We start from the raw sequence: 92,658 nt of genomic DNA on the forward strand, positions 1-92,658 counted from the left end.
CTGTCAAAGTCGGGAAATATAGGTCAAAAACCTTGGCCCCCTTTACAGCTTTTTTCTTCATTTGCTCTAGAAAAAGATCAACGGTCTTGACTGTAAGTCTTAGCAGCGGCATAACTTCCGCAAAGCTCCTCAGATAATTCTTTGTTTCTTCTGAGGTTACTCCCCTTCGGGTTAGCACTGCTGTCAACTCTATTAAATTCTGTTGAGTAAGCACAGCAGATTGCTCCTCCACCAACATGGCTAAATTGTCCCTTGCCTCTTCATGAAATGGATTGTCCTTGTTTAAAAAATAAAATAGAACATTGGTATCAATACCGACCTTCATAAATCTCCTCTCGAGTGATGGAATTCTTGCCTAGTGAGAGTCTCGGCAGTTTTCGTATTTTTTCAGCCGCGCTTTTTTTGATTTTCTCTCCCAGGTATCTCTCTAAGGCTTCATCTAGCAGTTGTGTTAACGGCTTGTTTTCTTCTTTGCTGAGTCTGCGAAGGGTTTCCCATATTTCCTCTTTTACCCTTATTGATTTTACTATTGTGCTCATAAGATCCTCCAGAAAATTTACATGTAAGCTTACACAATTTTAAGCTCTTCCCCCAAAAAATCAAGGCCTGAGACCGCTATCTGTGTATGTTATCTGTGTCTGTGGTTTGTGTATGTTAAAAGAGAAAATTCTTTTACAAAGAAAGATATGGAGACCTGCCCCTATCGAGCATTATTCGCCTGCCCCTTTTTTGTCCGTGATTAGTGATTAGTGAGAAGGGGTAGAAGGGAGAAGGATGAAGGCTATCTTGAACGTTGAACTTTGAACCCTTCTATCTTCTACCTTACCCAATCAATAATTGGAGCTAAAGAAATAGGCAGATAATGGAATAAGCAGATTTCTTAAAATGGTGCCTCATCTATCCCGCTGGCTTCAGATGGAAATGCAGGTCCCAAATCTTCCTCTTCTGAAAATGGGTCATTGGCTGTTGTTTCTTTAGATTGTTCAGTCTCCTGGACTACAGATTGTGACTCCAGGAAAACCACCCTCTGTGCCCTAATTTCAGTAGTATACCTATCCTGTCCCTGGTTGTCTGTCCACTTTCTGGTTTGCAGGGAACCTTCTACCAACACAAGTCTTCCTTTACTTAAGTAATTTGCAACACTTTCTGCCTGCTTTGCCCATACAACGATTCTATGCCACTCTGTTTTTTCCTGCCTATTTCCATCCTTGTCCACATAGGTCTCACTCGTAGCCAGGGGAAAATTGGCCACTGGGGTGCCAGATGTTGTGTATCTTAATTCTGGATCCTTTCCAAGTCTGCCAATAAGAATAACTTTATTGTAACTTCCTGCCATTAATCTTTCTCCTTTTTTAAATTTTTTATGAGTTCTTTCTGTATAGTTACACAGAGCTTATCCAGGGTATATTCTTGTTTTCTTGTTAGGTTCAAAAACTCACAACACACAATGTGCTCCTTATGTATTCTTTTGATCTGAGCACGTATGTCTTTTAATACAAAGTTTCTCCTGAATACTATAGACATGTAGATTATGTCATTTATACGGAAACTATCGGTGTATTCCTGTGCAAAAAAGGCAACTCCATAGGTACTAATATCTTTTACATGGAACAATTTTTTCCCTCTATCTTCCAATGTTACTATTATATTTAAATCTTTGTGATAGACCCTATAACATCTCCTTTTACCAATTTCCCCTTTAAAAATTAAGGTTAGATTTTCTAGTTCCATTATTGTACTTCTCTCTCCAATACGATTTCAACCCTTCTGTTCTTTTGTCTATTTTCAGGAGATATATTGGGAACAATGGGTCTTGTATCAGCAAGGCCAGTTGCAGTCATACGATCAGGATCTATACCCAGGGCCAGAAAGTATCTAAGTACATTTAATGCCCTGAGGGCTGAAATTTCCCAGTTATCCTTAAAACGGGAATTTTTTGGCACGGGGGTATCATCTGTATGTCCAATAATATTTATTCTTTCATTGGGATGCATTATTAAGAAATCTCTGATTTTTTTTAGAATTTCCTTTCCCCTGGGTGAAAGTGTTACCTTTCCAGGTGGAAAAAGTACGTCTCCGCCTATGGCTATTATTATTTTTCCTTTATCAAATTTAGCGCCAACTACTCCTTCTATTCCCTTCCTGGTATAATAGTAGTTAAAATCAGAGAATATCTGCCTTTGTTGCTTTATGATCTCATGTTTTAGTTTGGCCTCCTGCAAAAGCACCCCTTCTTCTTCACTGAGATTTACCTTTACGCTTGCTATCTTTGCGTTACCTCCTCCAATAAGAGCCTTTTTTACTGACATCAAATAGGTATTAAATATTTTTTTATCAACAGAGGAAAATGAATACATGAGAATAAAAAAAGTTAATAATAACATAGACATATCAGCAAATGTCTGGAGCCATGTCCCCTGGGATTCTTCATTTGATAATTGGTCAATCTCTGTGTGGAGTTTGTTTTTATCTTTCATATTTGCGTTCCTTTGGTGGTACAAAGGAAGACAATTTTTCGTATACAAACCTTGGGTTGTTATTTTGCAAAATACACTTTGCACCTTCAAATATTATTTGTAGGTGAAGGACCTCTTGTGTTGTCCTGCTCTTCAATTTGCCAGCAACGGGTAAAAAGACCAGGTTTGATAAAACTGAACCGTAGAATGTAGTTAAAATAGCCACTGCCATTGCAGGACCTATGGCATCAGGGTTTTTTAAAGAAGCCAGCATCTGGACAAGTCCAATTAAGGTCCCCACCATTCCAAAGGCCGGTGCATAGTTTGCCATTGTTCTAAAGACCTCTTGTATAAGAAAATGTCTTTGTTTTAAAGAGGTTATTTCAATGTATAAGGTCTCTTCAATTAGTTCTGTATCTGCATTGTCTGCAATAAGTTGACACGTCTTTTTTAAGATGTTGTTATCTGTTTCTATATTTTCTAAGGCAAGCAGCCCTTCCCTTCTGGAAATATCTGCTATTCTAACCATCAAGTTTACTACCTCATTGGCACTCAATTTTTTTGTTACAAATATCTTTAGTGCAGCTTTGATGGAGTTATATATCTCTGGCACAGGGAAAGTTATACAGGTGGCTGAAAAGGTGCCTCCCAAAACTATCATCAGGCCAGGTATGTTGAGAAATACATCGTATTGGCCACCTAAAATAATGGCACCGATGAGCAAGGAAAATCCGATTATGAGTCCAAAAAAGGTTGCAATGTCCATGGGTTTATAGCTATTAGGAAGAACGAATATATTTTTTTATTTGTATAATGAGGAGAGTGGACATGTCAAAGGAAATATTAAAAAAAATAAAACAGGCCAGGGATTCAATAGAAGATATACTCAAAAAAAACGAAAATTATGACGTACACAAGGCACCATTTTCTATAGGGATAGTGCTAGGTACTGGCTTAGGGGACATTGCAGATGAATTGGATGGAAAGATAGAAATTCTATACAAAGATATTCCCAATTTTCCTGTGTCCACTGTGGACACCCACAGGGGAAAGATGATTTTTGGAAATATTTCAAATAAAAATATAGTTGTGTTGCAGGGAAGGGTCCATTTATATGAGGGATACAGTGCACAGGATGTATGTTTTGGAGTGAGACTCCTTGGGCTCCTTGGAGTCAAGACCATTATTTTGACCAATGCTGCAGGTGCCATAAATCCTCATTTTAAGGAAGGGAATATAATGGTTATTTGTGACCATATAAATTTTCAGGGTACAAATCCCCTGGTGGGGCCTAATATTGATGAGTTAGGCGAAAGATTCCCTGATATGTCCTGTGTATATGACAGGGAATTAGTGGAATTGTCCCTGGACGTGGGTACTGAGCTTGGAATGAGGCTGGAGAGGGGTGTATATGTATCAGTCTTAGGTCCAAGTTTAGAGACTCCTGCTGAGACCAGGGCCCTTAAGAGACTAGGTGGTGATGCTGTTGGAATGTCCACTGTAATGGAGGCTATAGCTGCTAGACATATGGGGCTAAAGGTGTTAGGTCTTTCTTGTTTGACCAATAAAAATTTACCAGATTGTATGAAAGAGACTTCCTTTGAATATGTTGTAAAACAGGCAAGTAAGGCTTCAGAAAATTTGAAGAGTCTTTTGATTGAGATGGTTAAAAGAATATAAGAATCCAATAGAGATAGGAGATGTAATATGAAGGACTATAAGGATACCTTAAATCTGCCCAGGACAAAGTTTCCAATGAAGGCTAATTTGCCCAAAAATGAACCTAAGATGTTAGAATTTTGGAATGAAATCAATGCATATGAAAAAATGGTTCAAAGTAGTGATAAAGATAAAACTTTTATTCTCCATGATGGTCCCCCCTATGCCAATGGGAATATCCATCTAGGAACTGCAATGAATAAGATTTTAAAGGATATTATTGTTAAGTACCACAATTTAAAGGGTGAAAAGGCTGAGTTTGTCCCTGGATGGGACTGTCATGGATTGCCAATAGAGCTAAAGGTTGAGCAAGAATTAAAAATTTCCAAAAAAGAAGTACCTGTTATTGAGATAAGGGATAGATGCCGTCAATACGCAAATAAGTATCTAAACATCCAGAGGGAAGAGTTTAAGCGTTTAGGTGTTTTTGGCCGGTGGGAGAACCCATACATAACAATGGACCCTAGGTACGAAGCCCAAACTGCAATGGAACTTTGCAATTTTATGAAAAATGGTGGTGTTGTAAGGAGTAAAAAGCCAATTTACTGGTGCCCATCTTGTGAAACAGCACTTGCTGAGGCAGAAGTTGAATACTATGACATCAAGTCTCCTTCGATTTATGTGAGGTTCCCCTTAAAGGATCCAAAGTTACAGAAAATTATTCCAGAAATAGATGGTCCTGCTTATATTGTAATCTGGACCACAACACCCTGGACCTTGCCATCCAATATGGCAGTAGCAGTCCATCCTGATTATGAATATGCTGTGGCAGAAGTAGGTGGGGAGTTTTACATAATTGCAGATAGGCTCCTTGGTGTGTGTGTGGAGATTTTTAATTGGGAAAATATAAGAAAAGTAAAAAAGGTAAAGGGCTCAGAGCTTGAAGGACTTAGGGCCACTCATCCTTTTTATAATAGGGAATCCATAGTGGTTTTAGCAGAGTATGTGACCCTTGATACTGGTACTGGTTGCGTCCATACGGCACCAGGTCATGGGCGAGAAGACTATGAAACTGGCTTAAAATATAATCTGGAGATCCTCTCCCCAATAGATGATTCAGGGAGATTTTTAGATGAAGTAGAGTTTTTTAAAGGGCTTACAGTCTTTGAGGCCAATCCAAAGGTTATTGAGAAATTAGAAGAGGTTAAAAATTTGCTTCATCATGGTTCAATAGAACATTCTTATCCCCATTGCTGGAGGTGTAGAAAGCCCGTTATTTTCAGGGCAACTTTGCAGTGGTTTATTTCAATGGAGAAAAATGACCTGCGAAAAAAATCTTTGGATATAATTGAGAGAGATGTTAAGTGGATTCCTTCATGGGGAATGCAAAGGATATATAACATGGTAGCTACCAGACCTGATTGGTGCATCTCCAGACAGAGGTCATGGGGTGTTCCAATTATTGCTCTTATCTGTAAAAAATGTGGTGAGGCCTATTTTGATCCAAAATGGGTAGAGGATATTGTTAAGAAATTTGAAACCCATGAAAGGGGGGCTGATTACTGGTTTGAGGCGTCTTTATCGGAAATAGTGCCGCAGGGTCTCAGATGTGAGAGATGTGGAAGTGGGGAGTTCAGGAAAGAGACCGATATCTTGGATGTGTGGTTTGATTCAGGTACAAGCTTTGCCGCTGTGTTAGAGAAAAGAAAAGAGCTTGGTTTTCCAGCAGATCTCTATTTAGAGGGTTCAGATCAACATAGGGGTTGGTTTCACAGTTCTCTTTTAGCTTCTGTGGGTACAAGGGGTGTTGCTCCATATAGGGCAGTTCTTACCCACGGTTATGTGGTGGACGGAGAAGGTCGTAAGATGTCAAAGTCCCTTGGGAATGTAATAAGACCCCAGGAGATAATAGAAAAATATGGGGCAGAGATTTTAAGGATGTGGACATCTTATGAAGACTATAGGGATGATATCCGCATATCAGATAAGATAATAGCACAACTTGTGGATTCATATAGAAAAATAAGGAATACATGCAGATTTATCCTGGGCAATCTTTCGGATTTTGATCCAAAAAAAGACCTGGTGGAATTTGACAGGATGCTTCCCTTTGACAGGTATGGGTTATCCCTTATTTTAGATAGACACAAAAATATTCTAAGGGCATACGATAACTATGAGTTTCATAAGGTATATTATGCTCTCCATAACATGTGTGTTGTGGATTTGAGTTCCTTTTATTTAGATGTGATAAAAGAAAGGCTATATGTATCTCATCCAAAATCCATTGAAAGGCTATCAGCCCAAACTGTTCTATATTATCTTTTAAAGATATTAATTTTAGACATGGCTCCAATACTTAGTTTTACAGCAGAGGAAATATATCAAAAGTTGCCTGATAGCTTTGATGTAGATGCAAAAACAGTTTTTGAGCTAAAATTTGATGACCTGGATTTTAAAATAGATGCAACAGAGAGAGAACTTTGGGATATTGTAAAGAAGATAAAGGGAGAAGTAACAAAGGCAATAGAGCCCAAGCGTAAGCAAGGGGTAGTTGGCCATTCTCTTGATTGTGACATTACCCTACACCTTTCTGATGACCTGTTTAATCTTATTTCTCCAATAAAGAAATATTTAAGAGAGGTTTTTATTGTATCCAGTGTGGAGATAAAAAGGGCATCAGCTAATACAGATGAACTATTTAAGAGTGAAGATGTGGACGGGTTATATATTGGGGTAGAGAAATCAAATGGGATCAAATGTCCACGTTGTTGGGTATACTTCACTCCTGGGTCAGAGGAAGAAGAAAATAAAGGTGTGTGTCCAAGGTGTATTGAGGTTCTAAAAAGACTATGATGTTTTCTGGAAAAAAAGGAATTTCTTATTCATTTGTTGTTGCATTTTTAGTTGTAGTAGTGGACCAGGTGACCAAATTTTTAGTCAAGACAAACATGCCCTTGTATTCACAAAAGGTTATTATTCCGAAGTTGTTAAACCTGGTCCACATAAAAAATAAGGGAATTGCCTTTGGAATTTTTAATGGGGCTGGGGGGATTGATCCTTATATTTTAACTTCAGTAACCGTTATAGCCATTTTTTTTATTGTTTATCTCATCTTTACCGAAGGTAAAAAAAGTCTGATTACTTCTATTTCCCTTGGACTTATTTTAGGGGGTGCAATTGGCAATTTAATAGATAGAATACTTTTTAAACAGGTTACTGATTTTATTGACTTGTATATGGGGAAATATCATTGGCCTGCCTTTAATATTTCAGATTCTGCTATCTCAATAGGTGGACTTTTGATTTTATTTTCTATTTTTAAAGGAAAAAAAGATGCATCCAGTTCTGATTAAAATCGGTCCAATTACAATTTATACATATGGGTTTTTTATTGCCTCTGCCTTTTTGCTCGCTTTGGGTTATGTATCCAGGGAAGCAAGAAAACAGTATTTAGATACAAAAATGGTATCTGATGTGGGATTTTACATTATTATATCTGGAATATTAGGTGCAAGGGTCCTTTATGTTTTAATGAATTTAAAATATTTTTTAAACCACCCTCTGGAAGCATTAATGGTGTGGAAAGGGGGGCTGGTTTTTTCTGGAGGGGCAATTTTAGGTGTGTTCACAGCAGTATTATATCTAAAAAGCAAAAAACAGGATATATGGCAGTGGGCTGATTTGTTTGCACCAGGAATAGCCCTTGGACAATTTGTTGGTAGGTTTGGATGCCTCATGGCTGGGTGTTGTTATGGTCGTTACTGTACCTTGCCCTGGGCAATCACATTTAAAAACCCAGACTCTTTGGCACCAATTAATATCCCCCTTCATCCCACCCAGTTGTATCACTCAATGGCTGGACTTGTGACATTTTTTATTTTATGTTTTGTAAAAAACAGAGTAAGGGGCAGAGGCTTGTTGTTTGGATTTTTTTTGATTCTGTATGGGGTATTTAGATTCTCTATAGAGTTTTTTAGGGGAGATTTTAGACCTATGCTTTCAATATTTTCCTATACCCAATGGGGGGCATTGCTCTTGGCAATAATGGGGGCTTTAATTGTCTCTTTTAGGTGGAAAAAGGAGAACTGATAGATGATAGTTAGCCAAAAGGTCCTTTTAAATATTCTCATATGGTTTGTAATTTTAATTATACCAATCTTGCCCAATTTGTGGTCAATATGGCATATATTTAAAAATGATTTTAAGACATCCCAGGATAAGATGACCTGGGTCTTAATTGCTACCTTTATCCCTGTGATAGGCGGAATCCTTTATATTTTTTGGGGACGAAAAAAGGTGATTTCGTCTTCTATATCGCAGAATTGAGGGGAAATATGAAACGGATTGCGGCTGTTTTATTATTATCTTTCTTTGCCTCTTGTGCCTCTCAAAAGGATGTTGATCTTTTGAAATGGCAGATAGGCCAGCTAAAACAACAACAAGAAGTTCAAAAAAAATATTATAACCTTCAAATCGAGAAATTAAAAAAAGATTTTCAAGAAAAACTTTCTACCAGTAACTTTTCAGTCAGGTCTTCACAAGCAGATATAGTCTCAAGGATAGAATCTTTGAAGATAAAAGTAGCTGAGCTTCAGGGGGATCTTGATCTATGTCAAAAAGAAGTTGGAGAAAACAAGGAGAGCTATTCACACTTGAAAGAAGACATAAGCTCTATGGATAAGGAAATCCAGGATATAAAAGGGGATGTGGCAAAACTCAAGTCCTTTTTTGGATTGTCAAAAAAAATACCCAGGAAAAAAGAAACAAAGGGGACAAAGACAAAGCCAGTTGAGAGGAAAAATAAACAAGTAGAGGGATCAAAACAAAAAAAATATGAGCTTTCACCAAAACTGCTCTATAACCAGGGTCTGAAAAATTACAGAGAGAAAAATTACTATGCTGCTGCCCATTTGTTTTCACTTTTTATAGAAAAATTTCCTAAAAATAGCCTGATTCCCAATGCATATTTTTGGAAAGGAGAATCTTATTTTAAACTGGGACAGTATCCAAAGGCAATTTTGAGTTATCAAGTAGTATTAGATAAATACAAAACATCCAATAAGTACCCCTCTGCTATGTTAAAAGAGGGAATTGCCTTTTTCAGACTTGGAAAGAAAAAGGCTGGAGAGATTTTACTAAGAGATGTGATTAAAAATTTTCCAACTACTCGCCAGGCCAAAGTGGCGAAAAAGTTTCTCAAAAATTCCAAGTAATCTTGGTATGTTCTATGGATGATAGAAGAAAATATTTGAGGGTCAAGACCAGGGTAAGTGTCTTGCTAAAAAAAATTGACCACGAAGATTTATATCCCACCTTTAGAGTAAATACAGACCTATCATTGGAATCCAACTTTAATTATAAGGAACTAGGGCTCCCAGAGGGGTTAAACCTGTTTTTCAAATACATCGACGGAAAACTTGATCTTATCTTAAGCTTACTTGGCATAGACATGTTGGATAAAGAGTTTGACTTTAAGACAACTGGTGTTGAATTAAGTGAAGGAGCTGTTAAGTGCGTACGTGATTTTGAAGGGTTAAATGATGGAGACCTAGTTGAGGTGGTAATTTACCTTTCTCATATACCTTTAGTTTTGGTGTCTGCCATGGGGAGGGTGGCTCGGCTTGATAGGGAAAATGACAGGGAGTATTTTATTATTTTTTTTGAAAAGATTAGGGATAAAGACAGAGAGCTTATAGTGAGATTTGTTTTTCAAGAGCAAAGGGAAAAAATAAGGGCGGGAAAAGAAGACAATTAATGAAAAATAGGAGGGGATTATATGGCAACTAAAAGGAAAAAAAAGATTGTAAAGACATCCAGCGATGTTTTGAAAATACTTTGCGATTCTATAAAAGATACCCTTTCAAAGGCAACTCTTTCTGATGTCAATTATTCCAGAACCTTTATAAAGACCAACAGGACTTGTATTAGACCGGATATAGGATGCTTTGTATTATTTGACGGAGGTTTTACAGGATTGGTTGCCATGAATTTTACCGCAGAAGCAGCTCTAGAGCTCTATAAAAAATACAATACCTGCATGGGTATGCCTGAAGATGAACTCTCAACCCACCATACTTCGTCATATGTTGCAGATACCATTGGAGAGCTCATGAACCAGTGTATGGGACAATTTCAGATCTCATTGAAAAAGAAATTAGGCATAGGGGTAAACCAGAATCAACCTAAAATGGTGGCTTTAAATCAGGCAATGAGAATTTCTTTAGAAACTGAGATAGATCACCCCCAGTTTATGCGTGTTGAATTCAGGACAATGGAAAATAAATTGTTTTACCTTGAGACAACAATAGAAAAAGTGGATTTTATAATGGAAGAGTCACCGGGTGTTGTTAAAAATAAAGACATTAATGTGGATGAACTTATAGAAAATCAAAAAAAAGAAGACAATGGGCCCAGTGAGCAGAAGTCAAAACAAGTCGATGAAGAGTTCATGAAGAAACTTGGACTCTAAAATATAATTAAGGAGGAAATTGTGGAAACTCAGATATGTTATTGCTTTGGGTATACAGATAAAGATATTGAAAAGGATGTAATTGAAAACAAAGGACAATCCAAAATATTGGAAAAGATTCAAATGGAGAAATCAAAGGGAAATTGTAATTGTAAAGAGTTAAATCCAAAGGGCAGGTGATGTATAAAAGATATTCGCCAGGTGGTGAATGAGACTTTAAAAAAATACCAATTTAAACCTAAAAGTGTAATTCCTTCTATTAATAATTAGAGAGGAGATTTAAGTCATGGACATGTTTCATATATTCCTTGGGTTGTCTGTTCTAGCAGGTTTTTTAATGGCCTTTAATTTGGGTGCAAATGACGTGGCTAACGCAATGGCATCTGCAGTAGGGGCCAGGGCAATTTCCGTGAAACAGGCAATTTTTATTGCAGGGATCTTAAATTTTGTTGGTGCAGTATTTTTTGGCTCCCATGTTACAGCCACAATAAGTAAGGGAATAATAAATCCAGGGTTTATAAGTGATCCAAAAATATTTATGCTGGGGATGTTTGCATCTCTAATATCAGCAGCCCTATGGGTATTTATTGCTACTTTAACTGCCCTTCCTGTTTCGTCCACACATTCTATAATAGGGAGTATCCTTGGGTTTGGGATTGTTGCAGGTGGACCAAATGTAGTAAATTGGAAGGTTTTGGGAGGAGTGGTACTCTCCTGGATCATTTCCCCTTTTTTTGCTGCTACAATATCATTCATTGTTTTTACCCTTATTAGAAGAAATATTTTAATGAGAAAGCAGTTTATAAAACACACTATCTTTTGGGTGCCAATATGGATTGTACTCACCTGCGCCCTTGTTATTCTCTCATTTTTTTATAAAACCCCCTTTGGAAAAAAATTGGGACTTCCATTTAGTGTTAGTATTTCTCTCGTCTTATTGCTTGGACTGGTTATATATCTACTTAGTAGAAGATGGGTTTCTAATTTTGTTAAAAATGTGGAACAAGGGGCACACTCTGTAGAAGAAGTCTTCAGGAAGATACAGATAGGAACTTCCTGTTATGTTGCAATGTCTCAAGGGGCCAATGATGTTGCAAATGCAATCGGGCCAGTTGTTGCTGTATATTCTATAGCTAAATACCACGCAATATTGGCAAAGGTAGAAATTCCTACCTTTTTCCTGGCATTAGGAGGACTTGGGATTGCAACAGGTATCATGTTATTTGGGAAAAAGGTAATTTCAACAGTGGGGGAAAAAATAACCACCCTCACTAATACACGGGGGTTTGCTGTTGACTTTGGAACTGCCACAACAGTATTACTGGCATCAAATATGGGACTTCCAGTCTCCACCACTCATTCAGCTGTGGGGGGTGTTGTTGGCGTGGGGGTGGCCCGGGGATTTAGTGCTGTTGATTTTGGAGTTTTGATAAAAATAATAATATACTGGGTGCTTACAGTACCAATTGCAGCCTTTACCAGTATATTCATATTTCAATTTTTAAGGTGGACTTTACTTGGATAAGGATCACATAAATTTTTAGTTGAAAAATATTTAAAAATTAATAACATAAAAGTTTCCCATGTGTATGTGAAAAAATAAATAAGGAGATATAGCGCGATGTTAAAAAAACTTCCATTTTTTGGTTTGGTTACTCCAAGATCTCCAATGAATGGTCTTGTGGAGCATTATGAAAAAATAATTGAGGGAGTCTCCATTATAAGGGAGGCTTTGGAATGCTATATTTCAGGGTCAGGAGTATGCCGTGAATTTAAGGAGCTTACAGCTGAAGTGGATGCAATAGAAGAACATGCAGATAAGATTAAGAGGAATATAAGGAACCATTTGCCCAGGCGCCTTTTTATGCCTGTAGATAAGACCCTTTTTTTGAATTACACCAGGGGGCAGGACAATATATTGGACTATGCGCAGGAAGCATTGCACTGGCTGGGTATGCGTAAAATGACCATTCCAGATAAAAAACAAAAGCCCCTGGTAGATCTTGTGGAGGAGGTTACCTATGTTGTTGAATTGGTTGGTCCTGCCCTGAAGAAAACCATAGGATTGGTTCACGGGGAACATATAGATAGACTTGGCTGCAAAGAGCTCTATCGAAAAATCAGACGTGAAAGGCAGAAGATTATGAAAATGCAACGTGCCCTGGTCGCAGAGGTCTACAATTCAGATATGGATTTCAAGGACATTTATCAGTTGATCCATTTTGTGGGATGTCTAAATGATACTGTAAAAAACTGTGAGACCTGTGCAGATACCCTTAGGGCAATGATTGCAAGATAAAATGCAAGAAAAGATTACAGAGAAACAAGCAATTGATCTTTTAAGAAGATATGCTTCAGATGAACATGCGTATAAAAAGGTCATGGAGCATTCAGTGCGAGTAAAAAATATAGTCCTAAAACTCGTTGATGGAATTACAAAGGGAGTTGATTTAGATTTTTTAAAAACCGCTGCTCTCCTCCATGATATTGGCAGATTCAAGTACCCTCCTGGATCTAAAGATTCAATAAAACATGGTATATATGGTGGAGAAATTTTAAAAAAACATGGTCTTTACAAACATGCCAGGGTCTGTGAAACACACATTGGTGTTGGCATAACCAAGGACGATATCCTCGCCCAAAATCTACCCCTTCCTTTAAGAGATTTTGTCCCTGAGAGTGTTGAAGAAATTTTAATTGCCTATAGCGACAATTTGGACTCTCCTGGTATCTCAAGCGAAAGGGATGTTGAAGAGCGATTTGCCAGAGAGGTTGGTGAAGGGTATAGAAATAGGGTGCAGCTCTTCCACAAAAAGGTCCATGAGATACTGGAGAAATTAAAGACATATTAGCCTAAGTTTATCTTTTTTATAAACATGGGCTAATATGGAAAATTTAAAAAATAAATTAAAATTATAACAATATGTTACCCCAAGTTTTCACACACTTGGGTTATAAGATGAAAATAGGGAAACAAATTTAAAGAAGTTGACTACCAGACAGGTGTCAGGACGTCTTTGTTATTTTTCTGATCCTCAATAAAGTTTTCAAAAAACAGTTTGTAGAATTTTCCAGGCTTACCATCTCCAACATCCTTACCCTCAAAATTTGTAATAGGCAAAACATCCATTGTGGTTCCAAAGACTAAAATTTCTTTTGCCCCTTCTAAGTCTTTTGGATAAAGATCGCAGGTTTTAGCACCCTTTAGAATTCCTTCTGCTACCATCTCCTTGGCAAAATCAATGGCCCTTAGGATAGTTGTGCCCCTTAAGATATTATTAAAGGAAGGGGTTAAAAATTTTTCATCCTCTGTGATTATGGCAAAATTTTCAGTTGCCCCTTCCCCTATTTGCCCTTGCTCAGTTAAATTAATTACATAATCCACACCATAGTGGTAACACTCCATTTTCATTAGTACATTTTGTAGGTAATTGCACGATTTTATGGTGGCAAAAAAGGAATCCTTTGAAACCACTTTACTTATTTTAAGGGAACATCCAGTTTCCCTTTTTCTTGCTTCTGTTGGCTCCATTTTGGTTACCACCACATAGAGTTGCGGGTTTATGGATTTTTCAGGTTTTGGAGAAAAGTCCCCTGGTCCCCTTGATATGTACAACCTTATGATACAATTTTTTTCACCACTGGCCCTAATGGTCTTAATTGCTATGTTTTTTATTTCTTCAAAAGAAAAAGGAGGCCTTAGGTTGATTTTTTTGAGAGAATTTTTGAGTCTATCAATATGGGCATCCAGTTGGTATATATTACCATCCACACATTTAAATGCTTCAAACACTCCATCTCCCCTGTGCACCATGTGATCGTCTATGGGAATTAACATTAACTTGGGATCTAGAATTATACCTCCAAACCAGGAAGAATACATTGCCAGGTAAGCTTCTTGATGGGGAAATAGACTATCTTTTAATTTTCTAATGGTATCATTAAAACTCAAGATAGGGACTTCCATTAATTTGTCCTCCTTCTTAGTCAGAATACCTCTTTTTTGCCATATTAATTACTTCGATATTTTCAAAAAAAATATCCACCAACTGTGGGTCGAATTGTTTTGCCCTTTGGTTTGCAATCTCTTCTATGACCTTTTCTTCTGGCCACTCATCTTTATAACACCTTTTTGAGGAGAGTGCGTCATATACATCTGCCAGAGATACTATTCTTCCCCATATGGAAATTTCGTCCCCTTTTTTTGGTCCTAATTTTACTATTTTTCCATTCTTTTCCTGGATTTTCCCTGGATAACCTCTTCCATCCCAACGTTCATGGTGTTCCAAGGCAATTAATCTGGCTATTTTTTCAATTTCAGAAGTGGGATTTTCAAATAATCTAGCACCAATATATGTATGAGATTTTATTTGCTCGTATTCGTCATCTGTAAGTCTGGATTCTTTTTTTAATATGGTATCTGATATTGCCACCTTGCCAACATCGTGCAGCATGGCTGCAATTCGAAGCATGTCTTTATTTCTATCAATCTTTCTCTCAGGGATATTGTTTTTGTATGCCCAGGCTTCATATATTATTGCAGAGTATTCTCCAACACGGTTTACGTGGGTACCTGTCTCTTTGGGATCTCTTAATTCAGCCATTTTAATCATTCTAAGGACTATGGTTCTGAATAAATTTGCCCTCTCAAGGGCAATGGATGCACACTCACCCAAAAAGTTGGTTATTGGCACAAATTCAGGATTAAAGGGAATAGGGTTTCCAGTTGAAGGATCTTTAGCATTGATTAGCTGTAACACCCCTAAAACTTCTTTTTTTGGGCTGAGGAGTGGGACTGTTAGCATTGACTTGGTCCTGTAGTTGGATCTTTTGTCCACATCCTTATTAAATTTATAGGGCAGGTCAGTTGGTATTGCATAAACATCATCTATATTCAGGGATTTTTTTGTCTTTGCCACATATCCAGCAATGGAGGTTTTATCTATGGGAAATGAAAAAGTTTCATAGATTAGCTTTTTGTGTGCAGAGAGATTTTTTTCAATTGTGTCGTTTTGTGCATATTTTAAATGGAGGAGGTTGGATTCTTTTTTATATATGGAACCTGCATCTGCATTGGTTAGACGTCTTGCCTCGGACAGGATTTTTTCCAGAAGAAAGTCCACGTCCTGTATCTGGGCCAGTAAATTTATAGTGGACAACATCTCCTGGCAGTATTTATTTAATAAATGATCCATTCATAACCCTCCGGGATATCTTGACAGTTTTTTTAGCCCATTCTTTTTGTTTTTCAAACTCTCCAAATATAAGTCCCCTTGGGATAGCGTACTTTATGAATTGATAATAGGGATTGATGTCTCCAGTCATACACTTACCAAAAGGCGTACCAGGAAGAGGCATAAATGTGTGAGCGTGTATTTTAGCGCCAATTTTTGTGAGTTCATTCATTACTTTAATGCTATCCTCTATATCCTTTTGTTTCTCTCCTGGCAATCCAAAAATAAAATCTATTTTAGGGATTAAGTTGTTTTTTATACACAATTTTGTTGCTTTAAACACGTCCAATACAGTATGTCCCCTATGGCATAAATCAAGGATTCGTTCACTTCCAGACTGACATCCAATAACCAGATTATTGTTATTTGCATATTTTTTTACAAGATAAATTGTATCTTCATTAACATGCTCTGGCCTCACCTCTGATGGAAAACTTCCAAAAAAAATTCTACCATTTTCTTTAATTATGGATCTCACACCTTTTAGGAGTTCTTCTAATATGTTAAAATTAATATCCCTGCCACTTAAGGAACCATATGAAAATGCATTTGGTGTTATAAATCTAATGTCTCTCATCCCCCTCTTATACAGTGTTTCGACTATGGTTAACACTGAGTCTATAGACCTATGCCTTGGTGTTTTGCCAAACATATAGGATGTCTCACAGAAAAAGCATCCAAATGGACATCCTCTTGTTATCTCTATTGGTCCATATTTTTTAAAAGTTACACTAAACGGAAAGAATTCATCAAGGTCTATAGCCGGCCTTTTACCAGTAAATTTTATCCCTTCATTGGACCTATAGTAAATGGATTTTATCTTATTTAGAGGCTTTTTATTTTCCAGCCACTCTATAATGTCTGTGATTACTTCTTCTCCCTCTCCCCTTGCAACTATATCAAACCCCAGGTTGATACAGGATAGTGGATCCCCACTGGCATGGGGGCCACCTGCAATAAAAAATATTTGTGGCCAGGAATACTTGATTTGTTTGATTAATTTGTCTATTTCCCCAAACTGAGACGTAAAAAAAGAAATTGCAATGGCTATTTTTTCGTATTTCTCCACTACCTTGCAAAGAATAGGTGGGAGATCTTTAGGATTTGATAGTAAGATATCTGTTTGGTGCAAGAATCCCTTTGTTTCTATTGCACCAAGTAGTGCATTGATAGAATATTTGTTGTTCTTTTCAAATACAAAGATTAGTGCTGGTCTTTTCATTTTTAGAATTCTTTGTGTGTGTATTAGATGAGATGAATAATATAAATATAAGGTTTAATATACAAGTTTTTTAAGGGGTATTTTTTATGTTTACCATTGGGGAATTTTTACAGAGCGAGGTAAAACCTGCCCTGGGGTGTACAGAGCCAGTATGTATAGCCTTAACATGTGCCTACGCTGCTTCTTTAATCCCAGAAAGAATTGTTGATGAGATTGAACTTACCCTATCTCCTGGTCTTTACAAAAATGGACATGGGGTCTTTTTACCAGGAGCCCCTGGGGAAAGGGGGGTTTTAATGGCAGCAGCCATTGGAGCTGTGGCTGGTGATCCAAAAAGGGATATGGAGGTTCTCTCATCTATATCTAAAAAAGATATTTTAGGGGCAAAGAAATTGATATTGGATAACAAGGTAAAGATCTCCATAGATTACAGTCGAATGGGTATATACTGCAAGGCAAAGATTACAGGTGGTGATAATGTATCAGAAGGGGTTATTGCTGGGCTTCACAATAAGTTGATCTCTCTTAAATTAAATGGACAGGAGATGGTAGATGGAAAAGACGAAATTGAGGGAAATAAAAACCATCCAAAATCCAGTATGACTTTGGATGGTTCAAATATTGTTGAACAGATAAAAAGACTCCCTTGTGATGATCTATTTTTGCTTTTAGATGATTTAACTTACGAGGATCTGGAATTTTTAAAAAAAGGTGTTGAGATGAATGTAACACTTGCCATGGAAGGATTAAGAGGGAAATGGGGCTATGGTGTTGCAAGCACATTGGGTGATGGGAATAGTTCCAAAAAGAATATGCAAATAGGTACTGAGATCAAAAAATTTGTTGTTGCAGCCGTGGATGCAAGGATGGGAGGGTGTGATTATCCAGCTATGAGTTCAGCTGGGAGTGGTAATAATGGGATAGTGGCAACTATACCCATCTGGGTCGTTAAGTCTAATATGCAGATTCCAGAAGAAGATTACCTGAAGGCCGTGTGCCTGTCCCATCTATTCACTTCAAAACTAAAATCCCACATGGGAAGAATTACCCCTGTTTGTAGTTGTGGGCTCTCGGCTGGTGGAGGTGTTGCGGGATCTATTGCTTATATTATGACCAAAGATAGGGAAATTTCTAAAAAGGCTGTTAACAATCATTTGGCATCCTTCTTTGGTGTATTATGCGATGGAGCTAAGCCTGGTTGTTCAATTAAGGTACTTATTGCAATATCAAGTGTGCTTGACTCAATTGACCTGGCAAGAAGGGGTGTATCCATATCCAACCAAGATGGCATTTGTGGGGAAAATTTAGATGAGACCTTAAAAAATATAGAAATGCTCTCTAAGAATGCATATGTTGATATGGATAGACAGATATTAAATATAATTTCCAGATAAATAAGACTTCTTAGCCCGAGTTTATCAAACTGATAAACTTGGGCTAAATAAGGAAGCCTGTAACTTAGTTACTTATTATCTTCAATCTCCATGCTGGCGATGATCTCATTTAATTGCTGAACCAGCATGTTTAATTGTTCTGTGGAACTGGCAGTTCTATTCATAATTTCAGTGGTATCCCTGGAGATATTATTTACTTCCTCTGTGGACCTGGTAATCTGCTCAGAGGCTGCAGACTGCTCTTCTGCTGCAGTGGCTATCGAGCGTATCTGATCCATGGATTCTGTTGATAGGTCCACCATTTCCTGGAGGAGTTTTTTGGCATCATAGCTTAGTTGCATATTCTCTTCAATGGCCTTTGCAACATCCCTTGTACTCATCATGTTGGTCTTGGCACTATTTTGAATTGTGTGGATATACTGTTCAACATCTTTTGTGGCTACCATGGTCTTTTCAGCAAGCTTTCTCACCTCGTCTGCCACTACAGCAAATCCTCTTCCAGCATCTCCAGCCCTTGCAGCCTCAATGGCTGCATTTAGTGCAAGGAGATTGGTTTGATCTGCAATATCTGAGATGGTATTTATTATCTCGCCAATGCCCTCTGCTTGCTTTTCCATCTCTTCCATATCTGATTGTAAGGCTCTGGCCTTTTCCTGAATTTGTGAGAGAAGAGATATGGCCTTATCAAGGGCACTTGATCCTTCCTGGGCCTTTTTTGCTGAATGTTCAGCGGCTTCAGCTGCCTGAGCTGCATTTTTGGAGACCTCAAGTACAGTTGAGTTCATCTCTTCCATTGCTGCGGCAACTTCGTCTGTCCTTGCACGGAGCTGTTCCATGGAAGCGTTTACTTCATTTACCTGGCTGAATAGGTCACTACTTGTATTTGATAGTTGTTCGGATAATCCTTTTGTCTCTATAACCGCCTTTTTAAGGATTTCTGCCTGATGGGCTGTTTTTTCTTGCTCTTGTTTTAACTCACTTAAATCTGAAAAAACTGCAAATGAACCCATTAAATTCCCCTGGGGATCATAAAATGGGGCTGCATTTACTTCAGTGAAAACCTTTTTTCCCTTTCTTCCAGTAACTTCAGTCCTTACTCCAATAATTTTTTTCTTTTCTTTATATGCCCTTCCTGTTATAGTGGGATGGTTGGGGTCTCCATAGAAGAATTCCGCTGTACTCATTCCTATAAAGTCCTCAGGTTTTCCGTCCTGTTCAACAAAGTCTATAATTTCTTGGTTAACATAGAGTATTCTGTTGTCCTTGTCGCAAATGATTGTACAAATGGGCATTTCATCAATTGTTCCTTGTTTCCATATGTATCTGTCGTATATGTTTTTCAAAAAGAGATTTACCTCTTCCCCAACTCGTCTTAATGTGGGATCCTTTATACCATTTACATTTAATTCAAAAGAATTTGTTGTAAGCAGTTCCCTTACTGCGTCAGTTAATTCTTCTACTGAGCTAGAAGACCTGGAAGCAAGTACATAACAGATCACAATTGCAATTAAAAATATCCCCCCTTCTACAATTAAGTTGCCCAGAAAAATCCTGGAACCTATAAAGATCAAGAAACAGAGCCCCAGGACAATCAGAATTTGATTGTTCAATTTTTTCATGCGTCCCCCCTTGTAAATTAATTTTTTTCTGTAATTTTGTATCTGAAGCTTAAACATGGTGAAGGTTGTTTTGTCAACCCTCACAATAGCTACTTGAAATATATAAAGACAATCGTCAATTTTTTTAATTAGTTATTTCCTTAATTTTTGTGAAACAAAAAACGCCTGCCCCAGAGATATGTTTTCGTCATTGGGGGAAAGTTCTCTGTTAAATCTGGGAATCAGCCCATTTTTTTTGAGTAGTTGCTCAAGATAGATAGATATGGTCTTATTTTGAAATACCCCTCCACTTAATGCAATAATTTTAATTCCAGTCTCCTTTGATATTTTTTTTGAAATTTTCGCCAATGCATTACAAAGCCATAAATGAAATTTTTTACTTATGATGGATTTGTGAATACCCTTATCTATGTCCTTTGATATTTTATTTATTAGAGAAACAGTATCTAAAATGTATTTATTTGATTTTTTTATTACTTCGGTTGGATACCATAGGTCAATGTGGTTAGCCTGAATATTTTCAAGTGCAATAGCCCCTTCTCCTTCATATGTTATTTTTGTCTTTATCCCCAAAATTGCTGAAATTCCATCAAATAATCTCCCACAACTGGTTGTATCTATACAATTTATGTTTTTTTCTAGCATGGTTAATACGGTTTCCTTTTTTTTCACAGGGATTTTGGGAAGATATTTATCAATATCCATGATTCCTGCAGAGTAAAGAAGAGACACAGCTATTTTCCAGATGTCTTTTATGGCAGATTCCATACCTGGAAGCTTTATGGGATATAAATGACCAATCCTGTTATATGTAAGGTCCTTATACACAATTAAAATTTCTCCGCCCCAAATGGTATTATCATCTCCAAGTCCAGTTCCATCCAATGATATTCCAATTACATCTTCGCTAATTTTATTTTCTGCCATAACCGAGAGGATATGAGCATGGTGGTGCTGGATTTGAAACAGTGTCTTACCTGTCTGCTCCTTGGCATATCTTGTTGACATATAATCTGGATGAAGGTCACATCCAATTGCCTCTGGCTCTATTCTTAGTATTTCCTTAAAGTGTGTAATTGTATCAATAAAAAAATTGTAGGTCTCTAAATTTTTTAGGTCGCCAATGTATTGAGACACAAAGGCCTTATCTTCTTTTATAATACATATTGTGTTTTTTAATTCTGCACCAACCCCAAGGCATTGGGGATACTTTTGTCTTAGAAAAATTGGGGAAGGCACATATCCTCTGCCACGTCTGTAAAAAAGCAACCTTTTTTTATTTAGAATAGTTACCACTGAGTCGTCGCATCTGATTAAGATATCCCTGTTATGGATTAAAAAATAATCCACATAATCTTTTAAACTGGAGATAGCCTCTCTATTGCCAATGGCAATTGGGTGGGATGAGAGGTTCCCTGAGGTCATTATAAGTATTGGCAATCTGTTTTTTGGGAGAGATTTTTTCAGGAAATAAAACAACACTTGATGCATGGGAGTGTATGGGAGCATTATACCAATATCCCTGGTATCTGGTGCAATTTCCCTTGGCAGTATACCTGATTTTTCTCTAATTACTACTATTGGTTTTATGTTTCCAGTAAGCATGGCAATGTGCTCATCTTCCACATGTACAATTTTCTTTACGTCTTCTAATGATGATGCCATCAAGGCAAATGGTTTATTTGGCCTGTTTTTTAGTTTTCTAAGTTTTAAGATAGTATCTCTATCATCTGCCATGCAGCATATGTGAAATCCGCCAAGTCCTTTTAATGCTACAATATTTCCTTCTATTATCTCCTTTGCTGCGTATTCAATTGAGTTTACTCCCTGGGCAATAGCCTCCCCTTTTTTGTTTAAAAGGTATACTCTAGGCCCACATTTTGAACAGCAATTTGGCTGGGCGTGAAAACGTCTGTTCAAGGGATCATTGTATTCTGTCATACAACTATCACACATTTCAAAACAGGCCATTGAGGTATTTTTCCTGTCATAGGGGATTTTTTTTGTAATAGTAAACCTGGGACCACAATTGGTGCAATTAATAAAAGGATATAGATGCCGCCTGTCATCTGGATCAAACAGCTCTTTTGTGCATAAATCACAAATAGCAATATCTGGACTTATTAATACGTCATGGGATGATGAGTCTTTACTTTTTTTTATTTCAAAGGATGTGATATGGGGAGAATACGGTACTATCTGTTTTTTTATTTCTGTTATCTGGGATATTTCAGGTGGGTTTTCATAGAGCTCCTTTTCAAAACTTTGAATATCTTTATGACTTCCTTGAATTAATATTTGAACACCTTGAGAGTCATTTAATACATATCCACATAAATTATTTTTTTTTGCAATTTTATAGACAAATGGCCTGAAACCTACACCCTGGACTTTGCCCTTTACTCTTATTAATTTTGCCATTATATCTTTGTTCATAGTATTATTTTTTGTGCTATAATTTTTGTAAAAATTTTAACAAAATAGCAAAATTAAGTCTATTTTTTCTTTTCTGGGGGTTTTTCATGGGGAGTTTAGACTTTTTCTTTTATCCACAAAACATAGCAATAATTGGTGCAACTAAGGAAAAGTCAAGGGGTGGGAATATAATCTTAAATAATGTGAAAAAGGGATTCAAGGGCAAGATATATCCAGTAAATCCTAAATATAGGGAGATAGATGGACTTAAATGCTACAATATATCTGACCTGCCAGATGGTTTAGATATGGCAATTATATTTGTTCCAGCCAGGGTAGTAGTGGATGTGGTCTCTGAGCTTATAAAAAAAGGGGTTAAGGGAGTCATAATTGAGTCCGGGGGATTTGCTGAATCTGGTGAGATGGGCAATAAGCTCCAGAAAGAACTCATTAAGATTAAGAATGAATTTGGGATCAGGATATGGGGACCAAACTGTATGGGCATTGTGGATATGCATTCAAGACATGTGTTTTCTTTTGTGTCTCCAATTATCTGGGATTTCATGTACCCAGGAGACATCTCTTTGGTTGTACAAAGTGGAATGCTCAGTGCAGGTTTTTTAATAGATAGTTGTTCCTCTGGACCATTTGGAATAGCCAAGGCCTGCTCCATTGGAAATAAACTTGATGTTGATGAGTGTGATTTATTGGAGTTTTTGTTAAATGACAACCAAACCAAAGTTATTGGAATGTATTTAGAGTCCATAAAAAATGGGAAGAGATTTTTAGAATTAGTCAAAGGCGCCCAAAAACCCATAGTAATCCTAAAGGGGGGAAAGACCAGGGAAGGGGCAAGGGCCGCCCTGACCCATACTGCCAGTTATGCAGGATCATACAGAATAATTTCAGGTATTTTCAAACAGACCAATGTGGTTGAGGCATCTGATTTTAGAGAAATGATGGACCTATGTCTTGGGTTTTCATCTATTAATGGATATAGATTAAGGGGTAATAAAACTGCGGTTATAACCTACAGTGGTGGTGCAGGTATAGTTAGTGCAGACCTTTTAAAAAATACATTCCTTGAACTAACAGAACTTGATAATGAGACAATAAGCAAGATTAAATCTTTTTCCCCTGAATGGTTGCCTATTTCCAATCCCGTTGATGTATGGCCTGCTGTTGAGAAAAATGGATCTTCAGCTTATTTACAGACATTTAAGGAAGTGTGTAAAGACCATGGGGTAGACCTGGTGTTTATGCATGTATTTTCCATGGGTCGAATGAAGGATTTGAATCTTAAGGAAATTAAAGATGTCTCAAGGGCTTTAAACAAACCAGTTTTTTTGTGGGGAACTGGGGATGGTGAATCAAAATACAATCTATTTAATACCTGTAGGGAGTTAAAATTACCAATTTTTCAGGAAACCTCCAGGGCAGTGGAGGTTATGGATAAGATAGTTCGATTTTATAATAGAAGAAAATTATTTGACAGTATAATGGTTGAGATGGATGAAAAGTGGCCTGGAGCTGCACCTTTGTACTTAAGTAAAGGTATTTATGATGAGTTTGAGTCAAAAAAAATTCTAGCAGATATGGGAATTATGACTGTTCAGGAATATCTTGTTTCTTCAGAGGATGAAGTTGTTAATTACGCAGAAAAAATAGGATATCCAGTTGTCTTAAAAGGGATTATTCCCCAGCTAATACATAAGACAGAACAAGGGCTTGTTAAGACCAATTTGTATACCAAAGAACAGGTTAAATATGCTTATCTGGAACTGGCAGATAAGGTTTTTGGTAAAGGAAAGGTCTTAATACAAAAACAGATAGAAATTGGATATGAATTAATAGCAGGACTCACCAGAGATGAAAATTTTGGACCAGTGGTTATATTGGGTTTTGGTGGCATACTTGCAGATATATTAGAAGATAAAATATTTAGAGCAGCCCCATTTTCATTACAAGAAGCATATCTCTATACTTATGATCTTAAAAATCAAAATATTTTAGATGGTTACAGAAAATATTCAAAGATAGATAGAATGGAATTGGCAAAGATCTTAAAGATTTTAGGTGACATTGGGTCTAATTCTCCTGAAATTCAGTCAATGGATCTAAATCCCCTGGTGGTCAATTCAAATGGCATATTTTGTGTAGATGCCACAATAGTGGTTGGTTAGGAACCCAAATATTGGTTCTTGATTAACCATGAATAAGCTGGTAGTTGAATAACTTCCCGAGTCGGACAAACACTTCATATTACCTGTCTTTAATCCACAAGGGTTTAAAATCTTTTTATAGGAGAAAATTTAATGTACAGGAAAAGCCCTCACATATCCATTGCCAATGTAAAATTGATTGAGCGTGTACTTGGAGTTTCAGAAGCGGAAATTTCCAAGTGGCCTGAATACACAAAAGAGACTGTTGAGAGCCTTTGCTCTGAAATATTTTTAATACGCTATAATCCATACATTCCCTCTGAAGTGGTATACAGGAGTGTGTTTAAACAGCTTGAAGATGAGAGGGGAGTTCTGGATGAACAGGTTTACGAACTTCTCGTAAATAGACTTAAAAAATTTTGGGAAGAATATTTAGAGGACAGAGAATTTAGCAAGAAGGTGATATCCAGCCTAAAAAAATATATTGATCCTGAACATATATATACGTCACCCAATCATTTAGTAGAGTGTTCCACAGATGCAACTGATCTTAGAGTGGAGCTTCCAATGTTTGTGGTGGCACCTGGCAGTAGTGAAGAGGTGAAAAGGGTTGTTGAGCTGGCAAATGAGATGAAATTTTATATTGTCCCAAGGGGTGGTGGATCTGGATTAACTGGAGGTGCGATACCATCTAGACCACGCACTGTGGTACTCAGTTTAAGTCGTATGAAAAAGATTTTAGAGATAAATAAAAATTCCATGTACATGTGTGCCCAGACAGGGGTGATTACACTTAATGCGGCGAAAGAAGCCGCAAAACAAGGCCTTCTTTTCACAGTGGATCCTGCATCTAAGGCATCTTCTTCCCTTGGGGGGAACATTGCAGAAAATGCAGGTGGTCCTTTTGCATTTGAATATGGAACTACCCTGGACAATATTTTGAGTTATAAGATGGTGCTGGCAAATGGAAGGACCATAGAAGTGAAGAGAAAGGCCCATCCAAGACATAAGATACTACCAGACGATGTTGCAGTGTTTGAAATCTATTCTGAAGACAATACATTAATGGATGTTGTTAAACTTAAAGGAGACGAGATCAGGGGAACAGGCCTTGGAAAGGACGTTACTAATAAATATCTTGGAGGGCTCCCTGGGGTCCAAAAAGAAGGAGTCGATGGAATAATTACTGAGGCATGTTTTGTCCTCTACAAACAGCTGCCCTTTTCATCCACTCTGTGTCTTGAATTCTTTGGTAAAACAATGGAAAACTCAATGTTGGTAATCAAAGACCTGGTTAGATTAAGGGATGAGATAAGAAGGAAAGGGGATAAAGTAAAGATGTCTGCCCTGGAGGAATTTGGTGCAAAATATGTCCAGGCAATAGAATACAAAAAGAAATCAAAGGTCTTTGAGGGTGACCCAATATCTGTATTGCTTATTCAGCTAGATTCAGAAGACATAGAACCCTTGGAAGAGGCAACTGAAAAAATAGTAAAGATTGCAAAACAATATGAAAATGTGGATGTATTTGTTGCAAAGGATGCAAAAGAGGCTGAGTGTTTTTGGGAGGACAGACACAAGTTAAGCGCAATTGCAAGGAGGACCAGTGGTTTTAAGATCAATGAAGATATTGTTATCCCAATAGATGTAATTCCAGAATTTGCCAATTTTCTGGAAAAGTTAAATTTGTACTATGCTGCTTTGGCCTACAGAGATGCTCTACAAAAGGTATTAAAATTAGATGGAGTGGATCCAGGCGATGAGTTTATAGACATGGAAATTAATTTTGCATCAAAGATATTAAAGGGAAAAATTGATGTTGCCAAACTTCCAGAACAGGAATTTATGTTGCAGATCCATTTTTTCTTCAGGGATTTAAAGAGTAGATATCCTGCCCAGGGATCAGAGATATCAGCTATAGAAGAGCATATGTTAAATACCAGAATAACAATTGCAAATCACATGCATGCAGGAGATGGCAATTGCCATGTGAACATCCCTGTTAATTCAAATGACCCCCAGATGTTGAAACTGGCTGAAGAGGCTGCATCAAGGGTATTTGAAAAGGTGCTATCTTTAGGTGGAGCAATTTCTGGTGAACATGGTATAGGTATAACAAAGATAAATTATCTGGACGCAAGACGAATTGATGAGCTCAAAAAATATAAAGAAATAGTTGATCCCAACAATATCTTGAATCCAGACAAGCTCACTAGAAGATATCTTAATTTTGTACCATATACTTTTTCTTTTAATAAATTAATTGAAGACCTAAATAAGACATCTATTCCTTATAAGGATAAGCTCATTTACATCCTGAGAAATGTTCAGACCTGCTCAAGGTGCGGAAAATGTAAACAGGTCTGCCCAATGTATTATCCAGAAGAGGGATATCTGTACCATCCCAGGAATAAAATAATTTCCCTGGGTGCCCTACTTGAGGCCTATTATTATACCAAGATTGTGGAGAACAAGCCCAACAGGAAGCTGCTTAAGATGCTTAAGGTAATATCTGAAACCTGTACTTCTTGCGGCAAATGTATGGAGATGTGTCCAGTTAAGATTAATACAGGTGAACAAATACTTAATTTAAGGGCATTTTTAGAGGACAGGGCTGTGTCTGGTCACCATCCAATAAAGTCTTCTATATTGCGGTATTTAAATGAAAAAAATGATCATATTCCAAGGGTTGCAAAGGCCCTGGCTGTGGGGCAAATTATCCAAAATGGAGTGGTTAAAATACTTCCTGATAAACTAAAAACAAAGTTTAAGCATCCTGTTATTTCAGGCCCTGGTCCAACTTTAGGTATATTTGATTTATATTCCAGGGTAAAATCAAAGAAAAATAATTATTTTAATTCTTATAAAACTGGAGTGAGAGAAGAGGTGTTCTACTTTCCAGGATGCGGGGCTGCACTGTTTTTTCCTGATATTGGTCTTGCATCCATATACCTTCTGCTAAAATTTGGTTTTAATGTGGTGATCCCTGAAGATCATATGTGCTGTGGATACCCTTTGCTTGCAAGTGGATTAGGTGAAGAATATGATAAGAATAAACTCAGGAACATAAAGAGGATAACGGCTGCAATTAAGAAAAACAATCTTTTGAAAAATCCCAATATCCAGGTCTTGACATCTTGTGGTACGTGCAGGGAATCCCTATCATCATATGGATTAGAACATTTTTTAGATAAGGAGACAAAGATTAAGGACTCCACCCAATTTCTAGTGGAAATGGTTATTTACAAGGGTGTTCCCATTCCCTTTATTGAGAAATTAAATACAGATTTTCTTGTGTATCATCAGGCGTGTCATGTGGAGTGGTCTGGTGTTCCAAAACTAAAGGCTGCTGATGTGTACAGGGAAAAATTGGAAAAATTATTTGGAGTTAAATTGAAGTTAAGCCCGGGATGTTGTGGTGAGAGTGGGCTTGGTGCCCTTACATCTCCGTCAATTTATTACACAATTAAAAAGAGAAAGAAAAAACAACTTGAGCAAGATTTATATGAATACAAAAATGACCTTCCAGTACTGGTTGGGTGTCCTTCGTGTAAGGTAGGGCTACAAAGAATTTTTGCACAAAAAGATGACCATAGGGAAGTTTTACATATTCTGGAGTTTTTGGCATACTTAGTTGGTGGCAAAAATTGGAAAAAGGAACTGAAGTCCTTAATTAAAGGAAAAAAGGGAGTGAATATATTTAACGGGATATTTTAGATATGAAATATCTGGGAATTGACTTTGGACAAAAAAGGGTTGGCCTTGCTATCTCCACTAAGGATGAGAGGATTGTGTTGCCATACAAGACCCTAACATATACTTCCAGGGAAAAATTAATACTGGAGATCACCAAGATAATAGAGACTGAACATATTCAAGGGGTGGTGGTGGGGCTACCTGTTGGTTTAGATGGAAAAGAAACATTATCTACTAGACAGGCAAGAAATTTTATAAAACATCTAAAGAAACAAGTGGACCTGCCTGTAAATTTTGTAGATGAATCATATAGTTCATATGAAGCAGAAGATAGATTGAAATCAAGGGGAATGTCATCCAAAAAGATAAAGAAAGTAGTGGATCAAATGGCTGCAGTGGAGATTTTAAATACATATCTTTTGTCTAGAAATCCATGAGTGAGAAATTTAAAAATAATATAATAATTATATTCTTCCTGTGTTTGTTGGCAATTTTCGTATTTTTAGTTTGTGGTTACTACTATGTAAGCCATCTATGGAGCTCACCCATTAATGAAAATGGGACTCACCTTATTTTTGAGATAAAAAAAGGAGAGTCTTTTTTAGACGTTGTACAAAAACTAAAAAAAAGGGGTATTTTAAAGGATACAAGACTCTTTTATTTAATGGGCAGGTTAACAAAGGCAGAAAATAAGATTAAGTCTGGAGAATTTTTGATAAATACAAGGTGGAGCCAGAAAAGACTTCTCAAATATTTAATCTCTGGCTCACCTTATTTACACAAAGTGACTATTCCTGAGGGCGAGCCCTGGTGGAGGGTGGGGACATTGCTGGAAAAAGAGGGGATTTTGAGATTTGTGGACTTTAAAAAAGTGATTTTTGATAGGGATTTTTTAGACAAAAACAATATACCAGGACCTTCAGCAGAAGGATATTTATATCCCAATACATATTTTTTTGAAAAGGGAAATACCTTACAACATGGTAGAGAAGTTGTGGAGACAATGATCGATGAGTTCTGGAAAGAGGTGAAAAGATATGTATGGAAAAGATCCCTGCCAGACAAAAATGAGGTCTATAGGGTAGTAATATTGGCATCGATGGTGGAAAAGGAGGCTTTATATGATTTTGAAAAACCTATAATTGCTGGTGTATTTATAAATAGACTGAAAAAAAATATGCCCCTGCAAAGCGACCCTACAATTATTTATGGATTGGGACCAGGATTTAAGGGCAATCTAAGAAAAAAAGATTTAAGAAACAAAAAAAATCCCTATAACACCTATAGATTTAAAGGACTCCCTCCAACACCCATATGTTCCCCTACCGTTTCTTCTATTTTAGCTGTGGTAAATCCAGCTAAACACAACTACCTATATTTTGTTGCCAGAGGAGATGGCACCCATCAATTTAGTACTAATTTAAAGGACCACAATAGGGCAGTATATAAATACCAGATTGCCCCTTACAGAAAAAATGCACGCAAAAAATAAGAAATGGTTGTTTGTTCAGCTCCCTGTAATTTCTCATGACCTAAGGGAAAATTTGGCACATTGTCCCTACGCTGCTTGTGTGCTATATTTCTATTTACAAAAACAAATAAGACACATAGAAGTTATTAGGCTTGACAGAACAGTGGAGACATTTGGTTCTGATGATTTAATAATCAGAACTATCTTAGACATTGCACCAGATGTGCTCTGCCTTAGTCTGTATCTGTGGAATGTTGAAAGATCTTTATATGTTGCAGAGAAAATTAAGGAAAAACGGCCAGACACTATAGTTGTTATTGGGGGACCTGAAGTTAACTTAGATAATGGATTTATCTTAAAAAGGGGTGGTTTTGATATTGGCATAATTGGAGAAGGCGAAAGGATACTTTTGGAACTTGTAAGAGGTTTGGAATCTAAATCATGGAGATTGGATTTAGTAAATTCTTTTTTTGAGGGTTCCTCTCTGATTAAAGGGAAAATCTTTTTGTCTGGCAAACCCACTGATTTGTCCAAAATCCCCCCAGTTTATCCTACTTCATCCTGTGTTTCTTATGATGGTTCAATATTGCTTGAGTCCTTAAGGGGATGTGTTCATTCCTGTAAGTATTGCTACTATCACAAGAAATTTAAACATGTAAGGTATTTTTCCCTACAAAAAGTAATACAAGAGCTTAAGTGGGCCTGGGATGTTGGTATTAATGAAATAAGTTTTATTGACCCATCTTTCTTAAGGAGGAAAAGACCGGGTGAGTTCTTAAATAAACTGTATGAGTTTTCCCACGGGGATGGTCCATCTATATTTTGTGAACTTAATGCTGAGGATGTGACAGGGGAACTTGCAGAGCTACTCAGAAAAATAAATGTGAACAAAGTGGAAGTTGGGCTACAAACCATAAATGAGGTTGCCCTGTCTTTAATAAACAGGAAATTTAATAGAAAAAAATTTATCTCAGGGATAGAGGAATTAAAGACAAAAGAGATAAGTATCCTTTTGGATCTAATTGTAGGTCTCCCAGGGGATAGGAGCGAGGATGTCTTAAAAGGGGTTGAATTTGTCTTAGACAATGACCTTATGGACGATTTAGGGATTTACCCTTTATGTGTTTTACCTGGAACTGAGCTTAGGTTTGATGCAAATAGATTTGGATTAGATTATTTGGACTTCCCGCCATATCTGGTAAAAAAAACTAAGACTATGGACATGATGGATATTAAAGAGGTGTTTCTACAAACAGAAAACAAGACCCAAATTGATTTATTCCCCAGGGAATTTCCTATAATTGCTGGAAAGGGTGCTAATATATTTAAGGACAATGTATCTCTAATATATCTTTTAGATTTGACCAATAAGGGAATTTGCCTGGATGATTTTGTCGTGGAGTGTTTAGATCGTTTAATGTGTAGTATATTAATTTACGTATCCCATATTAATTGGCTTCTTAATAATGAAAAATTTTTTAAATTATATGATGTTATATTAAAAATAAATCCCCATATACTCATTGATATAGTGATTGATGATAACTGCTTAAAAGATATTAGCTTTGATAAAATCATGGATATTTTTAAACACATACTTGTCTCAAGAAATTTTTACATGGATAGAATATATGTGGACACCATTGACCCCATTAGGTCAACCCAGTTGTTTTTAAGATTGAACAGGCCTGGAGGTAAATTTGTACTGGTCTCAATTCCGTCAACCATATACTCTAGGAGAGAAGAAAGTGTCTTTTGGTTTAAGATATATGGAGAGGAAGATATGTCTTTAGAAGAGTACTTTTTAGATAAATTTTCATATGTGACTAACATTGAAGATTTTTCATACAGGATATCCTATGCACAGGACTATTTAGAACCTTACAGGTCTATTTTTCCACTTGGCAAAAGAGAAATATCTTTTTAAACTTAAAAGAAAAGAAAGGGGAGTAAAGATTATGTATTCAGAGGAATATTTGCAATCTAGACTGGAAAAGAGCTCAAAATATGTATTGGACCAGGAACTGGCAAAGATAGTGAGGATTTCAATGGCCCTGGAGATGCCACTTCTCCTAAAGGGAGAGCCTGGGACAGGAAAGACCATGCTTGCCCATGCTATAGCCGAGGCCCTGGATATGCCCCTTATTGTACTAAACGTTAAGTCATCAATGAAACTCATAGATGCCCTGTATCAGTATGACACACTAACCAGGTTAAATGACAGTAGATTTGGTGACTCAAAAAGGGATGTTAGCAATATTGAGGAATATATCAAAATGGGAAAAATTGGTCAGGCATTTGTAAGTGACAGGCGGGTGGTCTTATTAATCGATGAAATAGACAAGGCTGATTCAGATTTTCAGGACGACATGTTAGATGTATTGGATCAGATGGAATTCGACATAATTGAGATAGACAAAAAGATAAGGGCAAAACACAGACCTGTTATAATAATAACATCCAATGCCAAAAAGGATTTGTCTGAACCCTTTTTGGGAAGGTGCAATTTTCATCACATTGCCTTCCCTTCAAAGGATATGATGAGAAAAATAATAAGGGTACATTTTCCAGATATATCAGATAAGCTCCTTGAAAATTGTATAAGCTGTTTTTATAAGATGAGGGAACTCCCATCCATTGAGAAAAAACCTGCAACTAGAGAGTTGATTAACTGGATAAGGGCACTGGAAACAGACCCTGATTTCAAACCATCTACATTGAAAAAGGACGTGCCATATTTAGGGGTTTTATTTAAAAAATCCAGAGACCTTGAGATTGCAAAAAACAGCATCCAGAAGATAAGAGCGTAAGACATGTTTGTGGATTTTTTCTATCTGCTTAAGGAAAATGGGATCCCTGTTAGCCCAACCGCCTTTTTGAGACTCCAAAAGGCCCTTTATCTTGGACTGTTAAATTCTCTTTTTGACTTCTATACAGCCGCAAGATCTATACTCATAAAATCAGAGAAGTATTTTGATCTATATGATAGACTTTTTGCCCACTATTTTGAAGGAAAGGAATTTTTTAAGACAGAAGGCATAGAATTGTCTGATACAATTAAGATGATGCTTAGGGAGTGGTTAAAGGAGCCAAAACTCCTTGCAGATGCCCTGGGAATTTCAGAAGAACAACTCTCAAAAATGACTCCTTCAGAGGTTGAGAAATATTTTTTAGACAGGCTAAAGGAACAGACAGAGGAACACCATGGGGGAAATCGTTGGATTGGAACAGGGGGTACATCACCTGTTGGGCATTCAGGGTTTCATCCAGGTGGAATGAGAGTTGGAGGTGCATCAAGGAATAACTCAGCAATAAAGGTGGCACTTGAGAGGCGATATAAGGACTATAACAGAGAAGGTCCCCTTACCACATCTCAGATTGGAGATGCCCTGCGTCAACTTAGAAACCTCCAGCCAGTGGGACCTAAGGACAATCTAAATATTGATAAGACCATTAGAGAGACTGTAAAAAATGCAGGGGAGATAGAGATAGTTTTTGACAGGTCCCTAAAGGACAAACTAAAGGTGGTACTTGCCATAGACAATGGCGGTTGGTCCATGGACCCCTATGTGGATATGGTGCAGATACTTTTTAATTATGCCAGGAATCAGTTTAAGGATTTAAAGGTATTCTACTTCCATAACACTATATATGACTATCTGTGGGAAGATCCACCAAGGATTCATAAGCCCTTTAAGGTAATGGATCTAACTAAGCTGGATCCTGATACAAGATTCATTATAATTGGTGATGCATCTATGGCCCCCTATGAGTTACTGGTTCCAGATGGTTCCATTTACTTTGGAGAGAGATCAGGTATCCCCAGTATTGATATCTTAAAATTTATAAAAAAGACCTTTAAGTACAGCGTGTGGGTAAATCCCAAGATGGAGTACCAGTGGAAATACACCCAGACAATTTTGTATATCAGAGAAATATTCCCCATGTTTGAGCTAAGTTTACGGGGTTTGGAGAAGATGGTGAAGTATCTGTCAACAAAAAGGTGAGGGGTGAGATTCAATAATTTTCAGGACTACAAATAAGGTGTAAATAGCCAGCAAATTGAATCCCTTAGTTTTTCCCAAAAAGGTCTAGAATCCACCTCGTGGAGGGTAACCTCCCTGGATTTTTCCATTGTCTTGTTAATGTGATCTGTGAGCCTTGTGGCCAGCTTTTTACAAAAGGTCTCAACTACCAATTCAAAATTAAGCCTCAAGCTCCTGTAGTCTAAATTGGCAGATCCTATTAATGAATAAAAGCCATCTAGGACAAATATTTTTGAATGACAAAATGGGGGGGGTTGAAAATATACTTTTACTCCATACATAAGTAGTTCCCAGAGCATATTTCTAGTTGCCCAATGGACATATGGGATATTGTTTTTTTCTGGAAGTATGATTCGTACATCTACTCCCCTTAGTGCAGCTGATTGAAGAGCACCTATTATTTCTCTATTTGGGAGAAAATATGGAGTCATTATGTATATGTATTCTTTTGCCAGAGAAATTGCCCCAACCAAAAGAATTGTCAGTGAATTCAGATCGTCATCTGGACCAACAGTTATACACCGACATATGGCTTCTCCTTTGGGTTCAGGGGGTAGTCTCTTTTTTTTTATTTTTTCACCTGTACAAAAGAACCAATCATGAATAAATATTTCTTCAAGTTGTGTAACTATTGGACCAGTTAATTTAAAATGAACGTCCTGAATTTTGTTTTTCTTTTTGTATTGCGATAGGACGTGTTTATCTCTTATATTGATACCTCCAGTAAATGCCACCTTTCCGTCAATTACAAGTATTTTCCGGTGGTTTCTTAAATTTATCAAAGGAGAGAAGGGATATATCCTTGGAGGTAAAAATCTGGTAAAAGGTATATCATGTTTTCTTAAGTAAGGGCCAATAATTGGAACAGAATACCACTCTCCAATTCCGTCAACAATGACTCTTACATCTACGCCCTTGTCTTTAGCTTCCTTTAGAGCTTCTACAAATTGTTTCCCAATCATTTTTCTTTCGAATATATATGTCTGAAAAAAAATAGACTCCTTTGCCTGTTTTATTTGATATATCATTGAGGGATATGCATCGTCACCATTGTATAGGATTTCAATATTATTGTCAGATAAAAGAGGATATTTGGATATTGAATCAGAAATTTTGGCAATTTGATGAAAATCCGGTGGAATAACAAAAAATCTACACGAGGAATTAGATGTATTTTGTTTGTGGTGTGGAAATTCTAAATTGGTATTAATTACATCAGGCCAAAACCATCTGATTTTTTTTGCCTTTAATTTTACCCTGTTTATGCCAAATAAAAAATATAGGATTGGCCCAATGGGTGGCAGCATAAGGCATACAATTATCCATACCCAAGCTGACCTGGGATCTTTTTTATACAGTAGTGCATGGAGAGCACTTACAATTTGAGATAGGAGAATGATTGAGGCAATAAGGTAGGCAAAAACTCCCATACAAGTATTAGAGACTAAATAGTCCTTTTTTATTCTTTATTGTTTAGTAAATTTTAACACCATCTTTACAAATACACTACTTTCAATAATAACAATGACATTATATCCATTGCTATTTTACCCAATAATCATCTGAGATTAGTATTTTGTTTACAAGTTTACTTTAATAGCTATGCTAGGTTATCCACGTTAGGTAGAGTTGCTAATTCTGTCAAGTTTTTTGATAAAAACCATACCCTATTGCTAAAATTTTATTATGTTTTATAATGTTATTTAATTTCTGTGGGTTGGAGTGTTTTATGTATTATATACTTCTAATGGGTCCTGATATTGGGGATAAGGACTTTGATGAGAGGGATAGACTCAGGGAATTGGTGGTGGAGTCTCTTAAGCTAGAAGGTGTTTTGTTTTCTGAATATCACTGGGTCTTAGATAAAACAAATAAGATACAATTACTGGTTGGAAAATATGAGAGCCTCATGGATGCCAAGGAATGGATTGGGTTTTTTATAAAAAAAGGTTTTTATATAAGGATTGTTGAAAACATACCTTAAGTTTGGAAAATATGGAGGATAGCTCATATGGAGAGTTTGGATTCAAAGGTGGAAATATCTTATGGCTATCTAAACAAAATTTTTAAAAGATTAGATAATTCTTTGGAAAAATTATATGTGAGTTGGACAGGTGGAAAAGACTCAACAGTAGTATTACACCTGCTTCTTAAGTTTTTAAAGGAGAAAAAAATAGGATTTATTCCCAAGGTGCTGTTTATTGATACAGGGTTTACCTTTCCAGAGATAATGGAATTTATGGATAAGTTTGGCACATTATATAAGTTTGATCTTAGTATCGTACGACCAGATGTGGATATTCAAAAATATCCCAAGGCAGATGTGGTTTCATGCTGCAGGGATTTAAAAATAACCCCTTTAAAAAAGGCTGTTAGAGATTTTGATATTAGAGCTATTTTAACTGGTATTAGGAGGGATGAGGCCAAGTCTCGGGAGAATGTCAATTGGCTTGAGTATAAAAAAGATCCAGACTACATTCAAATAAATCCCATATTACATTGGAAGGAACAAGATATATGGGCCTACCACATAAAAAATTCTCTTCCATACTGTTCACTTTATGATAAAGGTTATAGGTCCATTGATTGTATCCCCTGTACCAGGAAAGCAACAAAGGGAGAAAGGTCAGGTCGAAACCCAAAAAAAGAAGAGGAACTATCTACCCTGCATTCCTTGGGATATTTTTAAGGCAGAGCCTCTGCCCTGCCTTAACATTTCTCTATGGTAACTGGAGAATTATTTTATTTCTTCGTGGCGGGATAAATTGTATAGGCCGTGAAAAACAAAGTCCAAAGGGTAATTTGGTATTTTTTCAAATTCAATTATCCCAATATCCCCTTGGGGTTTTATTTCACTGAGACCAACAAGGCCAAGGGGTATTGGCAATCCCAATATTGAAACCCTGATTTCTTTGAGACGATCTTTATATCTTTCCTTTAAGTAATTAACTATTTTGTCTTTTTCTTCCTGGTTGAAGGTCTCAAGTAATACTTTTCTACTGGATATTGGATCTATTTCCTTTGCTCCTGGTAATGGGTTGCCAATTATCTCTGGCCAATCATATTGGGCATACTCCTCTGCATCCCAAGAGGGTCTAAATAGGTGGACCTCAACATTTCGTCTCTGTTTAAAATTGGTTATCACAATGGAAATAACATATCCCCTATCCAATAAGGGTTGCTCTTCTGTGCTAATTATTTCTACACCCATTTTTGATCCCTCCTAAATTTAAATATCTACCATATGTGTTCCTTAGAACGTATATAGCCAACTCCATAGTAGTTTGTAAAGAAAATTAAGGAAAAATAAAATTTGTAATGTTTTCCCATAACCCAAGTTTGTTAAAATTTGGGTTAATATGGAGTGTGATTAACCTCATTGACACCAGCAGTGCTTTTTATTATTTAATAGAAAATTTTAATAAGAGGGATATTTATGAGACCAGTTATAGCTATTATAACTATTTTTTCTGTTTTTTTTAATTTTGGACCAGGTTGGGCAAGTAAGACTCCTGATTATGTTGTGGCAAGGTGTATTCAATTTACTTTTTTGAATCAATTGGGACAATTAAAATATGTATTGGAAAATAGTAATCATCAGCTATACAATAAGAATTTGCACCTTCTTACACAAATTTCAAAAGAAATGGAACTTGAGGATTTTTCAATAAAAAAAACAAGTAAAACCAATGGTGGTGTCAACGTTGATGTTGATTTGATCTTGGTTTCAAAAACATCACAAAAGACAGTAAAATCTTACAGATTTTTTGTGGGGAATAATAATAAGATAAAAGAAATAATAGATCTATCTAAAAAACGGGATAATAAAAATTTAATTCTCAAAAAAAAGCAAGCCATGGCTGATAATAGGGTTTATGCACCAAAAAAGATAAAACAACCTGGTGAAAAAACTACAGAAGAAAAAAGTTATATTTCTATTTATCCTGTATATACCTATGCATTAAATTATACTGACCAGATACATCCTTTAAGACAAAATGACTTTGTAGCGGCAGGACTTGTAAAAAACAAAGGAGAAAATTTAATTATAATGAAATTTGACATTCCAGGTGATGTGGTAAAAAAGGCAAGTCTGCAGCTTTATGTGGACTATGTAGATGGAGATATAGGTTGTAATATGGGGGTATTTAAAATAAATAATTTAATTTTAAGTGAGAAGAACTCCACTTCTTTAAATGAAATTGAAATCTCTGAAGAGCCATATGTAGAATTTAGTATTAAGAAATATCCCTATAGATTGTCATTGGATATTACAGACCTTGTACTTTCGTGGATTACTGGAGAAAAAAATTTTGGTTTGGCTATAAGGCCAATGTGTTACCATAAGTATAGATCTGTTTATTATTTGGGATCAGTTTATAATAAAAACAAACAATATAGGCCAAGATTAGATTTAATATTGTATAATGCAAAAACAAAGAAAACAACTGTAAAAAAACAAAATGGATTATTTGTTATGGACATAATTGGACTAAATAAGGGATCAATATCTCATCTTAATGAAAAAATTCAAATGAGAATAAAATATAGAGGAACTGAAAATAGAACAGTTAAGGTTATAATAAAAAATATTGGGATGGATAAAAGTATTTATGAAATCCCACTATATTTTGAACCTAATGTAGAAAAGGACTTTATTGTCCGTGCTCCTATTTATGGATTTACACAAGGAAGATATGAGGCATCTATTTATGACATGGGTATGCATAAATTAAGTTCCATGAAATTTAATATAAATTAAAGGAGGCCTTATGAAAAGGTATATATTTGTCCTAATAATTAGTGTTATAATGGCTGCATGTGCTGGAAACATGGATAGTATTAAAAAAGAAAATGAGGAACTAAAAATTAAACTTAATAAATATATACAGGAAAATAAAAGATTAAAGAGCTCTCTTGAAAGTTGTCAGAAAACAAAGGAGATTTTAACTAAGGAAAAGAAATACAGCTACGGTGAGTTATCTGCCCTTAGATATGATGTTAGAAAATTTTTGAGAGATCAGGTGGTTTCAATAGAACAGTTGTCAAATAAAAAAGTTTTGATGGATTATGTTGGTGGAGAAATTATTGAGAGAAATAAATATCAAGATAAGGATGTTACTTATGTGATCTATGGAAAAAAATTTAAATTAGGTGATGAAATAAGAATTGTTAAAGGATTTTTTGCATCTTCAAGTGAATTTAAAATAAAGATTTTTAGGAAAGTAAAAGATGAATATATATGTATTGGGGAGACAAGGTTATATAAAGTTGGGAAAGGTGGTTCACAAGAGATTGTACTGGATAAAAAGATAATTTTAAGTCCTGGGGATATTATAGGGTTCTATTTTCCAGAAGCTACTAATGTGTTTTATGATGAAAATGAAGGATATTTTTCTAGAATTAATGGTGATGTCAAGATAGGTGATTCAATTTCATATAAAGATAGGGGTAATCTTTCTGTGTCCCTGGGAATTATGGGATATTTCAATTAATAGGGGTATTTTATGTCAAAAAGAGTAGTCTTATTAATTTTATTATTGTGGTTTGCAGGTTATAATATTTGTTATAGTGAAAACACATTAACAAAGCCATTGCCACCACAATTTGAGACCTTTTATGATGATTTTATTAAGTATGTGGGATCTAAAATTGATCTGGAAATTAATAAAAACAAGTCAATTTTAAATAATGAAAAACTTCCAGAATATAGAAGGGAATTGGCTAAAAGTGATATTAATAACTTAAAGCTTTTAAAAAAAAGGATTAATGATCTAGAGACAGTTAGAAAATTGTATAATGACACCAAATCTGCATATGATAGTGTAAAAGAATTGGCGAAAAAGTGGGAGCAGATGCATTTTTCCAGGCCTACTATGTCTTTTCTCCCAGATGAGCTTGTAATAAAAGATATTACAGATATGTCTTCTTATATGGATACATTGACCAAAGGATATGATTATTATAAAAAAATAACAGATCTAGGTCAAAAATTAAAGGGTGTGGATTTAATAGATTATGATAAGGACACAAACAAACTAGCCAAGGCCTTGATATCTCTTGGGTCTGTTATGTCTGAATTTGGAGATAAGGTTCCTTTAATAGGCAGTTTTTTAAAGGGATATGGAGATATAACTACACAATTTGTTGACAATTTAAATAACCTAAAAAAGAAAATGGATGAAAATATCAATCAGGGGTGTATTGGAACTGGAAGCAGACTCATTGGAGACATTAGAAACAAGGCCATGATTGATCAAGGCTATCACTTACTTGTATGCAGGGAACCTGGATTCAGGGATCTCTACACATCAGTTCAAGATCCTTCTGATGTGTTTTTGTGGGATGCATCTGCAATTAGAGAAGTGGGTGGAGAAAAGAAAAAAGGCAGGTGGTTTCATCTAAAAGAGGTAGCTCCTTGGCTAAATAAAGAGCAAGTTGAAAAGGCCTATAAGATTTATTTTAAAAATGGTATCAAAAATCCCAGCGTTAAGGATGTAATATCAGAGATAAAAAAAGTAGTGGATATTATCCCTGTACTTGAAAGCAAAGGTGTGCCAGCATCAGGTCAACTTAAAATAAAAGTAAAAATCGTTCGTGCCATTGATGGAAGACAGATCCAAAATGCATTTATTAATATATTTGACGAAAATAACAATTTATTAATAAATGATCGCAGTGGAAAATATTTAACAATACCTGCATCTGATGTCACAGGTAAGCATTTTCTGTATGTGGATCTAGATGATTCTGTTAAAGATATTTGGAAAAGTTTTAAAAAAGTAAAGGTGGAATATTTTGTTGGAAAGCCTACGTATACACATTTATCAATATCTAAAAGATATATATTCTCAAATTATCCTCACGAAATACAATTACTTGTAAGTGTAAAGGATGGTGAGGACAATTTTATAAATAAGGGTATGGTTACCATTAGCACTATTCCTTCAAAAATAGGGTATTTTCGTCCCAGTGCTACATTTTTTGATTCATCTATATCAAAAGGCAATATATCTGTTGAGTGGATACCATATGGTCCAGATATTCCACAGGGTAAAATAAGATTTATAGCAAGGTATCACGGAAATCGAATAAATGGAAACTATATTAGCCCAAGCGAGGATTCAAAGGAAATTATAAGCTTTAAGAAGTTATTAACAAAGACTAATATTGTCAGGATCAAAGAAAGTAAGGTTTTTTGGAGATTAAAAAATCTGGTTTTAGATGAGCTAGGGAATGAAGTAAATGAAGGAAACATTGAATTTTGGTGCAAAGATGGAAAGTTTTTTAAATCGCTAGATAGTGATAAAGGATTAAAGAAAATAGTAGTTCCCACTGGCACAGAAATATTCTGGCAGTATCCAGAGGGTCTAAATTCCACATCTATCATTAAGGCCAGATATGAGGGCTACAAGGATTTAGATAAATATATATTATATGCACCAAGTGATAAGTTTATTTTGCTTCCAGAAATAGAAAAAGTATCTCCGAATTTTAATATCCTAAACGTTGCAAAGACAGGTAAAAAACAGTGGCATATTTTGGCAGAGCTTGTGGACAATGAAGGTGAGAAATTTAATACTGGATTTATATCTGTAGAATCTACCCTTGGAAGTATAAAATTAGAGGGCTACCCTGGCTTAACAGCTCCCAATCAAAAACGAAATATCTCAATAACCTGGACTGAACCAGATAACCTAAATGGAGAAAAGGCAGATATCTTATTAAAATATTCAGGTGGTGTTGATAAATTTATTGAATACTTGAAAACAGAAAAGAGATTGGTGTTGCCCAAAGATATCCTGTTGGATACAGAGATTTATGCTGAAGTAAAAAACAAAGGCAAGGGCCTCTTTAAATACGAATTAGAAGCAGGAGTGAAAGACGCAAACGGAGGCTTTGTTAAAAAAGGAAATCTGGAAGTAAGTGTAGATCAAGGCTCAATATTTCCAGGGAAAAAACATATGGTTTTAGACCTTTCACTGAAAAATCCTGTACGTCTTTTATGGCAGGGAAAGCTAGAAAATAAAGATTTGACCTTTCATTTTAAGTACACAGGAGATAGGTCTGGAAAACAGGGTGAGAATGTATTGTATAAAGAGAGTTCTAAGGACTTTATAATTAAATCAGATATTGTTAAAACATCTCCCTTTTTGCTGACCACCCAAGAGTTAAATGCTGTTACAGGTAAAAATTTTAAGATGATAAATCCTCCTCAGATTCATATACATCTAGACAACGTCCAAAAATCAGAAAATATAGTAGAGGTTGAGAGTAATAGGTTTTGGTCCAGTGCGTGGAAGGATGGCAGGAAAAAAGGGTCCATTGCCTTTAGACACGTAATATACCTTTCAGTAATTTATTCATCTGACATTCAAAGGTCTTGGAGTCTATTGGTACCTCAATTATATAGCAGATATTCAGCAAGGGGGATTAAACTAAAAAAAGCCAATATTGGAGATAATTCTCTCTATTATAGACAGGGTGAAAATGAATATTATTTTGTCAAATATAAAGATTTTATGATTTTTCTTAGTAGATTTAATGGGTTTGATGGTAAAAAGGTAATCAGAAGGGTAATTGAAAAGATTGATAATAGTACCAAACAATAAAAAGTTAATACAGCATGTAACATTAATATTTTAGTGACAGAAATGAGCTAAAAATTTTTTGCTCCAAGTAACCAGAGATGCAAGTAGTAGCCTTGGTATAGTAATCCAGAATAAGGATGCACCAATTGCAACAAACAGTAGTGTGTCTTCTAGAAGTGAGTGAGAGATTGCAATATGGTAATTTAGGATATCAGCATTTTCTTTTTTTATTTTTTTATTATCTACGTTATGTATCAATATTCCTGCACCATAGGCAAGTCCCAGGGTATTTGCAACTATCCAAAGAAAAGCAGCATCTTTAGGTACACCTAGAATCATTAGAGGATATTTTAAAATTTTAGTTAGATAATATGATATTTTAAATTCTTCCAATAATGATTGGAGTATCATGAGCAAAATTATTAACACAATGATCTTTACAGTTAAATATGAAGCCCCTATTGCCCAATTTTTTAGTTCATGAAAAAAATTAGATTGTAATATTATTTCAGAGTTTGAGACCATGACCTGCTTTGAATTGTTTAAGGGAATTAAAAGATTTAAGATATATGCACCAATAAAACTGGTTATTATCCTTACAATAGTGATTTTTATAAAAGAAGACCCTGTTTTTTTCTGCACAGCACCCTCAACTGGTAAATTATGGGATATAAGACACATAAGGGCAAGTATTGTAATTTCCCTCTGTGAAAAGGAAAGGGTATTAATAGTTGCAATTGCTGCGTATATATTTATAAGTCCTGCTGTGATGTAAACTAACGCCCCATCACCACTTACCCCCACTGATTTAAATAGTGGTTCAAATAGCCCAGCTATTTGGGGAAGCACATTAAATGCTTTTATTAAAAATACTAAAAAAGATATGGGTATTGTGATTTTAATAATCCAGATACTGGTGGGGATTGCTGGTTTAAACCCCTTTGAAACTGCAGAAAAAAGTTTCTCTTTAAAGTGTTTTACCATTTTAATTGTCTATTAATTGAAGGTAGTTTTTTGCACTTGTTAGGTAGTGATACTCCCTAGCACCTTTAATTAGATCCTTTTCTTGTGGCGGGTTTTTTAAGACTTCAATGATCCTCTTTGATAATTCAATATGGTCGCCAACACTCACCAATGGACCCAGCTCTCCACCCCTTAAAATTTCTCTGGGTCCACTCATGCAATCTGTTGATATAACAGGTGTTCCAAGGGCCATGGCCTCAACCAGTGCATTGGGAGACCCTTCCCATCTGGATGATAAAACAAAGAGGTCTGCATTTTTCAAATAGGGATAGGGATTTTTTTTAAAACCCAGAAAGTCTACTTTTTCTCTAATATTTAGTTCCATACATAGATTTTCCAGCTGTTTTTTTAGTTCACCTTCTCCCAGTATTAGTAGTCTGGCCTCTACTTTCCTGTTCACCAAGGATACGGCCTTTATCAATGTCTTAAAATCCTTTTGATATGTTAGCCTCCCCATTCCCACAATTACTGGTACCTTTTTAGGTGGATTTAGCCACTTATGTTCTATTTTTTCTTGTGCGAGTTCATAGATTTCATTGGTTATTGTAGGGTTTTTTATTACATAAGCCTTATCTTGCACATCTGGACAAAATGAGATTATATCCTCTATGACCCCCTTTGATACACCTATTATGCCGTTGGCATGGGGAAGAAATTTCTTTAATAAAAGCAGTCTAAAATCAATATAGGGTTTAGGCTTGTTTTTCTCAAAGAGAGAGCGCCTTATATGTGTTCCAAACCTGATAAAGATCTTTGTATCTACCCTGGATATCCTTTTTGCAATAATCGCCATTATTCCAGCACGCTCCTTCATTACCAACAGGGATTTAATCTTTTGTTTTCTTAAGATTTTTACCATATAAGGTATGCTCAGGAATGTGTGTTTATATGGAAGCTGTATGATTTTTACCTGTGAGGGGATCTTTTTTACAAATTTTCCCCTTGATTTAATCCTGTACAAATTAACTCCCACATCTAGCTCCAAGAAACCCTGCATGAGATTAACCGCCATTTTTTCAACACCACCATCACCTGAGAAGGAGAGGAGCATATTTACTTCCATGAAATACTCCGTTAACCTTTTAGAATATTTGAATATAGCGAAATATATTGTCTTACCATCCTGTCAATAGAAAAATGGTTTCTAACAATCTCCTTTCCCCTAAGCCCCATTTTTTCTCTAAGGGATTTATCTTTGAGCAAACAAACAGTTTTGTTAATAAAGTCCTCTGTGTCTCCTTTTTTAAACAACAGTCCATTTTCATTGTTCCAGACAATCTCTGGTATCCCCCCAACTGCAGATGCAACTATAGGCACACCTGCTGAGCTTGCCTGGAGCAGAGATACTCCAAGTCCTTCCATGGATGCTGGATGTACTATTAAATCTAGACATGGTAATATCTTTTCCAAATCCCACCTAAAACCAACGACCTTTATATATTTCTCCAATCTAGAAGTTTTAATTTTATCTCCAATTTCTTTTAAAAGAGGCCCTTTTCCAAACAAGAGAAATACCACATCAGGTACTTGTTTTATAATAAAAGGTGCTGCTTTAATTAAAAATTCATGGCCTTTTCTGGGTATGAACTGGGCAATCATCCCAACTGTTTTAACCTTATTTGATAGGGAAAATTCTCTTAAGAAAAAATTCCTGTCACAGTCTTTGTTGTAAAAATCATAGTCAATTGCACTTGAGATAACTATTATATCTTTTTTTGTTACACCTTGTCTTGTTAAAACGTTAACTATTCCTCTGGAGATTGACACTATCTTGTCATAAAGGGAATATTTTAGCTTTAATAGGTACTTGCTTTCTGGATTATCTACCCGTCTCGTGATTACTGATTTTGTCTTTGATAATTTTGCTGCGACTCCTCCCCAAAGATCAGCTCCTCTCCTGCTGTGCACGTGAATTATATGGGGTTTTTCTTTTTTTATGATACCAAGAAGTTTAAATAAAAATAGTAAATCTATATCTCCATACATAGCTACATCATAGATTTTACATATCCCTGTACATTTTTTTGAGATATCGCTATTTTTTGGACAGACTAGTAAGTTTTCTCCAAAGGAGTTTTCTTTGAGTCCCTTTAATAGGTAATAGACCTGTTTGGCACCTCCATATAGGTGCATACCTGTTTCAATATGAAGTATTTTGGGGTGATTACTATTCATGTGGTCAAATTTGAGGTTTTTGGATTCAAATTTCAAGCAAAAAAAGAGGCAGGATGAAATTATCCATCCTGCCATCTATATTAAGGAGGGGGAGAGATGGCTAAGTTATAATATATATCTACTTAGGTCCCTGTCTTCCTGGAATTCTTTTAATTTCTCTCTCACATATTGAGCATTAATTGTGATTTTCTCGCCCTGTTTTTCTGGCGCTTCAAATGAGAGATCGTGCAGGACCCTTTCCATTAAAGTATAGAGCCGTCTAGCCCCGATGTTTTCTGTCTCTTCGTTTATTTTTTCAGCAAAGCTTGCTATTTCATATAAGGCGTTGTCAGTGAATTCTATTTCAACGCCTTCTGTTTCAAGGAGCGCTTTGTATTGAACAGTCAATGCGTTGCGTGGCTCGGTTAAGATTTTATAAAAATCTTCTTTTGTCAAGGGGGAAAGTTCCACTCTTAGTGGAAATCTTCCTTGGAGCTCTGGAATCAAATCAGATGGCTTGGCATAGTGGAAGGCACCAGCTGCAATAAAGAGTATATGATCGGTCTTTATCATGCCATATTTGGTGTTCACCACACACCCTTCTACTACGGGAAGCAGGTCCCTTTGTACACCTTCCCTTGATACATCTGCCTGCCTGCTGTCTCCTTTGCTGCAAATTTTATCTATTTCGTCTAAAAAGATAATACCTGTTTGTTCTACCCTCTCCTTTGCCATTTCAACTACCTTGTCCTGATCAATGAGTCTTTCGCTCTCCCTTTGTAATAGATATTCATATGCATCTTTTACCTTCATTTTTCTGATTTTCTTTTTTTTGGGAAACATCTTTGAAAACATCTCTTGTAGTTGCATCTCCATATCTTCCATTCCGGGCATTGACATGACCCCAACATGGACAGTAGGGGTCTCAACTTCTACTTCAACCATTCGATTGTCTAATTTCCCTTGTCTCCATAGCTCTCTAAATTTTTCCCTTGTGGAATCTTGTGTTGTTGAGGTGTCTGAATCATTGTTTTCCATGAATTGAGGCGGCCCAAACTTTGGATGCTTTCTGGAACCAGGTAAAAGCAAATCTAAAAGTGCCTCTTCAGCAAGTACTTCTGCCTTTTCCTTCACCCTCTCCTGTTCTTCTTTCCTCACCATATTTACGCCAATTTCCATGAGATCTCTTACCATGGATTCCACATCTCTTCCAACATATCCAACTTCTGTGAATTTAGATGCCTCTACTTTAAAGAAGGGAGAGCCAGCCAGTTTTGCTAACCTCCTTGCAATCTCTGTCTTTCCAACCCCTGTGGGACCTATCATGATAATATTTTTGGGAGCAACTTCTTCCCTTAGCTCTGGTGATAATTTTTTCCTCCTCCATCTGTTTCTAAGCGCCACAGCAACCATTTTTTTTGCTTCACCCTGTCCAACTATATATTTGTCCAGTTCCTTTACTATTTGTCTTGGAGTCAAACTCTCTTCCATTAAAAAACCTCCTGCATATTCTTATTTCTTGAGATATTCTACTACAATTTCAGAATTGGTATACACGCACATAGAAGCAGCTATTTTCAAAGAATCCTCCACAATTTCTTTAGCTGACAACTGGGTATGCATGCAAAGTGCCTTGGCAGCAGCCATGGCGTATGGTCCACCAGAGCCAATTCCTATTATGTTGTCATCTGGTTCAATTACATCACCTGTTCCACTAATTAAGAGTATATTCTCAGCATTGGCCACAAGTAACATGGCCTCCAGTCGTCTTAAATATTTGTCTGTCCTCCACTCCTTGGCCAACTCCACACTGGCCCTTAAGAGATTACCTGAAAATTCTTCAAGCTTTGCCTCAAATTTTTCAAACAATGTAAATGCATCTGCAGTGGCGCCGGCAAATCCTGCTATTATCTTATTTTTATACAATCTTCTTACTTTTTTTGCCTTGTGTTTTATGGAGATGGCCTGTCCCAGGGTCACCTGGCCATCTCCTCCTATGGCTACACCACTTTCATCTTTTACTGCCAGGATTGTAGTGCCTTTTATCTCAACCATTTAAGCTCCTGAAATGCTATTTAAGAGTTAAATATTTCCTCTGCCACTTCACACCATAGTTTAAACATATCCTCAGAAAATAAATAAAGATAACAGGTTTTAACCCCGGTATTTGGGAGGACTTCTTTTATCGTCCCAATGGCAATTTGGGCTGCTTCCCTTTTGGGGTACCCATAGACTCCACAACTGATGGCTGGAAAAGCAATTGTTGTCAAGTGGTTTGAATCTGCCAATTTTAGTGAATTTTTATATGCATTTTTCAGAAGTTCTGGTTCATTGTGTTTCCCATCCCTATAAATGGGGCCAACAGTGTGTATCACATATTTTGCCTTTAACTTAAAACCAGGGGTAATTACAGCCTCCCCTGTTGGTAGGGGGCCATTTTCCTGAACCCATTTCATACCAGCTTTTTTTAGTTCTGGACCAGCTGCCCTATGAATGGCTCCATCAACCCCTCCTCCTCCTGCGAGCTGGGAATTTGCGGCGTTTACAATAGCATCCACATTTGCTTTTGTAATGTCCCCCTGAAGTATGATTATTCCCTTGTCCCCAAGGGTAAAATTTTTTTTCATACCCTCTCCTCCAAAAATTTTGTTGTATTCTTTACACCATAATTAAAACATTAGCACGTTCTGTAATATGTCAAGCAAGGACTTGTGTATTGACAGGATTTAAATTAGTGATGATCCTTATCTTCTATGGGATTTTAGGGTTAGCCCAGGTTTTGAGCAAACTTGGGCTAAGGTTTTTTTACTAAAAAATTAGAGAGTTTTTGGTATGTACCATTTTTTTGACATTTTTATTGTGATAATGGCTGTAGTTATTGCAGGAGCCCTCTTGATTAAAAGATTTATGCAAATTTTTGACAAAACCAAAGAAGGCTCCCCATGCGTGGGTTGCTCAAATTCAGACTGCCCTTATAAAGATAAAGACCTTAACCAGTAGTTTGAGTGGCAGGGGTCTTATCATTCAGTTGATTTTCCCTGTTTCCCTGGATATTTCCTCCTGGTTTATTAGTTGGATATAGATAGATTTTATCTTCAGCAATGAGCCCCATGGCCAGTAAGAATTTTTTTCCATCATTTTCAGTTGACCATACATTGAAAAGAGAAAAAATGGAGTTTAAGACATCCATTTTTTTCTCATCTTGTTTTTCTTCTCCATGACCCCCTGTAGGGGGGGTATTTTGTTCTGTTAGCTGGAGTTTTTGAACTGACTCTGGATTATCTGGGGACTTAAAGTTTGTTTTGTCTTCAATTATATGTCCATTATCCTTTGGCTGGGCTGTGGTTGTATTTTTCGGTATGGTAGATTTTGAACCATTCAGGGAGAGGGGCTTTATATCAATTTCAAAATTAAAATTGGATTTAAGCAAGGTATCTTTCCTGGTTTTTAAATTTAGTACCATCTGGTGTGATATCTCTCTGGAATTCATCTTAAAATTGGTTTTTTGTATGAACTCCTGGGACAATCCCAGCTCAATATTCACATCTAACTTTTTGCCATCTTCGGTTTCAACAGTTAGTTCCATGTCCATTTTTACCTTTTCAATATCTTTGTAAAATTTGTTGTAACCAAGTTTATTCATGTTTGCCTGATGGCGGAAATTGCCTTTATAATTCAGGTGTTCTGAGAGTAGCGTCTTTTCCATATGTGAAAAATCAAATTTATCTATATCTACAATCTCAACATCTTTGCCTGTAAACTTTTCAATTATGGATTCCAACATCTTTAGATTATCAGAAGATAGGTTCTTTAAACCTTCCTGATTTGTGCTGGATATAGAAACAGAGTCCCTGGTTTGGGGTGTTGATATATTTTTTAAATTTTGTGGTGATAGCTGGTTTTCTTTTGATGGATCCTGGTCATAGGATATTTTGTTATATTGAGTGTTAAGGTAGAGGATTGAGGAATTTATTTTCATGGTTTATCCCTCCTTTTTCATATCTTAATCGACATGGGAGGGATAAAATTTAGGGGGAAAATATTTTAGTTATTCTTCTGGAAAATCCATATAAATTTCAACTTCTCCACCATACCCTCTTTTGAGCTTGGCATTATGGTATCTCTTTTTAAACACGTGGATCATCTTTGTATTGTCTATTAAAACAGTGGCTATAAATCCTTTGTATCCGTTTTCTTTTGCAATTTTCTCAAGGAGTTTGAGTAAAAACGATCCAATCCCCATATTTTGCAGATCATCTCTAACCACAAAGGCCACTTCTGCATACTCTTTACTTATATCTGAACTAGCATATGAACCAATTGCCACAATTTCCTTTTTTCTCCCCTTTTGGAGTAGTCCCACCATTGTCATATTTTTTCTGTAGTCCACCCTGGCCCACTCATTCTGGAGCATTTGTCTGGAAAAGACCTTCTTTTTTTGGAAAAACCTGTAATATACAGTTGTATCTTTTAAAGAATAAAAGAAATTTCTTGAAGCAAATTCATCTGAGGGAAGAAGTGGCCTAAATTCAATGTTCCTGCCATTGGGAAGGGTGTAATTGTATTTATATTTTTCAATAAATATGAGGTCTTCTTTTTTGGGAGGTAATTGATCTGGGAAAATGTAGTGTTTCTTTTTGGCTTCATTAATTAGTTCTTCTCTGAACTTTGGATGTGCAATTTGGGCCAGCTCCATCACCCTTTGGTATATGGACTTTCCATAGAGTTCTGCTATTCCATACTCAGTAACCACAATGTCCACGTCTGCCCTGGTTGTTGCTACTCCAGCACCTTCGCTTAACTGTGGTACTATCCTGGAAACCTTCCCATCCTGGGCAGTTGAAGGTAAGGCAATTATTGAAAAACCACCTTTTGACATCTTTGAACCCCTTATGAAGTCTACCTGGTCACCAATTCCACTGTAGAACAAATATCCCTTTGAATCTGTACAGATCTGGCCAGTTATATCCACTTCAAGTGCTGAGCTCAGCGAAATAAAATGGTCATTTTTTGCTATTATGTTGGGATCATTTACAAAATCAGAAGACTTAAAATAAAACATGGGGTTGTTGTTTACAAAATTATACAATTTTTCAGTTCCCATACAAAGGGATGCTACTGCTCTGTCTGGGAGGTAAGATTTTTTTCTGTTTGTTATTACCTTATTTTCAAACAAGGGAAGAAAACCATCAGTTATGACTTGGGTGTGTATTCCAAGATCCTTTTTATTCATAAGGTAAGGTAATATGGCATCGGGTAGATGGCCAAATCCCACCTGGAGTGTTGCTTCATCATCTATGAGCTGATTCACATAGAATGCTATTCTCTCAATTATTTCTTTGTTCTTTTTTCTGGGCACTGCTTCTACCAATGGTTCTTCATAAAAAACAAGATAGTCTATGTCGTCTATATGTATTAGACTATCTCCCCATGTCCTGGGCATTCTGGGATTTATTTGCGCAATAACCAGGTCTGCGCTCTTAAGTCCAGCATAAGTTATATCAACTGATATCCCTAAGCTGCAATATCCAAATTTATCTGGTGGGGAAACCTGAATTAAAGCTACATCAAGCCCTATGGATTTTGAATAGAATAACTCTGGGATTTCAGATAAGTATGCGGGGATGTAGTCTATTTTTCCTTCAAATGCCGCCTGGCGCATCTTTAAACTTATGAAAAATAACTTAAGGGAGAATCTCCTCAAAAAATTTTCATCATCTATATAATCCCCAAAGGTGGAGGAGAGCATTTGATAGATGACTATATCCTGGAGATTTTGGTCTTTTACCATTTCCCTGATGAGGTGTTGGGGTTCTCCACATCCTGTGCCCACAAAGACCCGACTTCCATTTTTTATCTTTCTAATTGCTTGTTCCACACCTACCAGCTTTTTTGAACATATATCAGGTAGATCCATGTTTTTTTATTCTCCAGGTTGTTGATTTTTGTTTTTAGTGTATGTACCAAAAAACCAAGTGAGTTAATGATATATGAATATATCATTCATAATGATAGGTCAAGAAACTCAAAATCAAAGAATTTTAGGGAGGTTTTATGGTTATAGATTTAGGTGAAGGCATGCATTATGAAGGGTTTTGTATAAGACCACCAAGTGAGGCCTTCAGTATTTTACTTCAGGTAACTGTTGGTTGTTCTCACAATAAATGCACTTTTTGTGGCACATATAAACAAAAGAGATTTAGGATAAAAGAATGGGACATAGTGTTCAGCGATATATTATTTGCTTCCAAATATATGAGAAATCAAAATAGGTTGTTTTTAATGGATGGAGATGCACTTATTATCCCTAAGAGAAAGCTAGTTCCTTTAATTGATGCCATAAATAAACATCTGCCCTGGCTCGAGAGGATAGGTACCTATGCAAATGCAAAAAGCCTTAGAAAAAAGACCTTAGAAGAGCTAATTGAGCTCAAAGAGAAAAAGTTGGGTATTATATATCTTGGGGTAGAGAGTGGAGACGATGAAGTTTTAAAGGATATTAATAAAGGAGCTACTTCTTCTGAATATGTTGAGCTTGCAAAAAAGGTTAAGCTCTCTGGTATAAAACTCTCTGTTACTGTGCTTCTTGGAATTGCAGGTAGAATGAGATCCCTTGAGCATGCAAGGGCAACTGGAGAATTGCTTACAAAAATGGATCCTGACTATGTGGGCGCACTCACACTTATGTTAATACCTGGAACTCCTTTACACGATAAATATGAGAGGGGTGAATTTGAACTTCCAGACAAATATGGAATGCTAATGGAACTTAGGGAAATGATAAGGTTTACTGATCTTACCCATGGCCTTTTCACTTCAAACCATGCTTCAAACTATCTCCCGTTAAAGATAAAATATCCAGAAGGGAAAAAAGGTGCGTTAGAGATGATTGACAAAGCAATAAAAGGGAAGATTGGCCTTAAGCCCGAGTGGATGCGCGCACTTTAATGAATAGGTTGGTTGTGAAATAGTGAACAAAGTAATCAGTTTTTAAACTGAGTTTTAAAAAAATCTTTGACAGACAGGTGGAAATGAGATAAACAGACTCCAATTTGTAACAATTTTCACAAAGTCCTAATAACACACAAAAAACAAGGTTGGAGGGCAATTCTATGATAGAGCTAAACATTACCTTTTTTATTCAACTGGTAAATTTTTTGATCTTGCTGGCTGTGTTAAATCTTATTTTGTATCGTCCCATTAGGGGGATACTAAAGCAGAGACAGGAGAGGCTTTCTGGTTATCTGTCTGACATTGAACAATTTAATGAACAGGCAGGTGAAAAATTGAAAAATTATGAAGAGCAATTAAATCAAGCCAGGGTTGAGGCCTCAAAACTAAAAAATGATTTTAAGGCTGAAGGTGTAAAAGAAGAACAGGTTGTACTTACTAAAGCAAAGGAAGAGGCCCAGGCAAAGCTAATGGCTGCACGTGAGGACCTTGAGAAACAGGTAAGCTCTGTAAAGCAAGAACTTCTGGCCAAAGTAGACGAGTATGCAAATATGGTGGCACAAAGGGTTATGGCTTAAATCCCAATAATAGAAAAAAAGAGGTTTAAGGAGGTTGGTTTTGAAAAAAATAATAAAAAGGACATTGTTGGTTCTGGCTCTCCTTCTTATGGGGAGTGTTGTTTGGGCCTCTGGCCATGGTTCTGAGGAAGCCTCTTCTGCTGCTGCCTGGAAAGACTTTTTTTGGCGTTGTGTAAATTTTGCCCTATTTTTGGGTATTATCTATAAGTTGGCAGGCAGCAAGATAAAAGATTTTTTTGGGGGGAGGACCAGAGATATTGAAAGTAAATTTAAATCCCTTGAAAAAAGGCGGAGTGAAGCTGAACAGAAATTAAAAGAAGTAGAGGCTCGCATTGCAAATGTGGAGCAGGAGAGGGAGGAAATTTTGGCTGAGGCCAGGCGTCAGGGTGAGGCAATAAAAAGTGCCATAATAGAAAAGGCCTATAAGGACGCTGAAGAAATTAAAAAGCAGGCGGAGATAAAGGCCCAGCAAGAATTTGAACAAGCTATAGAATTAATTAGGGCTGAGATGGCAGACAAGATTATTGAGTCTGCTGAGAAGATAATTTTGAGTAGGCTAGGGGTTAAGGAACAGGAACAATTAATTGATAAATATCTAACAAAGGTGGTGCTCAATTGAAACAGGAAATAATAGCAAAAAGGTACTCCAGGGCATTGTTCGCAATTGGCCAGGAGGAAGGTCCTGAGGCCTTGAGGAAATATGGCGCGGAACTTGGGGCCTTTTGTGACCTTGTGGAGAGTGAGCCTATTTTGCTTAGGATTTTTAAAAATCCTGTTATCAGGGTGGAGGACAAAAAGGTCCTAATAGGTAAGATCCTTGATAAAATAGGCGCCTCCAAGGTTGTTAAAAATTTCTTTATGCTCCTGGCTGAAAAAAAACGTCTTCCTTATATCCTAGATATAAGGAACTATTATCAAAAGTTACTTGATTTATTTGAAGGTATTGTTCGTGGTCATCTTGTTACTGCTATTGATTTAAATGATGATAAGAAAGAGAGCATTAGAAAGAGCTTAGAGGAGAAGATGGCCAAGAAGTTTGTTTTAGATTTTCAGGTGGACAAGGGTATTTTAGGTGGTGTGGTCTTAAAGGTTGGGGATAAGGTGTATGATGCCAGTTTAAGGGCCCAATTAAATATATTGAAAGAAAAAATAAAAAGGGGTGAGTAGTGGCCATGCAAATTAGATCAGAAGAAATTACCAAAATTATTCAAGATCAGATAAAAAGCTATGAGGAAAAAATGGAAATGGCAGAGACCGGTGTGGTCCTGTCAGTGGGTGATGGAATTGCCAGGGTGTATGGACTTGAGAATTGTATGTCCATGGAGCTTCTTGAGTTTCCTGGTGAGATATATGGAGTTGCTCTAAACCTGGAAGAAGATAATGTTGGTGTTGCACTCCTTGGAGAAGATACCCACATCAAAGAAGGAGACATTGTAAAGAGAACAGGAAGGGTTTTTTCAGTTCCTGTAGGAGATGCAGTAGTTGGTAGGGTCATAGACCCTGTGGGTAATCCCCTAGATGGTCTTGGCCCTGTATCCATGAAAGAGACCAGGTTGGTTGAGATCAAAGCACCTGGTATTATTGTGAGAAAACCAGTTCATGAGCCAATGTACACTGGTCTCAAGGCTGTTGATGCAATGACTCCAATTGGGAGGGGTCAACGTGAGCTAATCATTGGTGATAGGCAGGTGGGTAAGACAGCAATTTGTATTGATGCTATTTTGGCACAAAAAGAGAGCGATGTATATTGTTTTTATGTTGCAATAGGCCAGAAGAAATCCACAGTTGCCCTGGTAGCAGAGACCTTGAGGAAACATGGTGCAATGGAATATACCACAATAATTTCAGCTACTGCATCTGATCCAGCTGCCCTTCAGTACATTGCACCTTACAGTGGGTGTACAATGGCTGAGTATTTTAGAGATAGTGGTAAGCACGCCTTAATTATATACGATGACTTATCAAAACAGGCAGTTGCATACAGACAGATGTCCTTGCTTCTCAGACGTCCTCCAGGACGTGAAGCATTTCCTGGTGATATTTTCTATTTGCATTCTAGGCTACTTGAACGTGCTGCAAAATTAGATGATAAACATGGAGCTGGTTCATTAACAGCACTTCCAATAATTGAGACCCAGGCTGGTGACGTTTCTGCATATATTCCAACAAACGTTATCTCAATTACAGATGGCCAGGTATATCTTGAGCCTGACTTGTTCAACGCTGGTTTTAGGCCTGCAATTAACGTTGGTCTTTCAGTATCAAGGGTTGGTGGTTCTGCTCAGGTAAAGGCAATGAAAAAGGTTGCAGGTACCCTTCGTCTAGACCTTGCCCAGTACAGAGAATTGGCGGCATTTGCCCAGTTTGGATCTGACTTGGACAAGGCTACCATGCAGAGGTTAGAGCGTGGTAAGAGGATGATGGAGCTCTTAAAGCAACCTCAATATCAGCCACTTCCTGTTCAAGAACAGGTGGTTGTATTATACGCAGGGACCCGTGGATATTTAGACGATGTACCTGTTGAAGCTGTTTCAAAATTTGAAAAGGAATTTCTTGAGTTCATGAGAAATTCCAAGGGTGATATACTAAATGCAATTAAGGAGACCAATGATTTAGATGAGGCAACAGAGGAGAAGTTGAAAGCTGCATTGGAGGAATTCAAGAAGACTTTTCAGGCCTAACACTTTATTAAGGAAAAAGGGGAAAATCCATGCCTTCATTGAAGGATGTTAAAAAGAAAATAGAGTCAGTACAAAAGACCCAGCAGATTACAAGGGCAATGAACATGGTGGCGTCAGCAAAGCTAAGACGTGCCCAGGAGAGGATAGAAAAGTTCAGGCCCTATGCTGATAAATATTATGAAATGTTAAAGGACCTATCCAAGGGTGTGGATGTAAGTGTCCATCCTCTGCTAGAGCCAAGGGAGGAGATAAAATCCACAGGAATTGTTCTTATTACTTCAGAGAGGGGACTTTGTGGAGCCTTTAATACAAATTTAATAAATAAGGCTGAGAGGTTAATTAGGGAAAAGAGTGGAGAGGGAAAGGCCGTTAAGGTACTTGCTGTAGGTAGAAAGGCGGCTCATGCTGCAAAAAAGGCCGAGGGTGTAGAGGTTTTGAACTCTTATGTTGGGGTTATGGACAATTTTGACTTTACCCTTGCAAACAAGATAGGTCTTGAAATTATTAAGGCATATGAAGACCATGTGGTAGATGAAGTTTTTCTAATCTACGGTCAGTTTGTAAGTATCTTAAGGCAAGAGCCTGTATCCCTGAAGATTTTACCAGTTACCCAGCCTGAGACAGAAGAAGAGGAAGAAAAAGGGCCAAAGGCGCTTTATATGTATGAACCTTCAGTAGAAGGTCTTTTAGCTGAGCTTTTACCAAGGTTTATTAAGGTACAGGTATACAGGGGAATGTTAGATACCTCAGCAAGTGAGCATGCAGCAAGGATGACTGCTATGGACACTGCTTCTAAGAACTGTGACGAAATGATCCACAAGCTAACACTGGCTTATAATAAGGCAAGGCAAGCTGCCATCACCGCCGAGTTACTTGATATTGTTGGCGGTGCAGAGGCATTAAAAGGATAAATAAGGGGGAAGTAATGAGTGAGAATATAGGAAAAATAGTTCAAGTTTTAGGAGCTGTTGTAGACGTTGAGTTTGAAGAGGGCAAATTGCCCAATATCTTAAATGGTATTAAGGTATTGGATCCAAGTAGGTCTGAAGAAGAGGCGTTGATACTTGAAGTTGCCCAGCAGCTCGGTGACAATGTTGTGAGATGTGTTGCCATGGACACAACAGATGGTTTGGTTCGTGGTATGAAGTGTCTGGACACTGGGCAACCAATTGCCACACCTGTTGGTAAGCCTGCATTGGGCAGGATTTTAAATGTTGTTGGTCGTCCAGTGGACGAAATGGGACCAGTAGAGGCAGAGGAATTTTGGCCAATTCACAGACCAGCCCCATCCTTTACTGAGCAGTCTACAAAGGTTGAACTGCTTGAAACTGGTATCAAGGTTGTTGATTTGATGATCCCATTTCCAAAGGGTGGTAAAATGGGATTGTTCGGTGGTGCAGGTGTTGGTAAGACAGTTATCCTCATGGAGATGATCAACAATATTGCTAAACAGCATGGTGGTAAGTCAGTTTTTGCAGGGGTTGGTGAGAGGACAAGGGAAGGTAATGATTTGTACCTTGAGATGAAAGAAGCAGGTGTTCTTCCAAATGCAGCTCTAGTATATGGTCAGATGAATGAGCCCCCAGGAGCCAGGGCAAGGGTTGCACTAACTGCTCTTACTGTTGCTGAATACTTCAGGGACGTAGATGGTGAAGACGTACTTCTTTTTATTGACAACATCTTTAGATTTACCCAGGCAAATATGGAGGTGTCTGCACTTCTTGGTCGTATGCCTTCTGCAGTTGGATATCAGCCAACTCTGGCAACTGACCTTGGTGAGCTTGAGGAAAGGATTACCTCTACCAACAAGGGTTCAATTACATCAGTCCAGGCTATTTACGTACCAGCAGACGACTTGACAGACCCAGCACCAGCTACCACATTTTCCCACTTAGATGGTACTTTGGTTCTGTCTAGGCAAATTGCAGAGTTGGGCATCTACCCTGCAGTTGATCCCTTGGATTCTACCTCAAGGATTTTGGATCCAAATATATTGGGCGAAGAGCATTATAGGACTGCACGTGATGTTCAGCAGATCTTGCAGAGGTATAAAGACCTTCAAGACATCATTGCAATCCTTGGTATGGAAGAGCTATCTGACGAAGATAAACTCGTTGTATCCAGGGCAAGAAAGATTCAGAGGTTCCTATCCCAGCCATTCCACGTTGCTGAACAGTTTACAGGTAGAGCAGGTGTATATGTAAAGACCGAAGATACAATTAGGGGATTTAGAGAAATTATTGATGGAAAACACGACGACCTACCTGAAAATGCATTTTACATGGTAGGAACAATTGAGGACGCAATAGAGAAGGCAAAATCAATGTAAACAAAGTGGGTATAAGCCATGGCAAGTACAATAAAATTAGAAATAGTCACCCCAGATAGGGTGGTTCTAAGCGAAGAGGTAGATTATGTAGGTGTTCCAGGGGTAATGGGACAATTTGGTGTGCTAAAAAATCACATACCATATCTATCTGCTCTCTCTATTGGTTCCTTGTATTACAAAAAAGGTGGGGATACAAAGTACGTTTTTGTCTCTGGTGGTTTTGCTGAGGTAGATGGTGAATCCATTACAATCCTTGCTGAATCAGCGGAAAGGGCCGAGGAGATAGATGTTGAAAGGGCAAGAAAGGCCAAAGAAAGGGCAGAGAGAAGGCTACAACAAAAAAGTGAAGAAATAGACTATACAAGGGCAAGGGCTGCCCTTATGAGGGCAATCCAGAGAATCCAGACAAAGGAAAAAGTGGGCATGTAACCAAAGCCTGCATGAAACAGATTTTTCGAAGGGATCTCTTGGATGAGGGATCCCTTTTTTGTTTTATAATAATAGTTGGATGTGGTCATTTTGCTATGTCCAAATTTGTCTTGCTTAATCGTTGGTATAAGATTATACTTTTTATGTTTACTTTTTCGAGGTGAGGGTATGGAAAAATTATGCAATGGAATCTGCTCACTGGTCCTTTCCGCTGGAAAGGGCACTAGAATGAAATCTGTGTTCCCCAAGGTATTACATAAACTTTTAGACGAGCCCATGCTCTGGTATGTGGATCAGGCCTTATGCGAAGTCTTTCATAGACGAGATATTTTTTATGTGCTTGGGTATATGGCCAATATGATTGAGGATACACTTCCCTTTGTTAGGGAAAATAAAGTATATCAGAGGGAGCAGCTTGGAACGGGTCATGCTTTGCAGTGTGCCTATGATATCCTTGTAAACAGGGGCTATGAGTGGGTCTTGGTTGTAAATGGGGATGTTCCACTTCTTAACATGCCAAAAATATTGCCCATTATAAACCATGCCCTTGATAAGGATATTCCGTTATCCTTTGTCACTATAAATCTGGACGATCCAACTGGATATGGAAGGGTTATTAGGGATGATAGGGGTTATGTGAAGGGAATAATAGAGGAAAAGGATATACAAGATTCTCATATAGCAAGGATAAGAGAAGTAAATACTGGTATTTACTTTATAAACCTTGTCCATATCAGGGATTATTTGTTTAAATTGGATTGCAAAAACAAACAGGGTGAATATTATTTGACAGATTTAGTGGATCTATTGGTATCTGATGGAATGAGTGTTTATGCTCATAATCTTGGAAGGCTTAAGGAATTTTTGGGAATTAATTCCTGTAAGGAACTTGCTGTATGCGATGAAATCCTCAGGGAAAGGATTGTAGATGGTCTGTTAGATAATGGAGTAACTATTTATAGGCCCCACCTTTGCAGGATAGGGCCTAAAGTTAATATTGCGTCAGGGGTTCAGATAACTGGTCCATCAGAGGTTTATGGGGAGACCTCCATTGATAGAGGGTCGGTTGTTGATTCTCATGTATGGATTAGAAATTGTAAAATAGCAGATAATTGTGGGATCTTTAGTTTTTCCCACCTTGAAGGAATAAAAATAGGCCCAAAATCCACCATAGGTCCTTTTGCCAGGTTAAGGCCAGGGACCGAGATTATTGGAGAGGTAAAAGTAGGAAATTTTGTTGAAATTAAAAAATCAGTGTTGGAAAAAGGGGTGAAGGCATCCCATTTAACCTACCTTGGGGATAGTTTTATTGGGGAGGGTACAAATATTGGTGCAGGTACCATTACCTGCAATTACGATGGAAAGGCAAAACATAACACCAAGATTGGCAAAAATGTCTTTGTTGGGAGCAATACATCAATAGTGGCTCCAGTAACCATTGGAGACAATGCCCTCATTGGAGCTGGTTCAACTATAACCAAGGATGTGCCAGAAGATTGCCTTGCTGTTGCCAGAGCCAGGCAAAAGAATTTAACCAGAAGAAAGAAATAATAATATGGAAATTTTAGATTTACTGGAAAAAAAAATAGATCATTTACTAGGTAAATTGAGAGAGTTGGAAGAGGAGAATAAACAACTAAAAGAAGAACTTATTAGGGAAAAGGGTATAAGGGAGCAAGTATCAAAAAAAATAGATAATTTATTGCAAAAAATGGAAGATATAGATATAACATAAATTAATGCCGACTTATCGACTAACAATTTTGGGACAGGAGGTCTCATTTAGGGCAAATGTAGATGAGGCCCGAATCCAGGAAGCAAAAAAGGTAGTTTTAGATAGATTTGATAAATTAAATACTTTTGGCTCCAGACTCAGCAATGAGAAGCTTTTAATATTAGTAGCCTTGGGTCTGGCCGATGATTTATTACAGACAAAACGGAAGTTGCAAGACACAGAAATAAAGCTCAAGCAACTTCTGGAAAAAATAGAAAAAAAATGATTTTGTCTCAATATCTCCCTGGGGGATAGCGTGATTGGAGGTACCATTTTTGAGCCAACAGCAAAATAACGGGAGCCGCTTCTTGTAGCCTGTTGTGCATGCCCAATTCCTTTTTTAGGGGTTTGGGAAGCCTGATGGCTACTAGTGGCACCCACCTGGCTAAGCCAGGTTCAAAATGGCCTGCAACACGTATCCCTCGGGGACTTAGTTCGTAGAAACCCATCCCATTTGCTTCCCTAAATTTAGGCCTTGTCTTTTATTTGCCCAAAATAGATTGTAAATTTTTTACCAGATCAATTTTCTGATCTGAAAAAATATAAAACAAGGAGATATATTATGGACTATGCATTTTTAATTGGTGTGATCACATTTATTATTGGTTTAGCAGTGGGCTTTCTTATCAAAAAATACAATGTGGATATAGAGATTGAGCGGGCCAAAAAAGAGGCTGAAAAGATCATTAAAGATGCAGAGAAGGAGGCAGAGGCAAGGAAAAAGGAGTATCTAATTCAGGCAAAGGATGAAATATTTCAGCAGAAGAAGGAGCTTGAACAAGAGGCAAAGGAAAGGGAAAACAATTTAAAAAAACAAGAAGTTAGATTACATCAAAAGGAAGAGAGGTTAGAGGCTAAGCAAGAAAAACTGGCCAAAAAAGAGGCCGAGTTAGTGGAAATGGAGAAAAGCCTCTCTAAACTAGAGCAAGAAGTGCTAAAAAAGAAAGACGAGGTAGATGCACTAATTGCAGAGCAACAAAGAAAATTAGAAGAGATATCAGGACTCACAAAGGAAGAGGCTAAAGAGAGGCTTTTGCAGGAAATAGAGTCCAGTATAAGGCACGAGGCTGCCAGGATGATAAGACAAATAGAAGCAGAGGCAAAGGAAATGGCTGATAGAAAGGCCCAGGAAATTTTGGCCACTGCTATACAGAAATATTCAGGTGAATATGTAATTGATAATACAGTAACTGTGGTGGAACTCCCAAATGAGGAGATGAAGGGACGGATTATAGGAAGAGAAGGCAGGAATATAAGGGCCTTTGAAGCAGCCACAGGGGTTGATCTAATCATAGACGACACACCAGAGACTGTAGTGTTATCGGCCTTTAATCCTTTGAGACGGGAAAAGGCAAAGGTAGTACTTGAGCGGCTTATCACCGATGGTCGCATTCATCCAGCCAGGATTGAAGACGTGGTTCAAAAAGTGGACAAGGAGATGGATATAAAACTAAGGGAGATAGGCGAACAGGCTACTTTTGACGTGGGTGTTCACGGGATTCACCCTGAACTTGTTCGTTTGCTTGGACATCTATATTATAGGACCAGTTTTACTCAAAATGTGCTCAGCCATTCTCTGGAGGTTGCATTTTTGTGTGGGATTATGGCTGCTGAACTCAAATTAGATGTAAAAATGGCTAAAAGGGCAGGGCTTTTGCACGATATAGGCAAGGCCGTTGACCATGAGATAGAAGGTCCCCACGCACTTATAGGGGCAGATTTGGCTAAAAAATATGGGGAATCAGAGGAAGTTGTACACGCCATAGCCGCCCATCATGAAGACATACAACCAGAGACAGTACTTGCTGTTTTGGTACAGGCAGCAGATAGTCTTTCTGGGGCAAGGCCAGGGGCAAGAAAAGAGTTGCTTGAACACTATGTGAAGAGATTGGAAGAGTTGGAAAATGTGGCCCTTTCCTTTGAAGGGGTAACAAAGGCATATGCAATACAAGCAGGTAGAGAACTTAGGGTAATGGTTGACTGCGACAGGGTAGATGAAAATGAAACCTATTTACTCTGTAAGGAGATTGCAAAAAAGATAGAGGAACAATTGACATATCCTGGTCAGATTAAGGTGACCTGTATTAGGGAAAAGCGTGCTGTTGAATATGCCAGGTAAAGTTAAGAGTTAAGAGGAGAAATTATCATGGAAACAGACGTAAAAAGCGCAATGGATCTAATTTGGCGGGGTGCAGTTGAGGTAATAGAAGAAGAAGAGCTCATTAAAAAATTACAAAAAAAAGTACCCTTAAGGGTTAAGGCAGGGTTTGACCCAACTGCCCCAGACCTACACCTTGGACACACTGTACTTATTCAAAAATTAAAGCATTTTCAGGATCTTGGACACAAGGTCCTGTTTTTAATTGGTGATTTTACCGGTATGATTGGTGATCCAACTGGTAAGTCTGAGACAAGAAAACCCCTAACCAGGGAAGAAATTTTAAAAAACGCTGAGACTTATAAGAAACAGATATTTAAGATATTGGATGAAGAAAAGACAGAGATAATGTTCAATTCCCAGTGGATGGATAAATTTACAGCTGTAGATTTTATAAGGTTATGTTCCAGGTATACAGTGGCCAGGATGCTAGAGAGGGATGATTTTTCAAAGAGGTTTAAAGAAAATAGACCCATTGCCATCCATGAGTTCCTATACCCCTTGATTCAGGGCTATGACTCTGTGGCCATGAGGGCGGATGTGGAACTTGGAGGCACAGACCAGAAATTTAATCTCCTGGTAGGGAGGACTTTACAAAAGCAAGAGGGGATGGAACCCCAGGTCATTATTACCATGCCTCTTTTAGAGGGACTTGATGGTGTCAATAAGATGAGTAAGTCCCTTGGAAATTATATTGCAATAGAAGATCCCCCTTTTGATATGTTTGGAAAACTCATGTCCATATCAGATGAGCTCATGTTCAGGTATTATGAACTCCTATCAGATAGGGATTCTGCATATATAGAAAAGATGAAAAGGGATATTGAAGCAGGGAAAATGCATCCCAAAAAGGCAAAGGAGGACCTGGCATTTGAGATAACAGCAAGGTTCCATGGAATATCTGAGGCCAAAAAGGCACAGGAAGAATTTAACAGGGTGTTTTCAAAACACAATATCCCATCAGACATCCCAGAGGAAGTTATAGATGGTCCTGAAATTACTTTAATGGATTTATTGGTGAATAAAGGTCTCTGCAAGTCAAAGAGTGAGGTGAGAAGATTAATTAAGCAAAATGCAATCTCCATTGATGGAAAAAAGGCCCACGATCCATTTATGGGATTTGATGTGGGTGAATTTGTGGTAAAAGTTGGTAAAAGGAGATTTTTAAAGGTGATCAGGAGACAATAATGCTTAATAAATTCAGGCTATTTTTAAAAATGATAAAGATAGAACACTCCCTATTTGCCCTTCCTTTTGCCTATATTGGTTGCTTTTTAGTTAATTCAAGCTGGCCAGGGCTAAAGCCATTTATTTTGATTTCAATTGCCATGGTTGGGATGAGGTCCTTTGCAATGGCAATGAATAGGATTATAGATTTAAAGTATGACAAAATAAATCCCAGGACACGTAATAGACCATTAGTGACTGGTGAACTTTCTTTAAAAGAAGCATGGGGGTTTTCCCTTATCTTTTCTTTAATTTTTGTGCTGGCCTGTTATGGGCTAAATAAACTCTGTTTCTATCTTTCATTCTTTGCCCTATTGTGGGGGGGGCTATATAGCTTTACAAAAAGATTTACCTCTATTTGCCATTTCTGGTTGGGATCAGTCCTGGCAATGGCACCCATTGGTGGTTGGCTTGGAGTAAACCCCCATTTTCACCCAATACCAGTTTTGTTTGGATTTGGGGTATTATTTTGGGTTGCTGGTTTTGATATTTTATACAGTATACAGGATTGGGATTTTGATAGGGAGTTGGGACTCTTTTCTGTTCCATCAAAATTAGGTGTTGGTTCAGCATTATGGATATCGTCCTTTTCCCATGCTCTGTCCATTATTTTTTTCTTTTTTGGTGGTTGGGTAGCTGGCCTGGGACCAATATATTTCATTGGGTGGTTTGTGATAAGTTGTATCCTTATTGCAGAACATTTAATTGTTACTGAAAATAGCCTTGATAAGATAAATTTGGCATTTTTTACATTAAATGCATATGTGTCGTGTATACTACTTGTTGCGGTGATTTTAGATATTTTTGTAAGGTAAGAGTATTATGGATATATTAGAAAGATTAGATGGGAAATTGGTTAAAGTAGATTATCAGGAAAAAGAGATATTTATTCTTGGTACTGCCCATGTATCCAGGGACAGTGTCAGGGAAGTTAGGGAAGTAATAAGTGAGATCAGGCCTGAGTCCGTTTGTGTGGAGCTCTGTGAGTCCAGGTATGAGTCCATATTCAATGAGGATAAATGGAAGGATATGGATATAGTTAAAGTTATTAAACAAAATAAGGCCTTTTATCTTCTCATGCAACTTGTGCTTTCTTCCTTTTATAAGAAAATAGGTGAGAAATTGGGAGTAAGACCAGGGGCTGATATGATAGAAGCAGTTGAGGCAGCAAAGGAAATAGGGGCCCAAGTAGTTTTAGCTGACAGGGATGTTAATGTCACTTTAAAAAGGGTGTGGGGGTATCTAAGTTTTTTAAAAAAAATGAAGCTACTTGGCCTTATGCTCAGCTCTGTTTTTTCCACAGATGACATAAGCGAGGAAGATATTGAGAAATTGAGGCAAAAGGACCAGCTTGAGATTGCCTTAGAAGAAGTTGCCAGGTCCCTTCCCGAAGTAAAACAGAGATTAATAGATGAAAGGGATGTATATCTTGCAGAAAAGATAAAATCTGCTCCTGGAAAGAGAATTGTAGCAGTTGTTGGCTATGGACATGTAAATGGAATTGTTTCCAATATTCACAAACAAAATGATATAACCCCCCTTGAGACAATACCTAAAAAGGGGAAAATAGTTCAGTTTTTAAAGTGGTTGATACCCCTTTTGATTATTGGACTGCTTACCTATGGTTTTATAAAGGGTGGGAAGGAGTTTTCATACGAGTCCATTTCAATATGGGTTGGAGTCAATGGGACCCTTTCCGCACTTGGTGTGGCACTGGCTCTTGCCCATCCACTAACCATTGTTTCAGCATTTTTAGCTGCACCTATTACAAGTCTAAACCCCATGATAGCTGCAGGTTGGGTAGCAGGACTGGTGCAGGCATGGGTGAGGAAACCCAGGGTCCATGATATTGAAGAACTTCCCACAGCCATTACCTCTGTAAAGGGTTTTTGGACAAATCCAGTGACCAAGATACTTCTGGTTGTGGCATTTGCAAATATTGGCAGTTCCATTGGTACATTTTTAGCTGGAAGTATGATAGCTAGCAAATTGTTTTGAGTAATTTAAACTGTATTGCAATGAAAAGTATGGATATTTTTTTGAGGTGAATTATGAAAGAACATGTTTTTTAGGAATAATGCACAAAAAATCTCCTACAAATACAATATCATCATTCCGTTTTACTTCCACCCTAACAAGGAATTTTTTTCCTTCCTTATTGGTAATAGAGGCCTTGGCAATTATTTCATCGCCAACCTGGCACGGCTTTAAAAATTTTACATCTGCCTTGGCAAGAACCACATGAGGATGGTTCACTGCAACCATTGCAGCATAGTCTGCCACACCAAAGATTGTTCCTCCATGTATTAAACCATATTCATCTGCTGCCATCTCATGTGTTAAAACCAGTTTAACCTCGGCAGTGTTATTTTTAATGGAGGATACTTCACCCCATAGCTGAGGATTAATTTTTTTGTGTGTATTTTGAAATTTATGACTCATACAATGACTCCTCAGTTTGTAGTTCTTGGAACCATTTTCGTAGATTATTGGGGAATCTATTTGTTCACTCTAAAATGACATCCCACTGTCTTTGTGTTCCTGTATGCTGCATTGGTTATAATAATTGAACTTTGGCATCCGTGGAAGAGGTCTATTAGATTTTTACTGATTGGTGTATTCCTGTAGAATTCATAGAGTCTTTTACTCAAATTATTTAAGTCTTCACGTGCTCTTTTTAACCTTGAAGTTGTCCTTGCAATTCCAACATAGTTCCACATGGTGTGTTTTATTGTAAGCCAATCCTGGGCAATTAGAGCCGGATCTTCATTGTCATTTGTGCCAGGTAGGGACCAATTTGGTATGCTGTCCATTAACCTTTTTGACAATTGTGTCTTTTTTTGAAGTCTCTTTGATATTGATAGACCAGCAGTATGTCCCCATACAAGACCTTCCAAGAGAGAAGTGCTGGCAAGACGGTTTGCTCCATGTACTCCAGTGCAACTAACCTCTCCCACTGCATAGAGTCTATTTAAGGTGGTCTTACCTTCCAAATCTACCAACACACCACCACAGAAAAAGTGGGCTGCTGGGACCACTGGGATGGGCTCTTTAGTAATATCATATCCAGCGTCTAAACACCTTTTATAGATTGTTGGAAATCTTTTGGGGATGTCTTTTTTCACAAAATCAGCTGCATCTAAATATACAAAATCATCCCCAGTTTTTAACATCTCTTCTACAATTGCCCTGGTTACTATGTCCCTTGGAGCTAGATCTCCCCTTGGATCGTATTCCTTCATAAATGGAGTTCCATCAATCCTCACAAACCTGGCGCCTTCACCCCTCAATGCCTCTGAAATTAAAAATTTTTGTCCTCCCCTTTCATATAGGGCAGTTGGATGAAACTGGACAAACTCACAATTCATAACCCTGGCACCACTTCGATAGGCCATGACCAACCCTGAACCTATGGAAGTGGGAGAGTTAGTTGTATGGAGATATATCTGTCCTACTCCGCCAGTGGCAAGCACAGTGTAGTCAGCCATTATAGTCTCTACCACGTCTAGTTCTTGATTATAGATATATGCCCCTATACATTGATTGAGTATATGGTATTTAAACTCCAGTTTTGTGGAGTGGTGATGAGATGTGATCAGGTCTATGGCAGTGTGTTTGGTAAGTATGGTTATGTTTGGATGGTTCTTTATTTTTTTTATAAATCCATCAATTATAGCCCTGCCTGTATAGTCTCCACAATATAATATCCTATTTAAAGAATGACCACCTTCTTTTGTGAGTTTAAAAGAAGAGTCATAATGTTTTTCAAATGGTATGTTAAGCTCCTTAATTAGTATATTATTTACTACTTCAGGACCTTTTTTGCTCAAAAAATTAACTGACTTTAGATAATTATAGTTCCATCCTGCAGTAAGTATATCTTTTTGTAAGAGTTTTGGAGAGTCGTCTATTCCTTTATATACAATCCCTCCCTGTGCCAGTGGTGTGTTTCCTGTATCAATATCTTCACCTGAGGTTACCAATGTAACAGGTATTCCTTTATTGGCAAGGGTAAGTGCAACGCTACATCCAGCAATGCCAGTTCCAATTACAAGTACCTTTATGTATATTCTATTTTTTTCATTGAGCATAAGATGAGTTTCTCCTGTATCCATATTTTTATAATATACTCATACTAAGATCCACTGAAGGAGCATCCTTTGTTATGGCCCCCACTGAAATGTAATTGGCTCCAAGATGTGCAAAGTTTTCTATATTGTCCAAATTAATACCCCCACTAATTTCAATTTCAATATGAGGAGGGATTATTTTAACACATTCTTGTATTTGTTTGGGATTCATATTATCAAGGAGTATTCTATGAACTTTTAGTTGAACTGCTTCTTTTACCTCATCTATATTCCTACACTCTACAATGATAGGAGGACAAAATTTGTTGTATTTATGTCTAAGCGACAGAACTGCATTTTTTATTGATCCTGCTCTATCTATATGATTGTCCTTCACCATTAACATTTCAGATAGATCCATTCTGTGATTTTGACCTCCACCTATTGAAACTGCATATTTTTCCAAATATCTCAGGCCTGGTAGGGTTTTTCTGGTGTCTAGGAGTTTTGTGGTGGAACCTTTTAATTTTTGTATAAATAGATTTGTGTATGTTGAGATGCCAAATAGATGGGATAAAAAATTCAGTATAACCCTTTCTGCTTTTAATATATCTGTTGCTGGACCTGAAATTACAGCAATTTTTTCTCCTTTTAAGACCCTATCTCCGTCTTTTTTATGGTAGATTACTTTATTTCCATCTGATAAGCATAATAGTATTATATCAATCAAGGGTAGAGACGAACAAAGTGCATCTTGTTTAGCAATTATATATGCACTAGTTGTATCATCTTGTTGAAAGATCCCTTTTGATGTGAGATCTTCTCCATCTTCAATTAAAGCCAGGTGAACAATATCTATAATGAATTGCCATCTCTTTTGGTTAAAAAAATCAAAAAATAGGTTAAAATCTTTATATAACCTAGATTTTAAGTAATTAAAATCAGGGGAGTTAAACTCCCCTTTAATTTTTCTACTCAACTTCAATTTCCTCACCAGGTTTTAGAGAAATTACATTGGTATTTACCCCAAACTCTTTTATGCTTTCCTCAAAATTTGAAGTGTTGTGTTCTAAAACAGGAAAAGAGCCCCAGTGCATGGGGATCACATTTTTGCATTTTAATAACTTACATGCATATGCTGCCTGTTTTGGGTCCATTGTAAATACACCACCAATGGGGAGCATCGCCAGGTCAATATCAAAAATGTCTCCATAAGTTTGCATTGAAGCAAATATAGAGGTATCACCTGCGTGATATATTGTGTAGTTGTCTGGAAATTGGATTATATATCCAACAGGAGTACCTGATGCAGATGAGTGGTGGGCCTCCACCATTGTTACTTTTATGCCATTTTCCTCAATGGTTCCACCAATATTAAATCCAATTCCATTTATGATTTGATTTTCATCAATTCCCATTTCTTTTAATTTCAATGCAGTTTCAACAATAGCTCCCAGTTTTGCTCCGGTGTTTTGGCATATTTCAACTGCTTCTCCAACGTGGTCAAAGTGGTCGTGGGTAACCAGCACCAACTGGATATCTTTACATTCACTTGCACTAATGGAACACGATGGATTGTCATTAAACCAGGGATCAATTAAAATATTCCCCCACTGTGAATTTACCTGAAAACAGGCATGACCATGCCATTTTATCCTCTTTTTCATCCCTTCACCTCCTTATCCTTAAGGTTTACCCTCCCACCTGGGAGATATGTTGTTTTCTATCCCCAATTGATCTAATATCCTGCACACTATATGGTCAACTAAATCAGATATGGTTTTTGGCTTGTTATAGAATCCTGGACAAGCAGGAAAGATGGTTGCACCAGATTGGGCGGTCTTTAACATATTTTCAATGTGTATAGTGTTTAAAGGGGTCTCCCTTAAAACAAGTATTAATTTTCTACCTTCTTTCAATGTTACATCTGCTGATCTGTGAATTAAATTGTTTCCAAATCCATTGGCAATAGCCCCAAGGGTGGCCATGGAGCAGGGACATATAACCATCCCATTATGTCTGTACGAACCACTAGCAGGAGGGGCATCAATTTGATCATGGGTGTATATATGGACTCCTTTTTTTTTGAAAAATTCAAGATTCACCTGATTTTCCATAAACAAGACCTTTTTACCAGCTGAAGACACAATAATATCCACATCCACACCTATGTGTAATAGATATTCAAATAGTCTTAGTCCATAGATGGTGCCGCTGGCCCCGGTAATAGCAAGTAATAATTTTTTCATAATACAACACATTAAGTGATTTTTATTTAGAGTAAACAAATAAGGTGAGGTTGACAAGGTGTTATTTGCTTGGTTAAATTGCAAGACACGGGCAATTAGCTCAGGTGGATAGAGCACCAGCCTCCGGAGCTGGAGGTCGCAGGTTCAAGTCCTGCATTGCCCGTAACTGAGTTAAATTAATTATAAAGATAAATTCTTGTGTTAAATAAGCCCTTTGGGGACCTATAAATTTTATTTAGTCTCTATTCCTTAGAATCTATTTTTGTATTTAAATTTCAATGTGTTACCTTTGTCCCCCTTGCTAAAGACTCTGTATAGGCTTATCTAAATTCCTTTGAGCTAAAAATATAGCAGAAAAATTGTATTATTGACCTAGAAAGTAGTTATCATGAAGTTTATATTATCAGATCATGTTGTGAAGAGATGGAAGTAAAGAAAGTATATGTTTTTAAAATATGGGGTAACTCCAGAGAAGATTATTGAGTTTGCTTCCAATCCTGATTTTAATTTGCCAGATGATATTTTTTCTAATAGAGAGTGGAGAATAAAAAAGATAAATGGAAGATGTTTAAAGATAGTAATAGAGTATAGAGGTAATGAAATAATTATTATAACTGCATACTTCGACAGAACATTGAGGAGAAAAGGTTTATGCGAATAAGGTATGATCCAGATACAGACACGTTAACCATTGTATTGAAGGATGATCCCATAGTAGAAAGTGAATACAGAGAAGGAAAAGGTGTTGTGGTAGATTATAATGAAAAAAATGAAATAGTGTCTTATGAAATAATGGGATGGTCCAGGTTTCAAAATTCAGGTCAGGATCTGTTCCTAGAAAAAGTAGAGGAAACAGTCTAATGTAACCATGGAAACATTACTTTCATAGCTGGAGGTCGCAGGTTCAAGTCCTGCATTGCCCGTAGATATAATTGTGGAATTCCAACCTTATTAATTCCCTTAATCCCCTTGTACACATTTCCCTCTTTGATCCTTTTGGACTGTTGATTTTCAATAAACATTGCGAGCAAAGAAGGTGATAAAATTTATGCTAAAAATTACTACTTTATGGATGGAAGATTTTTTTTGGGAAGAAGCATGATATGAACAAGAAGTTTAAGGGGGGAGGCTCATGTATGAGAAAATGGTTAAAGAATTATTAGAGGGTGTTGGGATAGAGGTAAATGGGAATAGACCTTGGGATATTAGGATAAAAAACAAGGAATTTTACAAAAGAGTTGTACAAAATAAGAGCCTAGGGCTAGGTGAATCCTATATGGAAGGGTGGTGGGAGTGTGATCGTATTGATGAGTTCATCTGTAAGATATTACTCGCTGGTTTAGACGAAAGGGTAAAAGGCAATTTACGTTATCTTATTAGGTTTTTACCAGCACTTTTATTTAACTTACAATCCCTTTCCCGTTCAAGGATTATTGCAAAGAGACATTATGATCTGGACAATGATTTGTTTTTTTCATTCTTAGATCCGTATAAGCAATATAGTTGTGCATGGTTCAATAACACCGTTGATCTAAATCAGGCGCAGATAAATAAATTAGAGTTGATAGCAAAAAAATTAGAAATAGGGCAGAATGATCATCTCTTAGATATTGGATGTGGATGGGGTGGTCTGGCAAAATATATGTGTGAAAAATATGGTACAAAGGTAACTGGAGTGAATATTTCAAAAGAGCAGTTAAATTTTGCAAAGGAATTTTGTAATGGGCTTAATGTGGAATTTGTAGATGCTGATTATAGACTAATAACTGGAAAATATACAAAAATTGTATCTGTTGGGATGTTTGAACATGTGGGACACAAAAATTATAGGACCTTTATGAAGGTAGTACATAGATGTCTTGAAGACCAAGGTATTTTTTTGTTACACACCATTGGCAGTAATATTTCCAAATGGAATGTTGATCCCTGGATAAATAAGTATATTTTTCCAAATGGGATGCTCCCAAGTTTGGCCCAGATCTCTAGGAGTGTGGAGGGCCTATTTATTATAGAAGATGTACACAATTTAGGACCCCACTATGACCTTACCTTAATGGCATGGTATAAAAATTTTCAAAGGGCGTGGCCAGATCTATCAAAAAAATATTCTGAGGTCTTTAAAAGGATGTGGGATTTTTATTTGCTTTCATGTGCAGGGGCATTTAGGGCTAGGTCAATCCAAGTATGGCAGATTGTCTTTATAAAACAAGGAGCCTCATATGGATCAAGTGAATAGTGATTAGTGAAAGGTAGAAGGATGAAGGGTGTATGTGAAAGTGTGAGTGTATGTGTATGTGTGAGTATATGGAAGTTACAGACCACAGACACAGATAACATACACATACACAGACACATCAAAGCTTGAGACTTAGGAGTTAATGGAATAAGCAAAATTTTTTTACAACTTAAGTGGAGGTAACAATGAATACAATTACATGGGATGATTTTATTAAAATTGAGATGAGATCTGGTACAATAATTGATGTTCAAGATTTCCCAGAAGCCAGAAAACCTGCTTACAAGGTATGGATAGATTTTGGTGAGAAAATAGGTATAAAAAAATCAAGCGCTCAGATCACAGATCTGTATTCAAAAGAAGAGTTAATAGGCAAACAAGTAATTTGTGTAGTAAATTTTCCTAAAAAACAAATTGGTCCTTTTATGTCTGAATGTCTCATTACAGGCCTTATTCAAGAAGATGGATCAGTGGTATTAGCAGTACCAGATAAAAAGGTAAAAAATGGACTTTTATTGGGTTAGAGCACGTTTAAGTTATTTTAGGTAGTCAGTTTGATGAGACAAGGGGGATACTACCCCCTAAATAACTACAACAGGCCTTTTTGCTGGAGCCGTCTAAGTCTTCTTAGCATTCTTTTTTGGCTCATCTGTGTTTTTCTCTTTCTTCTTTCACTGTGTTTTTCGTAGAATGATCTTTTCTTGAGTTCAGAATAGATGCCCTCTTGTTCTGTCTTTGCCTTGAATTTTTTTAGAGCAACTTCAAAATTGTCATATTCATTTAAGAAGATCTCTGCCATAATCCTATCCCTCCTTGTTTTTTAAGTTTTGCTTTTTTAAAAAGACCCTGAGAATGGATAGGGCTGCAGGGGTTATTCCTGAGATTCGGGATGCCTGTGACAGATTTGTTGGTTGATATTTGGAAAGTTTTTCTTTGATCTCATTGGACAGACCAGGAATTGAAAAAAAATCTGTTCCCTGGGGGATTTTAATGTATTCTAGTTCTTTAAATTTTTTTATTTCTGATTCCTGCCTCTTTAAATATCCCTCATATTTGCACTCTATCTCCACCTCCTCTATAACCCTTGGGTGTAACCTTACAGGTGGAGGAGAGATTTTAAGAATTGTTGAATAGTCTACCTCTGGCCTTTTTAAGATCTTGTCCAGTGGTGTTGGTTGGGATATCTCAGATGTGCCTCTAGATTTTAAGGTCTCATTGATCTTGGTCGATGGATAAACCTTCTCTTTTTTTAGCCTCTTTAGTTCATCTTTAAGTTGTTTCTTTCTCTCCAAAAGGTCCTTGTAGGTGTCTTTTGAGTGCAGTCCCAGCTTATATCCAAGTTCTAAAAGCCTGAGATCAGCATTGTCTTCTCTCAAAATTAGCCTGTATTCTGCCCTTGATGTGAGCATTCTGTATGGCTCATTGACCCCTTTTAATACAAGATCGTCCACTAAAACTCCCATATATGCCTGGGACCTATCTACGACAAATGGAGGCCTTTTCTGGACATATAAGGCCGCATTTATCCCAGCCCAGAGACCTTGGGCAGCAGCCTCTTCATAACCTGAGGTTCCATTTATCTGTCCAGCCAGAAAAAGTCCTTTAATTAGCTTTGATTCCAGTGAATGTTTTAGCTGTGTTGGTTGTACAAAATCATACTCAATTGCATATGCACACCTCATTATCTCAGCTTCTTCCAGGCCATCAATAGACCTTATTAATTTTTCCTGGATTTCATATGGAAGGGAATTCCCTGTGCCGCTTGCATAGATTTCCTCTGTATCAATGCCTTCTGGTTCTAATATTATGTTGTGGGATTCTTTGTGGGGGAACTTCATTATCTTGTCCTCTAAAGAGGGACAATACCTTGCAGATACCCCTTTTATTGAACCATTATAAAGGGGAGAGAGGTGAATGTGCTCTTTTATTATCTGGTGACACCTCTTTGATGTCTTTCCAAAATAACAGGGAACAGGAGAGAAATCTATCTTTTCAGTAAAAAGGGAAAAAGGATAGGGATTTTCATCTCCAAGCTGTTTTTCAAAGCATGAAAAATCTATTGATCTTCTGTGTATCCTTGCAGGTGTCCCTGTCTTCATCCTGCCAAGCTCAAATCCAAGTTCCTTTAATTGCTGGGCAAGTTTGATTGATGGAAATTCTCCAGCCCTTCCTGCTGGTATCTTGGTTGGTCCAATGTGAATTAAGCCATGTAAAAAGGTGCCAGTTGCAAGCACCACTGCCCCTGCCATGTAAGTGACACCAATTTCATCTACAATTCCACAGACTTTGCCATCTTCAACTAAAAGGGACTCAACACGTGCCTGCTTTAACTCCAGATTTTCCGCCTTTTCAACAACATGTTTCATATATGTGCGATATCTTACCTTGTCATTTTGTGTCCTTGTTCCCCTAACAGCAGGTCCTTTCCTTGTATTGAGTCTTTTGAACTGAAGGGCGGTTTTGTCAGCAATCTTTGCCATCTCACCCCCAAGGGCATCAATTTCCCTGACTAGATGTCCTTTGCCAATTCCACCAATGGATGGGGAGCAGGGCATATGGGCTACTGTGTCTAAATATATGGAGATAAGAAGGGTGGAGCATCCCATCTTTGCAGAGGCAAGTGCTGCTTCACAACCAGCATGTCCTGCTCCAACAACTATCACATCGAAATTTAAATCCATATTAGTTGACCCCTGGAGATTTTGTGTCTATTTTTATTTGCTAGCTAAAATTGTAGGCTTGAAAAAACTATAATAATTCAGCCTGGGGTTGTCCAGTTTTTGGCATATGTTCAGGTGTTATAAAAAATTGGGGAAAATAGAGTTTGGATAAAAAAAGATTTTATGATTTTAACACATACCTTAGAAATATTTTCGGATGCAGGGTACAAAAGATCACTATAGATGCAAATTTGACCTGTCCAAACAGGGATGGAACCAAGGGGTTTGGCGGATGTATTTATTGTAACAAACGGGGATCTGGAACCGGTCTTGGTGCTGAGCTCTCTGTGTCTGAACAAATTTTACGAGCCAAGGATAATCTAAAGAAAAGGTATAAGGCCAAGAAGTTTTTAGCATATTTTCAGTCCTATTCTAATACCTATGGTCCAATTGATAAGCTAAAATCTCTTTACATGGAGGCACTCTCCATCGATGATATTGTTGGGATTAGCATTGGGACCAGGCCTGATTGTGTGGAAGATGGGGTTTTAGATTACTTAAAAGAGGTGAGCAATAATTATCTTGTGTGGCTGGAATATGGGCTTCAATCTGCACACAACAAAACCCTTGAACTCATAAATAGGGGGCATGGGATAGAAGAATTCATAGATGCAGTTAAGAGGACTAGACAAAGGGGTCTTAATGTATGTGTGCATGTAATATTGGGGCTACCATATGAGACAAGAAACCATATGCTAGAGACTGCAAGATTTTTATCAAACTTAGATATACAGGGTGTAAAGATACATCTTCTCTATATAATCAAAGATACACCCTTAGAGAAGTGGTATCTCAGTGGAAAATATAATCCCCTTACCAGAGAAGAATATGTTGATATTGTATCTCATTTTATTTCCTATTTGCCTGATTCAGTTGTTATTCAGAGGATCACTGGTGACCCTCATAGGGAAGAATTAGTTGCGCCCATGTGGGCGCTTGAAAAACAAAAAAATATAAATGCCATACTTGATTTTATGGAGAGACATAATCTATACCAGGGAAAATATTTTAAAGGGGAAATAAAATGAAAAAAAAGGTATTTTATTTGTTTTTGTTTTTTGTTTTTTTGTCCAATGGTTGTTTTGCAGAAATAAACAGCATAGTCAGCATTTTACCTGTTAAGTATTTTGTTGACAGAATTGGTGGCAAAGATGTCAGTGCACATGTATTAATTCCTCCTGGTGCAAATCCAATTACCTATGATCCCAAGCCAAAGGATATTATGTACATAAAACAATCTCAGGTGTATTTTAAAATAGGAGTTCCCTTTGAAAGGATATGGACAAAGAAAATCAAGACCCTAAATCCCAATATACAAATAATTGAACTCTATAAAGATATAAAAAGGATCCCAATGTCTACTAGATATAAAGGATATACACACCAAATGAATATATCCATGGATTTTTTAGATCCACATATCTGGCTTTCTCCATCATATGTGAGGTTTATTTTGCTTAAGATCAGAGATTTTTTTATTGCCCATGACAGGAAAAATAAAAGTTATTATTTGAATAATTATTTCCACTTAATAAAACAAATAGATAATTTAGAGGTGGAATTAATAGATCTATTTTCCCAGGTAGGTTCCAGTTATTTTCTGGTCTACCACCCTTCCTGGGGTTATTTTGCAAGGGATTTTGGCCTTATTCAAATTCCAATTGAATTAGAAGGAAAAGAGCCTTCTATTGGGTATCTATCTTTTTTAATTTCTCTAGCAAAAAAGAAGGGGATAAAGACTGTGTTTGTTAATCCAGAGTTTTCAAAAAGATGTGCAAAGGTTATTGCTTCAAAAATAGATGCAAATTTAGAAGAAATAGACCCCCTGGCTTACAATTGGATAGAAAATTTAAGGGAGGTTGGGAAAAAAATAGCCAGAAGTTTAAAAAGATAAGGGAAAAATAAATGGATTATATTGTTAAGTTAGAGGAGGTATTCTTTACCTATGGTGGTAACTTTGTCCTAGAAGACGTAAATCTCTCAATAGAGCATGGGGATTTTTTAGCCATTTTTGGACCAAATGGAGGAGGAAAGACAACACTTTTAAAGCTGATACTTGGGCTTATAAAACCAACTAAAGGAACCATTTCATATAATTTTAAGAAAAAAGGTAGGCCAATTGGTTATCTTCCACAGACCCACTATAGGGGTGATTTCCCAATAAAGGTAATTGATCTGGTCTTAATGGGGCTTGTTACTTCAAAAAAATGGGGCTTTTGGTTTTCAAAAAAGCAGAGGTCAAAGGCAGAGAAGACGCTGGAGCTAGTTGATATGCTAGAGTATAAGGACTGTTCAATAAAGGAGCTATCTGGAGGACAACTGCAAAGGGTTTATCTTGCAAGGGCACTTATCTCTGAACCAGAATTGTTAATTTTAGATGAACCAACATCAAATATAGACCCCCAGGCAAGGTTTTGTTTTTATGATTTTTTGGGGAAATTGGGTAGTGATATAACTCTTGTTATGGTGAGTCATGATTTAAGTCTTAGTGTCACCAAGATAAATAAAATTGCATGTGTGAACAAAAGGTTAATTGTTTCTCCTGTTGTTGGTTTTAATAAGGAGATGTTATCTTTAATCTTTGGTGAACACCTAAATCATTCATGCCCTGTTACGCCCTATTATATGGATGGAGAGCTGCCAGTTCTTTCAAAAAAGGAGTAAATATGTCCCCAGATGCAATGGAACTTGTAAAAAATGCTATAATAATTTCAATATTAACCAGTATAGTCTGCGGAATCGTTGGAACATTGGTATATTCCAATAGACTTACCTTTATGGCAGGAGGCATAGCCCATGCTGCATATGGTGGTATAGGACTTGGTATATTTTTAAATAAAAATATACTGGTTACCTTGCTTATCTTTACTGTGTTCATGGCCTTTGTCATGGCCCTTTTGACCAATAAAGATAGAGGTAAATCAGATAGTGTTATTGGACTCCTTTGGGCAGGGGGTATGGCCCTGGGTATTATATTATTAGATAAAACCCCTGGATACCATGGGGATATAATGAGCTACTTGTTTGGAAGTATAATAATTGTATCAAATGAAAACATTGTATTTATGCTTATTTTATCCATATTGACACTCATTACTGTACTTTTAAACTATCATAAATTTGAAGCCATATCCTTTGACCATGAATTTGCAGCCACCAGGGGTATTAATGTATCTTTTATTTATTTAATAATGGTAATACTCATTGCAATAGCAGTAGTTATGCTTATTCAGCTTGTTGGAATTATTTTAGTAATTGCCCTGTTATCAATCCCACCTTATTTATCTTCATTTTCAGCAAAGACCATGAAATCCATGATGTTACTATCATTTATATGGAGTCTAATTTCGTGCATTTTAGGTATTTATATGTCTTATTATTTTAATCTTTCTTCAGGTGCATCAATAATAGCCATATCCGTTTTGTTGGGTGGTGTATATCTATTGTTTAGAAAACTAATAAATGGATAGATTATGAATAAAATCATGGATGTAAAAAAGCTATCATCTTTAAGAGTAGTTTTAACTACAGATAATGAATATCACTATAAGGAAGACCTTAAAAGCCTTAATAAATTATCAATACAGATTGCAAATAGATTTTCATCTGGAACTGGCACCATTGATTATGTAAAACACAATTTAACTCATATTGTAATATCAGATACTCAAATATCTGATATGCATATAATAACATTACTTAGAAAAATTAGGAAAGAGGTAAAAAACTATGTAGTACCAGTGATAGTGATTTCCACTGATAGTGAAAGAGAATTTGTTTTGGATGTAATTGGAGCAGGATGCTCAGGGTTTGTTATTAGACCATATAGAGTAGATACACTTCTTAATTATATAATGTTAGTAATTGAACAGAAGAAATTTTTAGAAATAGAAGAAGATGCAATTGAATTTGCGTCAAAAAATATTGCTTCAGGAAAATTTGATGAAGGGATAGAAATAATTGAAGAAATTATAAAAGATAGAGAAAAGGATGAAGCAGAAGAAGTATTTGAGCAAGGCACACAGTATCTAATTGATGGTAAGTATAACCTGGCCATTATAGCCTTTAATAAGGCATTAAAAATAAATAATTTGATGATAAAGTGTTATACTGGTCTTGCTGAAGCCTACAAAGGCAAGGGAGATATGGAGAAATATAAATATTATTTGCAGAAGGCTGCAGATGAATATGCAAAAAGGGACAATTTTGATGAGGTAAAAGAGCTTTTTATAAAAATACTCAAAACTGATCCCAATGCGCCTAACCCTTATAATACACTTGGGATACAATTCAGGAAAAAAGGTAAGTATAAGTTGGCCATAAATGCATATAAACAGGCCCTAAAGCTAAATCCCTATGATGAGAATATCCATTTTAATATGGCAAAGGCCCTTTTTTTTGCAAATAGATATGATCTGTCATTAAAATTTATCAAAAATGCCAAAAAGATTAATCCAGATTTTACAGAGGCAGATCAGTTAGAGAAGTTGGTATTAAAGAAATTGGAGAAAAAAGATGGGTAAAAATAAGGAAGATAGATTTTTAAGGCCGTGTCCTTTGTGCGGGAAAATTGTGAATACCAAAGATGAAATCCATACACTGTATGATTGTAGAAATTTTCTTCTGGAAAAGTACTATAAAGAGAGGGATGAAAAAAAGAGAGAAGAATTAGAGGCAAGGATTGACAAAATTAATGAGAAGCTTGGAACCAAAAGCAAAAACCTTGTGGACAGATAAGCTGCCATATGAGAACAGAGACAGGAGGAACAGGATATGAATAAAATTGCATCAAATAAATTTATTAAATATTCTTTTTTCACACTTAGTCTTGTATGGATAGCCGTTTTGATCTTGGATATTTATCTATCCATGCATGGCAAAAGTGTTTGTCCAACCAGTGAATGTAAGATTGCAGAGAGCTATGTAATTGGTGGTGGATATATATTTCAGATAATTGGGTTACTGTTTTATATTGGATTAAGTTTTTTGTTTTTTATTTATCTCAAGAAAAAATTGAAACTATTTGAGAATATAATATGGTTGGTAATTCTTTCTGCGATTTCCTTTGATGGAGTACTTATAGGTTATTTATTTAAAATGGAGACATTTTGTATTTTATGTACAGTATTTGCAGTATCACTTTTTATTGTACTTATACTCATTTGCCTATATTTAGATAAAAAATTTTTTGTTCTCCTAGGTATAGGACTCTGGATATCTAGTTTTAGTGCAATAAACGCTTTAAAATTAGATATAACCACAATTAAACCACCAGATATAGGTTCCAGTGTTATTATAAATGCCAAACCAAAAGACAAGCCAGAGTATCATGCAGATTTGTTTGTTAGTTTACACTGTATCCACTGCATTGATGTATTGTATAATCTAGCCAAGCAAAAGACCTTTGAGAAAATTGAGTGGAATCTTTACTTTTTAGGAAGCTCAAAATCAGATATGCTAAGAATAGCCCATATGTTGAAGGACCCCAATTTGAAAAATGATCCCTTTGGAACCATCTTAAAATTTGCATTAACTAAGGAAATAAAAGACATAGAAATTCCAAAGGAGATTAAGAAGAAATTAGATGAGTCAAATAAATATTTTATCTACAAGGGATTTAGAGGGATACCTCTGCTCATTGTAAAGACCAACTGGTATGAAACCATAGTGGCGGGAGATAAACAAATAGGGAAGTTCCTACTGGAAAAAGGGATTGTTAATAAGTGGTATTTAATTCGAGCAAAATAGGTTATTAAATAGGCCCTATCCAGTATGAAGTTTTTTCTTTATCAGGTATAATCCTTAACTCTTCCACCATATTTTTTCTGCATACCTGTAATTTAACTGCAGAGGAGAGTTCCCTTGCCCTGGAATACCATATGATTATTTGAGCAGCTGATTTTATAAGTTCTCCTGACCAGGTGACCTCTTCTGATCTTCCAATGCCTATTGGCCCGGGTATTTCTGAGAGTTTAAATACATAGTCTGACTCCCTTGCCAATTTGAGTAATTTTAGATTTTCACTGTGGTTTCTTCCCACCACCAGCCAGAATCTATTTGACCAAAATTGCCTGCCCACTTTAGCAAGGTAAAAATCTTCTGATAGGAGATTTGTTTTGTTTTCCAAAATGGGTCTATATCGTCTGGCCATTTCTGGGTCAGTTAAGAGGCAGCCCCCTGCGGGAGTTGGAATTTTTTCTATTTTTAATTTTTTTGCCAGCTCAAGTTGTCTTTTTCTGGATCTTCCCATTAAATCTAGCAACTTAGACCTATCAACAATGCCCTGTTCTTCTATTTTGGTTGGTGGAAGATTTTTGGCACAAAGTGGACGTAGAAGTATATCTCTTGTGTCTGATTCACGGATTATTGTGTTCATTGAGTCCTTTCTCTGGGACATGGGTCGCTGACCCACAATTTCTCCTGTAATTATAAATTTTGCATTAAAGAGGGGAAGCAGTTCTTTTGTCTTTTTAAGCATGAATATTTTGCAGTCTATGCAGGGATTTAGGTGTTTTCCATGTCCATATTTAGGGTTTTTTATTATGTCAAAATAATCAGATCCAACATCAATTGGCAAAATATCTATGTGGTAGTCTTCTTCCCATTTAGAGGTTTTTTCAACGTTACCAAAGAATGGAGAGAAAAAGTGTATGCAAAGTACATCAAGTCCTTGGCTCTGGATTATTTTTGCGGCCAAAATTGAATCCAGCCCACCTGAGAAAAGGGACAGGGCAGAGTAATGGGATTTTAGTTTTTTTTCAGGAAAGTTAAGGTATCTCATGATTTCTTTTTACAGATTCATTTGAAAAAAGGCAAGGTATAAGATGTTGCCCTATTTAACTCCTTTTGATATAGACAAAGACTATGTTTTATACATGGAATAAATTTTTAAAGTTTTATGGAGCTATTTTATGGCAAAAAATATAGATCCCTCCATTATGAGAAAAGAGGCCTTAAAGACAGCCCTGTCCACTATAGAAAAAAAATATGGGCAAGGCTCAATTATGTATCTTTCAGACGATGCCCATCAGCGGGTCCCTGTGATCCCAACTGGATCAATTTCCCTTGACCTTGCCCTGGGAATTGGTGGCATCCCCAGGGGTAGGGTCATTGAAATATATGGGCCAGAGTCCTCAGGGAAGACTACCCTTGCCCTCCAGATCCTGGCTGAGGCCCAAAAAAAAGGAGGTATGGGGGCATTTATTGATGCAGAACATGCCTTGGATGTACATTATGCCAAGAGAATAGGTGTAAATACTGAAGATTTACTTATTTCCCAACCTGATTATGGCGAGCAGGCACTTGAGATCTGTGACCTTTTGGTTAGATCTGGGGCCCTGGATGTTATTGTAATTGACTCAGTAGCTGCCCTGATCCCCCAATCAGAATTAGAAGGGAACATGGGAGATTCTCAGGTGGGGAGTCAGGCCAGGCTTATGTCCCATGCAATGAGAAAATTGACAGGTTCAATCCACAGATCTAAGACTGCGGTGATTTTCATAAATCAAATCAGGATGAAGATTGGCATGGGTGGTTTTGGATACGGCTCTCCTGAGACCACCACTGGGGGTAATGCCTTGAAATTTTATTCCTCTGTTAGGATGGATATAAGAAAAATTCAGACTTTAAAAGATAAGGATGAGGTTTATGGGAATAGGGTAAAAGTAAAGGTGGTCAAGAACAAATTGGCACCTCCTTTTAGGGAGGCTATATTTGACATATTGTATGGACTTGGGATTTCAAAGGAAGGTGAACTCATTGATCTTGGGGTGGAACACGGAGTTATTGAAAAAAGTGGTTCGTGGTATGCCTTTGGAAATGAAAGACTTGGGCAGGGAAAGGAAAATGTCCGGGCATATCTCCAGGAAAATAGCGATATAAGACAGAAAATAGAAGATGCCTTAAAGGTTGCATTGGGTCTTGTGGATCCTTCAGAACAAAAATCTGAGGAAGAAAAAGACAAGGTGTAATAGGGTATAAACATAAGGAGAGGGAAGTTGACTACGTCAAAGGAAATACGCAAGAGTTTTTTGGAATTTTTCAGGAAAAATGGTCATGAGGTGGTGGAATCGTCATCCCTGGTTCCTGTGGACGATCCAACACTGCTTTTTACAAATGCAGGGATGGTACAATTTAAAAAGGTATTTTTAGGCCAGGACAAAAGGCCATACACCAGGGCAACCACTGCGCAAAAGTGTCTCAGGGTTGGGGGAAAACACAATGATTTAGAAAATGTGGGTAGGACCAGAAGACACCACACATTCTTTGAGATGCTGGGTAATTTTTCCTTTGGAGACTATTTTAAGGAACAGGCGATCTGGTTTGCATGGACATACTTGACTAAAGAGTTGGGACTGGACAAGGAGAGGCTTTATGTAACTGTTTATAAGGATGATGATGAGGCAGCCAATTTGTGGAAAAAAATAGCAAATATTCCAGATTCAAGAATATACAGGTTAGGGGAAAAGGACAATTTCTGGGCAATGGGTGATACTGGTCCATGTGGTCCTTGTTCTGAGATATTGGTTGATCAGGGAGAAGAGATGGCCTGTGGCCCCAATTGTGAGATAGGGGTATGTGACTGTGACAGGTATCTTGAGATCTGGAATCTGGTTTTTATGCAGTATAACAGAGATGAATCTGGGAATTTGACTCCACTTCCAAAGCCCAGCATTGACACAGGTATGGGGCTTGAGCGTATAAGTGCCATATGTCAGGGAGTATATTCAAACTTTGATAGTGATCTGTTTAAGGGACTAATTGAGTTTACATGCAATCTCGCCAATGTAACCTATGGGAAAAATGAGGACATTGACACGGCATTAAGGGTTATAGCTGATCATACAAGGGCCATCTCCTTTATGATAGCTGACGGCATATTACCCTCAAATGAGGGACGTGGATATATTTTAAGGAGGCTTATTAGAAGGGCATTTAGATTTGGTCGTTTTCTCAAATTGGAGGATCCTTTTCTGGCAAAGGTGGCTGAAAAATTGACCCATGAGATGGGAGATGTATATCCTGAGATAGTTCAGTCTTTAGAATTTACTAAAAAGGTGGTCACATCTGAGGAAGAGAATTTTAGCAAGACCCTGGATAGGGGTCTTGGAATGCTCCAGGAAGAGCTTGATAAATTAAAGTCCAGGGGACTTAAGGAAGTTCCTGGCTCTGTATTATTTAAACTCTATGATACCTATGGGTTTCCAATTGATATTGTAAGGGACATAGGGGAAAAGCAGGGCTTTTCTGTAGATGAAGAGGGATTTGAGAACTATATGAAGGAGCAGAGAGAGCGGTCCAAGGCCAGCTGGGGTGGCTCCTTACAAAAAGAGTATGGTTCTGTGTTTGATAAGGTGATAGATAAAGGAATTTCCTGTGAGTTCACGGGTTATGAAAAGCTAAAAGACACAGGTAATGTAATCTTAATATTGTCCATGGATGGAGAAGAGAAAGATCTATTAAATGAAGGTGAGCAGGGTTTTATTCTTTTTGATAAGACCCCATTTTATGGGGAGTCTGGTGGCCAGGTAGGCGATAAGGGAAATATTTTAGGTGATGGATTAGATGCAGAGGTTTTGGACACCCTAAAACCTGCTCAAAATCTAATAGTACACAAGGTTCAGGTGAAAAAAGGTAGGATTTCTGTGGCAGATACTGTGGATCTATTAGTTGATACTAAACTCAGATACGCAACTGCCAGAAACCATACATGCACCCATCTTTTACATGCAGCCTTAAGGTCAGTTTTAGGGGAGCACGTAAAACAGTCTGGATCCTATGTTGCCCCAGATAGGCTTCGTTTTGATTTTTCACACATAAAACCATTGAGCAAAGACGAGATTCTCAAGATAGAAGAGCTTGTTAATAACTGGATTATGGATAATAGGGAAGTGGTTGTTAAGACCCTTCCCTTTAAGGAAGCAAAAAAGTCAGGTGCAATTGGTCTATTTGAAGAAAAGTATGGTGAAAATGTCAGGGTAGTGGAGGTGTTAGGTGTTTCAAAGGAGCTTTGTGGGGGTACACATTTAAATGCAACTGGAGAGGCAGGGAGTTTTTATGTTACACATGAGACATCGGTTGCAGCAGGGATCAGGAGGATAGAAGCTGTAGTTGGTACAAATGCAGTATCCTATGTTAGAGAACTTAGAGATACCATCTATTTCTTATCAGATAACCTAAAGGCACCTTATGATAAATTAAAAGACAAGGTAATTGGGCTTCAGGAAGAGATAAAGAGGCTAACAAGGGAAAAGGAAGAGCTTGCAAAAAAAGGCCTGTTTTCTGGAAGTTATGATATATTAGATGAAGTCAAAAAAATAAATGGGATAAATGTCCTTGTTAAAGAGCTTGATATAAGCGATGTTAAAACCATGCGCAATATAATGGATGGTATAAGGGATAGGTTAAAATCAGGAATAGCACTCCTTTGTTCAAGGGACGAGGAAAAGGCTACAATGCTTTTATATGTGAGCAAGGATCTCCATAATAGATTTACAGCCAATACACTTATAAAAGAGATAGCAAAGGAAGTAAAAGGCGGAGGTGGTGGCAGAGACGACCTTGCACAGGCTGGTGGCAGTTATCCCGAGGGGCTTAATAATGCTATTTTAAAGTTGAAAGAATTGGTTGGTAATTGAATATGAATGGTTAGTGGATAGATGGAAACATCCAGGTATATTATTCTCATTATATAACTCTACTACTAACCGCTATACTACTATACATATAGTGAAATTGGGAAAGTTTTTATATGAGAAATTATGTTGGAATCAAATTTAGAGACTATGGACAGGTATATTTTTTTGTAAATGATCACCTTAAAGTGAAAAAAGGTGATAAGGTAGTAGTGTCCACTGAAGAGGGTATTGGACTGGGTGTTGTTTGTGTGGTGCGCAAAAACCCTCCAAAAGACATTGATGTATCAGAAATAAAACCAATTGATAGGGTTGCAACAGAAGAAGACCTTATCAAAGAACAAGAAAACAATATCTTAAGCAAAGAGGCCTCTTCCTTTTGTAAGAAAAATATAGAAAAGCTGGGACTTGAGATGAAGCTTGTGGATGTGGAGGTGAGATTTGATAGGAGTAAGATAATATTTTACTTCACCGCACCCACCAGGGTGGATTTCAGGGAGCTTGTAAAGATCTTAGTTAGACAATACCATACAAGGATAGAGCTTAGACAGATTGGTGTTAGACATGAAGCCCAGATGGTGGGTGGGGTTGGTAATTGTGGCAGGATTTGTTGCTGCAGGCTGTTTTTAAAAAGATTTGAACCAGTAACCATTAAGATGGCAAAGGAACAACAGCTTTTTTTAAATCCTTCAAAAATATCCGGTACCTGCGGTCGTCTTTTATGTTGTCTGAATTTTGAGAGGGATCTGTATACTGATTTTCAGAGGCGTTGTCCAAAAATTGGAAGAAAATACCATACTAGACTTGGGGAGATAAGGATACTCAGGGCAAATATCTTCAGGGATTCTCTAATTGTTGATACTGGTTCAGGTATTGAGAAGGAGATTTCTCTAACAGAGTGGCTTGAGATAACCCAGGGGAAGGGAGACCTTTCCCACTATGAATACCTTTTTTCAACAAACACCTTTTCTGAGATAAAGCTATCTTCAATTGGTCTGTCTCAGAGTTTTCAGTATGAGGATTTAGAGGAGCTCCAGAAATTATCAGAAGAGGAAGAATATACCTTTTCCCTTGAAGAGATAAATGGGTATTCAATAGAGAAGAAAAGAAAAAATAAAAATCACAAACAGAGAAAAAGAAAAGCTGAAAAAAATTGATCCATAAGGGGGATAGTTAGGTGAATAGGACATTTTATGTGACAACTCCAATATATTATGTGAATGCCAAACCACATCTTGGACATGCATATACCACCATATTTGCTGATACTGTTTGTAGATTACATAAACTCCTTGGGGAAGAGACCTTTTTTCTGACTGGCACTGATGAACACGGAGACAAGATAGTCCAGGCAGCAGAGGCACAGGGTAAAAAGCCCCAGGAATATGTTGATGAGATCAGCTCGCTATTTAAAAATCTTTGGCCTGAGCTAAGTATTGAAAATAATAAGTTTATAAGGACCACTGATCCATACCACAAAGAATGTGTCCAGAGGTTTTTGCAGATTGTGTACGATAAGGGAGATATATATTTTGGGGAGTATGGGGGATATTATTGTTTTGGGTGTGAGAGATTTTACACAGAAAAAGAACTTGTAGATGGTCTCTGCCCAGACCATAAAAAGCCTCCAACTTACATCCATGAGGAAAACTATTTTTTTAGAATGAGCAAATACCAGGATTGGCTAATAGACCATATAAAAAACAATCCTGATTTTATTCAGCCTGATACATACAGAAAAGAAGTTTTGTCCATGTTAAAAGAGCCCATAGGTGATCTATGTATTTCAAGGCCAAAGAAGAGGCTTACCTGGGGTATTGAAATGCCCTTTGATAAGAATTTTGTCACCTATGTGTGGTTTGATGCCCTAATAAATTATTTGAGTGCAATTGGTTGGCCAGATTCTGATATGTTTAAAAAATTCTGGCCTGCATATCATATAATAGCCAAGGACATTTTAAAACCACATGGTATCTTCTGGCCTACAATGTTAAAATCAGCGGGGATTGAAATTTACAAAGGGTTAAGGGTCCATGGTTATTGGAAGGTAGATGAGACAAAGATGTCCAAGTCACTTGGAAATGTTGTTGATCCCCTGTCTTTAAAGGACAAGTTTGGTGTTGATGGTTTTAGATACTTCCTTATGAGGGAGATGCACTTTGGTCATGACGGGAATTTTTCTGAAAAAAATATGATTGAGAGGTTCAATGCTGACCTTGCAAATGATATAGGGAATTTATTTAATAGAACCCTGTCCATGATAAATAAATATTTTAAAGGAATGCTTGATCCAAAAATAAATACTCATCAGGTAGATGATGAATTGATTGAACTTGGACAAAATTGCCTAAATAAGTATATAGAAGCATTTGAGAAATTCAACAGTGCAGAGGCCCTTGAAAACCTCATGGTATTTGTTAGGTCAGTGAATAAGTATATAGACAGTGTTGCGCCCTGGACGCTTTTTAAGGATAAAGAGTTAGACAGATTAAATACAGTACTCTGGGTGGTACTCATTTGCCTTAAAAAGATAGCCCTTGCCCTTTGGCCAGTTATGCCTTCAAGTAGTGAGAAGATGCTTAGCTCAATTGGCATAACCTTTAAAGTGGAAGAATTGAACATCAGGACAGAGATAGATGATTTTAGTACTTGGGAGATTTCTAAGAAGCTCCCAAAAAATCTAAACCTCTTTCCAAGAAAAGAGGTCTTTAAGGAACAGGAAGAGAAAAAAGAAGTTAAGCATAAAAAGAAAGAAGGAGATTATATTGATTTTGACCTGTTTCAAAAGGTAGATTTAAGGATGGGCAAGGTTGTAGAGGCCAAAAAACATCCAGATGCAGATAAACTTTTATGTCTTAAAATAGACCTTGGAGAAGGGAGCTTGAGGCAAGTTGTTGCAGGGATTGCCAGTTACTATAAGCCAGATGATGTTATAGGGAAAAATGTGGTAGTTGTGGCAAACTTAAGACCCAGAAAACTTCGTGGGGAAATTTCAGAGGGTATGGTTTTGGCTGTTCATGAAAAAAAGGGGCTAAAGGTTTTATCCTTTGATGAAGAAATAGATCCTGGGAGTAAGATTAGCTAATGAGACAGAGGACAGAGAGGAGAGTTAAAAAGGTCATTTCAGTTCTGTCAAAGAGGCAGAAGGATCTCACATTAATAATAGACAATATACATGATCCACACAATGTATCTGCAATTCTAAGGAGTTGTGATGCCTTTGGCGTACATAAAATACATCTGTATTACACGAGTGAAGAGTTTCCCCAGCTTGGCAGAAAAAGCTCTGCCTCAGCAATAAAGTGGGTGGAGCGGGAAAAGCACACAGATCCAAGGGAAATGGTTAAGTCTTTAACCAGAGAGGGTTACAGAATAATTAGGACAGGCTTTAGCAAAAAGGCCAGACCCCTTACAGATTATGATTTAACTGAGCCTGTTGCAATTATACTGGGAAATGAGCACAGGGGGCTTAGTCCTGAGTTGGTAGAACTGGTGAAAGATGAATTATATATCCCTATGCAGGGAATGGTAGAGAGTTTAAACGTATCAGTTGCAGCAGCAATTATCCTGTATGAAAGTTGGAGACAGAGATCAATCAAAGGCATGTACCACAGACCTTCTTTTGATGATAAGACCCTCTCTAGATTAATAGAAATTTGGCTTAGCAAGTGAGGATAAATTTATGTCTGGGAATACTTTTGGTAAGGTCTTTAGACTTACAACATTTGGGGAATCCCACGGTATTGGACTTGGAGGAGTGTTAGATGGATGTCCACCAGGAATTGAATTAAGCGTAGAAGACATACAAGCCGAACTAAATAAAAGGCGTCCTGGTGCACACCTGGGTAGTACTACCAGGAAAGAAAAAGACAGGGTGGAAATCTTATCTGGTGTATTTGAAGGATATACAACAGGAACCCCCATAGGATTTTTTATAAAAAATGAAGATCAAAGACCAAAGGATTATTCCCAGATAAAGGACATATTTAGACCTGGCCATGCTGATTTTACCTATGAGGCAAAATATGGGATTAGAGATTATAGGGGTGGAGGTAGGGCTTCAGGAAGAGAGACAGTATCCAGGGTGGTTGGAGGTGCAATTGCCCAGAAATTTTTAAAGACCAAGGGGATAGAATTTTTGTCATACACTAAGGAGCTTGGTGGTATTGCTGCTGAAGTAATAGCTCCTCAAACAGCTGAAGAACTGCCTTTTTTTGCCCCTGACCCCTCTGTAATAGATCTATGGAAAGAGCGCGTTGAGGATGTAAAAAAACAGGGAGATTCCATTGGGGGCATTGTGGAGGTACAGGTAATTGGGGTCCCCCCAGGTCTGGGAGAGCCTGTTTTTGATAAGTTGGATGCAAGGCTAGCTTACGCTGTTATGAGTATTGGAGCAGTGAAGGCAGTTGAAATAGGATCAGGTTTTGATGCAGCACACTTAACAGGTAGTCAGAATAATGACTATATTACAAAGGAAGGTTTTACATCTAACAATGCAGGTGGTATTTTAGGCGGAATATCCAGTGGACAGCCAATAGTTTTAAGGGCTGCAATAAAGCCAATCCCTTCCATTTCTATACCCCAGAAGACAATAAACAAGAGGGGACAGGAAGTATCCCTTGAGATAAAGGGAAGACACGACGTTTCAGCCATCCCTAGAATAGTTCCAGTCATTAAGGCCATGGTTGCCCTAACAATTGCTGATATGTATCTTCTGCAGTTTGGATACGAAAAGGCTGAGCTTTAGCAAATGATCCTCAAAAGCGATTTGTTATATGTGATCTCCATATAACAAATTACCATCTACCATCTAACATATGAAAATTGATTCAAAATCACCATATAAGACAATATTGTCTTTGGCCTGGCCACAGCTGCTAATGATGTTTTTTCACTTCTGGATTGGTTTTTTAGATGTATATGTGGCAGGTCTAATAGACAAAAATGTCCAGGCGGCACTGGGAATAGTTACCCAAATCTTGTTTTTCTTACTTATAGTAGCAATTTCATTTGCAAATGGATCAGTATCCACTATAAGTCAATCCATTGGTGCCAGAAAAATACTCAGAGCTAAAAGGTATGCTGCCCTATCTCTAACCATTTCCTTTGTTGCTGGTATTATTTTATGCATTTTGGGACTTTTGTTTAGAGATGAACTCGCAGGAGTACTTGGTACACCAAAAGAGATATTTCATATTTGTAAATATTTTTTAAAGATATACACCTTACTTATCCCAGTCTATTATTTGTTTATTGTGTCAAATGCAATATTCAGGGCAAGAAAAAAAGTATATGTGCCATTAATTAGCATAATGACAGTAACCATTTTAAATGGAATACTCAATTTTACCCTTTGTTTTGGTTATTTTGGTATTCCTAAAATGGGTTTTAAGGGCCTGCCATGGGCCACCTTTATATCTGTATCATCTGGATTTTTGTTGAATTATATAATTCTTTTTACAGATAGATGGATATCAAAAAAATATATACCAAATTACAGATGGATAAAAAGCTTTTTCCCCTATTTGTGGAAGGTAAGCTGGCCAATTGGATTAAATCAGTTACTCTGGCATTTTGCATATGTTATATTGTTCTCCATAACTGCAACTTTGCCAAACAAGAATCTAGTTGCACTTGCAGCATTCACCGCAGGTGTAAGAATAGAATCCATATTATTTTTACCTGCATTTGCATTTAATATGACTGCATCCATATTAGTTGGACACTTCCTTGGTGAAGGAGATTTTATACAGGCAAAGGATGTGGCAAAAAAGATATGGATAATTGGGATAACATCTATTACCTTTATGAGTCTGATTTTGTGGATATTTATCTATCCAGTATCTGCTATATTGAGTCATGATATAAGTGTTCAACTTGAAATAGTCAATTACCTGAAATATAATATAATAGCTATCCCTTTTACTGTTACTACTATGATTTTTGGGGGTAGTTTTGTGGGAGCTGGTGCCACAAAATTAAATATGATCTGTGTGGGGGGATCTGTTTGGCTCATTCGTGTACCCCTTGCATACCTTTTGGGCCATGTCCTTTTAAAGGAGCCCACAGGAATTTGGGTATCAATGCTCTGTTCCCAGGTAATACAGTCTATTTTTATGACTATTATCTTTTTTAGAAATATTTGGGGTAACTATGCAATGAAAAAGGAAGTATCCTATGGAAAAATTTAGAGAAATAAAAATTGAGTATAAGGATCTATATCAGAGGTATTTGAGATCAACTCCCCAGGTATCTTCAGACTATACCTTTTTAAATGTCTGGGGGTGGCAAGAGGTGTATGGTCTGAAGTTTCTGTTTGAAGATTCGCTTGTGTGGATAAGACAGGATATACCAGAGGCCTCCTTCTGGGCCCCTGTTGGAGACTTTGACACCATTGACTGGATAAAATACACTGACTTTTTAAAAAATAAAGAGTTTATAAGAGTGCCTGAACACTTAGCCAATACCTGGAAGAGATGTTTTTCAAATGTGGAGATAACAGAAGACAGGGATGAATGGGATTATATATATTATGTTAAAGAACTTATTGAGCTTAAAGGAAATAAGTTTCACAAAAAAAAGAATTTACTTAACCAATTTGAGAAGCAATACAAATATGAGTTTGTCCATTTAGATGGTAGGTGGATTAGGGAGGCAGAGAATTTTCAGGTGGATTGGTGTTATTATAAGGACTGCGATAATAAAGATATATTAATCAAGGAAAACCATGTTATTTTAAAGGTTTTTGATGTCTGGGAAAGATTAGATGGAATTATTGGAGGAGGTATTTGTGTGGAAGATAGGCTAATTGCGTTTACTGTTGCAGAGCCTGTTGATGACAAAACTCTGGTAATTCACTTTGAGAAAGGCTGTCCAACTTACAAAGGGGTATATCAGGCAATAAATACCATCTTTTTAAGGAAATGTGCAAGGGATTACATATATGTAAATAGAGAACAGGACCTTGGAGACAGGGGCCTTAGGCAGGCTAAACTCTCCTATAATCCC

The 92,658-nt window shown here is 37.1% G+C and carries 88 protein-coding genes, 1 tRNA gene and 1 other RNA gene; 61 read left to right on the top strand and 29 right to left on the bottom strand.

What is annotated here, in order from left to right; translation table 11 throughout:
• The 6 genes from ACYQ0O_RS03920 to ACYQ0O_RS03945 form a co-directional block, all read right to left on the bottom strand.
• Positions 1 to 325 (bottom strand): PIN domain-containing protein (locus tag ACYQ0O_RS03920; RefSeq protein WP_459890839.1); only part of this gene is annotated, 325 nt, incomplete at its 3' end.
• Entirely contained in the window at positions 309 to 539 is a 231-nt protein-coding gene (locus ACYQ0O_RS03925; protein WP_459890840.1) for a hypothetical protein, read from the bottom strand. The genes ACYQ0O_RS03925 and ACYQ0O_RS03920, both read right to left, overlap by 17 nt.
• A gap of 341 nt (positions 540 to 880) precedes the next feature.
• On the bottom strand, positions 881 to 1,336 hold the full coding sequence (locus tag ACYQ0O_RS03930; RefSeq protein ID WP_459890842.1) for a single-stranded DNA-binding protein: 456 nt from the start codon (positions 1,334 to 1,336) through the stop codon (positions 881 to 883).
• Positions 1,336 to 1,731 carry a PilZ domain-containing protein gene (locus tag ACYQ0O_RS03935; RefSeq protein WP_459890844.1) on the bottom strand — a complete coding sequence of 132 codons (396 nt, stop codon included), beginning with the start codon at positions 1,729 to 1,731 and terminating at the stop codon, positions 1,336 to 1,338. The genes ACYQ0O_RS03930 and ACYQ0O_RS03935 overlap by 1 nt, the downstream gene beginning before the upstream one ends.
• A complete protein-coding gene (locus ACYQ0O_RS03940; RefSeq protein ID WP_459890846.1) occupies positions 1,731 to 2,477 on the bottom strand; it encodes an OmpA/MotB family protein in 747 nt (248 codons plus the stop codon). The genes ACYQ0O_RS03935 and ACYQ0O_RS03940 overlap by 1 nt, the downstream gene beginning before the upstream one ends.
• Positions 2,467 to 3,222, bottom strand: a complete 756-nt coding sequence (locus ACYQ0O_RS03945; protein ID WP_459890848.1) for a motility protein A — start codon at positions 3,220 to 3,222, stop codon at positions 2,467 to 2,469. Before ACYQ0O_RS03945 ends, ACYQ0O_RS03940 begins: the two co-directional genes overlap by 11 nt.
• 62 nt (positions 3,223 to 3,284) lie before the next feature.
• Here ACYQ0O_RS03945 and ACYQ0O_RS03950 point away from each other — a divergent pair, with 62 nt between their 5' ends.
• The 12 genes from ACYQ0O_RS03950 (at position 3,285) to ACYQ0O_RS04005 (ending at position 13,439) form a co-directional block, all read left to right on the top strand.
• Positions 3,285 to 4,136, top strand: a complete 852-nt coding sequence (locus tag ACYQ0O_RS03950) for a purine-nucleoside phosphorylase (protein ID WP_459890850.1) — start codon at positions 3,285 to 3,287, stop codon at positions 4,134 to 4,136.
• A 27-nt stretch (positions 4,137 to 4,163) separates the two neighbouring features.
• Complete coding sequence (ileS, locus tag ACYQ0O_RS03955; protein WP_459890852.1) at positions 4,164 to 6,971, top strand: isoleucine--tRNA ligase; 2,808 nt, start codon at positions 4,164 to 4,166, stop codon at positions 6,969 to 6,971.
• Complete coding sequence (gene lspA, locus ACYQ0O_RS03960; RefSeq protein WP_459890854.1) at positions 6,968 to 7,471, top strand: signal peptidase II; 504 nt, start codon at positions 6,968 to 6,970, stop codon at positions 7,469 to 7,471. The genes ileS and lspA overlap by 4 nt, the downstream gene beginning before the upstream one ends.
• Positions 7,452 to 8,207, top strand: a complete 756-nt coding sequence (lgt, locus tag ACYQ0O_RS03965; RefSeq protein ID WP_459890856.1) for a prolipoprotein diacylglyceryl transferase — start codon at positions 7,452 to 7,454, stop codon at positions 8,205 to 8,207. Before lspA ends, lgt begins: the two co-directional genes overlap by 20 nt.
• Before the next feature lie 3 nt (positions 8,208 to 8,210).
• Positions 8,211 to 8,444, top strand: coding sequence for a PLDc N-terminal domain-containing protein (locus ACYQ0O_RS03970; protein WP_459890858.1), 234 nt, complete (start codon positions 8,211 to 8,213; stop codon positions 8,442 to 8,444).
• Between the two features lie 8 nt (positions 8,445 to 8,452).
• Positions 8,453 to 9,331, top strand: coding sequence for a tol-pal system protein YbgF (gene ybgF, locus ACYQ0O_RS03975; RefSeq protein WP_459890860.1), 879 nt, complete (start codon positions 8,453 to 8,455; stop codon positions 9,329 to 9,331).
• Between the two features lie 14 nt (positions 9,332 to 9,345).
• The gene (locus tag ACYQ0O_RS03980; RefSeq protein ID WP_459890862.1) at positions 9,346 to 9,873 is read left to right on the top strand and encodes a PilZ domain-containing protein; all 528 of its coding nucleotides are present in this window, start codon (positions 9,346 to 9,348) and stop codon (positions 9,871 to 9,873) included.
• Positions 9,874 to 9,894: 21 nt separating this feature from the next.
• Positions 9,895 to 10,587, top strand: coding sequence for a DUF3334 family protein (locus tag ACYQ0O_RS03985; protein ID WP_459890864.1), 693 nt, complete (start codon positions 9,895 to 9,897; stop codon positions 10,585 to 10,587).
• A 21-nt stretch (positions 10,588 to 10,608) separates the two neighbouring features.
• The gene (locus ACYQ0O_RS03990) at positions 10,609 to 10,767 is read left to right on the top strand and encodes a bacterioferritin-associated ferredoxin (protein ID WP_075068811.1); all 159 of its coding nucleotides are present in this window, start codon (positions 10,609 to 10,611) and stop codon (positions 10,765 to 10,767) included.
• Between the two features lie 106 nt (positions 10,768 to 10,873).
• Entirely contained in the window at positions 10,874 to 12,112 is a 1,239-nt protein-coding gene (locus ACYQ0O_RS03995) for an inorganic phosphate transporter (protein ID WP_459890866.1), read from the top strand.
• Positions 12,113 to 12,208: 96 nt separating this feature from the next.
• The gene (locus ACYQ0O_RS04000) at positions 12,209 to 12,886 is read left to right on the top strand and encodes a DUF47 domain-containing protein (RefSeq protein ID WP_459890868.1); all 678 of its coding nucleotides are present in this window, start codon (positions 12,209 to 12,211) and stop codon (positions 12,884 to 12,886) included.
• 1 nt (position 12,887) lies between these two features.
• A complete protein-coding gene (locus ACYQ0O_RS04005) occupies positions 12,888 to 13,439 on the top strand; it encodes an HDIG domain-containing metalloprotein (protein WP_459890870.1) in 552 nt (183 codons plus the stop codon).
• Positions 13,440 to 13,579: 140 nt separating this feature from the next.
• Here ACYQ0O_RS04005 and ACYQ0O_RS04010 read toward each other — a convergent pair whose 3' ends face one another.
• Genes ACYQ0O_RS04010 through ACYQ0O_RS04020 form a run of 3 tightly spaced genes read right to left on the bottom strand, consistent with a single transcriptional unit; the run spans position 13,580 to position 17,043 of the window.
• On the bottom strand, positions 13,580 to 14,554 hold the full coding sequence (locus ACYQ0O_RS04010; protein ID WP_459890872.1) for an aminotransferase class IV: 975 nt from the start codon (positions 14,552 to 14,554) through the stop codon (positions 13,580 to 13,582).
• A 16-nt stretch (positions 14,555 to 14,570) separates the two neighbouring features.
• Positions 14,571 to 15,782, bottom strand: coding sequence for an HD domain-containing phosphohydrolase (locus ACYQ0O_RS04015; protein ID WP_459890874.1), 1,212 nt, complete (start codon positions 15,780 to 15,782; stop codon positions 14,571 to 14,573).
• A complete protein-coding gene (locus tag ACYQ0O_RS04020; RefSeq protein WP_459890876.1) occupies positions 15,763 to 17,043 on the bottom strand; it encodes a TIGR04013 family B12-binding domain/radical SAM domain-containing protein in 1,281 nt (426 codons plus the stop codon). The genes ACYQ0O_RS04015 and ACYQ0O_RS04020 overlap by 20 nt, the downstream gene beginning before the upstream one ends.
• An 86-nt stretch (positions 17,044 to 17,129) precedes the next feature.
• Between ACYQ0O_RS04020 and ACYQ0O_RS04025 the strand changes: the two genes are divergently transcribed.
• Positions 17,130 to 18,437 (top strand): L-cysteine desulfidase family protein, encoded by a 1,308-nt coding sequence (locus tag ACYQ0O_RS04025; RefSeq protein ID WP_459890878.1) that lies wholly within the window; start codon positions 17,130 to 17,132, stop codon positions 18,435 to 18,437.
• Between the two features lie 68 nt (positions 18,438 to 18,505).
• On the opposite strand, the gene ACYQ0O_RS04030 is transcribed toward ACYQ0O_RS04025, so the two are convergent.
• Together ACYQ0O_RS04030 and hypF are read right to left on the bottom strand one after the other, a co-directional pair.
• Positions 18,506 to 20,056 (bottom strand): methyl-accepting chemotaxis protein, encoded by a 1,551-nt coding sequence (locus tag ACYQ0O_RS04030; RefSeq protein ID WP_459890880.1) that lies wholly within the window; start codon positions 20,054 to 20,056, stop codon positions 18,506 to 18,508.
• A 132-nt stretch (positions 20,057 to 20,188) separates the two neighbouring features.
• Positions 20,189 to 22,477, bottom strand: a complete 2,289-nt coding sequence (gene hypF / locus ACYQ0O_RS04035; RefSeq protein WP_459890882.1) for a carbamoyltransferase HypF — start codon at positions 22,475 to 22,477, stop codon at positions 20,189 to 20,191.
• A 101-nt stretch (positions 22,478 to 22,578) separates the two neighbouring features.
• Here hypF and ACYQ0O_RS04040 point away from each other — a divergent pair, with 101 nt between their 5' ends.
• The 7 genes from ACYQ0O_RS04040 to ACYQ0O_RS04070 all read left to right on the top strand — a co-directional run bounded on the left by ACYQ0O_RS04040 (position 22,579) and on the right by ACYQ0O_RS04070 (position 33,807).
• Entirely contained in the window at positions 22,579 to 24,654 is a 2,076-nt protein-coding gene (locus tag ACYQ0O_RS04040) for an acetate--CoA ligase family protein (RefSeq protein WP_459890884.1), read from the top strand.
• A 132-nt stretch (positions 24,655 to 24,786) separates the two neighbouring features.
• Positions 24,787 to 28,350 (top strand): FAD-binding and (Fe-S)-binding domain-containing protein, encoded by a 3,564-nt coding sequence (locus ACYQ0O_RS04045; protein WP_459890886.1) that lies wholly within the window; start codon positions 24,787 to 24,789, stop codon positions 28,348 to 28,350.
• A gap of 2 nt (positions 28,351 to 28,352) precedes the next feature.
• A complete protein-coding gene (ruvX, locus tag ACYQ0O_RS04050; protein WP_459890888.1) occupies positions 28,353 to 28,766 on the top strand; it encodes a Holliday junction resolvase RuvX in 414 nt (137 codons plus the stop codon).
• The gene (gene mltG / locus ACYQ0O_RS04055; RefSeq protein ID WP_459890890.1) at positions 28,763 to 29,821 is read left to right on the top strand and encodes an endolytic transglycosylase MltG; all 1,059 of its coding nucleotides are present in this window, start codon (positions 28,763 to 28,765) and stop codon (positions 29,819 to 29,821) included. The genes ruvX and mltG overlap by 4 nt, the downstream gene beginning before the upstream one ends.
• On the top strand, positions 29,805 to 31,727 hold the full coding sequence (locus ACYQ0O_RS04060; RefSeq protein WP_459890892.1) for a B12-binding domain-containing radical SAM protein: 1,923 nt from the start codon (positions 29,805 to 29,807) through the stop codon (positions 31,725 to 31,727). The genes mltG and ACYQ0O_RS04060 overlap by 17 nt, the downstream gene beginning before the upstream one ends.
• A gap of 31 nt (positions 31,728 to 31,758) precedes the next feature.
• Positions 31,759 to 32,610, top strand: coding sequence for an AAA family ATPase (locus ACYQ0O_RS04065; RefSeq protein WP_459890894.1), 852 nt, complete (start codon positions 31,759 to 31,761; stop codon positions 32,608 to 32,610).
• A gap of 3 nt (positions 32,611 to 32,613) precedes the next feature.
• Positions 32,614 to 33,807, top strand: a complete 1,194-nt coding sequence (locus ACYQ0O_RS04070) for a vWA domain-containing protein (RefSeq protein ID WP_459890896.1) — start codon at positions 32,614 to 32,616, stop codon at positions 33,805 to 33,807.
• 26 nt (positions 33,808 to 33,833) lie between these two features.
• On the opposite strand, the gene cls is transcribed toward ACYQ0O_RS04070, so the two are convergent.
• A complete protein-coding gene (gene cls / locus ACYQ0O_RS04075) occupies positions 33,834 to 35,276 on the bottom strand; it encodes a cardiolipin synthase (RefSeq protein WP_459890898.1) in 1,443 nt (480 codons plus the stop codon).
• A 299-nt stretch (positions 35,277 to 35,575) separates the two neighbouring features.
• On the opposite strand from cls, the gene ACYQ0O_RS04080 reads away from it, so the two are divergent.
• Together ACYQ0O_RS04080 and ACYQ0O_RS04085 are read left to right on the top strand one after the other, a co-directional pair.
• Positions 35,576 to 35,830: a hypothetical protein gene (locus tag ACYQ0O_RS04080; RefSeq protein ID WP_459890900.1), complete on the top strand. Its 255-nt coding sequence runs from the start codon at positions 35,576 to 35,578 to the stop codon at positions 35,828 to 35,830.
• 27 nt (positions 35,831 to 35,857) lie between these two features.
• Positions 35,858 to 36,535, top strand: coding sequence for a phosphoadenosine phosphosulfate reductase family protein (locus tag ACYQ0O_RS04085; RefSeq protein WP_459890901.1), 678 nt, complete (start codon positions 35,858 to 35,860; stop codon positions 36,533 to 36,535).
• Positions 36,536 to 36,583: 48 nt separating this feature from the next.
• Here the strand turns inward: ACYQ0O_RS04085 and ACYQ0O_RS04090 are convergent, their stop codons facing one another.
• The gene (locus tag ACYQ0O_RS04090) at positions 36,584 to 37,057 is read right to left on the bottom strand and encodes a hypothetical protein (protein WP_459890903.1); all 474 of its coding nucleotides are present in this window, start codon (positions 37,055 to 37,057) and stop codon (positions 36,584 to 36,586) included.
• A 225-nt stretch (positions 37,058 to 37,282) separates the two neighbouring features.
• On the opposite strand from ACYQ0O_RS04090, the gene ACYQ0O_RS04095 reads away from it, so the two are divergent.
• The 3 genes from ACYQ0O_RS04095 to ACYQ0O_RS04105 are packed head-to-tail and all read left to right on the top strand — an operon-like array spanning position 37,283 to position 42,458.
• On the top strand, positions 37,283 to 38,608 hold the full coding sequence (locus ACYQ0O_RS04095) for a hypothetical protein (protein WP_459890905.1): 1,326 nt from the start codon (positions 37,283 to 37,285) through the stop codon (positions 38,606 to 38,608).
• 10 nt (positions 38,609 to 38,618) lie between these two features.
• Positions 38,619 to 39,341 (top strand): hypothetical protein, encoded by a 723-nt coding sequence (locus ACYQ0O_RS04100; RefSeq protein ID WP_459890907.1) that lies wholly within the window; start codon positions 38,619 to 38,621, stop codon positions 39,339 to 39,341.
• 12 nt (positions 39,342 to 39,353) lie between these two features.
• Positions 39,354 to 42,458, top strand: coding sequence for a hypothetical protein (locus tag ACYQ0O_RS04105; protein WP_459890909.1), 3,105 nt, complete (start codon positions 39,354 to 39,356; stop codon positions 42,456 to 42,458).
• 30 nt (positions 42,459 to 42,488) lie between these two features.
• Here ACYQ0O_RS04105 and ACYQ0O_RS04110 read toward each other — a convergent pair whose 3' ends face one another.
• The 8 genes from ACYQ0O_RS04110 to ACYQ0O_RS04145 all read right to left on the bottom strand — a co-directional run bounded on the left by ACYQ0O_RS04110 (position 42,489) and on the right by ACYQ0O_RS04145 (position 51,531).
• Positions 42,489 to 43,421, bottom strand: coding sequence for a hypothetical protein (locus ACYQ0O_RS04110; RefSeq protein WP_459890911.1), 933 nt, complete (start codon positions 43,419 to 43,421; stop codon positions 42,489 to 42,491).
• A 1-nt stretch (position 43,422) separates the two neighbouring features.
• Positions 43,423 to 44,523 carry a glycosyltransferase gene (locus ACYQ0O_RS04115; RefSeq protein WP_459890913.1) on the bottom strand — a complete coding sequence of 367 codons (1,101 nt, stop codon included), beginning with the start codon at positions 44,521 to 44,523 and terminating at the stop codon, positions 43,423 to 43,425.
• Between the two features lie 11 nt (positions 44,524 to 44,534).
• A complete protein-coding gene (locus tag ACYQ0O_RS04120) occupies positions 44,535 to 45,635 on the bottom strand; it encodes a glycosyltransferase (RefSeq protein ID WP_459890915.1) in 1,101 nt (366 codons plus the stop codon).
• Positions 45,636 to 45,740: 105 nt separating this feature from the next.
• Positions 45,741 to 47,105 (bottom strand): ATP-dependent protease ATPase subunit HslU, encoded by a 1,365-nt coding sequence (hslU, locus tag ACYQ0O_RS04125; RefSeq protein ID WP_459890917.1) that lies wholly within the window; start codon positions 47,103 to 47,105, stop codon positions 45,741 to 45,743.
• Between the two features lie 21 nt (positions 47,106 to 47,126).
• Positions 47,127 to 47,669 (bottom strand): ATP-dependent protease subunit HslV, encoded by a 543-nt coding sequence (gene hslV / locus ACYQ0O_RS04130; RefSeq protein ID WP_459890919.1) that lies wholly within the window; start codon positions 47,667 to 47,669, stop codon positions 47,127 to 47,129.
• Positions 47,670 to 47,689: 20 nt separating this feature from the next.
• Positions 47,690 to 48,241: an O-acetyl-ADP-ribose deacetylase gene (locus ACYQ0O_RS04135; protein WP_459890921.1), complete on the bottom strand. Its 552-nt coding sequence runs from the start codon at positions 48,239 to 48,241 to the stop codon at positions 47,690 to 47,692.
• Positions 48,242 to 48,603: 362 nt separating this feature from the next.
• A complete protein-coding gene (locus ACYQ0O_RS04140; RefSeq protein ID WP_459890923.1) occupies positions 48,604 to 49,593 on the bottom strand; it encodes a hypothetical protein in 990 nt (329 codons plus the stop codon).
• A gap of 69 nt (positions 49,594 to 49,662) precedes the next feature.
• A complete protein-coding gene (locus ACYQ0O_RS04145; protein WP_459890925.1) occupies positions 49,663 to 51,531 on the bottom strand; it encodes a GNAT family N-acetyltransferase in 1,869 nt (622 codons plus the stop codon).
• Between the two features lie 137 nt (positions 51,532 to 51,668).
• Between ACYQ0O_RS04145 and ACYQ0O_RS04150 the strand changes: the two genes are divergently transcribed.
• The 16 genes from ACYQ0O_RS04150 (at position 51,669) to ACYQ0O_RS04225 (ending at position 65,739) form a co-directional block, all read left to right on the top strand.
• Complete coding sequence (locus ACYQ0O_RS04150) at positions 51,669 to 52,562, top strand: radical SAM protein (protein ID WP_459890926.1); 894 nt, start codon at positions 51,669 to 51,671, stop codon at positions 52,560 to 52,562.
• 164 nt (positions 52,563 to 52,726) lie between these two features.
• Entirely contained in the window at positions 52,727 to 53,143 is a 417-nt protein-coding gene (locus tag ACYQ0O_RS04155) for a F0F1 ATP synthase subunit B (protein ID WP_459890928.1), read from the top strand.
• Positions 53,144 to 53,183: 40 nt separating this feature from the next.
• Complete coding sequence (locus ACYQ0O_RS04160; protein ID WP_459890930.1) at positions 53,184 to 53,762, top strand: F0F1 ATP synthase subunit B; 579 nt, start codon at positions 53,184 to 53,186, stop codon at positions 53,760 to 53,762.
• Positions 53,759 to 54,310: an ATP synthase F1 subunit delta gene (atpH, locus tag ACYQ0O_RS04165; protein WP_459890932.1), complete on the top strand. Its 552-nt coding sequence runs from the start codon at positions 53,759 to 53,761 to the stop codon at positions 54,308 to 54,310. Before ACYQ0O_RS04160 ends, atpH begins: the two co-directional genes overlap by 4 nt.
• Positions 54,311 to 54,315: 5 nt before the next feature.
• A complete protein-coding gene (atpA, locus tag ACYQ0O_RS04170) occupies positions 54,316 to 55,824 on the top strand; it encodes a F0F1 ATP synthase subunit alpha (RefSeq protein WP_459890934.1) in 1,509 nt (502 codons plus the stop codon).
• A 29-nt stretch (positions 55,825 to 55,853) separates the two neighbouring features.
• Positions 55,854 to 56,735, top strand: coding sequence for a F0F1 ATP synthase subunit gamma (locus tag ACYQ0O_RS04175; RefSeq protein WP_459890936.1), 882 nt, complete (start codon positions 55,854 to 55,856; stop codon positions 56,733 to 56,735).
• 14 nt (positions 56,736 to 56,749) lie between these two features.
• Positions 56,750 to 58,153: a F0F1 ATP synthase subunit beta gene (gene atpD, locus ACYQ0O_RS04180; RefSeq protein WP_075068853.1), complete on the top strand. Its 1,404-nt coding sequence runs from the start codon at positions 56,750 to 56,752 to the stop codon at positions 58,151 to 58,153.
• A gap of 18 nt (positions 58,154 to 58,171) precedes the next feature.
• Positions 58,172 to 58,582 (top strand): F0F1 ATP synthase subunit epsilon, encoded by a 411-nt coding sequence (locus ACYQ0O_RS04185; RefSeq protein ID WP_459890938.1) that lies wholly within the window; start codon positions 58,172 to 58,174, stop codon positions 58,580 to 58,582.
• A 168-nt stretch (positions 58,583 to 58,750) separates the two neighbouring features.
• A complete protein-coding gene (glmU, locus tag ACYQ0O_RS04190) occupies positions 58,751 to 60,133 on the top strand; it encodes a bifunctional UDP-N-acetylglucosamine diphosphorylase/glucosamine-1-phosphate N-acetyltransferase GlmU (protein ID WP_459890940.1) in 1,383 nt (460 codons plus the stop codon).
• Between the two features lie 4 nt (positions 60,134 to 60,137).
• Positions 60,138 to 60,317 carry a hypothetical protein gene (locus ACYQ0O_RS04195; protein ID WP_459890942.1) on the top strand — a complete coding sequence of 60 codons (180 nt, stop codon included), beginning with the start codon at positions 60,138 to 60,140 and terminating at the stop codon, positions 60,315 to 60,317.
• 4 nt (positions 60,318 to 60,321) lie between these two features.
• Entirely contained in the window at positions 60,322 to 60,582 is a 261-nt protein-coding gene (locus ACYQ0O_RS04200) for a cell division protein ZapA (RefSeq protein WP_459890944.1), read from the top strand.
• A gap of 12 nt (positions 60,583 to 60,594) precedes the next feature.
• Positions 60,595 to 60,789: non-coding RNA, 6S RNA (gene ssrS, locus ACYQ0O_RS04205), on the top strand.
• Between the two features lie 129 nt (positions 60,790 to 60,918).
• Positions 60,919 to 62,475 (top strand): ribonuclease Y, encoded by a 1,557-nt coding sequence (gene rny, locus ACYQ0O_RS04210; RefSeq protein WP_459890946.1) that lies wholly within the window; start codon positions 60,919 to 60,921, stop codon positions 62,473 to 62,475.
• Between the two features lie 27 nt (positions 62,476 to 62,502).
• Complete coding sequence (gene tyrS / locus ACYQ0O_RS04215) at positions 62,503 to 63,702, top strand: tyrosine--tRNA ligase (RefSeq protein ID WP_459890948.1); 1,200 nt, start codon at positions 62,503 to 62,505, stop codon at positions 63,700 to 63,702.
• The gene (locus tag ACYQ0O_RS04220) at positions 63,702 to 64,556 is read left to right on the top strand and encodes a UbiA-like polyprenyltransferase (RefSeq protein ID WP_459890950.1); all 855 of its coding nucleotides are present in this window, start codon (positions 63,702 to 63,704) and stop codon (positions 64,554 to 64,556) included. Before tyrS ends, ACYQ0O_RS04220 begins: the two co-directional genes overlap by 1 nt.
• Before the next feature lie 7 nt (positions 64,557 to 64,563).
• On the top strand, positions 64,564 to 65,739 hold the full coding sequence (locus ACYQ0O_RS04225; RefSeq protein WP_075068855.1) for a TraB/GumN family protein: 1,176 nt from the start codon (positions 64,564 to 64,566) through the stop codon (positions 65,737 to 65,739).
• A 51-nt stretch (positions 65,740 to 65,790) separates the two neighbouring features.
• On the opposite strand, the gene ACYQ0O_RS04230 is transcribed toward ACYQ0O_RS04225, so the two are convergent.
• The 5 genes from ACYQ0O_RS04230 to ACYQ0O_RS04250 are packed head-to-tail and all read right to left on the bottom strand — an operon-like array spanning position 65,791 to position 70,060.
• A complete protein-coding gene (locus tag ACYQ0O_RS04230) occupies positions 65,791 to 66,183 on the bottom strand; it encodes a PaaI family thioesterase (RefSeq protein ID WP_459890952.1) in 393 nt (130 codons plus the stop codon).
• A 56-nt stretch (positions 66,184 to 66,239) separates the two neighbouring features.
• The gene (nadB, locus tag ACYQ0O_RS04235) at positions 66,240 to 67,856 is read right to left on the bottom strand and encodes an L-aspartate oxidase (RefSeq protein ID WP_459890954.1); all 1,617 of its coding nucleotides are present in this window, start codon (positions 67,854 to 67,856) and stop codon (positions 66,240 to 66,242) included.
• Between the two features lie 4 nt (positions 67,857 to 67,860).
• Complete coding sequence (gene nadC, locus ACYQ0O_RS04240) at positions 67,861 to 68,790, bottom strand: carboxylating nicotinate-nucleotide diphosphorylase (RefSeq protein ID WP_459890956.1); 930 nt, start codon at positions 68,788 to 68,790, stop codon at positions 67,861 to 67,863.
• A complete protein-coding gene (locus ACYQ0O_RS04245) occupies positions 68,783 to 69,478 on the bottom strand; it encodes a metal-dependent hydrolase (protein WP_075068856.1) in 696 nt (231 codons plus the stop codon). Before ACYQ0O_RS04245 ends, nadC begins: the two co-directional genes overlap by 8 nt.
• A gap of 18 nt (positions 69,479 to 69,496) precedes the next feature.
• Positions 69,497 to 70,060 (bottom strand): UbiX family flavin prenyltransferase, encoded by a 564-nt coding sequence (locus tag ACYQ0O_RS04250; protein WP_459890958.1) that lies wholly within the window; start codon positions 70,058 to 70,060, stop codon positions 69,497 to 69,499.
• Between the two features lie 89 nt (positions 70,061 to 70,149).
• On the opposite strand from ACYQ0O_RS04250, the gene ACYQ0O_RS04255 reads away from it, so the two are divergent.
• The 5 genes from ACYQ0O_RS04255 to ACYQ0O_RS04275 all read left to right on the top strand — a co-directional run bounded on the left by ACYQ0O_RS04255 (position 70,150) and on the right by ACYQ0O_RS04275 (position 72,820).
• Positions 70,150 to 70,223, top strand: a tRNA-Arg gene (locus ACYQ0O_RS04255).
• 279 nt (positions 70,224 to 70,502) lie between these two features.
• Positions 70,503 to 70,721 (top strand): hypothetical protein, encoded by a 219-nt coding sequence (locus tag ACYQ0O_RS04260; RefSeq protein ID WP_459890960.1) that lies wholly within the window; start codon positions 70,503 to 70,505, stop codon positions 70,719 to 70,721.
• Positions 70,712 to 70,921 carry a DUF2283 domain-containing protein gene (locus tag ACYQ0O_RS04265; RefSeq protein ID WP_075068857.1) on the top strand — a complete coding sequence of 70 codons (210 nt, stop codon included), beginning with the start codon at positions 70,712 to 70,714 and terminating at the stop codon, positions 70,919 to 70,921. The genes ACYQ0O_RS04260 and ACYQ0O_RS04265 overlap by 10 nt, the downstream gene beginning before the upstream one ends.
• 271 nt (positions 70,922 to 71,192) lie before the next feature.
• Positions 71,193 to 72,296: a cyclopropane fatty acyl phospholipid synthase gene (gene cfa / locus ACYQ0O_RS04270; protein WP_459890962.1), complete on the top strand. Its 1,104-nt coding sequence runs from the start codon at positions 71,193 to 71,195 to the stop codon at positions 72,294 to 72,296.
• A 185-nt stretch (positions 72,297 to 72,481) separates the two neighbouring features.
• A complete protein-coding gene (locus ACYQ0O_RS04275) occupies positions 72,482 to 72,820 on the top strand; it encodes a tRNA-binding protein (protein WP_459890964.1) in 339 nt (112 codons plus the stop codon).
• A 65-nt stretch (positions 72,821 to 72,885) separates the two neighbouring features.
• Here the strand turns inward: ACYQ0O_RS04275 and rpsU are convergent, their stop codons facing one another.
• A complete protein-coding gene (gene rpsU, locus ACYQ0O_RS04280) occupies positions 72,886 to 73,095 on the bottom strand; it encodes a 30S ribosomal protein S21 (protein WP_459890966.1) in 210 nt (69 codons plus the stop codon).
• Between the two features lie 4 nt (positions 73,096 to 73,099).
• Positions 73,100 to 74,977 carry a tRNA uridine-5-carboxymethylaminomethyl(34) synthesis enzyme MnmG gene (mnmG, locus tag ACYQ0O_RS04285; RefSeq protein WP_459890968.1) on the bottom strand — a complete coding sequence of 626 codons (1,878 nt, stop codon included), beginning with the start codon at positions 74,975 to 74,977 and terminating at the stop codon, positions 73,100 to 73,102.
• Positions 74,978 to 75,120: 143 nt separating this feature from the next.
• Here mnmG and mnmL point away from each other — a divergent pair, with 143 nt between their 5' ends.
• Genes mnmL through ACYQ0O_RS04320 form a run of 7 tightly spaced genes read left to right on the top strand, consistent with a single transcriptional unit; the run spans position 75,121 to position 80,764 of the window.
• On the top strand, positions 75,121 to 76,044 hold the full coding sequence (gene mnmL / locus ACYQ0O_RS04290; protein WP_459890970.1) for a tRNA modification radical SAM protein MnmL/YtqA: 924 nt from the start codon (positions 75,121 to 75,123) through the stop codon (positions 76,042 to 76,044).
• A complete protein-coding gene (locus ACYQ0O_RS04295) occupies positions 76,041 to 76,910 on the top strand; it encodes a metal ABC transporter solute-binding protein, Zn/Mn family (RefSeq protein ID WP_459890972.1) in 870 nt (289 codons plus the stop codon). The genes mnmL and ACYQ0O_RS04295 overlap by 4 nt, the downstream gene beginning before the upstream one ends.
• Positions 76,911 to 76,921: 11 nt before the next feature.
• The gene (locus tag ACYQ0O_RS04300) at positions 76,922 to 77,680 is read left to right on the top strand and encodes a metal ABC transporter ATP-binding protein (RefSeq protein WP_459890974.1); all 759 of its coding nucleotides are present in this window, start codon (positions 76,922 to 76,924) and stop codon (positions 77,678 to 77,680) included.
• A gap of 2 nt (positions 77,681 to 77,682) precedes the next feature.
• Positions 77,683 to 78,486, top strand: coding sequence for a metal ABC transporter permease (locus tag ACYQ0O_RS04305; protein WP_459890976.1), 804 nt, complete (start codon positions 77,683 to 77,685; stop codon positions 78,484 to 78,486).
• A gap of 3 nt (positions 78,487 to 78,489) precedes the next feature.
• Positions 78,490 to 79,539 carry a tetratricopeptide repeat protein gene (locus ACYQ0O_RS04310; RefSeq protein ID WP_459890978.1) on the top strand — a complete coding sequence of 350 codons (1,050 nt, stop codon included), beginning with the start codon at positions 78,490 to 78,492 and terminating at the stop codon, positions 79,537 to 79,539.
• Complete coding sequence (locus ACYQ0O_RS04315) at positions 79,532 to 79,753, top strand: hypothetical protein (protein ID WP_459890980.1); 222 nt, start codon at positions 79,532 to 79,534, stop codon at positions 79,751 to 79,753. The genes ACYQ0O_RS04310 and ACYQ0O_RS04315 overlap by 8 nt, the downstream gene beginning before the upstream one ends.
• A gap of 36 nt (positions 79,754 to 79,789) precedes the next feature.
• The gene (locus tag ACYQ0O_RS04320) at positions 79,790 to 80,764 is read left to right on the top strand and encodes a hypothetical protein (protein WP_459890982.1); all 975 of its coding nucleotides are present in this window, start codon (positions 79,790 to 79,792) and stop codon (positions 80,762 to 80,764) included.
• A 4-nt stretch (positions 80,765 to 80,768) separates the two neighbouring features.
• On the opposite strand, the gene ACYQ0O_RS04325 is transcribed toward ACYQ0O_RS04320, so the two are convergent.
• Positions 80,769 to 81,797, bottom strand: a complete 1,029-nt coding sequence (locus ACYQ0O_RS04325; protein ID WP_459890984.1) for a tRNA(5-methylaminomethyl-2-thiouridylate) methyltransferase — start codon at positions 81,795 to 81,797, stop codon at positions 80,769 to 80,771.
• Between the two features lie 130 nt (positions 81,798 to 81,927).
• Here ACYQ0O_RS04325 and recA point away from each other — a divergent pair, with 130 nt between their 5' ends.
• The 8 genes from recA to ACYQ0O_RS04365 form a co-directional block, all read left to right on the top strand.
• The gene (gene recA / locus ACYQ0O_RS04330) at positions 81,928 to 82,986 is read left to right on the top strand and encodes a recombinase RecA (RefSeq protein ID WP_459890986.1); all 1,059 of its coding nucleotides are present in this window, start codon (positions 81,928 to 81,930) and stop codon (positions 82,984 to 82,986) included.
• Between the two features lie 27 nt (positions 82,987 to 83,013).
• Positions 83,014 to 85,653 carry an alanine--tRNA ligase gene (alaS, locus tag ACYQ0O_RS04335; RefSeq protein WP_459890988.1) on the top strand — a complete coding sequence of 880 codons (2,640 nt, stop codon included), beginning with the start codon at positions 83,014 to 83,016 and terminating at the stop codon, positions 85,651 to 85,653.
• A gap of 113 nt (positions 85,654 to 85,766) precedes the next feature.
• Positions 85,767 to 86,807: a PSP1 domain-containing protein gene (locus ACYQ0O_RS04340; protein WP_459890990.1), complete on the top strand. Its 1,041-nt coding sequence runs from the start codon at positions 85,767 to 85,769 to the stop codon at positions 86,805 to 86,807.
• A 20-nt stretch (positions 86,808 to 86,827) separates the two neighbouring features.
• On the top strand, positions 86,828 to 88,735 hold the full coding sequence (metG, locus tag ACYQ0O_RS04345; RefSeq protein WP_459890992.1) for a methionine--tRNA ligase: 1,908 nt from the start codon (positions 86,828 to 86,830) through the stop codon (positions 88,733 to 88,735).
• On the top strand, positions 88,735 to 89,322 hold the full coding sequence (locus tag ACYQ0O_RS04350; protein ID WP_075069982.1) for a TrmH family RNA methyltransferase: 588 nt from the start codon (positions 88,735 to 88,737) through the stop codon (positions 89,320 to 89,322). Before metG ends, ACYQ0O_RS04350 begins: the two co-directional genes overlap by 1 nt.
• Before the next feature lie 10 nt (positions 89,323 to 89,332).
• Complete coding sequence (gene aroC, locus ACYQ0O_RS04355; RefSeq protein ID WP_459890994.1) at positions 89,333 to 90,397, top strand: chorismate synthase; 1,065 nt, start codon at positions 89,333 to 89,335, stop codon at positions 90,395 to 90,397.
• A gap of 70 nt (positions 90,398 to 90,467) precedes the next feature.
• Positions 90,468 to 91,841: an MATE family efflux transporter gene (locus ACYQ0O_RS04360; protein WP_459890996.1), complete on the top strand. Its 1,374-nt coding sequence runs from the start codon at positions 90,468 to 90,470 to the stop codon at positions 91,839 to 91,841.
• The coding region (locus ACYQ0O_RS04365) for a DUF2156 domain-containing protein (protein ID WP_459890998.1) at positions 91,828 to 92,658 on the top strand (831 nt) is incomplete at its 3' end. The genes ACYQ0O_RS04360 and ACYQ0O_RS04365, both read left to right, overlap by 14 nt.

It is taken from the genome of Desulfothermus okinawensis JCM 13304 (assembly GCF_054654515.1).

Coding starts and splice junctions, on each gene's coding strand:
- ACYQ0O_RS03925 (WP_459890840.1), bottom strand. CDS start 539: ATGAGCACAATAGTAAAATCAATAAGGGTAAAAGAGGAAATATGGGAA.
- ACYQ0O_RS03930 (WP_459890842.1), bottom strand. CDS start 1,336: ATGGCAGGAAGTTACAATAAAGTTATTCTTATTGGCAGACTTGGAAAG.
- ACYQ0O_RS03935 (WP_459890844.1), bottom strand. CDS start 1,731: ATGGAACTAGAAAATCTAACCTTAATTTTTAAAGGGGAAATTGGTAAA.
- ACYQ0O_RS03940 (WP_459890846.1), bottom strand. CDS start 2,477: ATGAAAGATAAAAACAAACTCCACACAGAGATTGACCAATTATCAAAT.
- ACYQ0O_RS03945 (WP_459890848.1), bottom strand. CDS start 3,222: ATGGACATTGCAACCTTTTTTGGACTCATAATCGGATTTTCCTTGCTC.
- ACYQ0O_RS03950 (WP_459890850.1), top strand. CDS start 3,285: ATGTCAAAGGAAATATTAAAAAAAATAAAACAGGCCAGGGATTCAATA.
- ileS (WP_459890852.1), top strand. CDS start 4,164: ATGAAGGACTATAAGGATACCTTAAATCTGCCCAGGACAAAGTTTCCA.
- lspA (WP_459890854.1), top strand. CDS start 6,968: ATGATGTTTTCTGGAAAAAAAGGAATTTCTTATTCATTTGTTGTTGCA.
- lgt (WP_459890856.1), top strand. CDS start 7,452: ATGCATCCAGTTCTGATTAAAATCGGTCCAATTACAATTTATACATAT.
- ACYQ0O_RS03970 (WP_459890858.1), top strand. CDS start 8,211: ATGATAGTTAGCCAAAAGGTCCTTTTAAATATTCTCATATGGTTTGTA.
- ybgF (WP_459890860.1), top strand. CDS start 8,453: ATGAAACGGATTGCGGCTGTTTTATTATTATCTTTCTTTGCCTCTTGT.
- ACYQ0O_RS03980 (WP_459890862.1), top strand. CDS start 9,346: ATGGATGATAGAAGAAAATATTTGAGGGTCAAGACCAGGGTAAGTGTC.
- ACYQ0O_RS03985 (WP_459890864.1), top strand. CDS start 9,895: ATGGCAACTAAAAGGAAAAAAAAGATTGTAAAGACATCCAGCGATGTT.
- ACYQ0O_RS03995 (WP_459890866.1), top strand. CDS start 10,874: ATGGACATGTTTCATATATTCCTTGGGTTGTCTGTTCTAGCAGGTTTT.
- ACYQ0O_RS04000 (WP_459890868.1), top strand. CDS start 12,209: ATGTTAAAAAAACTTCCATTTTTTGGTTTGGTTACTCCAAGATCTCCA.
- ACYQ0O_RS04005 (WP_459890870.1), top strand. CDS start 12,888: ATGCAAGAAAAGATTACAGAGAAACAAGCAATTGATCTTTTAAGAAGA.
- ACYQ0O_RS04010 (WP_459890872.1), bottom strand. CDS start 14,554: ATGGAAGTCCCTATCTTGAGTTTTAATGATACCATTAGAAAATTAAAA.
- ACYQ0O_RS04015 (WP_459890874.1), bottom strand. CDS start 15,782: ATGGATCATTTATTAAATAAATACTGCCAGGAGATGTTGTCCACTATA.
- ACYQ0O_RS04020 (WP_459890876.1), bottom strand. CDS start 17,043: ATGAAAAGACCAGCACTAATCTTTGTATTTGAAAAGAACAACAAATAT.
- ACYQ0O_RS04025 (WP_459890878.1), top strand. CDS start 17,130: ATGTTTACCATTGGGGAATTTTTACAGAGCGAGGTAAAACCTGCCCTG.
- ACYQ0O_RS04030 (WP_459890880.1), bottom strand. CDS start 20,056: ATGAAAAAATTGAACAATCAAATTCTGATTGTCCTGGGGCTCTGTTTC.
- hypF (WP_459890882.1), bottom strand. CDS start 22,477: ATGGCAAAATTAATAAGAGTAAAGGGCAAAGTCCAGGGTGTAGGTTTC.
- ACYQ0O_RS04040 (WP_459890884.1), top strand. CDS start 22,579: ATGGGGAGTTTAGACTTTTTCTTTTATCCACAAAACATAGCAATAATT.
- ACYQ0O_RS04045 (WP_459890886.1), top strand. CDS start 24,787: ATGTACAGGAAAAGCCCTCACATATCCATTGCCAATGTAAAATTGATT.
- ruvX (WP_459890888.1), top strand. CDS start 28,353: ATGAAATATCTGGGAATTGACTTTGGACAAAAAAGGGTTGGCCTTGCT.
- mltG (WP_459890890.1), top strand. CDS start 28,763: ATGAGTGAGAAATTTAAAAATAATATAATAATTATATTCTTCCTGTGT.
- ACYQ0O_RS04060 (WP_459890892.1), top strand. CDS start 29,805: ATGCACGCAAAAAATAAGAAATGGTTGTTTGTTCAGCTCCCTGTAATT.
- ACYQ0O_RS04065 (WP_459890894.1), top strand. CDS start 31,759: ATGTATTCAGAGGAATATTTGCAATCTAGACTGGAAAAGAGCTCAAAA.
- ACYQ0O_RS04070 (WP_459890896.1), top strand. CDS start 32,614: ATGTTTGTGGATTTTTTCTATCTGCTTAAGGAAAATGGGATCCCTGTT.
- cls (WP_459890898.1), bottom strand. CDS start 35,276: ATGGGAGTTTTTGCCTACCTTATTGCCTCAATCATTCTCCTATCTCAA.
- ACYQ0O_RS04080 (WP_459890900.1), top strand. CDS start 35,576: ATGTATTATATACTTCTAATGGGTCCTGATATTGGGGATAAGGACTTT.
- ACYQ0O_RS04085 (WP_459890901.1), top strand. CDS start 35,858: ATGGAGAGTTTGGATTCAAAGGTGGAAATATCTTATGGCTATCTAAAC.
- ACYQ0O_RS04090 (WP_459890903.1), bottom strand. CDS start 37,057: ATGGGTGTAGAAATAATTAGCACAGAAGAGCAACCCTTATTGGATAGG.
- ACYQ0O_RS04095 (WP_459890905.1), top strand. CDS start 37,283: ATGAGACCAGTTATAGCTATTATAACTATTTTTTCTGTTTTTTTTAAT.
- ACYQ0O_RS04100 (WP_459890907.1), top strand. CDS start 38,619: ATGAAAAGGTATATATTTGTCCTAATAATTAGTGTTATAATGGCTGCA.
- ACYQ0O_RS04105 (WP_459890909.1), top strand. CDS start 39,354: ATGTCAAAAAGAGTAGTCTTATTAATTTTATTATTGTGGTTTGCAGGT.
- ACYQ0O_RS04110 (WP_459890911.1), bottom strand. CDS start 43,421: ATGGTAAAACACTTTAAAGAGAAACTTTTTTCTGCAGTTTCAAAGGGG.
- ACYQ0O_RS04115 (WP_459890913.1), bottom strand. CDS start 44,523: ATGGAAGTAAATATGCTCCTCTCCTTCTCAGGTGATGGTGGTGTTGAA.
- ACYQ0O_RS04120 (WP_459890915.1), bottom strand. CDS start 45,635: ATGAATAGTAATCACCCCAAAATACTTCATATTGAAACAGGTATGCAC.
- hslU (WP_459890917.1), bottom strand. CDS start 47,105: ATGGAAGAGAGTTTGACTCCAAGACAAATAGTAAAGGAACTGGACAAA.
- hslV (WP_459890919.1), bottom strand. CDS start 47,669: ATGGTTGAGATAAAAGGCACTACAATCCTGGCAGTAAAAGATGAAAGT.
- ACYQ0O_RS04135 (WP_459890921.1), bottom strand. CDS start 48,241: ATGAAAAAAAATTTTACCCTTGGGGACAAGGGAATAATCATACTTCAG.
- ACYQ0O_RS04140 (WP_459890923.1), bottom strand. CDS start 49,593: ATGAAAATAAATTCCTCAATCCTCTACCTTAACACTCAATATAACAAA.
- ACYQ0O_RS04145 (WP_459890925.1), bottom strand. CDS start 51,531: ATGGATCTACCTGATATATGTTCAAAAAAGCTGGTAGGTGTGGAACAA.
- ACYQ0O_RS04150 (WP_459890926.1), top strand. CDS start 51,669: ATGGTTATAGATTTAGGTGAAGGCATGCATTATGAAGGGTTTTGTATA.
- ACYQ0O_RS04155 (WP_459890928.1), top strand. CDS start 52,727: ATGATAGAGCTAAACATTACCTTTTTTATTCAACTGGTAAATTTTTTG.
- atpA (WP_459890934.1), top strand. CDS start 54,316: ATGCAAATTAGATCAGAAGAAATTACCAAAATTATTCAAGATCAGATA.
- ACYQ0O_RS04175 (WP_459890936.1), top strand. CDS start 55,854: ATGCCTTCATTGAAGGATGTTAAAAAGAAAATAGAGTCAGTACAAAAG.
- atpD (WP_075068853.1), top strand. CDS start 56,750: ATGAGTGAGAATATAGGAAAAATAGTTCAAGTTTTAGGAGCTGTTGTA.
- ACYQ0O_RS04185 (WP_459890938.1), top strand. CDS start 58,172: ATGGCAAGTACAATAAAATTAGAAATAGTCACCCCAGATAGGGTGGTT.
- glmU (WP_459890940.1), top strand. CDS start 58,751: ATGGAAAAATTATGCAATGGAATCTGCTCACTGGTCCTTTCCGCTGGA.
- ACYQ0O_RS04195 (WP_459890942.1), top strand. CDS start 60,138: ATGGAAATTTTAGATTTACTGGAAAAAAAAATAGATCATTTACTAGGT.
- ACYQ0O_RS04200 (WP_459890944.1), top strand. CDS start 60,322: ATGCCGACTTATCGACTAACAATTTTGGGACAGGAGGTCTCATTTAGG.
- rny (WP_459890946.1), top strand. CDS start 60,919: ATGGACTATGCATTTTTAATTGGTGTGATCACATTTATTATTGGTTTA.
- tyrS (WP_459890948.1), top strand. CDS start 62,503: ATGGAAACAGACGTAAAAAGCGCAATGGATCTAATTTGGCGGGGTGCA.
- ACYQ0O_RS04220 (WP_459890950.1), top strand. CDS start 63,702: ATGCTTAATAAATTCAGGCTATTTTTAAAAATGATAAAGATAGAACAC.
- ACYQ0O_RS04225 (WP_075068855.1), top strand. CDS start 64,564: ATGGATATATTAGAAAGATTAGATGGGAAATTGGTTAAAGTAGATTAT.
- ACYQ0O_RS04230 (WP_459890952.1), bottom strand. CDS start 66,183: ATGAGTCATAAATTTCAAAATACACACAAAAAAATTAATCCTCAGCTA.
- nadB (WP_459890954.1), bottom strand. CDS start 67,856: ATGGATACAGGAGAAACTCATCTTATGCTCAATGAAAAAAATAGAATA.
- ACYQ0O_RS04245 (WP_075068856.1), bottom strand. CDS start 69,478: ATGAAAAAGAGGATAAAATGGCATGGTCATGCCTGTTTTCAGGTAAAT.
- ACYQ0O_RS04250 (WP_459890958.1), bottom strand. CDS start 70,060: ATGAAAAAATTATTACTTGCTATTACCGGGGCCAGCGGCACCATCTAT.
- ACYQ0O_RS04260 (WP_459890960.1), top strand. CDS start 70,503: ATGTTTTTAAAATATGGGGTAACTCCAGAGAAGATTATTGAGTTTGCT.
- ACYQ0O_RS04265 (WP_075068857.1), top strand. CDS start 70,712: ATGCGAATAAGGTATGATCCAGATACAGACACGTTAACCATTGTATTG.
- cfa (WP_459890962.1), top strand. CDS start 71,193: ATGTATGAGAAAATGGTTAAAGAATTATTAGAGGGTGTTGGGATAGAG.
- ACYQ0O_RS04275 (WP_459890964.1), top strand. CDS start 72,482: ATGAATACAATTACATGGGATGATTTTATTAAAATTGAGATGAGATCT.
- rpsU (WP_459890966.1), bottom strand. CDS start 73,095: ATGGCAGAGATCTTCTTAAATGAATATGACAATTTTGAAGTTGCTCTA.
- mnmG (WP_459890968.1), bottom strand. CDS start 74,977: ATGGATTTAAATTTCGATGTGATAGTTGTTGGAGCAGGACATGCTGGT.
- ACYQ0O_RS04295 (WP_459890972.1), top strand. CDS start 76,041: ATGAAAAAAAAGGTATTTTATTTGTTTTTGTTTTTTGTTTTTTTGTCC.
- ACYQ0O_RS04300 (WP_459890974.1), top strand. CDS start 76,922: ATGGATTATATTGTTAAGTTAGAGGAGGTATTCTTTACCTATGGTGGT.
- ACYQ0O_RS04305 (WP_459890976.1), top strand. CDS start 77,683: ATGTCCCCAGATGCAATGGAACTTGTAAAAAATGCTATAATAATTTCA.
- ACYQ0O_RS04310 (WP_459890978.1), top strand. CDS start 78,490: ATGAATAAAATCATGGATGTAAAAAAGCTATCATCTTTAAGAGTAGTT.
- ACYQ0O_RS04315 (WP_459890980.1), top strand. CDS start 79,532: ATGGGTAAAAATAAGGAAGATAGATTTTTAAGGCCGTGTCCTTTGTGC.
- ACYQ0O_RS04320 (WP_459890982.1), top strand. CDS start 79,790: ATGAATAAAATTGCATCAAATAAATTTATTAAATATTCTTTTTTCACA.
- ACYQ0O_RS04325 (WP_459890984.1), bottom strand. CDS start 81,797: ATGAGATACCTTAACTTTCCTGAAAAAAAACTAAAATCCCATTACTCT.
- recA (WP_459890986.1), top strand. CDS start 81,928: ATGGCAAAAAATATAGATCCCTCCATTATGAGAAAAGAGGCCTTAAAG.
- ACYQ0O_RS04340 (WP_459890990.1), top strand. CDS start 85,767: ATGAGAAATTATGTTGGAATCAAATTTAGAGACTATGGACAGGTATAT.
- ACYQ0O_RS04350 (WP_075069982.1), top strand. CDS start 88,735: ATGAGACAGAGGACAGAGAGGAGAGTTAAAAAGGTCATTTCAGTTCTG.
- aroC (WP_459890994.1), top strand. CDS start 89,333: ATGTCTGGGAATACTTTTGGTAAGGTCTTTAGACTTACAACATTTGGG.
- ACYQ0O_RS04360 (WP_459890996.1), top strand. CDS start 90,468: ATGAAAATTGATTCAAAATCACCATATAAGACAATATTGTCTTTGGCC.